The organism is Apibacter sp. B3919 (assembly GCF_026537405.1).
Taxonomy (GTDB): domain Bacteria; phylum Bacteroidota; class Bacteroidia; order Flavobacteriales; family Weeksellaceae; genus Apibacter.
Genome location: NZ_JAFNMG010000004.1, coordinates 127,186 through 242,528, shown reverse-complemented (window position 1 = coordinate 242,528; position 115,343 = coordinate 127,186). Strand labels below are relative to the sequence as shown.

Annotated in this window: 95 protein-coding genes and 2 tRNA genes (2 of these 97 only partly in view); 39 read left to right on the top strand and 58 right to left on the bottom strand. The window is 29.9% G+C overall.

The genetic code is table 11. From position 1 onward, the window contains the following. Positions 1–1,273: the 3' portion of a 2-succinyl-5-enolpyruvyl-6-hydroxy-3-cyclohexene-1-carboxylic-acid synthase gene (gene menD / locus J3U20_RS08270; RefSeq protein WP_160542613.1), read on the top strand. The gene continues 395 nt to the left of window position 1, outside the view; the window shows 1,273 of its 1,668 coding nt (coding positions 396–1,668); its start codon lies beyond the left edge, outside the window; its stop codon occupies positions 1,271–1,273. A 4-nt stretch (positions 1,274–1,277) separates the two neighbouring features. After that, the gene (locus J3U20_RS08265; RefSeq protein ID WP_255448184.1) at positions 1,278–1,835 is read left to right on the top strand and encodes a hypothetical protein; all 558 of its coding nucleotides are present in this window, start codon (positions 1,278–1,280) and stop codon (positions 1,833–1,835) included. Between the two features lie 7 nt (positions 1,836–1,842). Here the strand turns inward: J3U20_RS08265 and J3U20_RS08260 are convergent, their stop codons facing one another. The 5 genes from J3U20_RS08260 to J3U20_RS08240 all read right to left on the bottom strand — a co-directional run bounded on the left by J3U20_RS08260 (position 1,843) and on the right by J3U20_RS08240 (position 9,089). Next, positions 1,843–4,059, bottom strand: a complete 2,217-nt coding sequence (locus J3U20_RS08260) for a peptidase domain-containing ABC transporter (RefSeq protein ID WP_160542614.1) — start codon at positions 4,057–4,059, stop codon at positions 1,843–1,845. Further along, complete coding sequence (locus J3U20_RS08255) at positions 4,046–5,371, bottom strand: radical SAM/SPASM domain-containing protein (RefSeq protein WP_160542615.1); 1,326 nt, start codon at positions 5,369–5,371, stop codon at positions 4,046–4,048. Before J3U20_RS08255 ends, J3U20_RS08260 begins: the two co-directional genes overlap by 14 nt. Positions 5,372–5,598: 227 nt before the next feature. Then, complete coding sequence (locus J3U20_RS08250) at positions 5,599–5,766, bottom strand: hypothetical protein (RefSeq protein WP_160542616.1); 168 nt, start codon at positions 5,764–5,766, stop codon at positions 5,599–5,601. Between the two features lie 677 nt (positions 5,767–6,443). Further along, positions 6,444–6,626, bottom strand: coding sequence for a hypothetical protein (locus tag J3U20_RS08245; RefSeq protein ID WP_160542617.1), 183 nt, complete (start codon positions 6,624–6,626; stop codon positions 6,444–6,446). An 81-nt stretch (positions 6,627–6,707) separates the two neighbouring features. Further along, positions 6,708–9,089 (bottom strand): TonB-dependent receptor domain-containing protein, encoded by a 2,382-nt coding sequence (locus J3U20_RS08240; protein WP_160542618.1) that lies wholly within the window; start codon positions 9,087–9,089, stop codon positions 6,708–6,710. A gap of 478 nt (positions 9,090–9,567) precedes the next feature. Here J3U20_RS08240 and J3U20_RS08235 point away from each other — a divergent pair, with 478 nt between their 5' ends. The 3 genes from J3U20_RS08235 to dtd are packed head-to-tail and all read left to right on the top strand — an operon-like array spanning position 9,568 to position 11,759. After that, positions 9,568–10,353, top strand: coding sequence for an exodeoxyribonuclease III (locus J3U20_RS08235; RefSeq protein WP_160542619.1), 786 nt, complete (start codon positions 9,568–9,570; stop codon positions 10,351–10,353). Between the two features lie 15 nt (positions 10,354–10,368). After that, positions 10,369–11,289 (top strand): OmpA/MotB family protein, encoded by a 921-nt coding sequence (locus tag J3U20_RS08230; protein WP_160542620.1) that lies wholly within the window; start codon positions 10,369–10,371, stop codon positions 11,287–11,289. Between the two features lie 17 nt (positions 11,290–11,306). Then, positions 11,307–11,759, top strand: coding sequence for a D-aminoacyl-tRNA deacylase (gene dtd, locus J3U20_RS08225; protein WP_105297229.1), 453 nt, complete (start codon positions 11,307–11,309; stop codon positions 11,757–11,759). A gap of 158 nt (positions 11,760–11,917) precedes the next feature. Here dtd and J3U20_RS08220 read toward each other — a convergent pair whose 3' ends face one another. The 6 genes from J3U20_RS08220 to J3U20_RS08195 all read right to left on the bottom strand — a co-directional run bounded on the left by J3U20_RS08220 (position 11,918) and on the right by J3U20_RS08195 (position 22,126). After that, positions 11,918–13,168, bottom strand: a complete 1,251-nt coding sequence (locus J3U20_RS08220; RefSeq protein WP_105297230.1) for an aminotransferase class I/II-fold pyridoxal phosphate-dependent enzyme — start codon at positions 13,166–13,168, stop codon at positions 11,918–11,920. 23 nt (positions 13,169–13,191) lie between these two features. Further along, the gene (locus tag J3U20_RS08215; RefSeq protein WP_160542621.1) at positions 13,192–14,220 is read right to left on the bottom strand and encodes a PLP-dependent cysteine synthase family protein; all 1,029 of its coding nucleotides are present in this window, start codon (positions 14,218–14,220) and stop codon (positions 13,192–13,194) included. A 147-nt stretch (positions 14,221–14,367) separates the two neighbouring features. Further along, complete coding sequence (locus J3U20_RS08210; protein ID WP_160542622.1) at positions 14,368–15,528, bottom strand: GlmU family protein; 1,161 nt, start codon at positions 15,526–15,528, stop codon at positions 14,368–14,370. A gap of 144 nt (positions 15,529–15,672) precedes the next feature. Next, on the bottom strand, positions 15,673–16,362 hold the full coding sequence (locus J3U20_RS08205; RefSeq protein WP_160542623.1) for an SIR2 family NAD-dependent protein deacylase: 690 nt from the start codon (positions 16,360–16,362) through the stop codon (positions 15,673–15,675). Positions 16,363–16,424: 62 nt separating this feature from the next. Continuing rightward, positions 16,425–18,488, bottom strand: coding sequence for a protein-disulfide reductase DsbD family protein (locus J3U20_RS08200; RefSeq protein ID WP_160542624.1), 2,064 nt, complete (start codon positions 18,486–18,488; stop codon positions 16,425–16,427). A 275-nt stretch (positions 18,489–18,763) separates the two neighbouring features. Further along, complete coding sequence (locus J3U20_RS08195) at positions 18,764–22,126, bottom strand: hypothetical protein (protein ID WP_160542625.1); 3,363 nt, start codon at positions 22,124–22,126, stop codon at positions 18,764–18,766. A 281-nt stretch (positions 22,127–22,407) separates the two neighbouring features. On the opposite strand from J3U20_RS08195, the gene trxA reads away from it, so the two are divergent. Continuing rightward, positions 22,408–22,704 (top strand): thioredoxin, encoded by a 297-nt coding sequence (gene trxA, locus J3U20_RS08190; RefSeq protein ID WP_160542626.1) that lies wholly within the window; start codon positions 22,408–22,410, stop codon positions 22,702–22,704. Here trxA and J3U20_RS08185 read toward each other — a convergent pair. Then, entirely contained in the window at positions 22,701–23,156 is a 456-nt protein-coding gene (locus J3U20_RS08185) for a regulatory protein RecX (RefSeq protein WP_160542627.1), read from the bottom strand. The genes trxA and J3U20_RS08185 overlap by 4 nt on opposite strands. Before the next feature lie 103 nt (positions 23,157–23,259). Here J3U20_RS08185 and J3U20_RS08180 point away from each other — a divergent pair, with 103 nt between their 5' ends. Further along, complete coding sequence (locus J3U20_RS08180) at positions 23,260–23,649, top strand: hypothetical protein (RefSeq protein WP_160542628.1); 390 nt, start codon at positions 23,260–23,262, stop codon at positions 23,647–23,649. 165 nt (positions 23,650–23,814) lie between these two features. On the opposite strand, the gene tssD (J3U20_RS08175) is transcribed toward J3U20_RS08180, so the two are convergent. The 15 genes from tssD (J3U20_RS08175) to J3U20_RS08105 all read right to left on the bottom strand — a co-directional run bounded on the left by tssD (J3U20_RS08175) (position 23,815) and on the right by J3U20_RS08105 (position 38,172). Continuing rightward, positions 23,815–24,210, bottom strand: coding sequence for a type VI secretion system tube protein TssD (gene tssD / locus J3U20_RS08175; RefSeq protein ID WP_160542629.1), 396 nt, complete (start codon positions 24,208–24,210; stop codon positions 23,815–23,817). A 104-nt stretch (positions 24,211–24,314) separates the two neighbouring features. After that, positions 24,315–24,701: a type VI secretion system tube protein TssD gene (gene tssD / locus J3U20_RS08170; RefSeq protein ID WP_160542630.1), complete on the bottom strand. Its 387-nt coding sequence runs from the start codon at positions 24,699–24,701 to the stop codon at positions 24,315–24,317. Between the two features lie 109 nt (positions 24,702–24,810). Then, positions 24,811–25,326, bottom strand: a complete 516-nt coding sequence (tssO, locus tag J3U20_RS08165) for a type VI secretion system TssO (protein ID WP_160542631.1) — start codon at positions 25,324–25,326, stop codon at positions 24,811–24,813. Positions 25,327–25,337: 11 nt separating this feature from the next. Further along, entirely contained in the window at positions 25,338–26,498 is a 1,161-nt protein-coding gene (locus J3U20_RS08160; protein ID WP_160542632.1) for a hypothetical protein, read from the bottom strand. Between the two features lie 15 nt (positions 26,499–26,513). Further along, positions 26,514–27,488 (bottom strand): TssN family type VI secretion system protein, encoded by a 975-nt coding sequence (locus J3U20_RS08155; protein WP_160542633.1) that lies wholly within the window; start codon positions 27,486–27,488, stop codon positions 26,514–26,516. Then, on the bottom strand, positions 27,485–28,432 hold the full coding sequence (locus tag J3U20_RS08150; protein WP_160542634.1) for a type VI secretion system baseplate subunit TssG: 948 nt from the start codon (positions 28,430–28,432) through the stop codon (positions 27,485–27,487). The genes J3U20_RS08155 and J3U20_RS08150 overlap by 4 nt, the downstream gene beginning before the upstream one ends. Positions 28,433–28,435: 3 nt before the next feature. Beyond that, the gene (locus J3U20_RS08145) at positions 28,436–29,086 is read right to left on the bottom strand and encodes a C40 family peptidase (RefSeq protein ID WP_160542635.1); all 651 of its coding nucleotides are present in this window, start codon (positions 29,084–29,086) and stop codon (positions 28,436–28,438) included. Then, the gene (locus J3U20_RS08140) at positions 29,083–30,933 is read right to left on the bottom strand and encodes a type VI secretion system baseplate subunit TssF (RefSeq protein ID WP_160542636.1); all 1,851 of its coding nucleotides are present in this window, start codon (positions 30,931–30,933) and stop codon (positions 29,083–29,085) included. The genes J3U20_RS08145 and J3U20_RS08140 overlap by 4 nt, the downstream gene beginning before the upstream one ends. Positions 30,934–30,936: 3 nt before the next feature. Beyond that, positions 30,937–31,371 carry a GPW/gp25 family protein gene (locus J3U20_RS08135; RefSeq protein ID WP_160542637.1) on the bottom strand — a complete coding sequence of 145 codons (435 nt, stop codon included), beginning with the start codon at positions 31,369–31,371 and terminating at the stop codon, positions 30,937–30,939. A 13-nt stretch (positions 31,372–31,384) separates the two neighbouring features. Further along, on the bottom strand, positions 31,385–32,098 hold the full coding sequence (locus J3U20_RS08130; protein WP_160542638.1) for a hypothetical protein: 714 nt from the start codon (positions 32,096–32,098) through the stop codon (positions 31,385–31,387). Then, the gene (locus J3U20_RS08125) at positions 32,099–32,593 is read right to left on the bottom strand and encodes a hypothetical protein (protein WP_160542639.1); all 495 of its coding nucleotides are present in this window, start codon (positions 32,591–32,593) and stop codon (positions 32,099–32,101) included. It abuts the gene before it with no gap. 147 nt (positions 32,594–32,740) lie between these two features. After that, positions 32,741–34,114, bottom strand: coding sequence for a DUF5458 family protein (locus J3U20_RS08120; RefSeq protein WP_160542640.1), 1,374 nt, complete (start codon positions 34,112–34,114; stop codon positions 32,741–32,743). Positions 34,115–34,116: 2 nt separating this feature from the next. Further along, on the bottom strand, positions 34,117–34,563 hold the full coding sequence (locus J3U20_RS08115; protein WP_160542641.1) for a hypothetical protein: 447 nt from the start codon (positions 34,561–34,563) through the stop codon (positions 34,117–34,119). A 29-nt stretch (positions 34,564–34,592) separates the two neighbouring features. Next, positions 34,593–37,031, bottom strand: coding sequence for an ATP-dependent Clp protease ATP-binding subunit (locus J3U20_RS08110; protein ID WP_160542642.1), 2,439 nt, complete (start codon positions 37,029–37,031; stop codon positions 34,593–34,595). Positions 37,032–37,080: 49 nt separating this feature from the next. Then, entirely contained in the window at positions 37,081–38,172 is a 1,092-nt protein-coding gene (locus tag J3U20_RS08105; protein ID WP_160542643.1) for a PKD domain-containing protein, read from the bottom strand. Positions 38,173–39,112: 940 nt separating this feature from the next. On the opposite strand from J3U20_RS08105, the gene J3U20_RS08100 reads away from it, so the two are divergent. The 3 genes from J3U20_RS08100 (at position 39,113) to J3U20_RS08090 (ending at position 42,131) form a co-directional block, all read left to right on the top strand. Continuing rightward, a complete protein-coding gene (locus tag J3U20_RS08100) occupies positions 39,113–39,955 on the top strand; it encodes a hypothetical protein (RefSeq protein WP_160542644.1) in 843 nt (280 codons plus the stop codon). A 624-nt stretch (positions 39,956–40,579) separates the two neighbouring features. After that, the gene (locus J3U20_RS08095; RefSeq protein WP_160542645.1) at positions 40,580–40,936 is read left to right on the top strand and encodes a YciI family protein; all 357 of its coding nucleotides are present in this window, start codon (positions 40,580–40,582) and stop codon (positions 40,934–40,936) included. Further along, on the top strand, positions 40,926–42,131 hold the full coding sequence (locus J3U20_RS08090) for a DUF6596 domain-containing protein (protein WP_160542646.1): 1,206 nt from the start codon (positions 40,926–40,928) through the stop codon (positions 42,129–42,131). The genes J3U20_RS08095 and J3U20_RS08090 overlap by 11 nt, the downstream gene beginning before the upstream one ends. A gap of 321 nt (positions 42,132–42,452) precedes the next feature. Here J3U20_RS08090 and J3U20_RS08085 read toward each other — a convergent pair. After that, positions 42,453–42,526: transfer RNA gene (locus J3U20_RS08085), tRNA-Asn, on the bottom strand. Between the two features lie 908 nt (positions 42,527–43,434). On the opposite strand from J3U20_RS08085, the gene J3U20_RS08080 reads away from it, so the two are divergent. The 7 genes from J3U20_RS08080 (at position 43,435) to J3U20_RS08050 (ending at position 52,857) form a co-directional block, all read left to right on the top strand. After that, positions 43,435–45,387 carry a type VI secretion system Vgr family protein gene (locus J3U20_RS08080; RefSeq protein ID WP_160543370.1) on the top strand — a complete coding sequence of 651 codons (1,953 nt, stop codon included), beginning with the start codon at positions 43,435–43,437 and terminating at the stop codon, positions 45,385–45,387. Between the two features lie 2 nt (positions 45,388–45,389). Then, positions 45,390–47,000, top strand: a complete 1,611-nt coding sequence (locus J3U20_RS08075; RefSeq protein WP_160543371.1) for a hypothetical protein — start codon at positions 45,390–45,392, stop codon at positions 46,998–47,000. Positions 47,001–47,020: 20 nt separating this feature from the next. Then, complete coding sequence (locus tag J3U20_RS08070; protein WP_160543372.1) at positions 47,021–47,299, top strand: hypothetical protein; 279 nt, start codon at positions 47,021–47,023, stop codon at positions 47,297–47,299. A 123-nt stretch (positions 47,300–47,422) separates the two neighbouring features. Then, a complete protein-coding gene (locus J3U20_RS08065) occupies positions 47,423–48,490 on the top strand; it encodes a LysM peptidoglycan-binding domain-containing protein (RefSeq protein ID WP_185150296.1) in 1,068 nt (355 codons plus the stop codon). A 61-nt stretch (positions 48,491–48,551) separates the two neighbouring features. After that, positions 48,552–49,028, top strand: a complete 477-nt coding sequence (locus J3U20_RS08060) for a DUF4280 domain-containing protein (protein WP_160543373.1) — start codon at positions 48,552–48,554, stop codon at positions 49,026–49,028. A gap of 11 nt (positions 49,029–49,039) precedes the next feature. Next, entirely contained in the window at positions 49,040–51,913 is a 2,874-nt protein-coding gene (locus tag J3U20_RS08055; RefSeq protein ID WP_160543374.1) for a hypothetical protein, read from the top strand. Between the two features lie 2 nt (positions 51,914–51,915). Further along, positions 51,916–52,857: a hypothetical protein gene (locus tag J3U20_RS08050; protein WP_255449003.1), complete on the top strand. Its 942-nt coding sequence runs from the start codon at positions 51,916–51,918 to the stop codon at positions 52,855–52,857. A gap of 1,980 nt (positions 52,858–54,837) precedes the next feature. On the opposite strand, the gene J3U20_RS08045 is transcribed toward J3U20_RS08050, so the two are convergent. Next, positions 54,838–54,911 (bottom strand) — tRNA-Asn (locus tag J3U20_RS08045). Between the two features lie 190 nt (positions 54,912–55,101). Here J3U20_RS08045 and J3U20_RS08040 point away from each other — a divergent pair. Genes J3U20_RS08040 through J3U20_RS08025 form a run of 4 tightly spaced genes read left to right on the top strand, consistent with a single transcriptional unit; the run spans position 55,102 to position 58,474 of the window. After that, positions 55,102–55,611 carry a hypothetical protein gene (locus J3U20_RS08040; RefSeq protein ID WP_160542647.1) on the top strand — a complete coding sequence of 170 codons (510 nt, stop codon included), beginning with the start codon at positions 55,102–55,104 and terminating at the stop codon, positions 55,609–55,611. 12 nt (positions 55,612–55,623) lie between these two features. Continuing rightward, the gene (gene radC, locus J3U20_RS08035) at positions 55,624–56,301 is read left to right on the top strand and encodes a RadC family protein (RefSeq protein WP_160542648.1); all 678 of its coding nucleotides are present in this window, start codon (positions 55,624–55,626) and stop codon (positions 56,299–56,301) included. A 15-nt stretch (positions 56,302–56,316) separates the two neighbouring features. Next, on the top strand, positions 56,317–57,579 hold the full coding sequence (locus J3U20_RS08030) for a polysaccharide deacetylase family protein (protein WP_160542649.1): 1,263 nt from the start codon (positions 56,317–56,319) through the stop codon (positions 57,577–57,579). Beyond that, entirely contained in the window at positions 57,557–58,474 is a 918-nt protein-coding gene (locus J3U20_RS08025; RefSeq protein WP_160542650.1) for a hypothetical protein, read from the top strand. The genes J3U20_RS08030 and J3U20_RS08025 overlap by 23 nt, the downstream gene beginning before the upstream one ends. 134 nt (positions 58,475–58,608) lie before the next feature. Here the strand turns inward: J3U20_RS08025 and J3U20_RS08020 are convergent, their stop codons facing one another. Both J3U20_RS08020 and J3U20_RS08015 read right to left on the bottom strand, forming a co-directional pair. Continuing rightward, on the bottom strand, positions 58,609–60,645 hold the full coding sequence (locus J3U20_RS08020; RefSeq protein ID WP_160542651.1) for a M3 family metallopeptidase: 2,037 nt from the start codon (positions 60,643–60,645) through the stop codon (positions 58,609–58,611). 80 nt (positions 60,646–60,725) lie between these two features. Then, on the bottom strand, positions 60,726–61,418 hold the full coding sequence (locus J3U20_RS08015) for a metal-dependent hydrolase (protein ID WP_160542652.1): 693 nt from the start codon (positions 61,416–61,418) through the stop codon (positions 60,726–60,728). A gap of 84 nt (positions 61,419–61,502) precedes the next feature. On the opposite strand from J3U20_RS08015, the gene J3U20_RS08010 reads away from it, so the two are divergent. Together J3U20_RS08010 and J3U20_RS08005 are read left to right on the top strand one after the other, a co-directional pair. Further along, the gene (locus J3U20_RS08010; RefSeq protein ID WP_160542653.1) at positions 61,503–62,105 is read left to right on the top strand and encodes an outer membrane beta-barrel protein; all 603 of its coding nucleotides are present in this window, start codon (positions 61,503–61,505) and stop codon (positions 62,103–62,105) included. 52 nt (positions 62,106–62,157) lie between these two features. Next, on the top strand, positions 62,158–63,564 hold the full coding sequence (locus J3U20_RS08005; RefSeq protein WP_160542654.1) for a hypothetical protein: 1,407 nt from the start codon (positions 62,158–62,160) through the stop codon (positions 63,562–63,564). 123 nt (positions 63,565–63,687) lie between these two features. Here the strand turns inward: J3U20_RS08005 and J3U20_RS08000 are convergent, their stop codons facing one another. Beyond that, entirely contained in the window at positions 63,688–65,004 is a 1,317-nt protein-coding gene (locus J3U20_RS08000; protein ID WP_160542655.1) for a YihY/virulence factor BrkB family protein, read from the bottom strand. Between the two features lie 100 nt (positions 65,005–65,104). Further along, a complete protein-coding gene (gene tilS / locus J3U20_RS07995; protein ID WP_160542656.1) occupies positions 65,105–66,394 on the bottom strand; it encodes a tRNA lysidine(34) synthetase TilS in 1,290 nt (429 codons plus the stop codon). 215 nt (positions 66,395–66,609) lie between these two features. Between tilS and J3U20_RS07990 the strand changes: the two genes are divergently transcribed. Genes J3U20_RS07990 through J3U20_RS07980 form a run of 3 tightly spaced genes read left to right on the top strand, consistent with a single transcriptional unit; the run spans position 66,610 to position 69,337 of the window. Then, complete coding sequence (locus tag J3U20_RS07990; protein ID WP_160542657.1) at positions 66,610–67,356, top strand: (Fe-S)-binding protein; 747 nt, start codon at positions 66,610–66,612, stop codon at positions 67,354–67,356. Between the two features lie 9 nt (positions 67,357–67,365). After that, a complete protein-coding gene (locus J3U20_RS07985) occupies positions 67,366–68,763 on the top strand; it encodes a lactate utilization protein B (protein WP_160542658.1) in 1,398 nt (465 codons plus the stop codon). Beyond that, positions 68,750–69,337, top strand: a complete 588-nt coding sequence (locus J3U20_RS07980) for a LutC/YkgG family protein (protein WP_185150272.1) — start codon at positions 68,750–68,752, stop codon at positions 69,335–69,337. The genes J3U20_RS07985 and J3U20_RS07980 overlap by 14 nt, the downstream gene beginning before the upstream one ends. Positions 69,338–69,422: 85 nt before the next feature. Here J3U20_RS07980 and J3U20_RS07975 read toward each other — a convergent pair whose 3' ends face one another. Beyond that, on the bottom strand, positions 69,423–70,550 hold the full coding sequence (locus J3U20_RS07975; RefSeq protein WP_160542659.1) for an endonuclease: 1,128 nt from the start codon (positions 70,548–70,550) through the stop codon (positions 69,423–69,425). 101 nt (positions 70,551–70,651) lie between these two features. Here J3U20_RS07975 and J3U20_RS07970 point away from each other — a divergent pair, with 101 nt between their 5' ends. After that, complete coding sequence (locus J3U20_RS07970) at positions 70,652–71,659, top strand: o-succinylbenzoate synthase (RefSeq protein WP_160542827.1); 1,008 nt, start codon at positions 70,652–70,654, stop codon at positions 71,657–71,659. An 85-nt stretch (positions 71,660–71,744) separates the two neighbouring features. Next, a complete protein-coding gene (locus J3U20_RS07965; RefSeq protein WP_160542660.1) occupies positions 71,745–72,740 on the top strand; it encodes an AMP-binding protein in 996 nt (331 codons plus the stop codon). 150 nt (positions 72,741–72,890) lie between these two features. Here J3U20_RS07965 and J3U20_RS07960 read toward each other — a convergent pair whose 3' ends face one another. The 6 genes from J3U20_RS07960 to J3U20_RS07935 all read right to left on the bottom strand — a co-directional run bounded on the left by J3U20_RS07960 (position 72,891) and on the right by J3U20_RS07935 (position 81,536). Then, on the bottom strand, positions 72,891–74,027 hold the full coding sequence (locus tag J3U20_RS07960; protein ID WP_105297258.1) for a porin: 1,137 nt from the start codon (positions 74,025–74,027) through the stop codon (positions 72,891–72,893). Between the two features lie 6 nt (positions 74,028–74,033). After that, positions 74,034–75,095, bottom strand: a complete 1,062-nt coding sequence (locus J3U20_RS07955; protein ID WP_105297285.1) for a type II asparaginase — start codon at positions 75,093–75,095, stop codon at positions 74,034–74,036. A 29-nt stretch (positions 75,096–75,124) separates the two neighbouring features. After that, positions 75,125–76,765: an aspartate 4-decarboxylase gene (aspD, locus tag J3U20_RS07950; protein ID WP_160542661.1), complete on the bottom strand. Its 1,641-nt coding sequence runs from the start codon at positions 76,763–76,765 to the stop codon at positions 75,125–75,127. A 47-nt stretch (positions 76,766–76,812) separates the two neighbouring features. Further along, on the bottom strand, positions 76,813–78,516 hold the full coding sequence (aspT, locus tag J3U20_RS07945) for an aspartate-alanine antiporter (RefSeq protein WP_160542662.1): 1,704 nt from the start codon (positions 78,514–78,516) through the stop codon (positions 76,813–76,815). Between the two features lie 269 nt (positions 78,517–78,785). Beyond that, on the bottom strand, positions 78,786–80,186 hold the full coding sequence (gene aspA / locus J3U20_RS07940; RefSeq protein WP_160542663.1) for an aspartate ammonia-lyase: 1,401 nt from the start codon (positions 80,184–80,186) through the stop codon (positions 78,786–78,788). A gap of 42 nt (positions 80,187–80,228) precedes the next feature. Next, positions 80,229–81,536: an anaerobic C4-dicarboxylate transporter family protein gene (locus tag J3U20_RS07935; RefSeq protein WP_160542829.1), complete on the bottom strand. Its 1,308-nt coding sequence runs from the start codon at positions 81,534–81,536 to the stop codon at positions 80,229–80,231. 213 nt (positions 81,537–81,749) lie between these two features. Between J3U20_RS07935 and J3U20_RS07930 the strand changes: the two genes are divergently transcribed. The 3 genes from J3U20_RS07930 to J3U20_RS07920 all read left to right on the top strand — a co-directional run bounded on the left by J3U20_RS07930 (position 81,750) and on the right by J3U20_RS07920 (position 84,553). Continuing rightward, positions 81,750–82,400, top strand: coding sequence for a Crp/Fnr family transcriptional regulator (locus J3U20_RS07930; RefSeq protein WP_160542664.1), 651 nt, complete (start codon positions 81,750–81,752; stop codon positions 82,398–82,400). A gap of 90 nt (positions 82,401–82,490) precedes the next feature. Next, positions 82,491–84,155, top strand: a complete 1,665-nt coding sequence (locus J3U20_RS07925; RefSeq protein ID WP_105297264.1) for a DEAD/DEAH box helicase — start codon at positions 82,491–82,493, stop codon at positions 84,153–84,155. A gap of 65 nt (positions 84,156–84,220) precedes the next feature. Further along, the gene (locus J3U20_RS07920) at positions 84,221–84,553 is read left to right on the top strand and encodes a heavy-metal-associated domain-containing protein (RefSeq protein WP_160542665.1); all 333 of its coding nucleotides are present in this window, start codon (positions 84,221–84,223) and stop codon (positions 84,551–84,553) included. A gap of 204 nt (positions 84,554–84,757) precedes the next feature. Here J3U20_RS07920 and J3U20_RS07915 read toward each other — a convergent pair whose 3' ends face one another. From J3U20_RS07915 to mnmD, 3 genes are all read right to left on the bottom strand, one after another. Next, the gene (locus J3U20_RS07915; protein ID WP_146105565.1) at positions 84,758–84,961 is read right to left on the bottom strand and encodes a hypothetical protein; all 204 of its coding nucleotides are present in this window, start codon (positions 84,959–84,961) and stop codon (positions 84,758–84,760) included. Positions 84,962–85,140: 179 nt separating this feature from the next. Further along, a complete protein-coding gene (locus tag J3U20_RS07910; RefSeq protein WP_160542666.1) occupies positions 85,141–85,566 on the bottom strand; it encodes an NUDIX domain-containing protein in 426 nt (141 codons plus the stop codon). Next, positions 85,554–86,225, bottom strand: coding sequence for a tRNA (5-methylaminomethyl-2-thiouridine)(34)-methyltransferase MnmD (mnmD, locus tag J3U20_RS07905; RefSeq protein WP_160542667.1), 672 nt, complete (start codon positions 86,223–86,225; stop codon positions 85,554–85,556). The genes J3U20_RS07910 and mnmD overlap by 13 nt, the downstream gene beginning before the upstream one ends. Before the next feature lie 100 nt (positions 86,226–86,325). Here mnmD and J3U20_RS07900 point away from each other — a divergent pair, with 100 nt between their 5' ends. The 3 genes from J3U20_RS07900 (at position 86,326) to J3U20_RS07890 (ending at position 89,867) form a co-directional block, all read left to right on the top strand. Beyond that, a complete protein-coding gene (locus tag J3U20_RS07900; RefSeq protein ID WP_160542668.1) occupies positions 86,326–87,375 on the top strand; it encodes a branched-chain amino acid aminotransferase in 1,050 nt (349 codons plus the stop codon). A 130-nt stretch (positions 87,376–87,505) separates the two neighbouring features. Continuing rightward, on the top strand, positions 87,506–89,167 hold the full coding sequence (locus tag J3U20_RS07895) for an ArnT family glycosyltransferase (RefSeq protein WP_160542669.1): 1,662 nt from the start codon (positions 87,506–87,508) through the stop codon (positions 89,165–89,167). A 28-nt stretch (positions 89,168–89,195) separates the two neighbouring features. Beyond that, positions 89,196–89,867, top strand: coding sequence for an ABC transporter ATP-binding protein (locus J3U20_RS07890; RefSeq protein WP_105297271.1), 672 nt, complete (start codon positions 89,196–89,198; stop codon positions 89,865–89,867). Between the two features lie 131 nt (positions 89,868–89,998). On the opposite strand, the gene J3U20_RS07885 is transcribed toward J3U20_RS07890, so the two are convergent. The 10 genes from J3U20_RS07885 to J3U20_RS07840 all read right to left on the bottom strand — a co-directional run bounded on the left by J3U20_RS07885 (position 89,999) and on the right by J3U20_RS07840 (position 101,756). Beyond that, on the bottom strand, positions 89,999–90,319 hold the full coding sequence (locus J3U20_RS07885; RefSeq protein ID WP_160542670.1) for a DUF493 domain-containing protein: 321 nt from the start codon (positions 90,317–90,319) through the stop codon (positions 89,999–90,001). Between the two features lie 70 nt (positions 90,320–90,389). Continuing rightward, positions 90,390–92,159 carry an AMP-dependent synthetase/ligase gene (locus J3U20_RS07880; protein WP_160542671.1) on the bottom strand — a complete coding sequence of 590 codons (1,770 nt, stop codon included), beginning with the start codon at positions 92,157–92,159 and terminating at the stop codon, positions 90,390–90,392. Between the two features lie 193 nt (positions 92,160–92,352). Next, on the bottom strand, positions 92,353–93,624 hold the full coding sequence (glyA, locus tag J3U20_RS07875; RefSeq protein WP_160542672.1) for a serine hydroxymethyltransferase: 1,272 nt from the start codon (positions 93,622–93,624) through the stop codon (positions 92,353–92,355). Between the two features lie 13 nt (positions 93,625–93,637). Then, on the bottom strand, positions 93,638–94,660 hold the full coding sequence (gene galE, locus J3U20_RS07870; protein WP_160542673.1) for a UDP-glucose 4-epimerase GalE: 1,023 nt from the start codon (positions 94,658–94,660) through the stop codon (positions 93,638–93,640). Positions 94,661–94,684: 24 nt separating this feature from the next. Next, a complete protein-coding gene (locus tag J3U20_RS07865; RefSeq protein ID WP_255466928.1) occupies positions 94,685–96,679 on the bottom strand; it encodes a KUP/HAK/KT family potassium transporter in 1,995 nt (664 codons plus the stop codon). Positions 96,680–96,786: 107 nt separating this feature from the next. After that, positions 96,787–97,527, bottom strand: a complete 741-nt coding sequence (locus J3U20_RS07860) for an endonuclease/exonuclease/phosphatase family protein (RefSeq protein ID WP_160542674.1) — start codon at positions 97,525–97,527, stop codon at positions 96,787–96,789. Positions 97,528–97,816: 289 nt separating this feature from the next. Continuing rightward, a complete protein-coding gene (locus J3U20_RS07855) occupies positions 97,817–98,722 on the bottom strand; it encodes a rhomboid family intramembrane serine protease (protein WP_160542675.1) in 906 nt (301 codons plus the stop codon). 9 nt (positions 98,723–98,731) lie between these two features. Further along, the gene (locus tag J3U20_RS07850) at positions 98,732–99,511 is read right to left on the bottom strand and encodes a rhomboid family intramembrane serine protease (RefSeq protein WP_160542676.1); all 780 of its coding nucleotides are present in this window, start codon (positions 99,509–99,511) and stop codon (positions 98,732–98,734) included. A 35-nt stretch (positions 99,512–99,546) separates the two neighbouring features. Further along, on the bottom strand, positions 99,547–101,304 hold the full coding sequence (gene mutL, locus J3U20_RS07845) for a DNA mismatch repair endonuclease MutL (protein WP_160542677.1): 1,758 nt from the start codon (positions 101,302–101,304) through the stop codon (positions 99,547–99,549). 140 nt (positions 101,305–101,444) lie between these two features. Then, on the bottom strand, positions 101,445–101,756 hold the full coding sequence (locus tag J3U20_RS07840; protein WP_160542678.1) for a hypothetical protein: 312 nt from the start codon (positions 101,754–101,756) through the stop codon (positions 101,445–101,447). Positions 101,757–102,113: 357 nt separating this feature from the next. Here J3U20_RS07840 and J3U20_RS07835 point away from each other — a divergent pair, with 357 nt between their 5' ends. From J3U20_RS07835 to J3U20_RS07825, 3 genes are all read left to right on the top strand, one after another. Continuing rightward, positions 102,114–102,674 (top strand): hypothetical protein, encoded by a 561-nt coding sequence (locus tag J3U20_RS07835; protein ID WP_160542679.1) that lies wholly within the window; start codon positions 102,114–102,116, stop codon positions 102,672–102,674. Between the two features lie 190 nt (positions 102,675–102,864). After that, positions 102,865–104,694: a hypothetical protein gene (locus tag J3U20_RS07830; protein ID WP_160542680.1), complete on the top strand. Its 1,830-nt coding sequence runs from the start codon at positions 102,865–102,867 to the stop codon at positions 104,692–104,694. Between the two features lie 5 nt (positions 104,695–104,699). Then, positions 104,700–105,362: a response regulator transcription factor gene (locus J3U20_RS07825; RefSeq protein WP_160542681.1), complete on the top strand. Its 663-nt coding sequence runs from the start codon at positions 104,700–104,702 to the stop codon at positions 105,360–105,362. A gap of 174 nt (positions 105,363–105,536) precedes the next feature. On the opposite strand, the gene dinB is transcribed toward J3U20_RS07825, so the two are convergent. Beyond that, the gene (gene dinB / locus J3U20_RS07820; protein ID WP_160542682.1) at positions 105,537–106,631 is read right to left on the bottom strand and encodes a DNA polymerase IV; all 1,095 of its coding nucleotides are present in this window, start codon (positions 106,629–106,631) and stop codon (positions 105,537–105,539) included. Between the two features lie 545 nt (positions 106,632–107,176). Between dinB and J3U20_RS07815 the strand changes: the two genes are divergently transcribed. Next, positions 107,177–108,163 (top strand): polysaccharide deacetylase family protein, encoded by a 987-nt coding sequence (locus J3U20_RS07815; protein ID WP_160542683.1) that lies wholly within the window; start codon positions 107,177–107,179, stop codon positions 108,161–108,163. Positions 108,164–108,290: 127 nt separating this feature from the next. Here J3U20_RS07815 and pth read toward each other — a convergent pair whose 3' ends face one another. The 4 genes from pth to mfd form a co-directional block, all read right to left on the bottom strand. Continuing rightward, complete coding sequence (gene pth / locus J3U20_RS07810) at positions 108,291–108,857, bottom strand: aminoacyl-tRNA hydrolase (protein ID WP_160542684.1); 567 nt, start codon at positions 108,855–108,857, stop codon at positions 108,291–108,293. A gap of 37 nt (positions 108,858–108,894) precedes the next feature. Then, positions 108,895–109,632: a glycosyltransferase gene (locus tag J3U20_RS07805; protein ID WP_160542685.1), complete on the bottom strand. Its 738-nt coding sequence runs from the start codon at positions 109,630–109,632 to the stop codon at positions 108,895–108,897. Between the two features lie 21 nt (positions 109,633–109,653). After that, positions 109,654–111,039: a DUF6056 family protein gene (locus tag J3U20_RS07800; RefSeq protein ID WP_160542686.1), complete on the bottom strand. Its 1,386-nt coding sequence runs from the start codon at positions 111,037–111,039 to the stop codon at positions 109,654–109,656. 68 nt (positions 111,040–111,107) lie between these two features. Beyond that, positions 111,108–114,473: a transcription-repair coupling factor gene (gene mfd / locus J3U20_RS07795; protein WP_160542687.1), complete on the bottom strand. Its 3,366-nt coding sequence runs from the start codon at positions 114,471–114,473 to the stop codon at positions 111,108–111,110. A gap of 115 nt (positions 114,474–114,588) precedes the next feature. Here mfd and J3U20_RS07790 point away from each other — a divergent pair, with 115 nt between their 5' ends. Beyond that, positions 114,589–115,343: the 5' portion of a beta-1,6-N-acetylglucosaminyltransferase gene (locus tag J3U20_RS07790; RefSeq protein WP_160542688.1), read on the top strand. 106 nt of this gene lie beyond the right edge of the window; only the first 755 of its 861 coding nucleotides appear in the window; it begins with the start codon at positions 114,589–114,591; its stop codon lies off the right edge, out of view.

Below are 115,343 nucleotides of genomic sequence, written 5' to 3'. Positions count from 1 at the left end.
ATTGTCTGAATCAGAAAGTGAAGAATCAATTACACAAAATTTTATAGATTTAAAAAAAGCTTTGAATACTTGTGTTTTAAAATCAGGTCCGATTCATATCAATATTCCCTTTTCAGAACCTTTATATGAGCAAACAGATCAAATTGAAATTTCATTTGAAAAACTAACTCTTCCTGAAAAAAATTATAATTCAGATAAATACAAATCTTTGTTTCCAACTTGGAACAACTTTTCTAAAAAGATGATTCTTGTTGGAATGCAACAACCCAATTCGGAATTAAATCAATTACTCGAAAAATTAGCTGAGAGGGAAGATACGATTATTCTTACTGAAGTTACTTCAAATCTAAATTCTTCAAAATTTTATCCCAATATTGACCGCTATATGTTTCCTTTTGGTGAAGAAGCGCTAGATGGCTATAAACCGGAATTACTTCTTACCATTGGTCAAAATATTGTTTCAAAAAAAATTAAAGATTTTTTACGAAAATCTAAGTTGAAGTCCCATTGGCATTTAGATGAATATTGGCATCCTGATACTTATTTTTCTTTAACTGAAAAAATAGAAGAAAATCCGGTCATTTTTTTAAAAGAATTAGTGAAAGTTCCTCCCGTTACTTCTTCGTATTCTTTACTATGGAAACAACTTAAAGATGAGCGACAACTAAGGCATAATGATTTTATTAAAAACTTACCATTTTCCGATTTACGTGTTATAAAAACTTTGGATGAAAAAATACCTGATACATATAATCTGCAAATTTCTAACAGTTCTATGATCAGATATGCTCAGTTATTCAATTTTGACTCTAAAAATAAGATATTTTGCAATCGCGGTGCCAGTGGCATTGACGGGGCAACTTCAACGGCCGTTGGTTTCGCCGTTGCAGATTCTCACCCTACTCTTTTGATTACCGGTGATATTGGTTTTTTTTATGATTCTAACGCTCTATGGAATAAATATATCCCTAATACATTTAGGATTATACTTGTAAATAATGGTGGTGGCGATATTTTTAAAATTATTCCCGGTCCCGATTCTTCCAATTCTTTAGAGGAATATTTTGTTACCCGACATAATCGTACTGCTCGACTAATGGCTCAAGAATATAATTTTGAATATATTCAAGCTCATAATCAAGAAGAACTGTTAAAACAGTTAGATTCTTTTTTTCTTAGCTCGGAAAAACCTAAATTATTGGAAATTAACACCATTAATCAACCCAATTCACGAATTTTACGCGAATATTTCAATTATTTAAATCAGGAATAAAAACATGAGAATTAATTTATTCACCCCTATGAGGGAAGAAAATCAAAAAATTTTAGATGCTTTAAAGGTTTTTTCTAAATTAAAACATTCTTATGAGGTTATTATAACCGGTATAGGTCGTGAAAAAATTGCTAAATCCATGATTAATAAACCAAAGTCTGATTTAGATGTTTTAGTAGGATTTACAGCTATTACCGGAATTGAGAAAACGATGCCTAAAGAGTTACAAAAAGGAAGTTTAGTAGAAGTGGTGGCTTCTTCGTTATACGGATATTCAGGAGAAATATTTGAAAACGGGAAATTAATACTTTCCTCATCTCATACTCATTTTCCTAAACTAAGTTCCCTTACCTCCGATAAGTTTGTTACGACTTCCAATATTCCGATCGGAACATTGATTAATATGGAAGATTATACTTTTATGTATTTGAAAAGGCCACAGGATTTTATCCTGCGTATTATCTCTGATTTTTTACCTCATCAGGAAGAAATTGATTTTTTTAAAATTATTGAAGAAATTAGTTTTTCTTCGGTAATTGAGTTTTTGGAAGGATTGAAATAATTTAGGATTATGTGCCCAATTCCAATTGATTTTTAACCAAATTATAGTAATTTGACCTTAATTTTACTAATTGGCTATGATTTCCTGTTTCTACTATTTGACCGTTTTTTAAAACTACTATTTGATCTGCATTTTTAACCGTTGACAATCGATGAGCAATAATTATCACGGTTTTACCTTTAAAAAATTCTTGTAAATTGGCATGAATAATTCTTTCATTTTCAGAATCTAAAGCAGAAGTAGCTTCATCAAAAAATAAGTATTCAGGATTTTTATAAACAGCCCTCGCTATAAGAATTCTTTGTTTTTGTCCGCCCGATAATTCTATCCCGGCATTTCCGACACGAGTGAAATAATGCATCGGTAAGTTTTCTATAAAATCTTGTATTCCCGCTATTTTTGCAGCTTTTCTAAGTTTGTCTACATCATAGCTTTTTCCGGACATGGAAATATTACTTGCAATGGTATCACTAAAGATGGTTCCATTTTGAAGCACTGTTCCACATCGCTCTCTCCATTCTTCGGCATTTATATCATTCATAGAACAGGTATCTAAATATATTCCTCCTTTTTTTATAGGATAGTACGATAATAATAATTTCAACAGAGTTGTTTTACCACTACCACTGGCACCGACAATGGCCGTTATGGAATTTTTAGGAATCACCATATGTATATCCTTTAGTATAAAGGGATTATGGGTTCCCGGATATTTGAAGGACACATGATCAATATAAATATTCTGAATAACGCAATTTTTTATGTGCTTTTTATTTTGAGAATCTTCATCAGGTATTTCATAGATTAGTTCAATTCTTTTATTGGCAATAATGGTATCTTGTGTATCACGAAGAAACATAATTAAATTTTGTAATGGTGTTGAAAGTTGTCCTATGACATAGGATATTCCCATTAAAGTTCCCAAAGACATTTGGTCCTCTATGATAAATGTTGCACAAAATGCTATGGCAATAATTTCTTTTAATTTGGAAAGAGTATCTACTCCAAAAAGCTGATAAGTATTTAAAAGCAACGATTTAATTTCCAATCGGTTTAATTTATCTTGGGTAGAAATAATTCGATCAATAATTTTTTCCTGAGCATTATTAATTTTTATCTCAGGCATATTCATTATGAATTCATATATATTATTGCTGTTTTCTGATCTTTTTAAAAATGATGCATATTCAATTATATTTCGTTTATTAAAAAAAATAGAAAACCACAATACTGAAATTATTGACAATACTAGATATACACAAAATATGGTTATGCTAAAATATGCCAATACACAGCTAAAAACAACCACATTTAAAAAACTCAATAGTAAAGTAACCCCTTTCCAAGTAAAAAACCGTTGAATGGTTTGCTGATCTTCCAACCGTTGTAGAATTTCCGTGTTAATTTGAGTGTCAAAGAAAACTATGGGTAAACGTAATATTTTTAAAAGTAATGTTTTTCGTAATTCAATACTTAATATGAAATTTAGCTTAGTAAGCACAATTTGACTAAAAAAGTCTGAGGCAAAATTAGATATGAACAAAATAAATTGCGCTAATAAAAGATAATAAACTACTCGTAATGATTTTGAAGAAATTCCTAAATCAATAATGTTCTGAAAGGTAAAGGGAATGAACCAATTCGTCACTAATCCTATGAAAACTAAAAATATAGCAAGGAAATAGTTACGTTTATGATTTTTTAAAAACCTATACGTATATTTTATTATACTGGATTGAAACAAACTTTTATTTTTTACATTATCAATTTTTATAGTGCAAAAATTTTCAGAAGGTTCTAAAAATAAAACGATCCCCTTAATATTGTTTTCTTTCCACTCAGTTATAAAAGATTCTCTATCTAGTACTACCTTACCATAACTGGGATCTGCTAAATGATAATAAACTTGATTTTTCTTTTTAACTATTTTTTCTAAAACTACAAAATGACTTTGTTTCCAATATAAAATATAAGGCGTGGGAATTTCATCTAATTCTTCAACTGTTAATTTTAACGCATGGGCTGTTAATCCTAATTTTTCGGAGACATCCACGAGATCTTGTACAGATACTCCAATACGAGTAAATTCAAAAAAAGATTTAATATAATTAAGTGAAGTTTTTTTGCCAAAATAGCTCATGATCATGGCTAGACAGGCTGCTCCGCAATCGCTGCTTTCGAGTTGATTATAAAATTGTAAACGATGCCTTTTATTTATTCGCATTCTCTAAAATTTCACTTATTTTATTTCTTATAACCTTTTCTTTTTCTGTTTCATCCCATGAATACACACAATACTCTCTATTAGCGGCCAGACTTTCCAAGGCAGTTTGAGAACACCCTCCATTACATAAAGGTAAAATTTTACATTCTAAGCATGGACGATTCTTGAACTTTGAATTCATTCGTTTATTTAAGGAGTCATTTTCCCAAAATAATTCTCCGTTTTCCGTTAAATATCCTTCCCTATTTTTAGTTGAGAAATCACGGGCCGTGCATTTAAATATATCTCCATTATAATTGATAACAACACTATTTTTTTTATCTGCATAGCATGAATTTCGAAGGGTATCCGGGCTGTATTCATGGCATGAGGTTTTCCCTCCTTTACTATTTATTTGATTCATTTCTTTATCAGCAATATCTTGTGTCTGATCTATTTTTTTATTTTGCCATACTCTATGAAAATCGAATTTTAAAAATTGAGTTTTAATATCTTCTTCGACGTCTTCAAAATCGTCATAAATTTTGTTTGCATTAAAAATATTTGAATCAGTGAAATTTATTCTAACATTCACATAGAATTTATTCTTTATCAAGTTTTTTATATTTGAAACAATTTTATCATAAGAACCCTTATTTTGACTTATATAGCGCACTTTATTATGTTCTTCTTTATGACCATCTAAGGTGATTTGTAAATTGCATCGGACGTTTTTATCCAAGAAAAAATTTATAAATTCTTGATTTGCTAAATATCCATTAGTAGTGAAAGATGTATAAGCATTTATATTTTTCTCTGTACATCTTTCTAAATAATAGTTAATTATAGGAATTACATTTTTATTAAAATATAATAAAGGTTCTCCGCCAAAAAATGAAATATTCATATTTTTTAAATCCTTATTATTGGTAATGGTATCTATCAACTTTTTGATTTTAGATAGTCCATTTTCATCTAACCTTGAACTTTTTACCAGATTTTCATAACAATACCAACATTTAAAATTGCAATTCATAGTTGGATTGATAGTTAATAAAAACAATGAATTATCTTCATCAATGCTTTTACTTATTTTTTTTATTTCATCCAGCTCATCTATTTCATTATTAATAATAAATTTTTCTTCTACCATATAATTGAAAAATTCCGGATGGATCTCTTTTAGCTCTGATGTTTTATACATTTCCATTAATTCTTTAAGTTCAGATTGTATAAAAAGTAATCGTTGCTCAAGAGTATTATATAAAACATATTGCTCTCCATAAGGTAAGCATACATTATAATGACTATATTTCATAGAATGTATTTCCATTATATTTATTTAATTTAATAAGTTCTCTTCTATTACTAATTTTGAAAGATAAAATCCATTTATAACATATAATTCTTATTAGATATATAATTATTTTTAGATGATCATTTTTAATCTATTTTATCATCTATTGAAATTTATAATAGGTATAAATATTATTAAAAGTTATGTGCAGATTTTTCATTAAAAAACAGAGTGTTAAACAACACTCTGTTAAATTCTTAATCTTAAATTCGATTTAAAATCCTTGTAGTGCATCTATTAGCTGCCATACCTCCAAGTACTTCACATGAAGTTACTGCAGTAAATGATTTTGAAAATCCACCTTTTAAAACTGTTCCAGATGTTTTTAATGTTTCAAATTTTTTAACGTCTACTTTTTTTGTTGTTTTCATAATTTTAATTTTTAAATTAATATTAGAGTAACCTTTTTATGTCATGACTCATTTATGGACAATGATTGCAATCTTTATTTTATTTTAATATATTCTATTAGTATAAATTATTTTATATATAAATATCATTATGCTAAATGACAATTTGTAAAATATTAAGCATTCTAATATTATTATATTTCTTATACCGGATTGACTAATATTTTTACATTTTTTTACTTATTATAAATTTTAGATAACGAAATAAATTTATCTTTTATCGCTAATTTTAATTAGTAAACTTTAAGAAAAACGTTATGTATCATATAATTAATATACACATACAAATATAGAAAATTTATATTATAATTAAAATTATAAAATAATTTTTATAACATAAATACACATAATTATTAATAAAATTATTTAAATAGAAATTAAAAAAATACAATAATTAACAATAGTCAACTAAAAATTTTATAGATAATCTTTTCGAGTATTATTATATCAGCTAATTGAAATTATCCTATTAGAATTTATAAATTTTTACCTCTCATATTAAACAGGCTAAATTTTTATTTTTAACTCAATTTAGTAATAAAGAACTTTTATAAAACTAACCTAACATTTTTTAAACTTTTATATTCCAAAACAGAGTATTGCTGCTAACAATACTCTGTTAGACTAAAGTAAGATTGTTAACATTTCCATCTAACCGGACCCGTACATTTATTTATACAAATTCCTACATTCATACATCCACCCATTACATCCTTAGCATCAACTGCAGTTAATGATTTTGAAAAACCTCCTTTTAAAACTTCTCCTGACGTTTGTAATGTTTCAAATTTTTTAACGTCAACTTTTTTTGTTGTTTTCATATTTGAATAATTATTATAAATTTTAGAGTAACCTTTTTGTGTCTTGACTCATTTATGGACAACGATTGCAATCAGTATTTTTTATTTAATTCTATTCTGATCTTCTGTATTACTTCCCTCAATATTTTTTTCTTTTACTGTTGAACTTCCTAATTTATAGCTTAGTGATATTCGTATTGATGGAGATTCATAATACCCTCTATATTTAGCACTTATACCATTATTGGTGCTTTTATTTCTAAATTGATCTGCATTAAATAGATTAGTAACCTGTAAGGATAATTGCATTTTTTTATCCAACAGTAGAGCTTTAAAAAACATATCCATTTGTGTTAATGAATAATTTGTACTTAAAGCTCCTTGACTGCGCGGGTAATAAGAAATTATCAAGTCTGCTGACAATGTCTTACTTTTATTAAGGATAAATGTATTATTAGCTTGTATTCTACCCATAAATCCTTCTTGAGATTTATCCGTGATCGGATAAATTTTAGATTTTAAATATAGATATCCTCCGACTAACATTAGATTACTTTGCAACCAATTCAATTTAGTATAGGTAAAAGATTGAATGATGCCTACTCCGTAATTATCAAAATAATTCTCCACTTTTGTTGCTTGCACATAACTATCTTTATCCAAATAGGTAACATCGTTAAAGTTATCTTTTTGAACCATAAATTGTAAAATGGTTTGTATAATGTCTTTATAATAATAAGATAATTCAATACTGTTATTAATGACAGGTTTTAAAAAAGGGTTTCCTTCAGAATATTGATAGGGATTAGAATAATTCCTGAACGGATTAACAGAATTGTAATCCGGCCGGTCAATTCTTCTGGAATAGGTAAAAGAATAAGAATTATTCTCGTTTGCTTTATAAAGTATATATAAAGTTGGAAAAAATTTCAAATAATTATTTTTATTACGTTCATTAAGTGAAATGGAATTACCACGAGTTTGCGTATTTTCCATTCTAATCCCTAGTTGAATATCCCATTTTTTCATTTCTTTACTGGCTGAAACATAAAGAGCTTGCGAATTTTCTTTATATATAAAGTCATCTTGATGCGTTTTTTCAATTACACTCTCACCTTTTATCAGGTAATTCTTTAAACTGCTTTTCGTTTTCGTAAAAGATATTTTAGCACCGTATTGTAAGTTTATAAAAGAAATGGGGTAATCAATATCAACCTGGCCGCTATAATTATCAATATCTAGCGATCCCTTATTTTCAACTGGGAAATAACGCGTAATTAGATCGTTGTGAGTCCCATAAGAACGGGTTAAATAATTGTATTTTTTCTCAGTATTGTAGTTAAAATAATCAAAATTCAATTTTATTTTTTTACCTAAACTATCAATAATAAAATGTGAATACCAATTTAGTGAATTCAATCTTTTTGTAGAATTTTCATAGCTGTTAGTCCTGAGTAATGAATCTAATTTATTTTCATATGTTTGGAAATTTGTTATATCCTTATATCGAGAATGCGGTGCTGAATAATTGAGCAAATATTGTATTCCTGAATTCCATTTAGAGGTTAATTGATAATCTAACAAAAATTTTGAACTGAGTGTATTTTGATAATTTTTACCTGTTTCCTTTTCATCCCATAATTGCTCGGGATAATACACCTTACTTTTTTTTAAATTTTTGTAATTGCCGTTCGAGTAATTAGATGATAGGGCTAAGTTTAATTTATTTTTACTGTAAGTAAAGTTTGCCCCAAAATTACCTGATGCATAATACCCTTGTTTATATGAAGACGTAAGGTTAGATGCCCAAAAATCTTTTTTGATTTTTTTTAAATTTATATTTATAAGACCTGAGTTACCTTCTGCATCATATTGTGAAGGAGGCGTAGTTATAACTTCAATATTCTTTACCTGGTCAGAAGGGATACTTTTTAAATAATTAAATAAATCATCACCATTCAGAGAAACGATCTTATCATCAATCAGCACTTTTACCGAACTTTTACCTGTAAGAAATAATTGATTATTTCGTACCTCTATTCCCGGCATAAGGTGTAAAATATCTAAAACATCTGTTCCGGCGGATCCTATTGAATTTTCAATATTATAAATCGTTCGGTCAACTTTCTTTTCAATTAACCTTTTTTTTCCGGTAACTAATATCTCCTGTAATTCGTTAGGCGTTCTAATGGATAGTATACCTAAATCAGTATCTTCTTTAAGTTCCAAGCTTTGAGCATATAAAACTTCCTCCGATTCTTTAATGATCAAATTATAATTTCCTAGGGACAAATGATCAAAACGAAATTTACCTTCTTCTTTGACTATAACTTTTCCTACTATCGAATCTCGATTTGCCAGAATTACTTCAACTAAATGACCGGAATTAACTTTTTCAAATTTTATTTCTCCTTTAATATGAACCTTTTGAGAAAAACTTAGGAAGAACTGAAAGAATAAAACTAATAAAATATTAATCTTCATACAAGCACATTTATATCATTATCCATAGTTTTACAAATACATTTCATAAATGATTAATAATTAAATTACTCTAATTAAAAGAAATTTTTAAATTTTGATTTCCTGATCAGATACAACCTATAAAAACAGAGAACTTATAAAATTTAATACAGATAAATATAATGAATTCATAGTAATTTTGTTTTATTTAAAACACAAATTTATATTATAATAACATTTAAATAAAACTGAATTATATCATATTTTATTACTTCCCAATAAGTACTTATTCTTGAATACAACATTTTAAAATAAAATATCAATATTTTTTAAAATATTTTTTCTCTCTACTTATTAGCCAATGGTAAACTTCTAACTTTTTAAATAGTTACTTTATCCTATAAACTAATGATTTAAATAACATTTCTTTTTTAATTTATTAACAAGTAAAACGTTTTTTTATAAAAATCTGAAATATAAAAAACAGTACTTTTGTAAAATGAAACTATTGAGTTACAACGTTAACGGAATAAGAGCCGCATTAAATAAAGGCTTACTTGATTGGTTGAAATCTGCCAATCCTGATATACTTTGCTTGCAAGAAATAAAAGCACATACTGATCAATTCGACTCGACAGTATTTGAAAGTTTGGGTTATCATTCCTACTGGTTTCCAGCAGAAAAAAAGGGATATAGCGGAGTAGCAATTTTATCTAAAGAAAAACCAATTTCAGTGAAATATGGTTGTGATGAGCAAGAATACGATCAAGAAGGAAGAGTATTACAAGCAAATTTTGAAAACTTTTCAGTTTTAAGTGTATATGTTCCCTCTGCAACCAATATTTCTCGTTTAGGTTTTAAAATGAAATTTTGCGAATATTTATTAAATTATATTAAAAAATTAGAAAAGGATTTTAAAAACCTTATTATTAATGGCGATATAAATATTTGTCATAAAGCCATAGACATCAATGATCCGGTTCGCAATGCTAAAGTGTCAGGATTTCTTCCAGAAGAAAGAGAATGGATGGACCGTTTCTTTGAACAATGTAATTTGGTAGATACTTTACGAGTTTTTAATCATGAACCCAATCAATATTCGTGGTGGACATACCGTGTAAAAACAGCCAGAAGTAATAATAAAGGATGGCGCATCGATTACACTTTGGTTACCAAGCCTTTGGTAAAACATTTACAAAGAGCTTATATTTTAACTCAAGCAGTACACTCCGACCATGCTCCGGTAGGTATCGATTTCGACTTAAATAAAACACAAAATCTTTAATTAAATTATCTAATTATGAAAAAAGCAACTTGTATTATTTCTCTAGTAATTCTCGCCGCATCGTGTGTACCTCAATCCAGATACGATGAATTGGAAAAAAAATATTATGCTTCATTGCAAGGAGAAAGAAAAAGTCAAAAAGCAATTCAAGAAAAAGAAAACGAATTAAAATCTTTATCCGACCAATATTCATCATTACAAGAACAACAAGACGCCCTGGCTAAAAAGAAAGCACAGCTTGATGCTGAATATTCAGATCTTCAAATAGAATATGCTACACGACTTAAAGATATGGAAGATCTTAAAGCCAAAAACGCACAAATAGCTGATCAAGTTCAAAGTACGGAACAATCCAGAAAAAAAATATTAAATGAATTAGAGCAAACCCAAGGTCAGCTACAAGAAAAAATTAGAAGAATTAATGAGCTGGAAAACTTAATTTCTCAACAAAAAGAATCGGTTTCCAAATTAAAAAACAAACTTCAAATCGCTTTAAAAAATTATTCAGGAAAAGGAATTACTGTTGAAGAAAAAGATGGAAATATTTACGTTTCCATGGAGAATAAACTTCTGTTTCCATCAGCAAGTTGGACGGTGGAAACGGAAGGTATAAAAGCGCTTCACGACCTTTCCGAAGTTTTATCTAAAGATAAAAATTTAAATATAATTATTCAAGGGCATACGGATTCCGATAAATATGCCGGTAGCGGAAGCATTAAAGACAATTGGGATTTATCTGTAATGCGTGCAACCGCCATAACTAAAATTCTTCAATCCGAAGGAGTTTCGCCTAAGCAAATGACCGCTTCCGGTAAAAGTGAATATGCTCCTCTAGCCAGTAATTCCACAGCTACCGGAAAAGCAGCTAATAGAAGGGTTGACATTATTATAGCTCCTAATTTGAGTGAAATTACTAAAATTTTAAATGATTTATAATTTTAAGATTTAATTTTATGCGAGTGGTTATCCAAAGAGTTTTAGAATCTTCCGTGAAAGTTGATAATAAAATAGTTGGCCAAATTGATCATGGTTTGTTGATACTTTTAGGTATTGAGGAAGCAGACAACCGGGAAGATATAGATTGGTTATCTAATAAAATTTGTAACCTTCGAATATTTAATGATGAAAATGAAATAATGAATAAATCAATTTTGGATATTGGAGGGGATATTTTATTAGTAAGCCAATTTACCCTTCATGCTTCCACAAAAAAAGGTAACAGACCCAGTTATATAAAAGCTGCAAAACAAGAATTTGCCAATACTATGTATGAAAAATTTAAAGATCAATTATCCAATATATTATCAAAGCCTGTCCAATCCGGGATATTCGGTGCAGATATGAAAGTTTCTTTACTCAATGATGGTCCGGTAACCATTCTCATAGATTCTAAAAATAAAGAATAATTAAAATAGATAGTTATTCAAATTAAAAGAGTTTTTTTTAAACTTTCACCTTTTGATTAATAATTTGAATACTTAAAAATAAATTGAAAACTTACCGCATAAAAAAACCTGATTATTTTAAATAATCAGGTTTTTATTCTTTTATTTAAACAGAAAGATTAAATATTTAAATTTAAATCTGTCATTTGTTGTTTATATACACCTCCAACCAGCTTGTCTCTAACAGCTTCGAAAGCATCCAAGGTTTTATCAATTTCTTCATCTGTATGTGAAGCCGTTGGTATTAAACGTAAAAGTATCATTCCTTTAGGAATAACCGGATATACTACAACACTGGTAAAAATTTTATAATTTTCACGAATATCTTTAATTAATAAAGTAGCCTCGATTGGATCTCCCTGCATATATACAGGAGTTACACAAGTATTGGTTTTACCGATATCAAATCCCCTGGCTTTCAACCCCTCTTGAAGTTTTTTTACGTTATGCCACAGTTTATCTTTAAGTTCGGGTTTACTTCGTAATAATTCCAATCTTTTTAACGCACCTATTACCATAGGCATCGGCAAAGATTTAGCGAAAATTTGAGATCTTAAATTGTATTTTAAATATCTGATTATTTCTTTATTAGAAGCTACAAATGCACCTATTCCGGCCATAGATTTTGCAAATGTTGAAAAATAAACATCTATACCGTCCTGGCAGCCTTGCTCTTCTCCTGCTCCTGCTCCTGTTTTACCAAGTGTACCGAATCCGTGAGCGTCATCAACTAATAATCTAAAATTGTATTTCTTTTTCAGTTCTACAATTTCTTTTAACTTACCTTGCTCTCCTCTCATTCCGAAAACTCCCTCGGTGATAACTAAAACACCACCTCCTGATTCTGCTGCATTTTTTTCCGCTCTTTTCAGGTTTTTTTCCAAGCTTTCTATATCGTTGTGCTGATAGGTAAATCTTTTTCCAAAATGAAGTCTAACTCCATCAACTATACAAGCATGGCTATCTACATCGTAAACGATTACATCATTTTTAGAAACCAATGTATCTATAATCGATAACATTCCCTGGTATCCAAAGTTTAATAAATAAGCTGATTCTTTGTTTGCAAAATTAGCCAATTGTTTTTCCAATTCTTCATGGTAATGAGTCTGACCCGACATGGCTCTCGCTCCCATTGGATAAGCCATACCATATTGAGCTGCTGCATCTGCATCTGCTTTTCGTACTTCAGGATGATTAGCCAATCCTAAATAATCATTAATGCTCCAGATGATCATGTCATTACCCTTGAATTTCATTCTTGGGCTGATTTCTCCTTCTAGAACAGGAAATATATATTCTCCTTCCCCATAGTCCGCATATTTAGCTAGTGGACCGGGATTATTTTTTATTCTTTCAAAAATATCCATTGTTACAATTTAACCAAAGTTAGTTATATTTTTTCTACAGTAGCGTGAGATTCTAACCCATTCAATTTGCTGTTAACAAAACCTTGAGATGCCATCCATTCATCACTGAAAACTTTAGTCATATATCTGGAACCGTGATCCGGAAAAATTAAAACAGCCAATGAGTTATCACTAAAAGTATCTGCTATTGTACGTGCTGCTGTTAAGCTTGCTCCACTGGTATATCCTACCATCATTCCTTCTTTTAGAGCTAATTCTCTGGTAGCATAGGCACTGGGCTCATCTGATACTTTAACGTATTGATCGATAACAGAAAAATCTAAAGCACCCGGGATTAAATTTTTACCTAAACCTTCAATTTGATAAGGCTTGATCTCGTTACGGTCTAATTCTCCTGTTTCAAAATATTTTTTTAATACTGAACCTACTGCATCCACTCCTATTACTTTAATATCAGGATTTTTTTCTTTGAGAAACTGTGCAGCTCCCGTAAGTGTTCCTCCGGTTCCTGTACATCCAATAAGATGGGTAATTTTGCCTTGCGTTTGCTCCCAAATTTCAGGTCCTGTACTTAAATAATGAGATTTTGTGTTTTCTTTATTAAAATATTGATTAATATATAAGGAATTAGGGGTATTTGCTGCTATTCTTTTGGCAACTTCATAATAGGATCTGGGATCATCTGCCGGAACATTAGCCGGACATAAATAAACTTTAGCTCCCATTGCTCTAAGAAAAGAGATTTTTTCAGGTTTTGTTTTATCGCTAACAGCTACTATACATTTATAGCCTTTCACGATACTTACCATAGCTATGGAAAAACCTGTATTTCCTGAAGTTGTTTCAACTATAGTTGCTCCTGGCTTTAATAAACCTTGTTTTTCAGCATTTTCAATAATATGAAGCGCAATTCTGTCTTTAGTTGAGTGTCCGGGATTATAGCATTCTAATTTTGCAAAAAAAGAACCTTTCATTCCTTCTGTTACTCTGTTTAAGCGAACTAACGGCGTATTGTTAATTAACTCAAGAACATTATTATAAGTTCCAGCCATCCTATCTTATTATTAATTTATATAATTAATTTAAGGGGCAAATTTATAATTTTTTTTTCTTACAAAAAATTTAACTGAATGAAATTTAACATATACAAATTGATTAAAAATTTATATCATACTTTATTAGAAAATCCGTATAAATTATTAGTAATTGTTATAGATATATTCTATAATTTTCTTATCCTGTTCAGATAATTCAATTCCCCTTCTTTTCATAGTCTTTTCTGCAACTTCAAATACTTGTTCCAATTTAAAGTTAGGACTCTCTGATTTACCGCCCCATGAAAAAGATTTTATAATATTAGGTGGAAAACCGGAAGTAAATATATTGGCCGAAACCCCTACTACCGTGCCGGTATTAAATTGTGTATTAATAGCTGATTTAGAATGATCTCCCATGATCATCCCTGCAAATTGTAATCCTGACTTAATAAACTTTTGTTTTGTATAATTCCAAAGCTTAACTTCTGCATAATTATTTTTTAAGTTTGAGGAGTTGGTATCAGCTCCCAAATTACACCATTCACCTATTACCGAATTTCCTACAAAACCGTCATGTCCTTTATTTGAATATCCTAAGATTATAATATTATTTACTTCTCCGCCCACTTTGGAATACGGTCCGACTGTTGTTGCGCCATAAACTTTGGCTCCCATATTTATTTTAGAACCCGTACCTAAGGCAAAGGAACCTCGAATCATCGCTCCTTCCATAATTTCAGAATTTTTTCCTAAATAAATAGGTCCTTCTTTGGTATTGAGTATTGCACATTCGGCTACGGCTCCTTCTTCAACAAATAGTTGTGAGGGATCTCCTATGATTCTAACGGTATTAGATAAGGTACATGATTTTCTGCCTTGTGTAATTAATTGGAAATCATAAGTAATGGCTTCTGAATTATAAGTAAACAAATCCCAAGGATATTGTATGTGAAAGCTTTCAAATGTTATATCCAATTTTTTTACAAAATTATTTAATTGAAAATTTTCAAGAGTAGTTTTTGCTGCTACCAACTCTTCCTGATAATAAAAAGCTTCTCCGAATTTTAAATTTTTTAATTGGAAAATAAAATCTTGATTTGGAAAATAAGCGGGATTTATAAATACGTTTTCTTCTTCATTTTGAAGAGTATATTTTTCTGAAAGATATCTTTGAGTTAGATAAGAGATTTTTTCCGTTTGAAAAATAAGTTTCCATCTTTCCGCAAATGTTAATATTCCCATCCTTAGTTCTGCCACCGGTCGCGTAAACGTTAAGGGTAAAAGATCGGAATACTCTTTCCCATCAAAAAGAATAATATTCATAGTATACTTTATTATTTTTTCAAATATAAAAAATTATATCATAGTTTTTATTCTTTTATTTCCGTTAAAAACTTTAATTATTTTATATATAAAATTGTTAAAATACTGACTCTCTATTTTTTAATAATGCCTTATTATTTATTTTTATAAAGCGTTCGCATAATGCTCTTTAAAATATTCCAATCCTTCGGATGCTCCTTTTTGTATGAATATGATATCATTGCGTAATGAGGTTCGGAACGGTTTAGGATCTATGACAAATATTTTTGAGGTTACCGGCACAAAATCAAGTAAAGATGCAGCCGGATATACTTGAAGCGAACTTCCAATGACTAAAAAAATATCGGCATTTTGAGTTATTTCAATGGCATTTTCCATTTCAGGAACCATTTCTCCAAACCATACTATATGAGGACGTAATTGCCCACCATCTTCTGCTAAGTCCCCCATATGAACATCTTGTAATGTATCATAAATAAGTGATTCATTAGTTTCGCTTCTTACTTTTGTCAGTTCACCGTGTAAATGAAGTATATGTGTTGATTGAGCTCTTTCGTGAAAATTGTCAACATTTTGAGTTATAATTGAAATATCAAAAATGGATTCCAATTCTTTGAGCAAATGATGCCCCCGATTCGGGTCATGTTTTTGCAACTCGGCTCTGCGCATATTATAAAAATTCTGCACTAATTCCGGGTTTTTATACCATCCTTCTATGGAGGCTACTTCTTGCACTTTATAATTTTCCCATAATCCACCTGAATCTCTGAATGTGCTTAAACCGCTTTCAGCACTCATTCCTGCTCCTGTTAATACAACTAATTTTTTTTTCATATTTTATGCACTCAATTAGTTAACTAATTATTTTTAAATATAAGTTCTCTTCTTTTAAAATCTTATTTTAACTCATCATAAGTAGTATATCCACATAGCAGAAAATTTTTAAATTCTTCTTTATCCATATAACCTGCAACCGGAAAATTCAAAATTCTATTATCCGGTGTTACTAATACGTAGAATGGTTGAGAATTGGAATTAAAGTTCTCCCTTTGAAAAGTAGACCATTTATTTCCTATAGTTTTAATTTTTCTTTTTCTTCCATCTTTTAAATGAAGGGTTTGTTGCTCACTATTAGGCAATTCTTCTGAGTCATCAACATATAAAGATGAAATTATGAATTTATCGTGTAAGATATTCCAAATATCCGGTTCACTCCACACATATTCTTCCATTTTTCGGCAATTTTCACATCCATAACCAGTAAAATCAATGAGAATGGGTTTATTTTCCTTTTTTGCCATTTCCCTTGCTTTCTCATAGTCATGAAAGATGGTCAATCCTAAAACCCCATTTTTTTGGTTGTTTGGATATATGCTAATTTGCATAGGTGGAGTAAGTCCACTAAGCAATTTTAAATTAGGCTTTTCTGAAGGAAACAATCCGGGGATCATATAAATTCCAATCAGTCCAAAGAGACAAGCCCAAATTATTCTTCCTATATTGATTTTTACTTTTTTATTATCGTGAGGAAATTTAATTACACCTAATAAGTATAATACAATTGAAATACAAATAAGGATCCAGATCGCGATAAAAATTTCTCTTTTCAACAAGAAAGTTTTAGCTACTAAATCTGCTTTTGATAAAAATTTGAAAGCTAAAGCCAATTCTAAAAAACCTAAAACAACTTTAACGGTATTCATCCATCCTCCTGATTTAGGCATCGCATGTAAAAATTGAGGAAACAATGCAAATATTCCAAACACTAGTGCCCAAGCTAATCCACATCCTCCAAATGCTACGGTCAACTGATTCGGGTTTTGAATTGCATTCGCCAGTATGCTTCCTAAAACAGGACCGGTGCATGAGAATGAAACGATTACCAGGGTTAAAGCCATGAAAAAAAGACCTATTATACCTCCCGATTCGGAAGCTTTGTCAGATTTATTAGCCATCCATCCGGGTAACGTTATATCGTAATATCCAAAAAAACTAAAAGCAAACAGTATAAAAATCACAAAAAAGATTAAATTCAACCAAACATTGGTGGCAATCTGATTAAAAATGTCCGGATTTATGCCACTTATAAGATGAAAGGGCAGTGTGAATAATACGAAAATTAACACTATGAAAAAAGCGTAAATCAAGGCATCTCTCTTGCCTTCTTTTTTACTTTTAGCATGTTTGGTAAAATAGGATATGGTTAATGGAATCATAGGATATACACATGGGGTTAGCAAAGCTACCAATCCTCCTAAAAAACCAAATGTAAAAATCCATATATAACCTTCTTTTTTAATTATCCTATCTCCGCAATCTTTATTTATGGGTTCAGCTATATTAAAGCCGGGTATAATGATCTGATTTTTATTGCTTTCTGCAATTGTTTTTATTGGTTGAACGGAATCTTTTATTGGAGTTGAAGGAACGGAATCTATTTTTGGATTCGGTTGAGTCAATTGCTTAATTGTGTCTTTGAGTAAGACCGTTGACTTATCTTGATTTATTGACTTAGGGATCAATTTGAATGAAAAGGTTTCTTCATCAGGTGCTAAACATACTTTATCATTGCATATCTGATATTCAACATCTGCTTCAAATACAACCGGTTTAGAACCTAAAACCTCAACTCGTTGCCTATATTCAACTTTATTGGAATAATAAATCAAAGTTCCTTCAAATACATCGGAATATTCTTCAATTTTTTTACCAATTTCTTTAGTTGGACCAATTAGTTTTATAGAAGAATTTTTGGGGTATGAAAATGAAGTTGGAATTGCATTTTCAACCTTTATATCTTTGGAATATACATGCCACCCCGATTCTAAAATTGCAGTGAATACGGCTTCATAGATATTATCTTTTTCATGTTTTATTTCCGATTTCCACTGGATAGGATTCTTAACTTGAGCATTGGCTACTAGGGCAAGAACAAAAAAAATCCAAATCAGTTTTTTCATGATAAGCTTTATGTTAGAATTATTTAGTTTATGAACCAAATGTAATAAATTTCACAAATATAATCGACCGATTTTATCTTAATTTTACTTTGAAAAGCCCATCTTTTTTTTCCAAAAATGACAGTAAAATTTAAAATTTTTCTTATTTATTAAATGGTTATTATCTGATTTTTAAACACTTCATGATTGAAACAATACATGATTGATTACCAAATTACAATCATTTATTCAAAATTTTTTTGTTATATCTTATCTTTAAGTGTTGAATTTAATGATTAAAACGAAGCTTTTATCTGAACACTTCCCGTATGTATGGTTTTTGAATCTTCACTTTTGCGACCATCGTATATAATATTCAATGTAAAAACAGTGCTAAGTTCTCGTTGAAGGTATGCTTTCCATATCATATTTTTTCCACTTAATAACCCTTCCATCATCTGACTGGATACCAAGGAAAAATTATTTCCTTTTAATTCATTTTTTATATATGAAAAAGTGCCGGTAAGAGAGGTTCTTTTCTCATCATTCCAATGGCATTCAAATCCGGCTTGTTTCCATTCTAACCGTTCATTTCCTAATTTGTTTTTTTTATGTTGATACTTTAGTAAGGCTCTTAGGCTGATATTTTTTTGAATTTCATAGGTTAATGAAGGATGAAAAGCTGTTGTTTCAATGGTAAATCGTTTGGTAACAAAAAGTTGAGATCTACTTTTATCTGTGATAAAATTATTTTGAAGAGAAAAAATCCATAAATCCCATGGTTTATAATTTACTAAAGTTTGAAAATTGACACTATTTCTTTTGTCTTTTCCGGTAAATATAAATTGTGTAGAGTTATTTTCCATGAATTGAAAAGCTCCGGTCCATTTGTGTACACTGATTCGATTAAATGATAAATTTGTAGTTATATTCTGTGTCTGAGTCAAGAGATCTTTATTGGAAAACGGATTAAGTTCAACGGTTTTATTTTTTTTCTTGTAAGATGAAATTGATTGAAAAGCAGATTGTAAGGTTATTCTTTTCCACCAGTCGGAATTAAGAAAACGAGAGGGATGTACATGTATGGTAAACAGTAATTTATTATTATTTGATTTTAAATAGTTTACATTGTCTGTATAAACTCGTATATATTGTGCTTGATCGCTGAATTCTGCCACTTCAAATTCATCAATTTCCTCTATACCGTTCCCATTATAATCCGTCCATTTATAAATGCCTTTTCCATCCGTCACTTTTACATATTTAAATTCTCTTTGAGCTTCCTGACCACTCGACAACTCATATTCAGAATTTAAGACTAATCCGCTTTTAAGTAACATTTTATTCCAATGAATAGATCCTAATAGGAAATTTTCATCTTTTTGATTTGTATATATAGCTTTACTGTAATGCACTTTACGATAATGGAAATCAATATTTAAATTATGATTTTGAGATTGTATCAATTGATTGTTTATGATCGTTCCATAGGAAGTGGTAAAATTTTTCAGTTTACCAATACGTACGGAATCATCTGTTCTGGCATAAATTTTTAATTCGGTAAAAATTTTTGCGCTATCTGTGAGTAAGGTTGCATATATTTCATTCCAGTTAAAACTGGATGAGGTATATTTTGACAGCAAATTGTTTTTAACTTTGTTGGTTTCTCCTTTTAAACCGATTCCTACTTTCACCTTTCCTATTTGTTGATTAACTTCCGAAATATGCTTTATAAAATTTGAATGGATACTGTCTTGTTGTTTGGAATATAAATAACTAACATTTGTAGATATGGCTGTATTATTAGCAGTATATCCCAGGTGTATATCATTTTTGTATCCTTTATAAAAATTTTCTTCTTCTAAATAATTCAAGGTGTAATTTAATTTCCATTTTTCATATAGTATGTTTTGCCAACCCAGACTTAATTGGTTCTGATTTATACCATTGAATTCTTGTGAAATATTAAAATCCCTATCGAATTCAACTTGATTAATTCTTTCTAAGATGTGAAAGTTTTTTTGAATAAAAATATGGGATAAATTAAAATTACTTTTCCAATATTTTTTATCTATATTCTTATTTAAATATAATTTGCTTGCAAATCCTTTATTTTTGCCATTTCCAATAGACGAAAACGTATTTTCATCATGATCGCTTAGTGCCAAATTAACACCCAAATTACCTTTATTAAACCTATATTCTGCATGAGTTGAAACTATTTGTGTTTTTTGAGGTGGAATCAATTGGGTTACGGGTTCATATTCCCCTTGTAATATGCCGTCAATTGGAGGAATATACTCATATACACGACCATTTACAGGAAGTGATACAATTTTATAATTTCCTTTATTAGCCCCCATATAGGTAAATGAAAGTGTATATAATTCTTCTGAATTATCGGTTGAATATTGATAAATTAATTCTTGACCCGTATTAATTTTTTTATATAAAATTTTGTTTGGATCATATTCGGTTAATACCGCATTCGGCGCATACATTCGGTCTATTTCGTTTCCTGCTTCACGTAAAACTTCTTTTTGTTTATCTGTCAGTTCCTGATTACTAGCTTTGGTATCATTTTCAGAAAATATATTGGCACTAAAAGTAAATCTTTCGGATTGATATTTTCCACCCGTATATAGTAAAAAACGAGTATAAGTAGTGGTATTATAAATATATTCTACTACTATACGACTATTGGATGAAATATAGGTTTTAGAGGTGAAAGTAAGTTCTCCCGTATTATAATTGATCGTATAATCTTGATCTTCGCCCCTTTTTAATAACGCACCGTTCATATAAACTTTTTCTGACCCTGATAATACAATTATAAAAAGTTCTCCTTGTTTTCCTTTTAATTTATAAGGCCCTTGATTTCCTTCTATTCCGGTAAATTTCATTCGATTAAATTCTCCTCTGGAAAGTGAACCTAAAGCATATAAATCGGTAAATGAATTTGTACGTTTTATTCGTGTTCCAATTTGCATACCCGTAATCTTTCTCGAGAAATTGGCAAAATAATCTTGTTCTTGAATCAAATCTAAATGTCCCGCTCTTAAGTAAGAATTTTTATTAGAAAGCTCAATATAGATTTTATCAAATTCATCCAATCGTTGGGTATATCCGTCGGCTTGTATAGGTATATTATGATCCGATATAGCTGCTTTTATCATAACATCTTTGCTTAAATGACCGGATAGCTCTAAATCCAATGAAGACTGAACGGAAGCACTTTGATTGGTTCCAAAAGTGATTCCTCTAATTAAGGTCCCTGAACTTGTCAAATTTTGAAAAAATTCATTATTTTTCTTTACTTTTTCAGTTATTTCATATAGTTTTAAAGGCTTATTAATTCTCACTATTAGTGACGTATCTTTAGAATAAATTATTTTTTCTTTTTTTTCAGGAAATAGGTAATAACAAATTTTTAATTCCTGACCTATCAATAAAGGATCTATTTTTATCGCATTTAGTGACGAATGGTATGAGTATAATTTAGGGTTTATTTCTTCATTATTTTTATTCTTTATGGAAATCGGCTCAGGTATAATCGTTAGAGAATCAAGTACTACTAAGGTGTCCTTTATTACAATTTTTTTACACTTGAAATTTGGATTTTTCCAATCAATATCCTGAGCCTGGATAAATAATCCCAAGCATATAGTAATTAGTATGAATATTGATCTACTTAGCAATTTTATAAATTAACGAATTTATACTTTTTTTTGATATACCCATTAATTGATAAAACTTTATTTTATTCAATAAATTTTACTCATTACAATTTAGTTTACTACTTTTAATAACATTATCTTAATCTTCAACTAAAAAAATCAAAATTATTTTTCAATAATGAAATTGTATTTAATAAATAACGATAAATAATCTACCCAACGGTTTAATTTTTGTAATACTATAAATAATAAATGAAATATTTATGTCAAATTTTACCGAAATAATTCAAGGAAATAAAACCGTGTTAATTGATTTTTCCGCAGAATGGTGTCAACCCTGTAAAATGTTAGCACCAATATTGAAAGAGGTTAAAGAAAAAATTGGAGATAAAGCAACAATTATTAAAATTGATATAGATAAAAATCAAAAATTGGCAAGTGCATATCATATTCAATCAGTACCTACCTTAATTATTTTTAAAAAAGGAGAAATAAAATGGAGAGAAAGCGGCGTAAGAGCTGCACAAGAAATCATAGATTTATTAAATCAATACTTTTAATAATTCTTAAGTATTTCGTTGATTAAATTGTATTCATACCCTTTTTGTAATAGATAATTATATATTTTTTTCTTTTTTAAATATATTTCAGATTCCCTAATAATATTCCATTTTTTTTCAGTCAACTCCATGAGAGTTGATTTATAATCATCCTCATTGATTTCTTCAATCCCTTTATCTATTAAATTAGTTGGAATTCTCTTTTGCTTTAATCCTTGCTTAATTTTAATCTTCCCCCATTTTTTTTGATAAAATTTTCCTCTAGCATATGATTTAGAAAATCTTTCCTCATTCAAAAAATTATTTTGTATCAACCATATGAGTATTTCCCCCCTCTCATCCTCATTTAAAGTTCTTAATTCTTTCAATTTTTGTTCAACCTCATAATGACTGCGATCTTGATAGACGCAATAATCTGCTAATTTTTTTTTTATTTGGGACAAATCAAGCACGACATCTTATTTAAATACTAAAATATAAAAAAGTTTCAAAATTTTTGTATTAAGTTTATTAACCCGATTTTTTAAGTATTTTTAGAACAATAATTTTTAGAACATGAAATCATTTAAGAGCTATTTACATATATTTTTCGTTGTAACTACTTTTTCAATTTCCTATGCGCAAAATAATAATTCTTTTAAGCCAGAAGAAATTACTGAAAAGCAAATCACAACGTTAGATAAAGACCTAATCCTTGACGATTTTCAAAAATTAGAGCTTAAAGAATTCATATTAGAAAAAACTACATATCTAAAAAATGTAATGGATACCGGTATTGACAATCAAGAGATACGATTTTTGATTGAAAACAACAACAGGGAAATTGATTTTAAATTAAAAGAAGTATTATCAACTGAACAGTTTGATAAATATTTAAAACTAAAACGGGAAAGAGCGATTAATCCGGATCAGAAAAAAAAGAAAAAAAGAAAAACATCTAATTAAATTTTTGAAATCTATCACATTTTTTAGTAAAGTTAAGCAATGATCTCTATACGATATTATTTTATATTTTAAACAAGAAAGGCGATAAAATCGCCTTATTTGTCAACTTAATTAATTTAATAAAATTTAAAATTTTTAATTATGATTTTATATAGATATACTTAATTATCCAATTTTCCAAACATTTTCATAAGCCACATTGCTTATAGAAAGTGATTTTGCAACTATTATAAGGTTAATTTTCATTGGTTCATTATTTACAGAGTCAAACTCCTCTGAAAATTCAATGCAATAACCTTTTTCAAATTTTACCTCTTGTAGTTTACTCATGGCATCTCTACGATAAAATATAATCTTTGCATCTTTGGTTTTTTCTGTGGATAACATCCAATCAACAAAATAGGGTGCTCCTGTACTTTCAATCGTTAAATGGATTTGCCCTCCACGGATAGTAGCTTGTGGTTTTCCTGTACTATCTACTCCTTGATTAAAGCTATATTTACATTTGAGAACATTATGAGTATTACCATCCATTTCCAATTTAGCTAAGAATGACGACATATTGATTAAAATTTTGTTAAATAAAACTTATTGAATAATTTTTAAATGAAAGGGAATTGATTAAATTCCCTTTCATCTTACAGGTTATATTTAATGTAGGTTTTTTATACCCATTCATTAATATGTTCTCCTGTACCCATTTTAATAGTCTTAGCTGAAATAGTAAACGTTTCTGTTAACGGGTTGGTACCGGAAGCATCAAAATTTTCTCTGTACTTAACCACGTAACCATCTGTAAATGACAACTCTTTCAAAGTGGCATCAGAATCTCTTTTTACAAAGATTACCTTACCATCTTTTCTCTCGAAACTATTGGTCATCCATTCGAAGATATCAGATTCTCCTGTTGATTCAACAGTTACTTCAATTCTTCCACCTCTGGTTTGAGAAGATGGACGTCCGGTTGGATCTGTTTCTTGAGCTAGGGAATAATTAACATTTAAAATGTTGTACGTTTTTCCTGCTACTTCTAATTTAGATTTAAAAGACATAATAAAAAAATTTAATAATTAATATTTAATAAAATATATTTATGTCACAAATATAATTATATAGTATAACCTTATCTCAATATAATATGTTAAATTATTGTTAAAATATCTATTTGGTATTATACAACTGCCTACAAACTTCTAAATCTCTAGTTATAATTTGTATCTGTCTTCTATAAGTTTCCACCTTAGCAAGTAAAGTGTCTATTTCTGCCTTACTTTTACCATAGGTTTTTATGGTCTTTTTGGATTCGATAAGGGCTCGGCTGGTCAACAAAAAATTCTTATATAATAAACCTCTTCGTATACTGTCTTTACCCGGAATATTTTGTTCCATTTTTATGACCATATCAATGGCTTTCTGTTGATAATAATACATATCATGGTTGGGCATATCAATGGAATCTATATATTTTTTTAAAATTTCCATTTGATTTTCAAACTTTTCCTGATACCTAAATTCATTAATAATTGCAGTATTTTCTTTTCTGAGTTCATAATTTTCTCTCCAAGGCAACTGATAATTAAAGAATATTGATGTAACAATAATTATTACTGTTAATGTAAATAAAGATATAAAAAGTAGAAAAGCAATCCATCTATCTTTTTTATTTAATACTTCCATATTATAAATTTTTAATCGTCAAAAAATCTGCTTTTTTTTGTTTTTTCAATTGTATTATTTTCCAGCCTTTCTTTAATAAATATTCCGGTATCATTTCTTTTTCCGATGTAATCGAGTCTATTTAATGCGGCAAACAATTGATCTAGCGTTCGCATAAATATATTTACCTTTTTAATAGTTTTATCAATTTGTGAATGATTATAACCGGCATTAACCAGATCCGTAAACAGAACTTCAAAATCGCCTTGTGATAATCCACACCATTCTGCTAAATAATTCAACAATTCTTCCTTACCTGCACCGGATTTGGCATCAACAAAGTTTTTCATGATTCTGGCTAATCGAACAACTTTATCCAACATGTAAGCCGGTGTAGTATACAACCCAAGCCATCTTAAGGAATTGATTTCATTACCCAAATAGGTAATCACCAATTCCGAAAGTTTTAAAACCATAATAGCTAGTTCATTCGTTTGATTTTTCCTGTTAATTTTTTGAGCTATTTGAACTGCATATAATTCCAATTGCCCCATAAACTTATCAATTTGAGTATGTACATCAATCAACTCTTTATGACTGTTCGTTGAGGTACACGGAGGTATATAACCCGGTTGTAAATACGTATCCTCTTTAGTTACAACAATTTTACCTACTGTCAGTTGATAACCAATGTTTGAAGTTTGTTCTGATATTTGTCCCTCCTGAACTAAATGCAATTTATAAGTAGGAGTTAAATATGGATACCTAGGTGGATTTTCATCAGAATTTAAAACTCCAAAAGGTATTTGTTCAAACGGATTAACTACTATATTGGCTAGTAAAATGATTTCTTGTTCCTCATTTAAATTGTATACGGCTTCCGGATAAGGCATTTGTATATCTATAGAATTATTTAATGGGGTGATTTCGATACGGGCCCCATTAGGAGTGACTGCATGACATTCTTCAATTTTTACTCGTAATAATTTATGATTGTCTATAATCAAAGAAATTTTTATTGATTCCATGGTGTTGTGCACCGGTAAAAGACCATAGCTTATAGGGGTAACGTGACTTCCTATGGCATCACGCATCATATCAACAAAATTATCTTGCATGGCTATGAAGTGGGATTTGTTTATCTTCATCCCATCAATCCAATTAACTGGAAAATAATTTAATTTTTCTAACATAGCGAAGGATTTATTTTAAAAATTATCATTGTTTTTTTCATTTAGATTTTCAAATTCATCATTTTGATCATTGTCAAAATTATATTTCAATTCTTCTTCAGAATTAATTAATGGAGGTGTACGTTGGCATATGATGACACTATTCTCTTCTATTGAATTTACGTACAATGGATAATCAGGCTTAATAAATTTTGGTAAGCCTAAATATTTAGATTTTAAATAAAATACCCAATGTTGTTTTTCACCGTTTATATCAAGCAAATTAATAGTTGAATCAGGATTTCTTAAGTTATAATCATTTACAAAATGATAAAATAACCTTCCAAAATCCATACGTATCGGGGCTTTTGCTCTAAATTCGGTTCGTATATCAGAATTAGGATCTCTATGGAAAACAAAAGTAATGACTACCATATCTCTATATTCGCTGTCCGGTGGATCAGGATAGGCATGTTCTTCCGGAAATTGCCAAGTTTTATATATTTTAGGAGGAATTGAAATAGATGCTTGAAATGTTAAAAATATAGATGTCGGAATGATAAAAACTAATGATGAAAACATCATGTTATATACAAACGTATTACCTTTTACCAGTGTATACACGAATAGAAATGGTATAAGAATGTATATCACCATAGTTATACTAAAAAGTAATTCAATCCAGGGAGATTTAGAATCAAACTTATCAAAGTAATTTCTGTAGACGAAACAATGGATAATTCCTAGTATAAAAAAAACTACTTGATAAAAAATAAAAATGCTAAATATCTGATTGTTAAAAACTTCCGAAGAACCTATAAAAACCACTAATGCAGTTACTAAAACTAATATAATGGTGTATGCTATAAATTTGTTTTTATATTTTTGTTTGAAACCTTCTACTTTTGAGCTAAAAAAAATATAGACAATTATAGATACCGCCAATATTATCAATACTCCTGTTATAATTGAAGGATCTATTAAGTCCTTAAAATATGTTTTAAATTTCATATTCTCGATGTTATTCCTAAAATTGTATTTTCAGTTAAATTAAAAACTTCTGTTTCTTTTTCTAATAATATGGTTGTTTTTACATCTACTTCCATAGGTAGAAAATATTCATAAAATAATTCTATAAATTTTTTTAGTTTACCTTGATGAATATAATCTAAAAATGAGGTCTTTTGTAACGGTCCGATTTTAAATTCTAAGTATAATGAGTAATCCATATAGGCACTCCCTGAAATCATATCTAAACCAAGTCTGCAATTTCCCAGATTTATTTCTTCCTCTGAACTGGATTGTTCTTTATATCCTTGCTCTGCTATTTCCACTTCTTCTTCCAACAAATAGCTTAAGCAATGCACGGTCATATCAAGATTTCCAACAATTTTATGGAGATAAGGCAAGATTCTAATTAATTTAGAAACTAATACGGGAGGCAATTCTCGATCAATATGCCAAAAATCGTAAAAGAAATCCAGTGGTTTAGATCCATTAAGTTCCAATAAAATTTCTTTCTCAATATTTTCTCTTTCTATAGCTTTAAGAAAAAATTCATTTTCAAAAGGAAAGAAAAATTTCCTTGCATATTCTTCTTCTTTTTTATGAACTTTATATTCTTTGGTCATATCAGAGACCATTTTTTTTGGTTTATCGGCTCCCAGTTGGTGAGTTAATCCTTCAGGGAGAGTATCATAAATACCATCTCTAGATAAATTAACTTTCACATACTCTGTTATGTCATAATTGTAATTAACAACTTCCGCCCCTAAAACATCTTTCCTAAAAGGTCTTTTAAATTGTCCTTTGTGATCTACTAAAATGTTTTGTTCTTTATTGTCTAGTTGCTCGAGTATTTCTGAAATAATAACTTCGGCTTTTAGATCAAATTTCAAATTATTTATCCTATTTTTTATTTCTTCCGATAGGATATTTGTTTCTATAGCTTCCATCATTTATTCAGTTTCTTTATCAATAATTAGTCTTCCGGCACTAACATATCTAAGTTGAAAGTAATCTAAATTAAAATCACTTATTATTAAACCCTTACTCCTGGTACTTACTAATATTCTATTATTTCTTAAATATATTCCTATATCGCCAACCGGAATATCTTTTTGATATCTAAAAAAGAGGATATCTCCTTCTTTAAGAAAATTTCGTCCCGTAAAGAGATTTATTTCCGGAGAATTAAAGATTCCCAGTGGGGTGGAGGGTATTTTTCTCTTAAAAGTTAATTGATACAAAGCACTTGTAAATGCCCCTATGTTCAAACTATCAGTGGTAAAACCTTTAGTTGCATAAGGTGTTCCGATCCATTTATCTATAAAATCATAAAATTTATAATTGGTTAATTCCTCCGGCTTAATACCTAGGATTATTGAATATTTTTCTTTAAGATAAATTTGTCTATCTGTTAAATTTTTTTCATATTGTTGATCTAAGGTATCTAAGATAGGCAGGTAATTTGTTGTAATTCCTAATTTTAATTTTATATCATCTTCATTGTATTTGAACTTATAAGGTATTTCATTATAATACTTATTTTGACATGCATAGAACAAAAAAAACGTCAATACAGATAATGCAAGTATATTCTTTTTCATTTTATTAATAATCTATAAGGATAAATATTAGAGGAAACTTTATCTAATTTATAAAGCATGTTATCACATAAATATTGCCATTCAAAATCAGTGATTGTAGAATCCGGTGTTAAATTTCTTTCTAAAATTATATCTATGGTTCGGACAAATCCTTTATTTGTAGAAGTATCGATTTTGGTACCTTTTCTTATTTCGACCCCGGTAATAGTAAATTTAAAATGGTTTTGACAAAAAGTCTTTATATCAGCAAATGTTACTATTCTTCCTCGAGTTAAAAGAGCCTCTCTATATGAATCAATTTTACCTTTAGTATCCATCCTGGACTTACCTCCTACTGATGTATTAATCAGCATGATAGAATCTTGGTTGAAATCACTAGTTCCTATCCCGTCCAAATGAGTTCCTACTTTCATATCGTTGGCTTCCTCCCCATTAGTAACCCAATAACTTATAGTAAAGAAATCATTATCATTTTTTATAGCTGCAGATTTTGGACGAATAATAGCATAAGGAAAATTAGATTTTGTGAATTTCTTTTCTTTTATGTGCTGCTCCAATGTTGCAATCGATTTGTTGATCTCTTTAATCGTCCCATCAATAAAATCGCCACCAATTACGGTAAAGGAAGCACTTTCATCTTTTAACAATTCAATCAGATATTGAATCAATTCAGAAGCATTCCGTTCATCAAATCGAGTAACACCAGTATGTCTCAACGTGGCATCTCCTATATCTAAATTTCCTTCCGAAAATTCCTTAATATGATATTGATAACCTCTCGAATCATTTATACTTTCTAAATCTAAAAATATATCTTCAGAAGCTAAAGGTATATAATTAATAAAAGAACCAATGGTTTGATTTTGAGTAAGTAATCTTTTATTAATAACAGGAATCGCGTTAATGTAAAACATTACATTTTCAAAAGCATCATTAATAACAACTTCCGGAAATTGAATCTGAATCCAAATTACATTTTCTGCATCATTAATTTTAGTTACGTTGCTGCCGAATAAATCTACTAATTCATCCGGGACTTTAAATACTTCATCTTTGATAATAATATCTTGGGTAAAATGCAAAAATTTATCTGAATAAAAATTATTTACATCTGTATACAATTGATTGATTTTATTATAGTTTTTATTTACAACTGCATCAATATCAATTGTATAATTTTCAACATTAAATCCTTCTTTATAAGGTATTTCTTGATTGTTAATATAAAATTTGGCTTGTTTTAAATAATTATAAAAAATTTCCCTTTGAGATATATTCCTTACATCCGTAAAAAACATAAGCTTTTCCAGTTTATCAACACCATCCGGACAAGTTATTCCTAACCATAATGATCCCGGTTTCATAAATCTTGATTCTTTTGCAATAGGATCTTTGTGAATAGTTCTTTTTAAAGAATATAATGAATTGCCAAAAGCGATATAGTCTAATTTAGCTTTTGTTAAAATAAAGGGTAAAGTTGTTCCAAAATATATATCTTTAACAATAGGTTGTAATGGGTCATAAATATTTTGTATTGTTTTTTTACATCTAAATTGATGTTCCAAGGATATGGTAAAATTATTTTCAATAGGCTCTAAATGAAGAATTGACCTGGCAGGTATAATTCCGGTATTAATCTCAGGAGACATTATCTCCAATAATCTTTCAATAATACGTGATCTGGAATTATTTAATTCAGCAGATATTTTTTCTAATTCTGATGCGCAAGCCTCTAATAGCAGAGCAACTATAGGGTCAAAGGATGTTTCTAGTTCACTATCCGTATAACCCCATGTTTGGGCAGCTCTTCTAAGAATTCTGTCTTTTATTTTTTCTTGAGTATCCATTTTCTAATTTTGTGAAAGAGGTCCAATAAAAAAATATCCATGAAAATTAAAGGGTCTATTTGTTTTCTTAATCAGTCCATCTATTTTCATCGTTACTTTTTTCTTTAATCGTATTGAATTATTATAAGAAGGATTCTGACCTACACCAATCGCAACATCAACTTCTAATAAATTTAATCTACTCTCATTCATCATTATAGCTTCTTTAATATCATTTTTAAATTTGTCTCTTAAACTATTAGTGTCTGATAATAAATCAAAATCCATCTCCCAAATTTTACATCCTAACATTTCATTGAATTTACATTCTCCAAAAGAAGAGGTTACAATTAAATTAATATATTTAGCTATTGATTGATCTAAATTTGTTTTTTCAACATCTTTTTTTTCAATAAGATGCTGAAAATTTATGGGAATATTATAATAAATTCCATACATATCAATTTCTTATTTATAAATAAATAATTTTGTTTATTTTACCTGATTTGTCTAATTCAAATTCTTTAATATTATTTAGACGCTTAATAAGGTGTATTTCAACTTTAGGAATAGTTTTTATAAATTTTTCTCTATAAGAAATATCTCCTATAAATTTTTGCCCTTGATGGTGATCCTCGATGTAAAAAAAATGTTCACAACTTGTTGAATTAATAAAGCTTTCAGGAGGCAATCCTGACACTAAAAGTGCTTTTTCATTGTTCCTATGTAGAGTATAATACAAATAATTATCTTTTTTTGTACGGTATTTGGAAACTTCAAATACTTCTTTAACGGATTTTAATGGCTCAAAAGCGACTACAGGTAACATATAAACTGTTTTTTTTAAAATATTTATTCCTAAAAATGAAAATCCACCTGTTTTGTTAATTTTTAATTCATTAAGCAATAAAGAGTCACGAGTTACTTCATAATAAGTTTTTTCTTCTGTTTTGTCATCAGTTACCATCATTTTATAGGTAGGTAACATGATTTTATGTAAGTTTTTGTCACTAAGATTAAATTCAATTTCATTGACTTTTTCATCAGTAATAACAATGGTAATAGTATGTTGTCGTATAGCGGAATCAAAATCGGACATCTTCTCCCTCTCACCTTTTCCGGAATACATAGGTGATCCGGGATTATCTGTTATAGATAATGATAAACCTAATTGAGGTAATGGCATTTATTTGAATTTAAAACGTTTACTTTTCAAGCATTGAAATTCATCCTTTATTCGTTCGGCCTCTGCTTTTTCTAAATGAAACTCATAATCCCTATCGAAAGTTATAATTTTAATACTGCTTATATCACTTCTAATTAGATTTTTAATATCTTTTCTCCTGATCTTACCTAATAAATATCCGTCACAGTTTGGTTTATAGCTATTTTTTATTCTATATCTATAACCGTTAATTGTAATAAATTCCATGACCTCATCTTTTTTGAGACAGGTATTAAATCTAAACAATTTCACAAATAATAGAGGTCGACTTCCTTTTCTCTTAATCGTTTGAAATACAGCAAAATCTTTTTTACTATTAAAAACTCTTTCATAATAAGGTTCGGCATAGATATAGGGTTTACCTCCTATTAAATCTACTTTCCTATTATTTAGTGTAAACAAGGCATTGCAATCAACTATTTTTGTTAGCAAAGTGTCTTCTTTTATTTTTTTCATTGGTAAACTTGACTGCCCATATGACATATTATATCCTAAGAATATACATCCGCTTATAAAAAATAATTTAAAGATTTTGCTTTTTATATTCATATTATAATTTTTAAAAAGAGAGGTAAAAAATTTTCCCTCTCTTGGTACTATCAATTATTTTTGTTCATATTCAGTATCCCAATCATTTCCTTCATCTCCTTTATGCCCATCCATTTTTATAAGAAAGTTCTTAGCCGGGAAATAAGGTTTTAAATGTATGTCTAAATAAATTCGATCTTTCTGTACTGCATCTTGTTCGAATCTTCTTACTTCAAAGTTTTCAATTAATTTATCCGGACCGGTAATACCATCTAAAAAGCGTACAATTTGATTCATAATTTCTTTACGTGTTTTTGCTGTAAAATTTTCAAATGCTCTACGATTTAAAAAATCCATTAATACCTTAGTAACGTAGTCAAATACTCTCACCACTGAATAAGTCTGAAGCCCTAAATTATCTCCATTAAATAGGGTTTTACCTGAGAAAGCCATTACTTTACCATATTCGTTAACCATTGGAATTAACCCCATATTCTCTAAATTAGCTATTTCGCTTTTTTTAAGATCGAATTTAACTCCTTCTATTTCATTAATTCCTCCGAACTTTTTACCTGCAGTAACTTGCGACATTAAAGTTCCGTATATTTTACCGGCTAATGCAGCGGATGGGGGTATGTATAGATCGTTTTCTTCTTGAATTTCATCAAATTTCCCTCTTCCAACTAACCAATTACATGTCATTAGTACATTGGAACGATAAATGTCTCCACCGGTAAGATATGCTTCATCAAACATCTCCATTACATCATCCGGTTCATCAAGGTGAGCAAAATCTGTTACCAACATTACTTTATTTTCATGAGCAATTTTTGCCCATTTTTCAACTACTTTATTACTACCTAAATAACCGGGTATAACTAATAACCCATAATTATTTTTTAAATCCAGTCGATCATAATTATCTACTAATTCTGTATGTATAGCATCTATAAATCGAGTGTTGTCTAAATCGGTTAATTGGTCTAATTCTGCATTAATTATTGAAACATTTTTTACCTTATCCTGATCTGTATTTTTATAAAATAAAGCTACGGTACGATAGGCCTTTTCTAGCTCCTCAGTCTCTCTTACTGCATTAGCTAAATTCTTTTGTAATGTTTTATCGGCAAGTTTACTCTTATCTTCACTAAGTGCCACCATATCTGTAAGACTGGTATTATTCTTCAATACATTAAGCCAAAGTTCTAAAGTTTTCTTAAGTGCATTGCGTTCATTTTTTTTATTGGAATCACCTAAAAATATTTGTCTTCTAGCCTTACGTTCCGGATTTAAATTTTGAACATTTTCTATAGAGGCTTCTAATAAATCAAATCCACCAAATTTGGCTAATTTATCTAAACCACTTTTAATATCAATTTTTTTATTAGCCTGTTCCGATACCGCAACATCTACCGGTTGGATTTGCGCTTTTACATTTTCTTTAGCCATAATTATTTTTGATTTAATTCGTTAATAAGCCCTTCTATACTATCCATTAAAGCTTCTCTGGCTTCCGGATCTTCAAGTGCTGCTTTTAAAATTTTATTGGTTTTAAGCTGTTTAATAATTTTTTGATATTGGTCTTTTTCAACCTGTAAATCAGTTAAAAACTTACTTTGAGCTGTAATCCCTTTTATTCCAAAATCCCCAAGATTTTTAAATTTTAGCTCTTCAAATTGGGTAACTCCATCTGCATCTTCAAAATTCACTTTTACTTCCGGTTTAAAGTGTTCGAAAACTTGCTCAACGGTTGTTAACCCTTCGATTATTTCAGGTCTGATAGGAGTTTGACCTGTTAATTTTTGAGCTATTAAAGTACGGTTTTGTGCAATTTCCAGTATTGCTTCATTTGCATCTAAAGGGACTTCGTTTCCTCCAATGCCATAATTTGATAACATATTATTTAAATTTTAATTAATAATTTATTTTAATTGATTATCCATTGTAATTTATCATCCAGCATATCTACAGTAACATTATTCCCTTCTTTAATTTCTCCGGAAATTATTTTTTTAGCCATAGGTCTTCGTAATGCTGAACGAATTATTCCTTTTAAAGGTCTTGCTCCATACGTTGCATTAAATCCGTTATCAACTAAAAAGGACTTAGCATTTTGCGACAAGTTTAAATCAATATTCAAATCTTTAACCAGATCTAATAATTCTTTTTTCAAGTGAATTTCAAATATTCCCATCGCATTATCTTTAGTTATAGGACTAAAAGGAATTATTTCGGTAAGTCTTCCTAAAAATTCCGGTCTAAAATTACCTGACATTATTTCCATTAATTGATTCGAAGAGGGCAAGCCTTTACCCGTATTAACAGAATCCACAATGAAATGTGCCCCGATGTTAGAGGTAAATAAGATTAAAGCATTGGAGAAATCTCCTTCTTTACCTAAGCGATCATGAAGTTTACCTTCATCCATAATTTGTAAAAAGACATCAAATACAGATGAATGTGCTTTTTCAATCTCATCAAATAATACTATGGAATAGGGTTTTTGTCTGATTTTATTAACCAATAATCCTCCTTCTTCATATCCTACATAACCCGGAGGAGCTCCATATAATAATGCAGCCGAATGTTCTTCTTTAAATTCCGACATATCAAAACGAATAATCGCCTGTTCATCCTGAAAAAGAAAATCTGCTAATGATTTTGCTAATTCTGTTTTCCCTGTTCCTGTAGGACCTAGAAAAAAGAAAGATCCTATCGGTTGTCCTGCTTTACTTAATCCTGAGCGAGATTCTAAAACTGCTTCTGTTATTACTTCAATGGCATAATTCTGTCCTACTACTCTTTTTTTAAGTATCTCATCCATATTTTGTAACCGATCTTTTTCATCTGAATGAAGCTTACCTAATGGAATTCCCGTTTTTTGCGCCACAACTGCTGCTAAATCAATCGGATCTATATGTTCTTTTTTGGATTGTGCTACTTGAGTTAATCTTTCTAATAAAGAATTTAAATATTCGTATAAAGAATCTTCAGATAATAATTCTATGTCATCCCTAATTAAATTTTCTTGGACCAATAAATATTGAGCTTTCTTTTTTAAATCTTCATAAAACCATTTTAATTCAAGTTTTTTATTACCCTCTCCTTCTTGTATTGTTATTAACTTATCTTGCAAAGCATCTTTTTCTTTTAGAAAAGAAATACCTGCTGTTTTAATTACAGACATGGTTCGATCCAATAAATTCAACGCTGATTCGGGTAAACTTTTTTCTTTTAAATATCTTTGAGAAAGTCTTACGGATTCTGTAATAGATTCATCAGTTACCTTAATGGTATGATGATTTAAATATGAAGGCAAAGCTGATTTTAAAATTCGAAATGCCTGTTCTTCATTAGGTTCTTCAACTTTTATCACCTCAAACATACTGGAAAGCCCTTCGTCTTTTTCAATTTTTTTAGTGTATTCATCAACCGTTGTAGTCACGATAAGTGTTAGTCCGCTATTTCCGGACAATTCACTTTTTAGAATACTGGAAATTCCAGAATTATCACTGTTTTTATCCAAAAGAACATGAATTCCATCAATAACAAGTATTGATTGAGGAAATGATTTTAATTCTTGCAATATCTTTTTTAAGCGATCTTCTATTTCACCTTTATATGATGCCCCTGCTATTAATGTCCCTAAATCTAATTCATAAACTTTAGTCTTTAATAATTCATCAGGTGCTTGTTTCTGAACAATTTGATTTACAAATCCTTCGATTAATACTGTTTTACCTACACCCGGATAGCCTTGCAAAAGAACATTAGGTTTAGAAAAACGACTTATAATTTCTACAATCTCCTTAATCTCTTTTTCTCTGGCCACAATTTGTTTAGGATTTTTTTTAGCTTTAGCTAACAGATCTTTGCAATATTTATATAAGTACTTTATAGAAGCATTTATACCATTGTTTTTTTCTGATATCCTTGTATTATTTTCATCACCAATATCGTTTAATAATTCGCCTCTAACAATAGGAAAACTTTTCATTTGATCGAAGCTGAAACCCACACCCGGAGTTGCCATTGCTGCCATTATACAATACAAGTCTACCTCTTCCCTACCTAGTATATCTCTTATTTCATCTGCTTCTTTTATAATTTTATCAATACTATCATCAGCTTCAGGCTTTATATTCCTGCTTGCTCGTGGAAAATCATCTATTCTAACATCTGCCCATTCCTCTATAAAAAAAACATCTTTTTTCATAGCTTCTAATTCTTTTAAAAGAGATAAATCTCTATGAAGAATTGCTTTAAGAAAATGTGGTGCGCCAAAATGTGCATTTTTCTTTTCCATTGCATATTTTCTAGCTATATTTAAAGCCGAGTATATTTCTTCAGTAAATGTCGCTTCCATAATAAGTATAAAGTGAATATTTTATATTTAAAATCATTTTTTTGATTATTTATTCATAAACCCAGAAAAGTCCTTTTTTAATTTTATATTTTATGGTTAAACCTTCAATACAGTTTCTATTATTTTTGGTAAGTCGTATGGATTCAATTTTTATCTTTTTATTTTGGATTTTATCACAAAATTCCGAAAACGGTATAATAATTTTTTCGTTTTTAATTACCGGAAAATCATACTTATCACAAGTATATTTACCAAAGTCTTCCTTAGCTTTATTCTGCTTAGCTACATCAATTAATAATAATTCAAACTGATTTTCAGAAATGGAAGGAGCTAAGTTTTCTTCTATTTTACTAATTTTCTCTTCTACCGGAGTCTCCATAGGTATAGCAGGTATATATCTTAAAAATTCTTCCATAGGATCTTTCTGTGGATTACCCGGAGGTAAATAGTATACAATGGTATCTTTTTCCGGTATATATCTTTTAAGAGTATCAATATTAGACACATTCAATATTCTTGGCTTCACATATATATCCCTACTGGCAATATGCGTTATATCCCCATTGACTACTAATGTCAATCTTTTTTTCCCCGGTGAACTATAACTATAAACCGGATATTCAGAAGTATTATCCATTTGCCCTGATTCCCCAAAACTCCATTCCCACGAAAAAGCCTCCCCTAAATATTTATAATAAACTTCAACTGGCTGTCCAACAGTAACTACCGTTGGAGCAATTATTTTTGGGATTTTCATGGAATCTATAATTTTACCCAACCCCCTTATTTCCAAAGTTTTTTGGAAAGTACATGAACCATTAACCTGCAAGGTAACGATATACATTCCCGATTTATCATATTTATGGAATGGGGATTGGTCGTATACTTTCGCAGAATTGTCACCGAAATCCCACACCCAACTTTTAGCATTAGGTGTTAAATCTTTAAATCCGATTATTTCACCAACCTGTTTTCTTTCAGCTTCAATCGCAAAATCGACCTTACTGCAGTCTATATATCTAGAATATTTATAAAATAAAATAAATAACCCGATAAGAATAAATATAATAAATATAAAAATTATTCTAAAATCTATTTTTTTAAAAAACTTATTAAAAGAATTTTTTAATTTATAGCTCATTACAACACAAAATATTAAATATATATATCATTTGCTAACTTAAGAAAAATATTTATATATATAAAATAAATTATGATTTTTTTATAATATATAAACATACATATAGAAATATTTATTTTTTTATAAATAATTAACTATTATTTATAAAACATCAGATTATTAACGATATTTATAACATATTGATATTGAAATATATTTATTATATTTATATTATTAAAATAATCAAAATATACAATACATTGATAATTAATTGATTATAATAATAAATATGCATTATAATTACATATTTAAAATTATATTATATTTTTCTATTTAAAAATCTGAGATTAATTATGATATATAGTATTTTTAATACATTATTATTTATATCATTTTATAAAATGATTTTAATATATTTAATTTAATATATTAAAATAAATTCCGATTAAATTATATTTTGAAATTTAGTTTTCTTTAAAATAAAAATCGGTATTGTTGTTTTTTTTATATGGAAGTATATTTAGATAAATGTATAAAATTCTTTATATTGTGTAAAAAATATTTATTGTAATTTATTAAAATAGGTAACATATTTTATATAAAACTTAATTTATTTTAATATAAATACAATTCATCTTTCCCCACATCATCTCATTTATTTATAGATATAAATAAAAAAACATTAACAGAATTTGATTAAGAGTTATCGTTATTATTATTCTTATACTTTTACTTTCTATACGATAACCTCACTCGAACAAGTTGAACTAACAATGAATAATTTAATTGTATTCTTATTAAATTAAATGCTAATTAATTCTATTTTAATTTAACTACAGTCTTTAATTAATTTTAATAATAAAGTATTTATAAACTTTCATCAAATATTACCATACTGATTATATTTAAAATATATATAATTATACCAGATTAATTACTATATTTGATTTATAATGAAAAAATGAAAAAGAAATTTCAATTATTTAAGGCTTTATTTATTACCATTAACGGATTACTATTAATTAATAGCTGTAGTAATGAAAATGATATCAACCCGATATCAAATAAGAAAGAAAGCATTACTACTTTCGAAAAAAACTACATAAGACATATTTATCCGGAATCAAATAATGATTCAATAAAATTAATTGGATTTAAAACGGTCTATTTTAACAAAGATGAAGCACAAGAAATTAAGAATGCACAAGAATTATACAAAAAAGAATTAATTGAAATTAACAAATCAATTTATTATCCTGAAGATTATTCTTTTATTCGAGTATATTTCCCGATGAGTGATGCTATAGTAAACTATAATGGAAAAACGCATGAAGCAAGTAATCGAGGAAGCTTTATTACAGATGCGTTAGTAAATTTAAAAACTACTTCTCGGATACAAGTGATTGGAAGAAAAGCATCCGAATTCGTTTCGGAAACAGATTTTAATAGCATAGAAGGAAATCAGATATTGCTAGCTGAAAAATTAGAAAAGGCAATGAAAGATCATACTGCTGAAAACACCTATGTATTTAATTTAGGAGAAAGAAGCTTTACTCATCACTCCTTAGAAAATAAAACTGTTACTGCACGTTCCATTTCCTGTTATCAAAATCATGGAAATTTAAATTGTAGCACAGCTTTCAGTTATAATGGAAAATGTGATAGAGAATTTACAAATTGCATGGATTATAATGGATGGCCTGCAAGATGCTTTGATAAAAGCAAAATTGGTTTTGTTGGCAGTGATTGTCAAAGAGCAATGGCTGCCGGAAAATGTTGGAATGAGATTATGAATCGTAATTAAAAACTTCTATTAATTATAAATCAATTAGTTTACTAAAAGATTTTGTTTAGTTAATTTGTCAAAAATATTACCATATAGATAATTTCGGATAAATTATGTGATTATTATTATTATTATTATTTGTTAAATAAATTATTAAAAAAACTGTTTATTTGTATAAATCTATAATGTATCTGATCATCTAATATATTCTTTGTCACTTGAATTATCACAGTTAATATTTTCTAACTTATTATTTCTAGATTTTATTTTTTTCACTTTTTTATATATTTTCATTCATATACTTAATTCAATAAAAATCTTTTTAATTATTTAAGTTTTTAATTTCTTTAATTCGTTAGTTTAGATATATTTTTGATATGTCTGAATGAATTTCCCTTAAAAACAATAATTTAGACGCAATAACTTTTATATAAAATCATATAATCCGAAAATTCATCTAAAAAGCCTTAAGGGTGGTTTAATTTATATAGTTATTTATAACCAAATCCCCTTTATTAAACATCATATTTTATTTTATCTTTGTATAGTATTTCTAATGTAAGTTTTTTATTATTTAAAATTTTTATTCCAAAAAATGTCCAAAAATAGCATAATAAAATGTCTTAAATTAAAACATTTAAAATGAAACAATTCCTATTATTATTACATGAAAACAATGAAAAACTAAGAGAATTATCAGAACAAGAAATGCAGGCATTAGCTGATGCTCATATGAAATGGGCTACAAAGTTAGCAAAAACAGGGCATTTAATTTCAGGGGATGGATTACATGAAAAAGGTGTACTTATTACGGGTAAAGACTGTGTTATTAAAGACGGGCCATACTTGGAATCCAAAGAAATAATTGGAGGCTATTATTTATTACAAAGCGAAAATCTAGAAACTATTATCGAGTTAGCTAAAGAGTGCCCGACCCATTATTATGGGGGAACAACAGAAATCCGTCCGATCTTAAATATGGAAAATTATGATTCCTAATTTACCTTTTGAAGATAAAATAAATTACAGAACGTTATACGGAAAGCTTTTTTCTGTATTATTGAAGAGATTTGGTGTTACCCATATTTCTGAAATTGAAGATGCTATTCAAAATTCTTTTTTGAAGTATCTGAAAATCCGGAAACAAAATAATATACCAAAAAATATAGAAAATTGGCTATACATGGTAGCTCGTAATGATTTACTAAATATAATAAAACGCAAACAAAAAGAAGATTATAATTTTTCAATAGAACTTACAGAAGATGAAAAAGTAGAACCATATGAAACCGATCTTCGTTTACAAACAATACTATTTATCTCTTCGTTAAACAGCCTATCCACACAATCTAAAATTATTTTTATACTCAAAAATATATTTGGGTTAAGCATGCTTGAAATTCGTGAATCCACTTTAATTAATCAAGAAGCTATTTATAAAAGCATTAACCGAACTAAAAAGAAATTTAATATTGATTTAAATTGCCAAAAAATCGAAATAAATTCCGTTCCGGTTAATCAAAAAACAATATCAATTGTTGAAGAAATCCTTTATGCAGTTTTCAATATTGGCTTTGATTCTTTTAGTGAAAAGACTGAAAATATTGTGAATAAAGATTTATGCTTAGAATCATTTGTTTTGACAAGATTATTATATAATAAATTCAATTATACTTCAACCAGTAATTTACTCGCCGTTTTATTTTTTCACATATCAAGAATTCCTGCAAAAATTAATAATGGGAAATTAATTTCCTTTTTTAATCAAAATCGAGACAAATGGAACAAAAAATTGCTTACTATGGCCTTCCATCATATTAAAAAACCCAAAAATAGTAACAAATACTATATTGAAGCAATTATCATCAGCAAGTATATGTCTAAAAAAGATTTTAGCTTAAAAGATTGGACTGAAATATCATTTTTATATGAAATGATGCTTGAAATCTCGCAATCACCAATAGTAAGACTTAATTACTCTTTTTGCTTAAGCAAAATTGGAAAAACAGATAAAGCCATGAACATTCTTTCAGAAGTTCAAAATCAACTACCAGATCATCATTCATACTTTTCTTTAGTAAAAGCCATAATAATGAAAGAGTCCAACCCTAAAGAGTCACATGAAATAATTCTTACGCTTAGTAATAAAATGAACCAAAAAATAAGAAAAGAATATTTAAAAAGTTTTATTTAAAAAAGCAAAATAAATAATTATTAAATTGTTTTATATTTATTTTTTTAGAACAAATAAATTTAAGTATATACTAAAAAATCAAAATTTATATTTTTTTTATACTAATTATTTCAATTTATATAGTTTTAGTATTTTATGCTATGCATGTTGGAATATTTCTCTCCGCCATGTAGATTAATCTTACAAATGTATTAGAACTAAATAGATAAAAAACTAATTAACAACTAAAATTTATAAGCAAAAAATTACAATCAATTAATTTTCTTAGTTTTAAGTATACAAACAAAAAAAGAGTTACAAATTATGTAACTCTTTTTTTAGCTCCTCCTGCTGGGCTCGAACCAGCGACCCTCTGATTAACAGTCAGATGCTCTAACCGACTGAGCTAAGGAGGAATTTTGTGAGTGCAAATGTAGAAGAAATTCAAATATTTATAAAAAGTCGAATAATTTAAAAAAGAAGTGATTCTATTATGCAATGTTAAAAAGGGAATTAAACGATATAAAACGTCTTCAAGGTAGAATTAAAAGATAAATTGATAACCTATTAATGATGATTATTTTAATAAGTACTTCCAGTATCCAAAAAATTCTGAGGACTCGATCCTAGTGAAATTCTTTTTGCCGCAAGAATAAGATTTTAATTTCTGCAAATAGTATTTATGGAAATTATGAATAATTTGGATATATACAATTGTTTAGTTTTCCGTAAAGCTTATATTATTTAAAAGCTCTAATCACTCAAGGAATAACATAATTCTTCAATAAAGACTTTTAATTTTATGTAATTTTAGTATATAAATAAAACATTAACACCCATTTTTACATGTATAGAATTAATAAGAAAATTGTTGAGATACTAAAAAAGGATTGAGCGGAACTCTCAAAATATCAAGACAATTATGATAAAATTGTTGTTTCTCCCAAGACTCAATTCACACAGAAAGCAGAAATCCACGAAATAGATTCAATAATGGATATTAAGATAGCCCGCTCTCTAAATTGATAATTAATTATTGTATGAATATTTCAAAAAAGGATTATAATAACAACACTTAAACCTTTTTAAATACCCTATTTATTATATTAATTTTAATATAATACATTGATTTAACAATGGAAATTTTTAAAATAATAAATTTAGCTTATACTAATATGGACTTTATTAAATTTATAATATTTTTAAAATAATAAAATAAATAAATAAATATATTTATTTTATTAAAATAATTTGTAAATTCACATCATTATTATATTATATTTTAAAATCATTTTTTATCAATCTTTTAAATTATTTAAATTTTATGGAACCATTCTTACCGAATGAAGGAGAATTCTTCAAACTTTACAATCAAAAAGAAATAGAAGAGCAAAGCCTGCGTAATGGAATTATAGCTACGTATGGGGGAAGCAAGGAAAATCAGTATGGAAATTCGCATCTGGTAAGTGTTATAGTTCAAATAAATGGAAACTCGTTTTTCTCAAATACTTGTATACAACTAAAATTAACCCAAAAAATCAATGCAGATCATGAATTTATTCTCACTGCTGATCCAGGTGAATTCGACGAGTCAGATGCTTATTTACTTCAAAATACCAGGCAATATCTAGGAAACCGCATTACTTTCACCTTTCGCCAGTTTGGTAAAGCAGCTTCAGTCTGGATGGGCATTATCTCGAGTATCTCTTCCAAAAAGAAAGACGGAATTAAAAAGATCATTATTAAAGGAAAGTCTCCTGCCATGTTGATGGAAAACGGACTGCACTGTCGTAGTTTTGAAGATAAAACTTTTGAAGAAATTGTGATGGAAGTAACCGAAAGCTATTCACAAAATATGATTAACTTTGATGTCAACCCAAACTTTAAAGAAAAACTAAAATACATCACTCAATATAATCAGACTGATTTTCAATTCCTCAGAAGCTTAGCATCAAGATATGGTGAATATCTATATTTTTCAGGTGAAAAATTTAATTTTTCAGCCTGGGGAAGTCGCATAATAGAATTAACCGAAGGGGAAGATGTATATGATTATGAATTAAAAATAGAAGCCCAACCCCAGAAGTTCTCTTATATCACCTATGATCCAAAACAAAGCTCTGATTATACTATTGACTCAGAAAGTCAACCTTTTCAGCAATCAGAGAATCCCTTTCAGCAATCCGCAGTTAATACTAGTGAAAGTTTATTTACAGTAATTCCTACCTCTCATTTTGAACATAGTCTACTTCATAAAAACCAGGTAGACGTAGAGCAGGCCGTACTAAGGCAAAGAAAAAAACAACAAAACTTAGTTTATATGGAAGCTGTAAGTAATAATCCGGAAATTAGAATCGGAGACATAGCTAAAATGAATGTCTATATGCCGGGACATAAAACTTTTAAATCAGGAAAAACTCCTGTTGAATCATATAGGGTGATAGAGATCGTTCATAATTTTTCGGACGGTGAAGGATATACTAATACCTTTATAGGTGTACCCAAAGATTTGAGTGTACCAACATATTATAATGAAAAGGACAACCCAAAAGCGGATATTCAACACGCAACTGTTACAGATAATAAAGACCCGCTTCGAATGGGCCGTATAAGAGTACAGTTTGTATGGCAGAAAAAAAACAATCAGCAGACTCCCTGGATACAAGTAATACAACCCCATGGCGGATCAGGGAAAGGAACTTATATCAATCCTGAAATAGGGGAGACAGTTTTGGTAGCCTTTCAGGGAGGAAATGCAGAAGCTCCGATTGTATTAGGAACTGCATACAACGGAGGAGAAATAGCCGACTATTACACCGAAGGGAATGATATTAAAGTAATACACACCCGGAGTGGAACCAAAATCATTTTCAATGATGCACAAGGACAAGGTTCCATACTGATCGAAGATCCGAGTGGAAATAAAGTATTTTTAGATGGAGATGGAAATATTACAGCAACAGCTCCTAAAAATTTCAATATTAATGCAGGAGAGGATATAAATTTAAATGCAGGAGGAAATATGAATACTTTTATTGGTGCTAACAAATCAACTACAATAGGTCAAATGAATTTATTGAATGTTGGGGCTAATTATACTGTAAATGTCTCCGGAAAGTATTCAGAATTTATAGATGGGGATCTTATTTCAGAGTCTAAAAAACAAAGAAAAGAGGTAAGTGCAAAAAACTTTGAAATATTAAGTAAAGATGTAATTTCTAAGAATGCAGAGCAACAAGTTAAAAATAATAGCGGAGAAAAATCTAATTTCTTTTAAAAATGAGTAGATATCGGTATGTAAAGGGGAGCATAACCAAAATTACACACGGAAAACATTATATGTATTCCGGAGAAAATATTATTACCTCTTCACAAAAGAAAGTAGTAGAAGTGGGTAAACAAAATGGAGTTATTATTGGTGAACCTGAAGAATATGTAAGAGAAAAAAGAATTATAAGTATTAAATCTGATTTATATATACGGAATTATCTAGAATTAAAAACCCCATATTTAGATGTTTCAAACTTACTTAGTTTTAAAAGTTCTAAACCTTTTATAGCTGGTATAAAAGCTATTTTTGGCGACGATATAAAACATGAAGTGGCTAAGAAATTTATGCTTGATTTATTAGATAATAAAGTACCATTACCCAAATGGGAGGCTACTTGGATTTTATCCGATGAGCAAGGGGGATGCTTTAACGAAAAATATGAAACTATTTATATCAATGAAAAAATAATATTAGATGCTGAAAAAAATCCTAAAAAAAGTTGGTTATTATTTTTGATCATGATTGAAGAAATTGGACATTATGTAGATCATTTATTGCGAAATAAATATGATACTATTGGAGGAGATGCTCCAGGAGATGAAGGAAAGCTATTTGCTGCGGATTTTATTCATTATAATAAGTTATTATTTAAAGATTTTGAATTTGCGCAAATTGAAATTCAAGAAGAATCAGGAAAAATAAAAAGATTTAATGCTAAAGTTTTAAGAGATGATCCTGAATTTAAAATAAAGGCTCAAGATTTACTTTATACCGATTCAATGGAGGATGATCATGGAATTATTACTTTAAAAGATGGAGAAGAAGTTGAAGTTGAATTTTTTAAGATAAGAGGACAAGGAGCTATTCATGAAGATATAACCAAAAGAGCTGCTAAAAATGCCGGAGTTCTTTACGATTATCGTTTGGATAGAGGTTGTTCCTGGCAAGACGTTCCCTGCTCTGATCCATCCACTATAAACAACTGTTATTTTAGTACTGGGTTTGGAATGAAAAAAGAAGGGAAAATAGCATTTGAAAGTCATAATGGCTCTTTACAATATTGGCATTCTATGGCTCCTGCAGGTGTCTTTACCAATCAAGAAGTAAAGAATCTCATTCTTAAACAAGCAGAAGAATGGTTTAAAGAAGGAATTAGTTCAAAGTATAATAAACAAGATATAAAGATTAATAAACATGATATAATGTATGATCCACAAAGTAAAAGGCCTTCGCACACCCCCGTAGAAGGTAAAAAAGATGGATATGACGGCTTATTTTATATTGGTAAAATTCTTCATATGGTTCAGGATTCTTACTCTCTCTCTCATACGCAAAGGGATAGTGAAAATCGAATAGTCCAATTTCAAGGATACGATGCTCAAAATCACCATAAACATGGACACGCTGACAAGGATGGAGGCTCAATAGGAGCTCAACATGCTGAAACAGCTTCTACTCAAATTTTAAAATTTTACAAAGAGTTCAGAGACGGTAAAATCACAACAGAAGCAGGAGTATTATTACTATTAAAGAATTATCTAGACAAACATGTCTATCCCATAGCTCCTGGAAGAGAAAATGTTACAGCAGGAGGATCAGCACCCGAATATAGTAAATAATTATTTATACAATTAATATCATGAAATTTATAATTCCTAGTATCATCTTACTATTACAAATTATAGGATTCGTATTTTACCTTTTTATTACTAAAAAAGCTCCTCCTGATGCACCTGTAGGATTTGTTCTTATTCATTTTTATGCAATAGGTAATTTAATAGTATTAATAGCTTCTTATTTTTTTTATTTTAATAGTGCAAATAAGACCTATTTATGGTTATTGCCTATAACTATTGCGGTTATTAATATTATTATTGTCATTGTTATGCAGATTATGATGGCTATAGGTAAGCTATAAATAAACTAATAGTTAAACTATATATAAACATTATAGAATGATTCATACTATAACATTCACCCTTAATGAATTAAAAAAATATAAAATAATTAATATTAATTAATTTCTCGTATTATCTTAATTATGAATGAAATAAAAAAATATAGAATTCAGAAAGGCGATACTTTGGAATCCATTGCAAAGAAACTAAATATAACTGTAGAAGGTCTTCGATCTTTCCATAATCAACATTGTGAGTTAGAAAATTTATTGGGGCCTAAATTAAAAAAAATTCCTGAACTTTATATACAATCATATTCCTCATATGTAGATAATACTATATCAACAGATACTAAAGTCGATTTAACTCAAGCTCTATCAAATAATACACTGAAGAGAAGATACACTAAAATTAACAAAACCTATGGTGTAATACAAGAAATATTTGAAAATGAAGAGAAAATAATACAAATACATTATATCGTTAAAATAGGAAATGATGTAAGTACCCAACTATCCTATAATCAATTATACATACGAAGATATAAAACATATGTAGATGAGAAAGAAATTGATGGAAACATTGAACATTTTTCAGAACAGCTTGATCAAATACTGTATCCTTTGAAAATAAGTCTTGATGAAAAAGGGGTTCCTTTATCTATTATAAACAAAAAAGAAATAGAAGCAAGGTGGTTTGAGGAAAAGCGAAAACAATTTATTCGATACTATAATGGAAATTTAGCAAAAGTACTATTGAGAAAATTAGATAATTTTTTCACCCACATAGGAAACTATGAATCTCAAATTTTGAACAGTTTATTTTATACTTTCTTTTTTATGCCTCTATATGTGCCTTACGGAGAAAATAGAGAATATCATTATGAGAAAGAAATTCCTATTTTCCCTTTCAAAAAAAAGGTAAATTATAAAATTTCACAAAAATTGGATAATAAAAAGTCTGCCTCAGGAAAAATTTTCGTTCATATGGAAGGGGTTTGTATAGAAGAAAGGACTGGAGTAGAAATTGCACAAGGAATTTCTATTTCTAAAGAGGATTCTATGATAAATATAACACCAGAAGGAAAACTAAAATTTACGTATAAATTAGATGATAAAACTAAAATTTTATTTTCGGCGATCGGATATATTTCATTAAAAATAAATTCGCAAATAACCAGAAAAATAAAAATTAAAATTTATGAAACATAAAAACTCATAAATAAGTTGATTAATTATAAGATAGTTATTAATATAAAAATTATTATGTATTATGAGTGAAAAACATTTTGTCTGTCAAGGAGCTATTTGTGAATGTAATTTTGGAACAGCCCCGGATAAGCTAAAAGTACTTACCCAAAACAAAAGATTTATTAACGAAACAGATGGATATACCAAGTTGATAGCTACCCATAAAGATATCGGAATGACTTTTGAAAAAAATACTTTTGGTGTTTGTAAATTACAACCTATACGTGGAGGATTTAAACCATGCATTCAGGCATTAGCCCAATGGCAGGGCTTTTATAAACAAATGAAATTAGAGGATAACGGAGGAAATCCTTTGCTTGAAGATAGTATGGGAATATGTACTATAAGTGGGAATCCTTGTATTAAAATTAGTTTTCATGGGCAAACAGCAGAACTTACCCAGAACAATACAGAGAATGCCCGAGAGGAAGTACTTGTTGAACTTTTTCCTTTTATCAATTTAAAAAAAGTGGAAAAAGAAACTCGTAATATTTTATAATACAGTTAATAATGGCAGAACAAAATCAATTGCATATTCAATTTGTTGATATTGACGGAGAAAATTTCGACAAGAAAAGAGGATGGTTAAACCTAAAAAAATCTAGAACAATAACTATAACTATAAAAGAATATCAGGAAGATATACAAAACCTGGAGAAAGAAATAAATAAAAAAAGGGAGTTAATAAAAAAAAAATATACTGAAAAATCCGAACAATTATATAAAGATATTTCACAATATCAGGAAAATATCAATAAATGCAATGCAAATTTACAAGAAGATATAATTTCTAAAAACAAATATGATAAACAACTAGATGAATTTCAGAATAAATTGAGTATCTGTTTAGCAAATGCAAATGAGATCATTTTAGAAAAAAATAAAACCTTGACTGAATTACTCGAGAGAGAAAAAGAGGAAAAACAAGCGGTTTCAGATAAATATAAAAATGTTTTATGGGTAAGCCAGGTAGTGCATAATGGTCTGTCAAATCTAAATCCTTCAAGCCATTATAATCGGATTGAAAAAGGGAGCATTATCAGAAAACATCATATTGGTGAATTTCTAGAAGGTGGAGGATTTATTTATACAGAACCTTTTTTTGAAGGAACACAACCACAAGGAAAGGCTCCTTACGGAGCTTTTATAAGTGCACAAGGAACTACTCATGATATAGTATCTGTGCAATGGATGACTCCGGAAAATGAAATTATTACTTCAGATAAAATTATAGCTTTTGGTTCTACAGTATATTTAAATATATATACAGAAGGACTTTTTGGACAACATATAAAAGTATGTTTAAAAGATAGAGATTATGTTATCGATTATCTTACATTAGGCTTTTGGAATGGAAATGATGATTTGAATATTTATCAAAGGAAATCTAAAGAAAAAACTGGTGGGAGTGAACCCGAAGTGATGGAAGAATCAAAATATATGATAAGGAATGTAGATGCATATAGAGTAAATAATCAATCTATCCCTGAAAAAGCTAAAATCGGTGTATTAGGAATAAAAAAATTAGATCCTGAAAGTTTGGAAGAATTAGTAACCCATGTACAAAAATCTTATTTTAAAGTCTTTATTGATCCTAAATGGGAAGATGAAGGTGGAGATGAACTGGAAATATTTGCTGTAATCGAACATGAATTACTTTCAGCCAAAGATAAAAGGAAAGAAATGAAACAGAAAAAAAACTATATTTTAAATGTATCTAAAAATGGAAAGTTATATGAAGAATCCAATAATACTGGTAATCAGGTAACTTCACTTAGTGGTATAGAAAGTAATATAGCTCATTTCGAACAATGTAGATATAAAGCTATTACCGCATTATATGGAATAGATTCTATGCAGATGAGAGTTTTATTTCAACAAGGGAAGGTAAATGTAGATAAAAAAGATCTGATTTATGAAGTGGTAGCAGATGATACAACTAAAAGATTGTTTTTATTTTTGGATGACGAAAAAACGGCAGACTGTAATCATGAAAATACACCTCAAGACCATACAGGGAATGTAATAAAGGTTGTCGGAACCCGGCCTTTTAATCTGATGCTGAAAGATGATCAGGCTTCTTTTGATATTTCTTTTCCCATCCCTACACTGAAAGAAGCAGTTGATATGGCTTTTATGACAGAAAGAAAACGGCTAAAATATCTAAAAAACTATAATTTAAAATTTGACACCTGTCGTTTTCAGCATAATCTAAATATTAGAGTTTATCCTGAATTAGAGTATGAATTAGGCTTTAAATTAAAATCTGAAAATCCATTTTATACAGGACAGAATAATGTCTATACACAACGGAAATATCTAGGTGAAAAAGGGTTATTTAAAATACGTCAAAACAAAATAAATCAGAGAGAACAAAATTATAAAAACAATAAACAGGAAGTAAAGGAAGGAAGGTTAAACTTTAACTTTTATGAAATAGCAGCCGAATACTCTTTTGGAGGCATCAAACAAGCTGAAATTTCAATCGACAAGGAACATCCGTTTTTCAATGTTCTAGATACTATTATGTGGGTTGCTAATATGGTAGGAAACCTTACTTTTAATAAAGAAGCCGAGGAAGCAGAAAAAGAGCTTAATAAAAATAAAGAGACCTCCAGACAGCTAAACAACCGCAAAAAAAATCATAATAAATATTTAGAAAATGTAGGTAAATCTTTAAATAAATTACCGCTTAAAATAGATATTGAAGGTCCTGTTTTTGCAGGAGCAGTAGCTTGGAAATATGACCCAAGCACCCGTTACAAATACCAGGTAGGTACAAGTTATGCGGTAAAGTTTAAGGCAGCCCCTTTATTAGGAGTCACCGGTAGGCTAGACCTTTTGTTTGTCGCAACCAAAATTCCTTATGTTGGGGTAGCAGTTAAAGGTATTACGGGTGTCGTGGATGCAGTAGGTTCCGTAGACAATATTTGGAACTGGTTTGTTGATAAGTTAAGAGGAGGAGACAAATACAAAATAAAGCTGGATATAGATTATTTCATAGACCTGTACTGCTCGGGAAAATTTAATGTGGAAGCTACAGCTGTGGAATACCATACAATAGACGGTTTTCGAAATAATGATATTAAATGCCAGGCAGAAATAGAATTCGGTATTGAATGTGGCGGTTCTATAGAATGGAAAATTGGAAAAATAGTAGGAGAAGCCGAGTTTACCGGAGCCGCCTTTGCTAAATTTACCATAGAACGAGATGAAAAGGACGAAGTCATCCGTTGTAAATACGATGGTTTATATGCTAAAGTTTCTGCAAAGATAAATACGGACGTAGAAACTAGAAAAGGTCAAGGAAGTGATTCAGAAGAAGACCCTCCTAAAAAGTTCCTGATTCATGGTGGATTTACTTATGAAACTAAATTAACTTAATAATGAGAAAATTAAACATATTCGTTTTATTATTTATATGCCTGGTAACAACCGAATGTAGCCAAACCTATCAAAAAGAAACAATTATGATCATAATACCAGAAATACCTAAAGAAAAACAAATAATTTATGGAATAGAACAATCCATATTCTATCCTTATGAATTATATATCAATAATATCAAGGCAGATTTTTCTTCTAATGGAGGAAATCCTCCAGTAGAAATTAATCCTTATGTATTAAAAAACGGAAAATATAAGATAAAACTAGTGTTATTCCCTTATGAGCATGAAAAAATACTCACTCCAGAAGCAATAAAAAAGAATACATTACAATTTGTAAAAATAATTAGAAAAAATAAAGATGGGGATTTAGTATCCCGTGAAACTTTAAAACTTTTACCTCTTAATATTCCTAATAAATCAATAGAAGTATATGAACAGGAATGGGAAATAGAAATAAACGAATTACCCTATGAACTGGAAGGCTGGAGCAAAGGACAAGACCTATCTAAAATGGATAAAAAGGTTCTAGAAAACAAAGTAGTTACTTATTACCAAAAACTATGGAAAGTTTTAAATGAGGGAAATGGAGCCGAATGGACAAAACTAGTTACAAAGCGACAATATGAAACAGCTATATTTAATTATAGTTCAAAAGACGAATATGAAAATATTATTATAGAAAATAGAAAAATAATAGAAGAAAAATGTAAAGGTATGATGACTCCTTTTGAAGATTATATAATGATGATTTACGGTGAAGGCAAATTAGTTACGCTTGAAAGAAAATCTCATACGCAGTCGTTTAATAATGAAAATAGAATGGATATCAAAGGTTGGAGTCCTCTAATCAGAAAATATAAGATTTCTGGGGGAGAAGAATATTCTGTTCTCCTTTATCTCCCACAAGATAGCAACGAATTTGTAATAATTCGTAAATAGATATATATGATATTTCTTTAGTATTTTTATATTTAGTTTTTTATTTTTTCAAGTTTGGTACAACAGAACTCTATTGTATTTTCACCTACACATATACTCAAGGAAAATCAGATATCCTATTTTTTTGATCTAAATTTTAAATATCCATACGAGTTATATATCTATGATATTAAAGCATAAAATGATCCGACAGGATCAAATGCTGTAGTAGAACTTAACTCTTTAATAATGAAAAACGGAATATATAAAATCAAACTAAGAATATTCCTATATAAAGAAAAAAAGATTGTTCAGTAAGGATATTGATAGAAAACCATTTCATTTGAAAATATATTCTGAATAAAGAATTTAATAAAGTAACAGAACATGATTTGTATCAAATACTTCCATTAATCTATTTGATAAATTCATTTATCGTTTTTTTAAATAGTAATGAAAAATAGATTTTAAGTGAATTATTCTACGAATTTGAAGGCTATATTAATTAATGGACAGAATCTATTTAAAATAGATAAAAGTTTTTAGAATATAAAGTAATAAAATATTACCAAGAATTATGAAGAATTTTAAATAACGGAAATTCGCAAGAATATCAAAAAAGATGGAAAGCTGCCGACACTGAATTATTTTACTACAATTATGAAACATTCAAAACTAATTAATAAGTAATTTTAGAAAATAATGAAACAATTTTGAATATATACTCCTTTTGAAGAGTATGATATGAAAATATAAGGAAGGGGATAAATTTATAACATTAGAAGAAAATTTTATACCCAATTTTTTAATAATAAAGATAAATTAGATATCAACGGTTGGATTTTTTTACTAAAAAGGCAAGAAACCAGGCACAGCAAGTTGTTCGTTATTATTATATCATCCTAAAGGCTGTGATAAATTTGTTATAATCCATATATAAAGTAATTAAGTGTTTATTTTGTTTAATAAATTTATTCTTTATTTGTCCTGCTAGGAAGATAAATAATTAAACTTAACATTATAAGAGATAAGATTCTACACTAAAAAGTTAGATTAATTTATTATTATAATGAAATTAAGTAAAAATTATCCATAATTAATACCTATCCATAAAATACTTTAATTAAAAAATCTAGAAAGGATATTAGTAATTATATAAATATACTTACTAAAATCTTAAGTTTGTCTGAATCGTTTTATTCAAGCAATTAATATGTACAAATTCGGTGGCAAGGTAGGTTAATTCATTTCATGTTATGCCTCTTACAAATTTCAAGAAAAAATTATTTATACTTCTTAAAGACAATAATATTTGGAAATAACCTTATTAAATCAGTAGTTTTCTAAAGTGAGAAAGTAATAATGTTAATATGCACGATGTTATACTATTTATATTTCCCAGATAAATAAAGAAGTTATGCAAATTATCAAAAGTAGAAAAAGTTAATGGCATTTTCTGTTCCGAAAAAAGCCGTTCAAAACAAAAAATACTTGAGGATTCCTTTGGAAACTGGTTAACATATCCTTAAATACTATAAGTTTTCCCAATTCTTTTGAAATTAATTCTTAGTAATCAGCCATTTGAAACTTTGAGTAATTTTTTTGAAATCTATCCCAACATAATTAAATTTTTAAAAAAAATACTAATCCCTATTTTAAACACACATAGATCTCTTAAATCCAAATCTTAATATACTGAATATACTCTAGTTGAAATTAAATCATCCAAAGAAAAACATTTATCTTTCTTAAACTATTAAAAAGTATTGCAACTCAATAGAATAAACAAATAGTCTTTATTGTTTCATCATCAATTATATAGCCATTAAATAATACAGTGAATATATAACCCCTTATAGACAAAATAAAACTTTTAGAAATATATAAATAGACAAATTTTACTTTTAGATAGATTCATAGATTTCCTAAAAGAATAAAAGAAAAAGCCGGGCAAATTTCGGGCAAATAAAAAAGAGTTACATATATGTAACTCTTTTTTAGCTCCTCCTGCTGGGCTCGAACCAGCGACCCTCTGATTAACAGTCAGATGCTCTAACCGACTGAGCTAAGGAGGAATTTTGTGAGTGCAAATGTAGAAGAATTTTATATATGCTCCAAATATTTTTTAATCTTTTTTTCATCTTAAAATCTAAGTACATAAGTATCAATGAAAAAAAATTTTAATTTTTTAATATATAACCCATATTAGATACTTTTTTTAATATAAAATAGTATTTTTGTCTCTGTCTAACTTATATAATTATTATGGACATATCTATATTGCTTGTATTCTTATTGATTTTAGTGCTCTTTATGGGAGGTTTTCTGTTTATGTTAACCCGTTTTTTTCAATCAGAAAGAGAAAGAAGAAGTTTTGAGTTGCGTCTAAAATATTCTGAGAATATTTTACCGAACAAATTACAAGCCTATGAACGTATGACTCTTTTTTTAGAAAGAATACGCCCTTCTTCTTTAATACGACGAGTAACTCCTACAGATGATAGTAAATCTTATGAATTCACTTTAATAGAAACTATTCAAACAGAATTCGAACACAATTTAGCACAACAACTCTATATAAATCCGAATTCGTGGAAGATTATTTTATCGGCAAAGAATGCAACCCAATTGCTTATAAAAAATACTATTGAAGCTATGAAAGATTCTTCAATACAAGAAATTCAAGAGGAAATCATTAAACAATCGATGGAAGACGCTTCTCCTTCGTCTGCGGCAATTTTGTACTTACAAAAAGATATTCAAGACGGAATCTAAAAAATTTTCACTATGAACATCAAATCATTAGCTGAAGAAGAAAGACCCAGAGAAAAATTATTACTGAGAGGAAAACAATCCTTATCTGATGCCGAACTTCTTGCTATAATTTTAGGTAGTGGTTCGAAATCTGAAAGCAGCATTGCTCTTGCTCAACGAATTTTATCATCCGTAAATCATAATTGGAATGAATTGGCAAAGCTAACCATAAGAGATTTATGCAAATTTAACGGAGTAGGTAAAGTTAAAGCAATTGAAATTATCACTTCTCTAGAAATTGGAAGACGAAAATCCTTACAGCAAGCTTTAAAAAAAGAAAAAATTTCTTCTTCGAAAGATGCCTATAATATTCTTCAACCCATTATTGGTGATTTGATGATAGAGGAATTTTGGGTGATTTATTTAAGCAGATCCAATAAAATATTAAGTAAAGAAAAAATTTCTCAAGGAGGAATTACCGGTACAATGGTAGATAATCGACTAATATTTAAACATGCTATAGAACTTAATGCAGTTTCATTAATCATATCCCATAATCATCCTTCAGGAAATATTCAACCCAGCAATTCTGATATACAAATTACCCATGAAATAAAAAAAGCAGGAAACTTATTAAATATAACTTTGATGGATCATTTAATTATTACGCAAACCTCTTTTTTCAGTTTTGCCGATGAAAATTTACTGTGAAAGACCATTTTACCTATGATTCTTATATATGTTCCTGAAATCAATGAAAGAATTAAGTATATTTTTACTTTTATTTTCGAACAAATTTTGGGAATTTCTTTCCGACTCACAGATTGCGCTATTCTCTTCGATAAAGAAACTTCGCCTAAATTTTCTTATTCATTTTCAATAGTAAAAAACGAAATTCATTATTCGGCTTGTAATTTATTATTCGAAACGAATATTAAAACACAAAACCTAAGAGAAGTTTTAAAAGACCCTTTTGCAATTGCTTTTTTTTTACTTTCAAGATATGAAGAATATTTACCATATAAAAAGGATGTTCATCATAGATTTTCATACAAAGCATCATCAATTAAAGATAAGATTGATCCGTTAGTTCCATGGATAGATACCTTTGCTTATAAACTATTTGATCAGCTAAAAAAAAACTTTCCTTCATTCAATTATAAAGCTCGGAAGTTTACCTATATAAATACCATAGATATAGATCATGCTTGGTTATATAAAAATAAATTTTGGTTTAAAAAATGTAAAGCATTAGGAAAAACAATTTTAACTTTTCGATGGAAAGATTTTCATCAACAAATTTTAGTTTTATCAGGATTAAAATCGGACCCTTATTACATTTATCCTTATATACAAAAATTAGAAATACCTACCATTTATTTTATTTCTTTTGGATTAGGAAGTCAATGGGATACTAATCATAACCCTAAAAATTCAGCTTACCAAAAATTGATACTACAATTATATAATGAAGATTATACTACTATAGGTCTTCATCCCAGCTATTTTTCCAATAAGGATTTTACAATCTTGACAAAGGAAAAATTAGCATTGGAAAAACTTGTAAAACAAAAAATTACCATTTCCAGACAACATTTTATAAAACTTCATTTACCCGAAACTTATGACAACCTGATCCGATTAAATATTACAGCAGATTTTTCCATGGGTTTTCAAGATCATATCGGTTTCAGAGCAGGGACTTGTACCCCTTTTTATTGGTTTGATTTGAAAAATAATCAAGTTACCGAATTAAAAGTTTATCCATTCTGCGTGATGGATGTTACGCTTAAAAATTACATGCAGCTATCTATTGAGGAAGCTGAAAATAAGCTACTAAATTTATTGCATGCCGTAAAAAAAGTAAACGGAACTTTTATATCTATTTTCCATAATGACAGCTTATCTAATCATGGAGAATGGAAGCTGTGGAAAAACGTATATGAAAAATTGATTAGTAAAGCCAATGATCTTCAAGTACAATCATAAAACCATTGATAAAACAAAATATTCCGCATATTTGGATCAATGCCTCAATTACAGAATTTATGCAGAACTGTGGTATTTAAACATTGTTTCTCCCGATGGTTATGATATTTTGGTATTAAACGATTATGAAGCTGTAATGCCTATCCCCTATCAAAAAAAATGGGGATTTAAATTAGTTATTCAACCTATTTTTTGTCAACAATTAGGCATATTTTATAAAGAAAACATATCCGCTGAAACCTTCCATCTTTTTATATCTTTCTTAAAAAAATATAAAGTCAGAAGCTATTGCTTTAACGAAGAAAACACCCCTTATTTACCTTCCCACTATGTAAAGAGAGATAATCAAGTATTGAATTTAGATCGTGAATATTCAACTCTTGTAACTAATTATAATGCAAACAAAAAAAGGGTTCTTAAAAATTATTTATTATCCAATAGCAAAATTGAAGAAAAATATACGGGATCAATTGTATCTGAAAAACCAAGTAATCTGCTCAATAGAATTCTATCAGCCTCACAGCTCAATATCTTAAACACACTTTTACAAGAATTAAATCGACAAAAAGCGTTAAAACAATATACCCTTTATAATATAGATAATATTCCTACAGTCTATGTATGGCTCATTTTTTCCAAAGGAAGGATTATAAATTTACTGTCCCTAAGAGACAAAGAGTTAGAAATTAAAAATTCGTATGCTTATCTGATAGACTTATTAATTAAAAATCATTCCGATCAAAAATTAATTTTAGATTTTGAAGGTTCTATGATACCGGGAATAGCCCATTTCAATAAAAGTTTCGGAGCTGCGACTAATCGTTATGTGTTATACAAAAATTTAAAATGGATGGATAATTTGAGCAGCTTAACTATTTTTAAAACTTCTCGTTAACTTTCCTTTAATTAGTATATTCATTAACCTATTTTGAAAGAATTGAATTCTCTGAACTCAAAAATAATACCATAAAAAAATGGTTTGAAATTTCAAACCATTTATTATATTATACTATCTAAAAACTCTTTTATTTAATTGGTATTGGCTAGTAAACCGGCACGTTTGAGTAAGGCCTCCGATTGAGGTCTTCTACCCCGAAAACTTATATATAATTCCATAGGGTCTTCAGTCCCGCCTTTACTTAATAAACTTTCAAATTTAGAAGCTGTTTCTTTATCAAAAATTCCTCTTTCTTTAAAGTAATCAAAAGCATCAGCGTCTAAAACTTCAGCCCATTTATAGGAATAATAACCAGCAGCATATCCTCCTTGAAATATATGTGAAAAAGATGTACTTATACATGTATTTTTGATATGAGGATACAATTGGGTTTCTTTAATCTTTTCTACTTCAAAATCTTCAATCCCTTGATCTGATGTCAACTCATCGGTATGATAGGCCATATCCAAAAGACCTAAGCCAATTTGTCGAAGAGTTTGATATCCTTGCATAAAGTTAGCAGATGCAACTATTTTATCAATTTTCTCCTCATCCAGCATATCCCCTTTTTGGTAATGAAGGGCAAAAGTTTTTAAAAATTCCTTTTCAAAAACATAGTTTTCCATAAATTGAGACGGTAGTTCAACAAAATCCCAATAAACATTCGTACCAGATAATGATTCAAAGGTTGTATTAGCTAAAATACCATGTAATGCATGGCCAAATTCATGAAATAACGTGGTAACTTCACTAAATGTCAATAAAGAAGGTATTTCTCCGTTAGGACGTGAAAAATTACAAACTATCGAAATATGCGGTCTGATATTATCACTTAAAGTTTTAAATTGCCCCTTATAAGAAGTCATCCAAGCTCCTGCCCTTTTGCCTTCTCTGGGAAAAAAGTCGGTATATAACAAAGCCTGATGTTTTCCCTTATCATTGAAGACTTCATACACTTTAACTTCCGAATGATATTTCTGTATATCTTCTCTTTCAATAAAAGTCAACCCGTATAATTTTTTAGCTACATCAAAAGCGGCATTTAAAACCTGATGCAACGGAAAATAAGGTTTTAATTCTTCTTCAGAAAACGAAAATTTTTCTTGTCTTAATTTTTCAGCATAAAAGGCATGATCATAAGGCATCATTTCAGTTATTCCGTCTCGTGAAGCTATATTTTTTAAGTCTTGAATTTCTTTTTGAGCAAAAGGCTTAGCTTTATGCAACAAATCATATAAAAAATCATATACAAGTTTAGGTGCAGAAGCCATTCTTTCTTGCAAAATTAAATCGGCATAAGTTTTAAAACCTAATAATTTAGCTTTCTTGCTCCGTAATTCAACAATTTTATGAATAATATCTTCATTATTATACTCATTATCTTTACATGCTCGTTGCATATAAGCAGTATAAATTTCCTTGCGTAACTCTCGATTTGCCGAATACGTTATAAAAGGCACATAGCTGGGATAATGTAAAGTGAAAACCCAACCTTTCAAATTTCTATTTTCCGCTTCTTGTTTTGCCATTTCTTTAATGGATTCCGGAATTCCTTCCATATCCTTACTTTCAGATATATGAAGAAAGTAATCATTGGTTTCCTTTAAAACGTTTTGGCCAAACTTAACGGATAAAATTGCTAATTCATTAGATATTTGTCGAAGATTATTTTTATCCTCCGAAGATAACAAGGCTCCATTTTTTGAGAAATCCTTATACGTTTTATCTAAAAGTCGTACTTCTTCTTGGCTTAACTTTGATTTTAAAGTTGTATCGTAAACGATTTTTATTTTTTCAAATAATTGTTCATTCAGTATGATATCATTTGCATATTCAGTTAGCATAGGAGATATTTCCTCCGCTAAACTTTGCAAATAATCATTAGTTTCTGCTGAATTTAAATTAAAAAAAGTAGAGGAAATTATGGTAAGTTTTTTTCCGACATTTTCTAAAGCTACTATGGTATTTACAAAATTCGGTGGATCTGTATTTTGAACTATTTCGTTAATTTCGTTCTTAGCATCTTCAATTGCCTGTTCAATCGCTGGTTTAAAATCTTCTTGTTTAATGTTTTCGAAAGGGATGCTTTCGTAAGGCGTATTAAATTTTTCCACTAAATTATTACTCATAATTTTTTTGTAAGTATATACTATCGAATAAAGTTTCCCCTATATACAGTTCTATATAATTAATTTATATGTGATTAAAATTATTCAAATTTACAAATATCCACTGATTCTCCAATGGATAAAAAAGTTAACCGTTTTTCTTCGGCTAAGAATAAATGTTTAATCTTATCCTTATTAACCTTTATGGCAGGAAAAGTATCATAATGAGACGCTATAGCATTTTTTGTTTTAACAAATTTTGCTGCAATAACAGCATCATATCCACCCATCGTATAGGTATTACCAATAGGTAATATTGCCACGTTAATATATCCATAGATAAATGGTAGCAATTTCATGTCAGTAGTAAGGGCAGTATCACCGGCTACATAAATTACTTTTCCATCCATTTTCATCAGGAAACCACAAGCTAATCCGCCATAGGAACCATCGGGAAAAGAAGAACTGTGGGACGCCGATACCATTTTAATTTTACCAAAATCAAATTTCTTAACTCCTCCTATATTCATGGGTATAACATTTAAACCCAATTTTTCATAGTGAGCAGTAATTTCCGGATTAGCCAATATTTGGGAATTATTGTTTTTAGCAATAGTTTCAACATCCAAAATATGATCATAATGGGCGTGAGTCAAAAAAATATAATCTGCTTTAATTCCATTTATATCAATATCTTTTGCTAGTTCATTCCCTGAAATAAATGGATCAATTAAGACCGTTGATGATGAGGTTTTAAAACCAAAACATGCATGTCCGTAATATATAATTTCCATGACTTTATCCTTTAATATTTAATGTTCTTCAAATGTAATAAATAATAATTATCTTTGAAAAAAATTAAGCAAAAATCATTACATATGAAAAGACTCTTTCCGATATTATTTTTACTTTTTATTTCAATCGTTACTTATGCACAAAAAGTTGAATTTGGAGCCAAAGCCGGAATGGCTTTCGGTTATAAAGGAACCTTAAAGCAAACCGTAACCAATATTAAAGAAAGTAAAGCCACAGATAATATCGGATGGCATGCGGGTTTTTTTAGTCGAATAAAATTTTTGGAATGGTTTATCCAACCTGAGATTTATTTTTCTTCCATGAAAACTAATTTCGATTATAGGAACGATGGTGAATTTACAGCACATTCCAACCGATTGGATATCCCTATTTTGTTTGGATCTAAATTTTTAGAAGTTACCCGATTGTATGCCGGCCCTGTTTTTTCCACTTCTTTAAATGAAGATATTTCCTTAAAAGGAATAAGAAAAACAAAAACAGATGATTTTTCACTTGCCGGTCAAGTAGGAGGAGGTTTTGACTTAGCTAAGCTCACTTTTGATGTGCGTTATGAATTCGGATTTAATAAAAGTCAAACAAATTTTATAAAGAAGCGTACCGGTGAAGCATTTAAATTGGAGAAAAGACAAAATTCTCTGGTATTAAGTGTCGGATATAAATTTTAAGGCAAAATGTATTTATTATTTTAGTGCCCATTCTTATTATGATTAAACTGATATGAAAAAATTATCACTTTTATTATTTTTATCTTTTTTAGCTCTTTCAATTTTTTCATGCAGAGATGATTATAATTATGATTCTGCTTCTAAACCGCTTCGTTTTTCTAAAGATACGGTTATGCTGGATACTGTATTTTCAACGGTTCGATCAGAAACCTATGTACTTAAAGTTTATAACCAACAAAACGATGATGTTGTAATTCCGAGGATTTATCTTGAAAAAGGCTCGTCCTCTCAATTTAAAATTAATGTAGACGGAACTCCCGGCAATGCAACCAATCAAAATAGCTTTCAAAACATACCTATACGGTCTAAAGATAGTTTATTCATTTTTATTGAACTTGCTCCTCAAGCCATTAATGCTCCGGAAGCGTTAGCAGATGAGGATTTATTGTTTACCACCGCCGGATCTACACAAAAAGTTAAGTTACTTTCTTTAATTGAAGATGCAGAATTTTACTTTTCCAAATCAGGGACTAAAGAAATAGCAAAAGATCTGGCTTGGAACAATACTAAATCCAAAGTTATTTATGGAAATTTAAAAATTACAAATGGTGCCAAATTATCCGTGTCGGAAGGAACCAAAATATACCTTCATAAGAATGCAAATATAATTATTGATTCAGGCAGCCAACTTACTATAGACGGTTCTTTGGAACATGAAGTATTAATTCGAGGAGATCGACACGAAACCAAATACGATTCACTTCCGGGTAATTGGAATCAAATTCATCTCGCTACCAATGCCTCCGCAAAAATTAACCACTTAGTTATAAAAGGGGGTAATAATGCATTTTATTTAGAGGAAAATGCTCATTTGAACATCTTCAATTCCAAAATTTATAATTTTTTATATGGAGGAATCTACTCTGTGGGAGGAAATGTGGAAGGTAAGAATCTTGCCATAAATAATTGTGGTACTTCCGATCTTATAGCAGAATATGGAGGAAACTATGATTTCACTCATTGTACTTTTGCCAATTATTGGAATTTAAATGCTGGTGCAGGATATTCTGCCTATTTATCTAATGCTTATCAGAAATCAGGACAAACAAAATACAATTCGCTTACGGCTTCTTTTAAAAATTGTATTTTCTGGGTTAAAAATTATAACAGCTTATATTTAGATAAAAATGAGCATGCCCCTTTTAATTATATTTTTGATACTAATCTGATTAAAAATACTTCCAATAATTTATCTATAGAAACGGACAAACATTTTGTAAATACCATTCTTAATAAAGATCCTCAATTTTATAAAACAGGATATTCGGATTGTTTACTTCTTCTTAACATAGGATCTCCAGCTTTAGGTAAAGGCAATTTAAGTTATGCAAAGGAGGTTCCTGAAGATATGAACGGTATATCGAGAATTAAAGATCCTGCTTTAGGAGCATATCAATGATTTAAAATTATATTTAAATCAGAACTTATAAATTAATGGATTGGCCGGATTATTTTTCAAAATAATTTTACATGGAAACCTTCATGAAAATTTAAAAGGCTTAATAAAACTATCGATTAGCTTTTAGATATCTTTAAGTAAAACTCCGCTTTCATGCTCATAAATCATATTTCGTATTTCTAAAGTTTTATCCCAAATATTTTTAATATCTCCTTCCATATCGATCTTGAAGTTTTCAGATCCATATTGATCCAATTTATTGAAAAAATAATTTATCGTAATGTGATTGATATCGATTCCGGGAATATATGCAACCACCATGTCATTTTCTGTTAGTGTTTCTACAATTAATCCTACTTGTAATAAATAGTATAAAGAATCACTAGTTAATCGGGTGGGTATTTTATAAGTTTCAGATAATTCATCTGCCGTGTAGGGCTTTTCGCCAGCTTCAAATCGTTTTATGATGAGTGTAGTAATCATTAAAAGTATAAAATCCTTATATCTCCTGCTTATGTTGCTAATATCTTTTTCAAAACTAAACTTATTTACATTTTGATAGGAAAAAGATAATTGAACCCCGAACAAGCAAATAAACCAGCTCAATTGCAGCCACAGCATTAACAAAGGCAATGCGGCAAAACTCCCGTAAATAGCATTATATTTTGCTATCCAAAATTGCCCGGATATATACAGCATTTGAAAGATTTGAAAACAACTCCCGCTCACTATACCTGCTAAAAAGGCAGCACTAAATTTGACTTTTGTATTAGGAATGTAAATATATATAAATGTAAAAAGTAAGATGATTATAACGTAGGGAATAAACTTTATGATCGGACTAATGACCATACCGATTATATTGATATTGGTGGTTGAGTTCAAAAAAATTGACAATCCGGCATTGCAAATTAAAAATAAAGGAGCTATAAGAATTAAGGCTAAATAATCCGTAAATTGTCGAGAAAATTTCCTTCCTTTTTTAATTCTCCAAATAGTGTTAAAATTATCTTCAATACTTACTAATAAGGTTATAACCGTGTAAAAGAGAATGATTATTCCTAAACCTAAAAATACGCCTCCTTGTGCATAATCAATTGAACCGTCTATAAATTGCATAGCCTTGGAAAGAGCAACTTTCTGACCCGTAAAATATTGAAACAGTTGTGTTTCCACTAAATTTTGAAAACCAAATCCACGGGCTATAGCAAATAAAACCGCCAATAAAGGCACTATAGACAAAAGAGAATTATATGTTAAGGCGGCTGCACGAGTATTGATTTGTGAGCCGTTACTATTTCTAAAAGTTAATAAAAAAGCTTTGGTAATATTGATGAAAAAAGTTTTTATATGAGGACCATCGCTTCCGTTTACCCGCCATATATCATAGGTTAAAAAATGTATAATATTTTTGATTTTTTCCTTTATCTTAGAATACATAAGATATTTTTCAAATTATTATTAAAAGATACAAACATGATACCTACTAGCTTTAAATAAGAAAAAATTTACTTTATAAAAGTTTATTATCCTTAAACTCTTATGCTTTATAATTTAAATGAAGAAATTTTTGAGTGGAAGGTGATATTTTGAAACGATCATCTAAACGAAACCCTACCAACCAAATAATTTCTCCTGAATTATTACATAAAACCAATACTTTCTCTTTTTGAAAATTAGATACCTTATGATCCTTTAAAAATTTACTTACCTTCTTTTTACCTAATCCATTAATAGGGTAAAAATAATCCCCTTCCTTCCAATTTCTTAAAACTAAAGGAAATTCAACTTTCTCAAAATCAATACTTTCTCCTTCCTTAAATATAGCTTTATCAACTACACAACAAGTAAATTCAAACGGTTGCTTAAGTATCCACGGAACCGATGGAATTAAAAAATTAACAGTTGAAAATTCCGTTTTACTTCTATTAGCTAACAACAATGTTCCCCTATCCACCCAAGCTTTATACTCATGTGATTCAAATAAACTTCCGGTATGAGCATTTAAGATATTTTCACAATCTTTTTTATTAGTAAAACCATATTTGGAAAGTAAATGGTAAGACAAAAGAAAATCAGCTTGTAGGAGTTTATCTAATGAATAAGCCTTCACCCCTGTCTCAGTAAAAACTTCTGCTTTTTTTTGTAATTCTTGCACCTGTGATTCTAAAAAAGATTGAGTTTCATGCAAAATACTCATACTTTTTTCTACTTGATGTAAAAAAACGGGTGATATATCTTGAAATTCAGGAATAATCTGATGACGAATTTTATTTCTCAAATAATCCAACGTTTGATTCGAAGCATCTTCTCTCCAAATGATTGAATGAATCAGAGCAAAATTAACGATTTCATTTCGGGTAAAAGGCAATAAAGGCCTTACAATATAATTTGCAATCATTTGCATTCCCGATAATCCCTTAATGCCTGAACCTCTCAATAGATTTATAAAAAAAGTTTCTACATTATCATTAAGATGGTGTGCGGTAACAAGATAATCAAAAGAGTGCTTTTTTATTAATTCTTGAAAATAATCATACCTTAAGTTCCTGGCAACCATTTCAATAGATTCTCTATTTTTCTTAATTTTTAAGGTATCAAAGGTTTTAATGAAAAGCTCAATATCATGATCATCACAAAAGTCCTTTACTAATTTTTCGTCTAAATCTGAATTCTCCCCTCTTAGCCGAAAATTACAATGAACTACACTAAAACGGTAAGGAGAATTATAAAATAAATGCAACAATACCATACTATCGACTCCTCCACTAACTGCTAATAAATATTTTTTTTCAACAGGTAAGTTATTCAATGAATCCGTTAACCTCATACGTTTTATTTATCCGAAAAAATTGGTAAATATCAGAATTTTAATTTTTAACAAAGATAACTGAAAAAATTTTTGAGTAAAACCTTTCATTAAGCACAATCTTTGCTATCACTATAAATTGTACAATAAAATGCTAAAATAATATAAATATCTAGATTTATTTACTTTAGAATGATTATAAATAACAAAATTATCTATAAAATTAAAAATCTATTATGAAAATTGGTTTATTTATTCCATGTTATATTGATGCTATTTACCCGGAAGTAGGAATAGCAACTTTGGAATTATTGGAAAAATTGGGTTTGGATGTAGAATATCCAATGGAGCAAACTTGTTGCGGCCAACCCATGTCCAATGAGGGCGATTACAAAAGTGCAGAAACTGCACAAAAATTATTTATTCAAAATTTTAAGGATTATGAGTACATCGTTGGTCCTGCCGGAAGTTGTGTAAAGCAAGTCCGTTTACATTTTGATAATTTAGAGCAAACCGATGAGGTAAAGCAAGTCAGAAAAAACACCTATGAATTGGTTGAGTTTTTACACGATATCCTACAAGTTAAAAGTTTTCCGGGTGTTGAATTCAAACATAAAGTTGCTCTACACAATAGTTGCAGCTCTATCCGAGGATTGGGTATTGCCAAACCTTCGGAAATCATAGGAACTCCCTATAATAAATCTGCTGATTTATTAAAAATGATTGATGGACTGGAAATAGCAGAGATGAGCAGACCGGACGAATGTTGCGGTTTTGGAGGCACTTTTTGTGTAACTGATGAAGTAGTGAGCGGAAAAATGGGTAAAGACAAAATTTCAGATTACGTAACCAGTGGAGCAGAATATGTAGTTTCTCCCGATATGTCTTGCTTAATGCACCAAAAAGGAGTTGCTTTAAAAAATGGTATTACCCATTTACCTTTTCTTCATATTGCCCAAGTTCTTAACGGAGGTCCATTTTAAACTTTGAAAATGAAAAAGAAGATTGTCAACATTGAAAAAAATTCTGCTGATTTTATAAATCAAGATAACATACACGAAAAGGAACACGATAAAAACCTTTGGAATGCCCGAGTAAAAAGGGATCGAATTGCCCAATCCATACCGGAATGGGAAGAACTTAAAGATTTAGCATCTAAAATAAAGGAACACACTTTGTCACACTTGGACGAATATGTATCCACTTTTGCAGAAAATGCCTCCAAAAGAGGAGCGGTGGTTCATTGGGCTAGAGATGCACAGGAACATAACGAAATCGTTTATAATATCTTACAAGAAAGAAAAGTAACTGAAATTATAAAAAGCAAATCCATGCTTCAAGAAGAGTGTGAAATGACAAGCTTTTTAGAATCCAAGGGAATTGAGGTTACCGAGTCTGATTTGGGCGAAAGAATACAGCAGCTTTCTCATCAACCACCGGCTCATATTGTTATGCCCGCCATTGAAAAAACCACGGAAGATATCGCCCAACTCTTTGCGAAAACCATAGGTACTGATCCTAATGATACGGATCCGCATTCTTTAAACGAAGCGATGAGGAATAATGCCAGACCTAAATTTTTACGAGCAGGGGCAGGAATGACCGGTGCCAATTTCGCCATAGCTGAAACAGGAACTTTTGTTGTCTGCACTAATGAAGGTAATGCGGATATTGGAGCAGCCGTACCTCCTATTCATATTGCTAGTATAGGTATTGAAAAAATAATTCCAAAGGTGGAAGATTTAGGAATTTTTATACGTCTCTTATCCAGAAGTGCACTAGGAACTCCGGCAACCCAATATACTTCGCATTTCACCGGACCTCGAAAAAATGGAGAACTTCATATTATTATAACTGATAATGGAAGATCTACCCGTTTAGGCATGGAAGATTTTTGGACATCTCTAAAATGTATCCGTTGCGGCGCATGTATGAATACTTGTCCGGTTTACAGAAGAAGTGGTGGTTTATCTTATGAATCAACCTATTCCGGTCCGATAGGAATTATATTAAGCCCGACTTTCGATCTAGAAAAATATAAAGAGCTTCCGTATCATTCCACTTTATGCGGCTCATGTTCAGATGTTTGTCCCGTAAAAATTGACATATCCGATCAAATCTACAAATGGAGGAAATTGGTTGTCGACAAAGGATACATGCCTTCAAATCGAAAATATGCGCTGAAAGCAGCCGGTGCTGTTTTAGGTCATCCGCATCTATTTAGAACAACGGAAGCTTTTGCAGAAAAAGCACTGCCCATAGTGCCCGATTTTCTTATATACAGCAGTTTAAATCCATGGACTCAAGAACGTAAAATGTTTTCCATGGCAAAAAATACATTTAGAGATTGGTATATTAAAAACAGAAAAGAAAAAAATGATAAGTACTAAAGAACATATATTAGAAGCTATTCGTAAAAATAAGCCTCAAGGAACACAATATCCCTATCCTGTCATTCCTTCATTTCCCAAAAGCACAAAAGATATTAAGGAAGAATTTAAGGAAAATTTAATCTTAAATGCCGGTACTTGCTTCACCATAAATTCCATTGAGGAGGGCGAAAACAAAATTAAAGAATTACATCCGCAAGCTAAAGTAATTTGTTCTTCTGCCATCGAATTTCCTGGAAATAAAGATTTATCCAAAGTAACTGATCCTCATCAAATGGATGATGTGGATGTTGGAATTATTCGTGCGGAATTTGGTGTTTCAGAAAACGGTATGGTCTGGTTGACGGAAAAAGGTATGATGGTTACTTCTTTAGGTTTTCTTTCTCAACATTTAATTATTTTGTTAAAGCCGCAAGATATAGTCAGAGACATGTATGAAGCGTATGCGAGAATAAATCTTCGTGATAATAATTACGGTTGTTTTATGTTAGGTCCTTCTGCTACGGCTGATATAGGAGCTGTTATGGTTAGAGGAGCACAAGGAGCCAGAAGCTTATCGGTATTTTTTATGTAGTTTTATACGTTACCGAAATATAAAAAAATGAAAAGTAAAAAAGAGGAGAAAATTAATTTCTCCTCTTTTAAATTCTATCCTATTTTTATTGGATTATAACTTTTCTGTTTACTTCAAAATCATTTCCCATTACTTTTATTATGTAACTACCTGATTTTTGAATAGTAATCGTCAATAAATCGTTGTTATAGGAATTGACAATGGTTTGTAATAAAATTCCGTTTAAAGAAAAAACCATCACTTTTTTTATTGCGGATTTATAATCGTTGGATTTTATATAAACAGTTCCCGAAGAAAGAGTAGGATAAATTTCTAAAAAATCTCTGGGTTGATATTCGAAACTTTCCACTTTTAAATTATTTCCCCATACCATTTCCACCCACTCGGGATGGTCTATATAGGGATTACGATTTTTTTGTTTACTATAAATAGCTTCATTCATGGCTATTTCTCGATCGCTGACAGGATCCATCACATGCCAAGTCAGCAATATATTTCTAAAGGTATCGGTAAACACTTGATTTTTTGTTCTATTAAACATATCAAAACTCCAAGAACTGATTTCATCTTCATATCGGGTTGCAAAATAAAAGAATGCTCGAGCTATATCGCCCTTAAATTCATCAATGGGTTCAAAAACGACTCCTTTATACCCTTTAGAATACCCTGAATTAGCATTGCTACCCAATTGAGATCCGTTTTTGGATACCCATTTGCTGTTACCTACTCTGCCAAACGGATAATCGCTTCTCATGGCATTCACTTTTCCGTCCGTTGGCCAAATATGAAAGGCATCAGACAGCATGGGATTTTTTTTATAAAATACAGATTGCGGTATCAGGTGCTCTCTATTATAACAATCTCCTTCTTTAGTATAATTTCCGCACTGATCTACACCAAACCGATAATTGTAGGGATCCGCACCGTTAGGTATCTCAGAATAAATATCCAAAACAGTTCCGTCGTTTTCATACCATTGATCACCAAAAGCACTCATGGACTTATATAAATTCCACAAACCTTTATATCCAATGGGTACATGTCCCTGTTTGATAATTTCTTTCAAACGTGTTTTTAAGTCATATCCCGTACCGTATGCATCCGCATAATAGTTGAGAGGTATTGACTTACTTTCTATAAACGGTATCTCAGCTTGCTGAGAATAAAAAAAACAGGTGGATAGTACAATCCAAAATAATAAAATTTTCTTCATATTATTTGTAATTTTAGCGTTGGTAATAACTTTGATAAAGTTTTTAACTTTTGTTCAAGTTAAGATAAATATCTCACTAATTATAATTATTTTTTTATATGATACAGGCAAATTTCACCTCATACGAATTACAATTTAAGCGTCCGGCAGGAACTTCTCGCGGAACATTAAATTCTAAGCTAACTTATCTTTTAAAAGTTCAAAATTCAGATACGGAATATGTTGGCGAATGTAGTTTTTTTAGGGGTTTAAGTGCTGATTCCGAAATGGAATATGAGCCTAAACTGCAATGGGTATGTGATCATATCAATGAAGGAAAAGAATTTTTGCTAATGAATTGTCAAGAATTTCCTTCCATACAATTCGGTATTGAACAAATTTTTGCTCAAATTGAAAACAGGAAAGACGGGATGTTTTTTCCTTCTGAATTTACCGAAGGAAAGCAAGGAATTAAAATCAACGGATTAATTTGGATGGGAAATTTGGACTTTATGCGTGAGCAAATCCAACAAAAACTCGAACAAAATTATAGTTGTATAAAACTTAAAATTGGTGTTAACTGGCAAGAAGAATATAAAATATTACAAAACTTACGCAAAGAATTTTCAGCTTCTCAATTGGAATTGAGAGTGGATGCTAATGGCGGATTTTCTTTTGAGGAAGCAAAAAAGGTATTAGAGCAACTGGCTCAACTTGAAATTCATTCCATTGAACAACCTATTAAAGCCGGAAATGAAAACCAAATGGCTGAATTATGCAAATATACTCCCACTCCTATTGCTTTAGACGAAGAATTGATCGGTAAGTTTTATAAAGATAAAAAAGAAAAAACGTTAGAAATTATAAAACCTCAATATATAATTTTAAAACCTTCTTTAATTGGCGGATGGAAAGGATCGGAAGAATGGATTGAAATAGCCGAATCTAAAAATATAGATTGGTGGATCACTTCAGCCTTAGAATCCAATATTGGATTAAATGCTATAGCGCAATGGACTGCTTTATTTCATAAAGATATGCCGCAAGGTTTGGGTACAGGAGGTTTATATACTAATAATTTCCCTTCTAAACTTTCCGTAAGGGGTGAATATCTATTTTATAATCCATAAATTGAAAAAAGTATCCTTTAAATACTTCTGAAATATATAGTCTCATTGATAGTAATCATTATCGTATAAAGATATAAAATTTCTTATGATTCATCTGAATTTTTCAAAACCTATAGACGTGAATGCAATACCTTGTCAAGAAAAATGGCAAATAGACCTTGTTGATTTTTTAAAAGATTGGTATTCTGCTTCACCCACTATAATCACAAAGACATCCGGTTCCACCGGAACTCCAAAAAATATTGAACTGACTAAAAAAGCTATGGCTGAAAGCGCAAAGATGACGGGTACTTTTTTAAATCTTAAAGCTAATGACAACGCTCTCCTTTGTATGCCTTCTTCCTATATAGCAGGTAAGATGATGTTAGTAAGAGCTATCGTTTGGAAATTAGATCTTTATTGCATTAAGCCCATATCTCATCCCCTTGAGAATGTTAACAGAGAATTTACCTTTTCTGCAATGACGCCTATGCAAGTTGAAAATTCATTGGATAAGCTTTACCTTATAAAAAAGTTGATTGTAGGAGGCGCTCAGCCTTCCGCTCAATTGGTATCCGAATTAAAAAAACAAACTACCGATATATATGAATCTTTTGGAATGACGGAAACGATATCTCATATTGCACTTAAAAAAATATCGGGTCATGCGGTAAATTCGGCTTTTAAAGTTATGCCCAACACTAAAATTCGTGTGGATGAAAGAGGTTGTTTGTGTATTCTTCCTCCATTTTTGGAAGAAGAAATTGTAACTAATGATCTGGTTTCGCTCATTTCTGACAATGAATTTGAATGGAAAGGAAGAATGGACCATGTAATTAATTCAGGAGGAATTAAAATTTTTCCTGAACAAGTCGAAAAACAACTGAAATCTATTATTCAAACTGATTTTATCATTTCATCCGTACAAGATCCTTTACTAGGTAATAAAGTAGTGATTATTATAGCTGGAAAAAAAGATCTCAATTTGGAAAAACAAATTCTAGATTTCAATTTTGAAAATAAATATGAAAAACCTAAAGAGTTTATTTATGTTGAAAGCTTCGCTAAAACTCCTACCGGAAAAATCATCCGAAAAATATAAGCTCTATTTTTATTTCAATTGTTTTTAAAATGATTTTTTACCTTCAACTAAGTTTAAATTTTACATTGAAAAAATTAAGGTATAAAAAAAGCCTTATAAATAACTTATAAGGCTTTTTTGTCAAAATATTTGAGTATAATCGTACAATTTCTATTTGATTTTCAAGAACCAACGCATACCTGCAATAATTTGATTTCCATTAATTCCATCTAAACCGTTATATATTCCGTTAAAATTGGTTCTGTTATACGCATACATAAGGTGGAATCTAAGATCTTTAATAGCCGGATCTGTAAATGGATAATATTCAACTGCTGCTTGTACACCTCCATTAATATAGGAAGAAGAATTTATTTGGTCTCTTCTTTTATTCCATACTCCTTTAATTAAAGGTTTTATCTTTCCTAAATCGTATTTAAAATTAACTGAAACAGAATTGTCTCTAACATGTCTTAATCCTAAATCTTCATTTTGAACGACATCCCCGTAATCCATATCACGATCTCCCATATACCAATCTAATTCAGCTGTAAATTTTTTAAGATTGATTTGGTTACCAATGGTTATCCAGTTATAATATTTGCTCGCATCATGTTGAAAAGCCCCGTATCCATATCGAGTTCTAAATACATTGTTGAAAAGGCTACCTTCCCATAAGAATAAACCTGCTAACGATTTATTTTTATATTTATCGGTAGCAAATTGAGGAGCATCCGAGTTTACCACTTCAAAATTTAAGGTTTGTCCTGCTACTCTATAAGCTACATTAACCCCCGTTTTATACGCATCCAGGTCATTATAGGTCATAGTATATAAGTAAACATCAGCAGCATTATAGTCAAATTCAAAAGTACCGAATTGTACTGCTTGTTTACCTACACGGAATGTTAAATTTTTTCCTGCATCAATTTCGAAATAAGCTTGATCGGTTGCTGATGAATAGTTATCTCTGTACAATGCGTTTTGAGGGGTATTTAGTCTATGACGTACCCTGTAACGAAACCCAGGAATTATTTCACCTTCAAACCATACTTTTACAGTATTTCCTCTGAAACTGCTTTGATCCGTTTTACTTCCTTTAAAAGTGGCTTGATAATCCACACGAGTATCAAACATAATATTTAACATTTTGTCATCTTTCAATAACTTATCCAGAACGGATTTGAAAGATGGTTCATTGACAGTGTTTTCTCCTGTACTTGGATTGGTTTGCTGTCCGAACATGGACAAACAAAATAAACAATTAGCCGCTATGAGAATTTTTTTCGTAATACTTAATTTCTTCATAAATTTTTAATATTCTGTAAACATTCTTTGTATTTCCTTATAATTATTTGTTTTGGTTAAAGCAAGCATCAACAATACTCTGGATTTATACGGATTTAAGTACCAAGATGCTGTAAATCCATATTTATCGTCATCTACTTCATCATATTGAGCAGTTGGTCCCATTGAAATTCGGGAGGAACGAACTACTGCAATCCCTCTTTTTACTGCATTTGCAAGTGCATTTTGTAGATCGGTGGTAATGTTTCCGTTCCCAACTCCTGCTGTAACTATTCCTCTTACTCCGGCATTAACTGCAGCATCTACAAATAATGACTTAGCGTTGGAATAACTTAAAATTACTTCAACTCTAGGCAGTTTAGTTATGTTAGTTATGTCAAATTCTGAATTTATTGTATGTCTTTTTACAGATTCCCGGGTATAGATGGGTTTACCGTTATACACGATTCCCAAATTCCCATAATTTGGATCTTCAAAAGTTCCTACAGAAAGAGTATGCGTTTTGGTAATATCATCAGCCCCTATAATTTTATCATCCATTACTACCATTACTCCTTTACCTAAAGATTCCGGCGATCCAGCGCATGCAACTGCATTGTAAATATTTCTAGGACCGTCTGCACTAATGGCAGTAGATGGACGCATGGAACCTACTAATACTACAGGCTTGTTGCTTTTTACGGTTAAGTTAAGAAAATATGCTGTTTCTTCTTGTGTATCGGTACCGTGGGTAATTACAATACCGTCTACATCTTTTTGTTTAAGCAATTCATTAACTCTTTTCGATAATTTTAGCCAAACATCGTCATTCATGTCCTGACTTCCGATATTTGCTACTTGCTCTGCTTTAATGTTAGCAATGTCTTTAATGGAAGGAACTGCTTTTAAAAGTTCATCTACTGTAATAGAACCGGCTGTATATGCCTGAGTTACAGAGGATGACCCTTGTCCCGCGATGGTTCCTCCTGTTGCTAAAATGTAAATAGTTGGTTTATACTGTGCGTTAACCGCCATAAAAATAAACAATACAAACAAACTGAACAAATTTTTTAAACTTTTTGTTTTCATAGTTAAATAATTATAATTAATATTTGAATTTATTTTTTTGAATTTTTCCATGCTTCTACGTATTCGTACATTGTTTCGGAAAGCTTTTTTCCTATAGTTTTATAATCATCATCATCTAAATTAGCTAACGATACTCTTACTGACCATTCCGGACCGGCAAAACCTCCTCCATTTAATAATACTATGGAAGATTTTTCGGCTAATCTGAAAAGTATATCTACGGGTTCAAAATTCTTTTCCAAGAAAGTAACAAAATCTTTATCGTAATTTTTAGATGCCCATTCATGAATATCTATTTCACAATAGTAAGATGCTCTTTCCGGATCGGGTTTGATAGGTATATTCATTCCTTCCCAAAGTAGATTAAATCTATGTTTTACTAAATCTGTACACACTTTTTTATAGTGATTTTGCTTATCCAATAATGCAAACGATGCAAACAACATCATTTGTATTTGTTGAGGTAAGGATAATCCTGCAGTATGATTCAATGCAACTTGACGACTGTCTGCTACTAATCGGTCAATAAATTTCAGTTTTTCAGGATATAAAGTCAAACTGGAATATAATTTTGCTGTTTTAGCTTTTTCTTTTTCAGGTATTGCTTTTAGCATTTTATCATAAATGTTATCTTCATATAAAGCAATAGCCCCTAAACGCCATCCTGTGGCTCCGAAATATTTTGAAAATGAATAAACACAAAGTGTATTTTGTGGTAATTCGTTCATTAATGAGCTAAATTTGGGAACAAAAGTACCATAAACGTCATCCGTCAATATCATTAAATTAGGATTGAGGTTTTTAACTACTTTTATGAGATATTTTCGACTCTTATCGCAAATTTCTACTGAGGTGGGATTACTTGGGTTAACAATGAAAAAGGCTTTGATGGTTTTGTCACCTAATTTATCTAATTCTTCATCCGGATATTGATAGTTTGAAGTTCCGTCGCTATTTTTTCCTGTACCATGCACATAAGTAACCTTAAAGTCATACCTTTTTAATTCAGGTATTTCTAAGTAAGGAGTAAAAACAGGAACCCCTAAAGCAATATGATCTCCTTTTCTTAATAAATAGTTTTCCATCAAAGAATCAAAAATATAACACATGGCAGCCGTTCCTCCTTCCACGGCAAAAATATCATATTTACCACTTCTTTGCGGATTATTCCCGCACATTTCTTGAATGAGGTAATCGTGAACTATGGGTTCTATGTGTTTTAACATCCTTACCGGACTTGGATATTGATCTCCGATAATTCCTTCCGCTAATTCGTGTGCCCAACTGTCGCGATCGTATTTATGTTTTTCTATACCGTATTTGTAGGTATTTTTTAAATGTTCAATACCGGGTTGGTCTTTATTTTTTTCCAAAAATGCTTCAAATCTTTTACCTATTCCTTTTTTTTCCGGTATACCAGCCAATCCTTCGGGTTTATTTAAGGTTCTTTTACATTCTTCTATTCCGAACCTTCCTAAGGTAAAAAATGCCTCTCGAGGAACTGTTGCTATCCAATTGGGATTTCCGCGACCTGCATTTAACATGGTTCTGGTGGGTTTGGTTTGTTGATCTGAGGCTAATTTAATCAAATCATTTTTTAACTCAAAAGGGCTTAGTTGTTCTAATTGCTGCTCTTTACGACGAGAGGTTTTTAGTTTAGAAATATCCATTGTTATTTACTTTTTTCTTGTTTTACTAATTTTTACGTGTTCAATGGCTAGCTCATTAACAAAACAATTACTACACCCCATATAATAAGTAGTGTATTACCAACGGCATAAGTAGTGGTATAAGACAGGGCCGGAACTTTACTTTGTAACGTATCTTCCAAGGCACCCAATGCAGCAGTTGTAGTTCGGGCTCCCGCACAAGCCCCTAAGGTAATGGCAGGATTGAATTTAAATGCATATCTTCCCAATAATATACCAATGAACATGGGTACGATGCTTACAAATATTCCTGCGATAAATAAGCTTACTCCAGCCGTTTTCAATCCTGAAATAAAATCGGGTCCTGCATTTATTCCCACTACGGCAATAAACATATTTAAACCCAAATTATTCATCAACCAAACTGAGGGCGAAGGAATGTATCCAAAAGTAGGTCGCAAGGATCGTAACCATCCGAATATAATTCCCATAATTAAAACTCCTCCACTGGCACTTAAACTTAAGGGAATATTTCCGGTACGGATTGATAATGACCCTAATAATCCTCCTAAAAAAATACCCAATCCTATATATAGAATATCAGTAACATTAGTGGGTCTTTCCGGATAACCTAAGTAGGAAGCAAATTTATCTACGTCTGTTTTCCTGCCTTCTATTTCCACAATGTCTCCTCGTTGGATGGTTACATTTTTTAATAAAGGAATTGTTGTTTTTCCTCTATGTATTTTTAATATGATTACTCCGTGTCTGTTTTTATTGTATTTTAAGGTATGTAAACATTTTCCAATTATTTCTTTATTGGCAACCATTACCTTCAAACTTTCTACCTTAAAATCCAATAATTCCAAATCTGCTACTTCTTTACCAACCAGATTTTCATCGGACAAGATGGTATCTAACGGGCCATTTAAAACCATTCGATCTCCCCTATTGATAGTAGTATCGGGAGTGGGATTTGAAATAATTTCATTGTTGGAAGCTGAACGAATTTGTTCAACATAAACGGGCCATCCTTTGTTTACTAGTAAATTTTCAACCTCTTGAACGGTGCGTTTTTGATTAAAAAATGAACTTCCTGCTTCAATTACTCTAAAAGTTGCTCCATCGTAAGCATATTCTAAACTTGAATCATCATCTTGTATTTCTCCTCCTAATGATTCTTCATATTTTTTGGTTTGCCCTATAACATCTTTTCCTAAAAGTTTAGGTCCAATGGATGATAAAAACCATGCTGTCCCTGCTGTTCCAAATATATAAGTTACTGCATACGCAACGGGAATGTGATTTATTAATTGTTGTTTTTGAGAAGAGTCTATACTTAACTGATTTATTGTATCGGATGCAACACCAATTACTGCTGATATGGTATTAGCTCCGGCTAATAATCCTGCTGCATTTCCTACATCAAAACCCGCAATAATTGCGGCAACCCATCCCACTAATAAACAAGATACACATACTAAGGCTGCAAATGCAATTTGCGGCAATCCTTCTTTTTTTAATCCGTGCACAAATTGAGGACCCACACTATATCCAACGGCAAATAAAAATATGAGAAAAAATGCTGATTTTACGGTAGGCGAAATGGAAATACCCAGCTGTCCGATTAATACCCCCATTAAAAGAACGCCCGTAACGGCGCCTAAACTAAATCCTTTAATTTTTATTTGTCCGATTGCAAAACCTAATGCTAAGGTGAGAAAAATAGCTAATTCAGGAGAACCTTGAATAGTTTTTAAAATCCATTCCATATATCTTGTTTTTTAATAAATATTTTTTAGGTTAATTAGAGATAAAAAAAGAAAATAATATTTTTTATCCCATAAAATAACTCTATATAAAATACAATTAATATGCCAACAAAATGAACTTATATTTTTTCACTATTCTTATTTAATGTCTAAAAAATTCTTCCTTAAAAGTATTTATATTAGGTTCAATATTTCAATAAATTTCTTGATAGTATATATAACTAAAAAAGAAAAAGCAATTGATTTCTCAATTGCTTTTCAAGGTTATATTAGTCTTTATACTTATGAGGCCCCAGCATATTTTGCGGGTTTAAAATTTCATCTAATTTTTCTTTTGATAAAAGCTTATTTTCGAGCACTAAGTCATAAACACTTAAATTTTTCTCTAAGGCTTCTTTAGCTATCTTAGTACTGTTTTTGTATCCTATATAGGGATTTAATGCTGTAACAATTCCTATACTGTTTAATACCATATCTTTGCAATGTTGTTCATTAGCTGTTATACCATCGATACAATTTACACGTAAACAGTCCATTGCGTTCATTAAGATATGAACTGATTCTAACAAGCTGTATGCGATTACAGGTTCCATTACATTTAATTGGAGTTGACCGGATTCTGCAGCCATAGTTACTGTTAAATCATTTCCAATAACTTTAAAGCATGTTTGGTTCATTGCTTCCGGAATAACGGGATTAACTTTTCCCGGCATAATGGAAGATCCTGGTTGCATAGCAGGTAGATTGATTTCGTTCAGTCCACAACGAGGTCCGGATGATAATAGACGTAAATCGTTACAAATTTTTGAAAGCTTGATGGCTACTCTTTTCAAAGCTGATGAGTAAATAACATATGATCCGGTATCCGGTGTTGCTTCAACTAAATTTTTCGCAGATATAAACGGTAATTTTGTTATTTCCGCTAATTTTTTAGCACATAATTCAGCATATCCGGGGATTGCGTTTAATCCGGTTCCAATGGCTGTAGCACCCATATTGATTTCTAAAAATAAATTAGAATTTTGGGTCAACCGTTCCACATCTTCGCTTAATGTTTCTGCAAAAGCTTCAAATTCTTGCCCTAAAGTCATAGGCACTGCATCTTGCAATTGGGTTCTTCCCATTTTTAAAACATGCATAAATTCTTTTCCTTTGTTGCGGAAAGATTCAATTAATTGTTTTAAATGATCAATTAAGATCATGTTAGAATTAATTGCTGCTAATTTTATAGAAGTTGGATAGGCATCATTAGTAGATTGGGAAAGGTTTACGTGATCGTGAGGAGAACAGTATTGGTATTCTCCTTTTTTATGTCCCATTATTTCTAATGCAATATTGGCTACCACTTCATTTATGTTCATGTTGGTTGAAGTTCCTGCTCCTCCTTGAATTACATCACTTGGAAATTCTTTGTCGTATTTACCGGTTATAATTTCCTGACATGCTTTTACAATTGCATTTTTGATATTTTCATCTAACACTCCTAATTCGCAATTAGTTTCTGCTGCCGCCCATTTTACATAAGCTAACGCTTTAATTAATTCCGGATAATTAGATAACTTTATACCTGTTATATGAAAATTGTTTACAGCCCTTTGAGTTTGAATTCCATAATATGCATTTTCAGGAACTTCTAAATCTCCTATCAAATCGTTTTCGACTCTGTACATAATTTTTTATTTATTAATTTTTTTACGGTTGTTTTTTTATTTTTAAAATAGTAAATATGCTAAACCAAAACCTACACTTACAGCTACAATGGTTGCGATAAATCCCGGTAATTGGAAAGAGTGATTGACTACGTATTTTCCTATACGAGTAGTACCGGTACGATCAAAGTTTATTGCAGCTATTATGGTTGGATAATTTGGAATAAAGAAATATCCATTTACTGCCGGAAACATAGCTATCAAACTAGGGATAGGTATGCCCAGGGAAACCCCTAACGGCATAAGTGCTCGTACGGTTGCTGCTTGACTAAACAGCATGATGGACATAATAAATAAGGCTATTGCAAAGGTCCACGGATATTCTGTAACCATAGTGGTTAACAATCCTTTGAAGAAATCTAAATTTCCACCAAAAAAAGTATCACCCATCCAGGCTATACCAAAAATAGCTATTACTGCTTGCATTCCCGCAGAGAAAATGGAACCGGTTGCTATTTTTTCTACATTGGTTTTAGTGAATAGTAAGATACATCCTGCTGCTGCCAACATAAGTATTTCTATGATATGAGGCATAGCCATTGGTACTCCATTAAAAGTGGGCTTCATTCCGTCAATGGAACCAAATACCACTATCCCTACAACACTAACCAAAAAGATGATCACAGATAATTTTGCTCCAAAACTTACTTTGTTTTTGCTGCTTTTTTCTTTTATTTCTAATAAGCCTTCGTTTATTCTTTTTTGATATTCAGGATCTTTTTCTAAATCAACTCCTATAAACATTTGTACAATTGCAGCAACTATAACTCCAATTAAAGTGGAAGGTACTGATATCATTAAAATATCCGTAAGTCTTAATTCAGGGTTTTTTACCATAATTACACTAAGTAAAGCTGCCGTAGCTGCAGAAATGGGACTTGCGGTTATGGCTTGTTGTGACGCGATAACCGAAATGCTTAACGGTCTTTCAGGCCTCACCTTTGCATCGGTGGCTACTTCTGATATTATAGGCAACAGTGCATAAGCTATGTGTCCGGTACCTGCAATCATCGTAAAAATATAAGAAACAATAGGGGCTACTATAGTAATGGCAGGAGGATAAGCTCTTAAAAGCTTTTCAGCGATATTAACCATATAGTCTATACCCCCGGATGCTTGTAATGTACTTGCTGCCGTAATTACGGCAACAATCATTAACATGACATCTATGGGCGGATTTTGCGGCTTCAGCTTAAAAACAAAAACTAAAACAGCCAATCCCAGACCTCCGAAAATACCTAATCCTAAACCTCCTTTTCTCGCCCCGATAAATATGGCTGCCATTACAACCATAAATTCCAGCAAAATCATTAAAGTGTTACTCATCTAAAAATTAATTTTATTTAATTTAATTTAAACCTAATAATATGTATAATATTTATAACAAATCTTAGTTTTAATTATTTAATATTTGCAAATGTAAACAGATAATTAAGATTTTCATTATTTTTTGTAAGTGATGTTATTTGTATTTTAAAAACAATATAACTACCTTTGTAAGTGAAAAATCTTACTTTTTTGAACATGGAGAAGCTGATTACTACCATCCCTTTTTATGCTATATTAACTGAGGAGGAGAAAATGTTTCTCTCTCAAAATTGTAGTATTGTTGACTTTGATTCCAGAGAAGCCCTTTTTAAACAAGGTAGTTTTGCGGTTAATATATATTTTGTATTGGAAGGGTATTGTAAAATGACGTACCAATCCGGCAATAAAAGAAAAATTGTTTATATAGCTCGAAAGGGAGAAATTATAGGTAAGGATTATATATTATTGGAACATTATCCTTACAGTACTCACTCGCTTACCGCTTCTAAATTAATGGTTTTTCCTAAAAACTTGTTTCAAAAAATCTGTGAATTAAATAAATCATTTTATCTTAAAATAAGCAATAAATTAGAATTTAAACTACGGGAAACCATGGAATGGTTGATTAATCTTAGTTTTAAAAATGTAGAAGGAGCTATGGCTATGTTTATTTTAAAATTTTGTAATAAAAATTTTAAGGACATCAGTTTAACTCGAACTGAAATTGCTGAAATTATAGGATATTCCAGAGAAAGCATTATTCATACCCTTACAAAATTTGAACAAGAAAAACTGATCAAAACGAAGGGCAAAGACATTATTATAAAAGATATCGAAAAACTGGAAGAAATAATAAAATACGGATAAATTCAGTAATTATTAAAAAACATAAATCAATTCTTGAATTGTTAATTAACAAACAAATCATATCTTTGTATTGATTTTTAAAAATTATTGATGAATTTATTCAAAGAGTATGGCCTATCAGAAGATTTGTTAAAGGCCATAACAGAGTTGGGTTACACTCAACCCACTGAAATCCAAAAGCAAACCATTCCCTATTTATTATCCAAGGAAGAAGACTTAATAGCTTTAGCGCAAACCGGTACCGGTAAAACTGCTGCATTTTCATTACCTATATTGGAAATGATAGATCCCTATCAAAAACATGTTCAAGCCTTAATTCTTTGTCCAACTCGTGAACTGTGTTTACAAATTTCTAAAGATATTGCCAGTTATTCAAAATATTTATCCAAAATACGCTCATTGGCAGTATATGGCGGATCTAATATTTCTGAGCAAATCAGAGGTTTGAAAAATAATCCTCAAATTGTAATAGGTACACCGGGAAGGGTTAATGATATGCTTAAAAGAGGGGTTCTAAAAATTAACCAAATTCAATGGTTGATTTTAGACGAGGCAGATGAGATGTTATCTATGGGCTTTAAAGCCGAATTGGAAACAATTCTTAAAGAAACGCCTAAAGAAAGACAAACTTTATTATTTTCAGCAACAATGTCTAAACAAGTAGAGGCTATTGCTAAAAATTATATGAAGGGTGCACAAAAAATATCAGCGGGAGGAATTAATGAAGTAAAGAAAAATATTACTCATAAATTCGTAATGGTGCGTGACCGTCAAAAAAATAACGGGTTACGAAGAGTATTGGATGCCAATCCCAATATATATTCAATTATTTTCTGCAGAACGAGAGTGGAAACTCAACATGTTGCAGATTTCTTAATGCACCAAGGATATGCAGCTGATGCTTTGCATGGAGATTTATCACAATCTCAACGAGATATGGTAATGAAAAAATTCCGATTGAAAAATTTACGAATCCTTGTTGCTACGGATGTGGCAGCCAGAGGATTGGATGTAAATGACCTTACTCATGTGATTCATTACTCATTACCTGATGATCCGGAAGTTTTCATTCATAGAAGCGGTAGAACCGGTAGAGCAGGTAAAGACGGAGAATCTATAGCTATTATCCGTCCCAGCGAAATGGTTAAATTTAATCGCATTAAAAAGGAAACTTCTATTAAGGTAGAAGAAATGAAAATTCCTACTAAAGAGGATATTTTAAAAGCGAAAGAACTTTATTTATCGGATAAGCTGCTTAATTCCGATTTTGATTCCGAAGAATTTGAACTTTCCACTATTCCTGATCTATCCAACATTTCTAAAGAAGAACTTTATAAAAGGGTAATGTTCCTTGAATTAAAATCAACTTGGGAATTCTATAAAAACGAGAAAGATATTGCTCCTATTGATAAGAACGAAAGAGCAGCCGAAAGAGGTAAAAAATCTTCCACAAGCCGAAACAGAAAGGATAGAAAAGACTCAAAAGACGGAAATAAAAGAAACAGAAAAAGTAAAAAAGGGAATTTCACTCGTTTTTTCTTTAATTTAGGCAAAAGAGATAATCTTAACAAAGTAACGGTTATTGACTTAATTAATAAAAACACGAAAGGTGCGAGAGCGGATATTGGCGAAATTGATATTAGAGATAAATTTACCTTTTTCGAAGTTGACGCCAATTATACTGATCAATTATTAAAGAAAATTAATCAGTTAAGTTTTAATGGTAAAAATATGTCATTGGAAATAGCTCAGTAGAGAGTTTAGTTGAAATTTCTAAATTGTTTAAATTATTTTAAGCTACCTAAAATATACCATAAATGATGAAACTTATAAAAAAAATTTTTGTCATCCTATTGATATTCATTTCATTTACTGAAATAAATGCACAAATAAATAATCAAAAAGTTGAAAAAATAAAAGTTTACGGTAATTGCAATATGTGCAAGGAAACTATTGAAAAAGCCGGTTATGAAGCAAATATTTCTGCTGTACTATGGGATCCGGGCACTAAAATTGCAACTATAACTTATGATGATACGCAAACATCTTTGAATGCTATTTTGAAGAAAATAGCAAAATCGGGGTACAGCAATGAAAAATATAAGGCTAAAGATTCCGATTATAAAAAATTACCGATATGTTGTCAATATTAAAAAGATAGTAAAAATAGTTTTAAGCGTTCTTTTAGAGAATTTTTTTTATTCTCATAATTTAATACATTAATTTATCAATTTAGAGAACTCAATTTTATTGAGCTCTCTTTTTTGTTTTAATTCTAAATTTACTCTGCAAAAAAAGGAACTGACTTCAAAAAGCCAATTCCTTATATTAAAAAATTAATTTATTAGTTCAAAAATTTATGAGGCGGTTGCTCTTGGATACCATACCGTACACATAATACCTTCACTTGCTACCTTAGGATGGGCGCAATTTGATTTCTGAAATTTAGAACATTTCAAACAATCATCTTCTCTATGAGGAATCACTTTAAATTCGTATGAATTACAAACTTGATTTTGGCTTACAGCAATTTCTTTAATAGTACATAACTGCCCATTCAAAAAATGCTCACAATTACCACAGCATTTAGCTAACTTTAATTCCATATCAATTATTATTTTATTTAAAAACTTTGATACAAAATTATAAATTAAGATTCAAAGATTTATTCTAAATAACTGATTTAAAGCAATTTATATTTAGAATAAATTAATATAATCGGTATAATCATTCTAAATACTCAGGTATTTTTATGAAGTAATTTTTTTACTACAATTTTATCGACCGGTAATGGGATGCTATCTAAGGTAATTTGATCTAAAGGCATCCATTCTATTTGATTTATGGACTTTTCTATTATTTGAAGATTGGAAAGATCATTACATTCCACTTTATAGTACACGGTAAGTAATTGACTATCGGGAGTTAATTTAGATTCCAGGAAAAAATCTTGAGTATAGAAATGCTCTTTTACTGTAACTTCTAAATTTAATTCTTCTTTAAATTCTCTAATCAATGTATCCCGAGTTCCTTCTCCTAATTCCAATCCTCCACCGGGCAATTTAAGTAATGATTTTCCCGCATACATTTCGTGTAGAAACATCAAACAATTATCTTTTATTAAAAGTCCATATACTCTTACATTTAATTTTGTTATCTTTTCCATGCATTAACCATTTCTCGTTTTCCTTTAGGTCCTGTTAATTTTTCTACGTCAAATCCTACCCTTTGCATGGCTCTTCTTGCACTTCCTTTACTGGAATAGGTAGTTAGCAATCCTTGTGGTGCCATCCGATCGAAGATTTGCTTAAAAATATCTTCTTCCCACAGCTCGGGTTGAACTCTTGCACCAAAAGCATCATAATAAACTACATTTATATCGGAAATAGGTAAATTTCTTAATTCAAGAAAATCTGCCTTAAATTTAATGATAGTAAAATTTTTATTAATTTGAGTTTCCTTCCCCCACTCTGCTTGATGTAATGATTGATAATATTCCTCTGCTTTTTCTTTATTTAGTAAAGTCCCGTATTGTAACTCTTTAATTTCTTCATGTGTTAGAGGATATTTTTCCAACGTATAATATCGAACAGTCAAATCCTTTTCTATTGCTTTATATAATGTTAAAAAAGCATTTAAACCCGTTCCAAAACCCATTTCCAAAATGGAAATCTCAGAAATTTTTAATTGATCTAATCCATGAGATATAAATACATGTTCTGCTTCTTGCATGATACCATGACGGGAATGATAAGTCTCATTCCATTCAGGAATATGTAAGGTTTTAGTACCTTCGGATGTGGTAATAATGGTTCTTTCTAACATAAAAAGTAAATCCTTTCAAAATTACAACTCTTTTTAATCTATCAAATGATTTATTTATTAATTTTGAAATGTTCAATAAACAATTTTAGCAAGTTAAGTAATGAAAATAAATAAAATAGCAAACTCCAGATTAGATACAATCGATCCCAATGACTCCCCTTTTGGAGCCAACATATCTGATCATATGCTCATATGTGAATATGAAAACGGTAAATGGGGAGAACCGGTTATTATGCCTTATGGTTCGATGAACTATTCTCCTGCTTTAATGGCTCTTCATTATGGCCAAGCCATCTTTGAAGGAATGAAAGCATATAAGGATAAAAATAATGAGGTTTTTTTATTCCGACCTGAAAAAAACTTTGAAAGGTTTAATAAATCTGCGGAACGTTTAGCTATGCCGCAAATACCTAAAGAAATCTTTCTTGATGGACTTTACGCTTTAATTGATTTGGATCGGGGTTGGATTCCTACTAAACCGGGTATTTCACTATATATTCGTCCGGTTATGTTTGCTTCTGAGGAAATGTTTTCAGCAAGGATATCTAAAAAATATACTTTTGCTATTATGACTTCTCCTGCCGGACTTTATTATGATAAGCCTTTAAAAATTAAAATTGAAGATTATTATACTCGTGCAGTAGACGGAGGGGTTGGATTTACTAAATGCGCCGGTAATTACGGGGCTTCTTTTTATCCTACATTTCTAGCTAATCAAAATGGTTTTGATCAGGTAATTTGGACCGATAGTAAAAATCACAGGTATTTTGAGGAATCCGGAACTATGAATGTTATGGTAAGAATCGGAAACACCATTTACACTCCCCCTACTTCCACAACGATTTTAAGCGGTATTACCAGAGACAGCTTAGTACATTTAGCCAAATATCACAATCTGGATATTAAGGAAGAACGGATATCTGTTGACGACATTGTAAATGCATATCAAGAAGGTAATTTAAAAGAAATATTCGGTTGTGGTACTGCCGTGGTAATTTCAAGGTATTCTCATTTGGGCTATCAAGATTCTATCATGGAGTTGCCTCAATTATCGGATGAAGAGAGTTATGCCGTTTTTCTTAAAAAACAGTTAGTGGGTATACAAACTAATGAAATTGATGATCCTTTTGGATGGAGATATAAAATATAAAATTATAATTATTTATAACCCAAAAATATTTTTTTGCTAACTTCTGGAACAGTCTGTGATTCAGAAGTTTTTTATTACCTATGTATAAACCTATGAATCATTTTAACATTAAATCAATATTTAGTAAATAATGAAAGTTAATTCCATAAAAAACATCCAATTTATATTCATAGGTATTTTATTCATATTTAATATTTTTCAATCGGTAACACTTCCTTTAATTGATGATGAAGCTTATTATTGGGTTTGGTCGAATCATTTGGATTTTGGTTATTACGATCATCCTCCTATGATTGCTTTATTTATCAAGGTGGGATATTTATTTTTCAAAGGAACTTTGGGGGTTCGATTTGTATCGATTATATCTTGGATAGTTGTTTATTGTATTTGGTTGTTGATTCTTAAACCTAAAACATTAAAAGAAAATTATTTATTTATAGGACTTTTTGGATCTGTCGGATTTTATCAAACGTTAGGATTTATATCTACTCCCGACACTCCTTTGCTTTTATTCTGTTCTTTATTTTTATGGAGATGGAAATCATTTACTGAGAAAAATAATCTACTAAATGCTTTACTTTTGGGCTTATCCATGGCACTTACCATGTATTCTAAATATCAGGGAGCATTATTGATTATTCTAAATTTTATTCCTTTTATTCCTTGTTTATTAAAAAATAAATGGTTTTACTTCAGTTTGTTGTTTTCTTTGCTTTTATATATTCCTCATTTATATTGGCAGTATGATCACGATTGGGCATCTATAAAATATCATCTTTTTGAAAGGAGCAAACAAAAAGCTGTGACTTATCCATTCATCAAATGGATACTTGGCATACTTATATTAGGTAACCCTTTGCTTCTCTATTTTTACGGTAAAAGTATTTTCAAACGTTTGGATGGAAATAAACCGTGGATAAGATCTTTACAATGGATTAGCTTGGGTGGAATCCTTTTTTTTAGTTTATTTTCATTTAGCAGAGTAATTCAACCGCAATGGAACTTAATTATTTATATTGCGCTCATTCCTTTAACTTATTTAACGTTTAAAGAAAAAAACAATGTTTGGATCACCGGACTTTCTTTTGCTTATATTTTACTATTGTTTTTTGTGAGAATATTATTATTCTTTCCCGCTGTCATACACAAAAGTCCCATGTATAAATTGAAGGAATTTGTTTTAAATGCTAAAGAAGTAACGGAGGGATTGGCTGTTTTTGAACGCTATCAAAAAGCGGCTGCATATAATTTTTATACACAACAACCTTCTTGTTGTTTACAAGTTTATACTCATAGATATTCTCAATATGATATTTGGAATTCCGAACAAAATATTCAAGGAAAAACTATTACATTTTTTGGATTGGAAGAATTATCTCCCGTTTACCTTGTTGATGAGGATGGAAAAAACGAGTATTATAAAACTGTAGATAAATTTTATTCTTATTCCCAAATAAAATGTGAAGTACAGCCCACTAGTATTTCATCCGAAGAAGAATCACAAACACTCGATGTTAAGTGGACAAATCCTTATAATAAAGAGATTAATTTAGGTGATGGTACTCCTCAAGAACTAGCATTTTTATTTTTCAATACTAAAACTTTTGAACCTCAAAATATAATTTCAATTAATAAAAAATTAATTCTTCCGCCTAAAAGCTCTACAGACCAAACTTTATTTATTGATGTTTCTCAAATTCCTCCCGGTACTTATAAAGTCTATCTGATTTTAAAACCCTATAATTTATTTGGAAAAATTATCTCTAATGAAATGAGCCTTCATATTCCTTAATTTTTTAGTATTTTTGATAAAATATTATATGGTACTTATTCAAAATATACATAAATCTTTTGGTTCCCTTGAAGTTTTAAAAGGTGTTTCTCTCCATATAAAAAAAGGTGAAATAGTTACCATCGTGGGAGAATCCGGTGCCGGTAAATCAACTCTTTTGCAAATCATTGGCACTTTAGACAAACCGTCAAATCCGGAAAGATATCACAGCATTATTGAAATTGATAATTTACCCATTACTCAATTGAGAGATAAGGAACTTTCTTTATTTAGAAACCAGAATATTGGATTTATTTTTCAATTTCATCAATTATTACCAGAATTTACTGCACTGGAAAACGTCATGTTACCCGGAATGATTGCCGGAAAATCTAAATCTAAATTAGTTAATAAAGCAAAGGAATTATTAAGTTACCTGAAATTATCTCACCGTTTGGAGCATAAACCCGGAGAACTTTCCGGCGGTGAACAGCAAAGGGTTTCCGTTGCCAGGGCATTAATGAATAATCCTAAAATTATTTTAGCGGATGAGCCATCAGGAAATCTTGATTCCGCGAATGCTGAAGATTTACATCAATTATTTTATCAATTAAGAAAAGAATTTAATCAGACTTTTATAATTGTGACGCATAACTCTCATTTAGCTTCTATGGCAGATAGAAGTTTACTTATGAAAGACGGGATAATAGCTAATAATTGATAATAAAAATAGTACGCTTTTCTAGCTGATTATAGTTTTTTTATTACTATATAAACTTATTTAAACTATATTCCAATAAAAAAAGCATCAAAAAATAGTTTTCTGATGCTTTTTTATTTTTAAAATTTTACTTATAACATTACTATTCCTTCAATGGAACTTGCTTCTTTATAATATTCAATAACTGAAATTGAATCCGTTACATACATAGTAATGGTTATGCTTGTATATTTACCGTTTTTACTTTCTTTCATTGAAAATGAAGCTCCGCCATGATCAAAAATTTTATGCAATTGAGCCACTTTCTTGCTTTCCGTTGGAATTATAAACTTAAACATATAATTCCCCGGAAATGTATGTTCTTTGTCTAACTGTTCTTTAAATCTTGAATAAAAATCTTCAGGATTTTCGCCTTTATTGGCAAATATTTTAATATTGTCATTCCTATTCATGGTTACCCTTAAATCAAATCTAAAGCCAAATAAAATTTATGACAAAATAGCATGTTGAAAATTATTTTAGTTATTTATCATACAATTTATTATATAAATTGATGTATTTTTCTTTAATAAATTTTCTTTTTAATTTTAAGGTAGGGGTTAATTCTCCTCCATCTACCGACCATACATTGGGGGTAAGCTCTATTTTTTTAATTTGCTCCCATTTCCCTAAATTTTTATTTACCTTTTCAACATCTTGCATGATTCTATCTTTAATTATCTTATTATTGACAATTTCTTCTGGCGAAGCAGTAGAATTTAATGGTAAATGTTTATAACTAATATATTTAGAAATAAAATCAAAATCAGGCTGTATAAGCGCACAAGGCATTTTTTCTCCGTCACCAACTACCATGGCTTCTCCTATAAACCGTGATTGCTTAAGGTTATTTTCTGTTACTTGTGGAATAATATATTTTCCTCCGGAGGTTTTAAATATTTCTTTTTTTCGATCGGTTATTTTCAAGAATCCATCTTTCATATAACCTATATCTCCTGTCTTAAGCCAACCGTCTTCCGTAAATATTTCTTTGGTTTTTTCTTCATCTTTATAGTACCCTAAGAAAACATTCGGCCCTTTGGTTAGTATTTCTCCGTCCTCTGCAATTTTAACCTCATATCCGTCTAATAAAGGCCCCACCGTTCCTAATCGGTAGACTTCATCATTTATACCGTTTACTGAAATAACCGGAGACGTTTCTGTCATTCCATATCCTTCCGTAACGAGTAACCCCGCGGCAGAAAATACTCGACAAAGATTCTCAGATAGCGCGGCACTTCCACATATCATTAACTGAAGATTATTACCTACAGCTTCTCTCCACTTTTTAAATACTAAAGCATCTGCTATTTTATGAGAAAGGCTTGCCGGTTTGAAGGGTTGATATTTTTTAGCCACATTGAGTGCCCATAAGAAGATTTGTTTTTTAATCCAACCGGAAGAAGTTCCTTTGTTATATATGGATGCATACAATTTTTCAATTACTCTCGGCACCACTAGAATTACATCGGGTTTAACTTCTTTAAAGTTTGAAGCTAATTTATCTATACCTTCTGCAAAATATATCCCATAACATTTATACATAAAGACATAGACTACCATTCTTTCTAATATATGACTGATGGGAAGAATACTTAAAATTCTGAATTTCTCATCATTTTTCATTAAAAATCTGGTATGGCATCCCATTACATTGGATAGTACATTTCCATGTGAGAGCATAACGCCTTTGGGTCTTCCTGTAGTTCCGGAAGTATAAATCAACGTCATCCATGTATCGGGTTTTATAGTATTTTTTAAAGTTTCAACATCTTGTTGATTGGATTCCTCTTCACCCTTTTCTTTAATTTCCGACCAATGAGGAACTCCTTCTATCTCATCGAAGGTAAAAATATTTGAAAGCGAAGGGCAATTTTCCTTTATATTTTGTACTTTATCATATAACTTTTTGTCAGAAATTAGACAAAATTTAGCTTCACTGTTATTGAGTATAAATGTTAAATCGTCATCGCTCATGGTTGGATATATAGGAACACTTACCGCTCCTATTTGTTGTATGGCAAAATCCATAATCATCCATTCTGTTCTGTTTACTGACGTAATTAAAGCTATTCTGTCTTCAGGTTTAATTCCATATTTTAAAAGACCTCTACTAACTTGGTTAACCTGATCTATAAGCGATTTTGTTGATATTCCTTCCCAAACTCCATTTTTTTTTGATGATAAGGAAACTTCAATCGGCCTATTTTCTAATTGATAATATAAAATGTCAAATAGCCTAGCGACTTTCATTATGTATTCATTTTAAAGCGCGAAAAATACAAAAAAATAATATATTAGCAAAAATCATCTTTTTTCTTGATTTGTTAATTAGAAATAAAAAATCAAGTTTTCTATCTTATGTAAATGAAAACTGACTAAAACTTATTAATTAGAAATAATCAGTTTTCATAATTTAACTTTTTTTAAAATTCAATATTTTTATTTACCATTGGAATAAAGGCCTAGAATCCATTAAAGCATTGACTTCTTTTTTTACTTTATCTATCACCTTTTCGTTTTCCGAATCTGCGATAACTTCATTTATAAAATCCGCTATTTTTATCATATCGTCTTCTTTGAGCCCTCTGGTGGTTACCGCTGCAGTTCCCAATCGAATACCTGAAGTTACAAATGGACTCCGGTCATCGTAAGGAATCATATTTTTATTACATGTTATGTCTGCTTTTTCTAATACTTTTTCGGCAGCTTTACCTGTAATATTTTTATTGTGTAAATCAATTAGCATGAGATGATTATCAGTTCCTCCTGAAATTATAGTGAAATCTCTTTCTATCAATGCTTGAGATAAAGCTTCGGCATTTTTAACGACTTGATGGGTATAAGCAAGGTATCCATCACTTAATGCTTCAATGAAAGTTATCGCTTTAGCTGCTATTATATGCTCTAAAGGGCCGCCCTGAGTTCCCGGAAAAACAGCTCCATCTAGCACTTGTGACATCATCTTTATCTCTCCTTTAGGCGTTTTATGTGCGAAGGGATTTTCAAAATCTTTACCTAACATAATCATTCCTCCTCGTGTACCTCGTAATGTTTTATGAGTTGTAGTGGTAACTATATCACAATAAGGTAGAGGATCACTTAAAATTCCTTTAGCTATTAATCCTGCAGGATGTGAAATATCAGCCATCAATATTGCTCCTATTTCATCTGCTATTTCTCTAAATTTTCGATAATCAAAATCTCTGGAATAGGCTGATGCTCCCACTATGATCATTTTAGGCTTTTCTCTCCTGGCTGTTTCAATCATATCTTCATAGTTGATGCGCCCATCTTCTTTATTTACTTTATAAAAAACCGGGTTGTAATTTATTCCTGAAAAATTAACGGGAGAACCGTGAGTTAGATGTCCGCCATGGGCTAAGTCTAACCCCATTACTTTGTCACCGGGTTTTAAACAGGCTAGAAATACGGCTGCATTTGCCTGTGCTCCGGAATGCGGCTGAACGTTTACATAAGAAGCACCAAATAACTTTTTAGCACTTTCTATGGCGATTTCTTCTATTTGGTCTATTACTTCACATCCTCCATAATATCTCCTTCCCGGATATCCTTCTGCGTATTTGTTTGTTAATACAGATCCGGCGGCTTTCATTACTTCATCGCTGACAAAATTTTCTGAGGCTATCAATTCAAGCCCTTTGGTTTGTCTTTGTTTTTCTTTTTCGATCAGTTCGAATATTGTTTTACTTTCCATAACATAGTTTACTTTATTTTCTATATGATTTTTCCCAATTCCATGCATCTTTAACCATATCTTCTAAAGAATACTTGGCTTTCCAATTTAATATTTGATTGGCTTTATCGCAACCGGCATAGATGCTTTCTACGTCTCCATTTCTTCTGCCTCCTATAACATAAGGTACTTTAACCTTATTAACCGCTTCAAAGGTATTTATTATTTCTAAAACAGAATTACCAAGCCCTGTTCCTATATTAAATACATCATGCGACAAATCTCCTTTATCTGCCAGTAAATACTCACAAGCATTTACATGAGCTTTCGCTAGATCAACCACATGAATATAGTCTCTTATGCATGTTCCATCGGCGGTGTTATAGTCGTTACCAAATACTGTCAATTCTTTTCTAATTCCAAATGCTGTTTGTGTAATAAATGGCATTAAATTACTGGGAATTCCTTTCGGCAATTCTCCAATTAAGGAAGATGAATGGGCTCCTACCGGGTTAAAATATCGTAAAGAAAGTGCTTGTAAGCTACCCGTTGCTGAAACTTTTTCTATTATATCTTCCGCCATTTGCTTGGTACTTCCGTAAGAAGATAGGGCTTTTTGAATTGGAAAGGTTTCTGTAACAGGTAATTTTTCGGGCTGTCCATATACGGTTGCAGAGGATGAAAAGACCAATTTTCTTACCTTAAATTCCTTCATAACTTCCAATAGGTTCATAAGAGATATTAAATTTGACCGGTAATAGGTAAGAGGAATTTCCATAGATTCTCCTACTGATTTTTTAGCTGCAAAATGTATACAGGCAGAAATATCGTTATTATCCGTAAATACTTGATGTAATTTATTATAATCACCTATATCGTATGAATAGAATTTGGGTTTACATCCCGTAATTTTTTCTATTCTTTCTAATATAAATAATTCTGAATTACTCAAATCATCTATAATTATCGGTTCAAATCCTGATTGAATCAATTCAACTACCGTATGAGAACCTATGAATCCTAAGCCCCCAGTAATTATGATTTTAGTTTTATTCATAAGTCATGAAATTTATCTAAATATTTATTTATAATTCTTCACTCTTTTGATCCTGCTTTTATATATTACATCCGTAAGCATAGGTACTTCTTCCACTTCTACGTTATAAGTATCTAAGCCTAAAGCAGCGGTATCAGATATTCCTATATATTTGACCATGTTATAAAAGCGTAAGATAAACCTTTCTTTTAATGAAAACAAATATTCTTGATTGAAAACTCTATCTATAAGAATATATTTAAAATCTGCAGGAATATCATATTTTTTCAAAGATGGATAATTGCTTGACAAATCTATCTTTCCTGAGATTTTTAAATCTTCAAGTACCTGACTAAAATAAATATTTATTAATGGAACTACTTTGAATCCTAATTTAAAATTAACTTTGTATAAGGTATTGGGTATTAATTCTAATACATCATATTCAAACGTATAAGGGTTTGTATCATTTTCAACTCTAAGGAACCAATAGTAATCTGCTCTTTTAGGGTTTTTATTGACTATGGAAAATAAAATTTTTGCTTCTATTTCTTCTGATTTACCTGCTCTACTTATATATACTAAATGGGTTGAATATTTCGATATGTCTGTATCGGTTTTCATATCTTGTATAATAGGTAGATAAGGTTTTATATTTACATATTGTACGTATTTATTCTTCAATTTGCGTCCATTATACCAAATGTACATAGAGAAAGCAATCAAACCGGCCAACATCATGGTAATCCATCCGCCTTCTTCAAATTTCAACGCATTGGCATAGAAAAATCCTCCTTCAATGATAAAATATATGATTGCAAATAGTAAAATAAAAAATATATTTACTTTTTTGCTATATAAATAGAAAAGTAATAAAATGGTTGTCATCAGCATAGTGATGGTAATTGCCAAACCATAGGCCGCTTCCATTTTAGAAGATTCTTTAAAATAAAATACAACAAAAATACAGGATATGAGTAAACCCCAATTTATGGCCGGAACATACATTTGACCTTTTTCATGGGTGGGATATTCAATTTTTTGTCTCGGCCAAAAGTCTAACGACATAGCCTCGCTAAATATAGTATAAGATCCTGTAATTAAGGCCTGGCTTGCTATAACCGCTGCTAAGGTAGCCATTCCTACTCCAATGATTACAAAGTTATCGGGCATCATCATAAAAAATGGGTTTCCTCCACTAGCTGCTTCTACAGGATGTGACAGAATCCATGCGCCTTGTCCGAGATAGTTTATGATTAAACAAATTTTTACAAAGCCCCAACTTATCCTGATGTTTTTAATTCCACAATGTCCCAAATCGGAATATAATGCTTCGGCTCCGGTGGTACAAAGAAATACAGCACCCATGATTAATAAAATCATATGTTTAGCTTCTAATGCAGTTTCTGCGCTGTCTCTGACAATAAGCATTAATTTAACAGCGTAATAGGGATTTATGGCTTTTATTACATATAAATTTGGTATAAATTGAATAGCCCCCAGTAGTAACAACATGATAAACCAGAGGGTCATGATCGGTCCGTAAAATTTACCTATGGACTGGGTTCCAAATTGTTGGACGACAAAAAGAACTATAAGTATAAATATGGTAATGGGTATGACTTCTGTATTGGGATTATAACTTTTAAGTCCTTCTACTGCCGACATAATGGTCATTGAAGGAGTAATTACTCCATCAGAAACTAACGTTGCGGCTCCTAAAATGGCTACTATATACAGCCATTTATTCTTCATCTTTTTGACCAGCGAATACAATGCTAGAATTCCACCTTCTCCGTTATTATCAGCTCGTAACGCTATTACTACATACTTTAGGGTTGTTTGCAATGTTAACGTCCAAATGATGCAAGATAAAGCCCCTATGATAAAATCTTCTGAAATATGATCTGTGTGATTGGCGGCAACTATGGCTCTCATTACATATAATGGAGAGGTTCCTATATCACCAAAAACTATCCCGATGGTAACTACTAAACCTATAAAAGTAAGTTTAGATTTCTTAGAATCAATCTGCTGCACAATTAGTTATTTTAATTTACTACTAATTTGCAAAGTTATATTTTTTTTAAGTTAAATTTTTTTATATACTGTTAATTTAATTAAAATAGAACCGGAAATTTAGCTCATTAATTTAACTTCAATGTTGCCAGTACCGGATAATGATCGGAAATTGTAATTGTTTTATCTACATAACATTGCATCGGCGTAAAGCTATTACTTGCAAATATATAATCAATTCTAATGGGATAATAATAATCATAAAAAGTCCATCCTAAACCTTTCCCACTTTCTTCAAAAACATCTGTCAAATCTTTTTTCAAGGTAAAATATTCATACGATAAGGGTACCGAATTTAAATCTCCACACACAAGTACGGGATAGGGTGATTCTTTTATATATTTTGAAAGTAAATCTATTTGAACTTGATGTTTTTGAAAACCTTTTATTAATTTTTCCGTTATCAGTTCCAAATTATCTCCAAAATGTTTTAGGCTGTTGGCTTTGAATAAATTTTTAGAAAGATTCATGGGTTCTAAATATATGCTGAAACATCTTATTATATCCTGATCTATCTGTATATCTACCAAGCATGCAAATCCATTACCCGGCAGTATTATTTTTTGTTCATTTATAATGGGATATTTTGATGATATGCCAATTAAATCAAAGGCTGCATTATAGCGTTCAGCTAAAAATATTTCTTTTGACCTCCACTGTCTAGTATAGATTTCATGAAAAAATGCAATGTCAATATCTTTTTGATGGATATAGTTTTCCAGGGCTTGTAAGTCTTTATTATCATTTGCATATCTAATATTATAGGTTAAAATTTTAAGTTCATTATTCCGAATCGGTTGATTATTCATTTCCCCAAAATGAACGTATTTTTTTATAGGAAACAGTAAAAAAAGGGTGATAATAAAGAAGGGTACAAAAATTAATTGTCTTTTAATAAGCCAAAATATAGTGAACAAACAATAAAGAGCAATTAGTATGGGATATATAAGAGCCAGTAAGCCAAAATATGGAAATGTCTTGGGTTCAATAAATTTATTAAAATAAGTCAGAAACAGTAAAATAGCTATACTAAGATGTATTATAAGAATTAGATAATTTAATTTGCTCTTTTTTATAAACATCATATTCTTAACTATTTCATTTGGAAGAATTAAATAAAAATTCTTTTTCCTGTTTCGTCAAACTATCATATCCGCTTTTTGAAATTTTATCCAATATAGTATCGATCTGTTTTTGTTTCTTTACTTTGTTATAATTAAATTCTTCATCAGATAAAGGTCTGGAGTGATGCGATGTATATTGCTTTTTATCGTTTTTTTCAATTTTAAATTTAGGTTTATCTAGTTTTTTAAAATAAGATCCGACATGGCTGAAAATCTTCTTAAAATTGGAAATAGGAAATACTAGAAAATCATTTCCTTTTTGGAAAGACTTCATATAAAAAAATCCAAAACTTGCAGCTGCTATTCTTGCTATAAATACTCCGATAAGTTCATTATAGTTGAGCAAATTAGCAACATCAAAAAGCACAAACACTATTCCAACGACATAAAGAGGTAGTTGATAGGGTATGGGATATAGGGATATTTGCATTTTTGGATTGTATGAAATTATTGCAAATAAGCAACTATAAACACCCAACATTCCACCTTCTAAAAGGCTATATTCCTGATCGGCAATTACATTTGTAAGTAAAAAAGCTATACAACCGATTAAATTGCCATAAATGAAAAATTTTAAAAAACTTGATCCGCTAAAATATATTCTGAAAATTTTTTCCACGAAATAAATAATCATTGCGGCAATTAATAAATCCCAAAGATTAGTATAGATAAATGGAAAGGTTATAATAGTCCAAATAAATGGAAGAAAATTATTTACAGAAACCAAAACATATGAGGTTATTGAAAAATCAAACGTTTTAATTAATAAAAAGTTTAAAATCCAATAAAAAAATGAAAACAACACAGAGATGAAAATGAGTTTAATTCCTTCTGTTCCATTTTTATAATAATCCCATATATTTATCATCTTTTTGTCCATACAACTGATTTAATTCCAACGATATCTGTTTTTTAGCCAATGACGAGTCAAAAAATACCCAAAAACGGCTCCTCCTAAATGAGCGAAATGTGCTACATTATCTCCTTGCGATTGTTGAATTCCTAAATATAATTCTAACAAAACCATTATCGGAATAAAATATTTAGCCTTCATTGGGATCGGTGGAAAGATTAACATTAATACGGAATTGGGAAACATCACTCCAAAAGCTACTAAAATCCCATAAATGGCTCCACTGGCTCCCACCATTGGGGTGACTAAATCTACATATAGCTTGCTTGCAATGTATTGATTAGTCCCTTGAGGCAAAGTATTCAACCATGCATATGCTTTTTGTTCCACATTATTATTTGATATTTCATAACTTAATTTTGCATATTTGCCAACTTCGTTTAAAGGAACATTGGCAGATACTAAAGAATCATACACTTGCTTAAATTCAAAATAATTAACTAAATTGAATAAAGCAAAAGCTCCTAACCCACAAACGAAATACAAGATCAAATATTTTTTAGCTCCTAAAGACTGTTCTACAGCAGATCCAAACATCCACAGGGAAAACATATTGAAGAAAAAATGTGTAAATCCTCCATGCATAAACATATGAGAAATTATTTGATACCAATGAAAATTGGGGGATAAAGGGAAATATGCTCCAAAAAGAACCGTGAGATCTATCCCGCGAGTAGATAATATATATGTTGCTATAAAAAACAGAGTGTTTAATAGTAAAAGATTTTTAGTTACCGCTGGTATGGTTCTATTCATTATTTTAAAAAATTAATTGTTCTAAATGATGGTTATTAATCGAAATTTGGCATGGGCAATATTTCATAATTTCTTTTTCCAAAAGGATTAAATTTAGGACATCCTAAAGTTATGAAATTCTCCCAAATAGGTAAGAAATGAGACGGTTGTATAAATTCATTTCTTTTTCTGGCAGAAACTTTTGAAATGGTTTTACTAAAAAATATAGAAAATTCTTCTTCGGAATGTTCTGATAATTCACTTAATAAATAGTCAATTAATTCAATTATTTTTTCCTGCATAACATCTGATGGTATTGCTGTTATCGTCAGTAAATCTTCTTCAATTTCCATATCTAATCCCTCCGCAAATAATGCGGTTTTAATTGAATCTAATTTCTCTTTTTCAAGATCATATACCGGTCTTTCTATGGGAAACAATAATTGTTGACTTAAGACATTCCCTTTCGAGTTTTTGATATGATTTTCATATAAAACTGTCTGATGTATTCTATAGGGATCCAAAATCCATACATTGGAATCTTTTTCAGTAATCCATCTCCCATTGGATAATCGTAATAGTGAAGATTCGGTGATAGTTTCACTAGGATTATCAAACATTTCAGAAGTTAAAATTTCTTGTCTGGAGGATGCATATAATTCATGCAAATTGACTTTTTCGGCACGTGACGGTTTACTGGCTGTACTATCAAACGGATTATAGGACGAATTAATATTTATTTTAGGTTCAACAACGGGAGTATCTTTTTTATTTAAGGAAAAACTCCAATCAGGATTCTGATCAAAATCTAAGCTTGGTACAACATTATAAACCCCAAGGGATTTTTTTATGGCTGTTCTTAATAATGCATATATTGACGCCTCATCTTCAAATTTAATTTCTGTCTTAGTCGGATGAATATTAACATCTATTCTTTCCGGATCAATCTGTATATAAAGAAAAAATGAAGGCAAAAACCGTGGCGGGATCAATCCTTCAAAAGCATCCTGTACCGCCTTATTTAAATAGGTCGATCTAAAAAACCTTTGATTAACGAAAAAAAATTGTTCACCTCGTGCTTTTTTAGCACCTTCCGGTTTTCCTATAAATCCATTTAATTTTATCCAATCTAATTGTTCTGCAATTGGGATTAATTGATGTTGAATTTTTCTGCCGAAGATCTCTGAAATTCTTTGCAACAAACTTCCTGAACGAAGCCTGAACATTTCTTCGTCATTATTAAATAATTGGAACTGTATATCTTCATGTGCTAAAGCAACTCTATGGAATTCGTCTAAAATATGCCTAAATTCAACAGAATTGGATTTTAGAAATTTTCTTCTTGCCGGCACATTAAAAAATAAATTTTTAATTAAAAATGTGGATCCTACTGCTGTATTTACGGGAAGTTGAGAAATGATATCTCCCCCTTCAATAATAATATGAGTACCCAATTCATCTTCCTCTTTACGAGTTTTTAATTCAACTTGAGATACTGCTGCTATGGAGGCTAATGCTTCTCCTCTAAAGCCTTTGGTATGAATATGAAATATATCTTCTGTAGTTGATATTTTTGAAGTTGCATGTCTTTCAAATGACATTCTTGCATCAGTTACGCTCATTCCCACCCCATTATCAACTACCTGAATTAGATTTCGACCCGCTTCTTTTATGATAAGTTGAATTTGCGTTGCTTTTGCATCGATAGCATTTTCTAAAAGTTCTTTTACTACAGAAGAAGGTCTTTGTACTACTTCTCCTGCCGCTATCTGATTGGATACATTATCCGGAAGTAAGTGTATTATATCAGGCATACTACAAAGTTATTAAAACTATTAGAAACCTCATCGCATCCTTTTACTAAATAAAAAAATGAAAGAACAATTATTTAATTAGCAATAATTTAAAAAATGCTAAATTTAGTTAACAATAACTAATCAGTAGCCTATCTCTTTCAAATAATTTGCTTTTTTATTGGTAAATTTTTTTCTTTGTTATAAAAATCAACAAAATTTTCATACCCGATGTATTTACATAATAAATCTAATATATGTCGGTTGGGTTCTCCTGTAGCTTTTTCTCTTCCTCCTATATATTTATCGTAATATCTTATAAAGGTCTTTTCACTAATACATGTCTTATATTCTTTTTCGATTTTAGAGGAAATATGTTTTGAAAGAGGAGTTTTCAACACAAGTAACGATTCTTTTTTAGCTTTATTAAAAGCCGCATAAACTATCTTCTTAATTACTTCTTTATATCCCATACTTTAATTCTAATAGTTAGTTAATACCTTTTTGCAACCAATAAAAAAAGAAGCAAAATTTGTTAAATGTCTTTAAAAAGTCTTTAGTATGTCTTTATTTTACTTTATATTATCAGTTACTTTGTATTTGAATTTTGTTAGTATATTTCACAGCAAAGGTACTAAATGTATTCTAATAAGGAATAAACAAGTAGTAGTATTTTAATAGATTTGGGAAGCCTATTAAATATCTGCCACTTAGTATTGCTTGCTTCCCTAATGCATAACTGTATTTTAAATGCTAGAAAACAACTAATTAGTTATCTAAAAATTTTTAGATACATTTTTTATTAAGTAAAAATTAAATAAACAATAAACATGAAAAAAATATCAATATCTATAGTAAGTTTATCTTTAAGCTTATTTATAACATCATGCAACGACGATTATAGCGATATCCCAATGCAAAAAACTTTATCTGCAGAAAATACATTAAACAGTCAGACACAAAAAGAGGAAAATAATTCCGAAAATACAGAGATTGGAATTTATAGGATTGATATGGATATCAGCGGGGAAACTGCTCAGAATCCCGTAAGAAGAATGGATATTAGCGGGGAAACTGCTCAGAATCCAGTAAGAAGAATGGATATTAGCGGAGAAACTGCTCAGAATCCGGTAAGAAAAATGGATATCAGTGGAGAAACTGCTCAGAATCCCGTAAGAAGAATGGATATTAGCGGGGAAACTGCTCAGAACCCTGTAAGAAGAATGGATATTAGCGGAGAAACTGCTCAGAATCCCGTAAGAAGAATGGATATCAGCGGGGAAACTGCTCAGAATCCCGTGAGAAGAATGGATATCAGCGGGGAAACTGCTCAGAATCCCGTAAGAAGAATGGATATTAGCGGAGAAACTGCTCAGAATCCAGTTAGATAATTCATTCTAATTCTAAAAAATGATTGAATTTCAAAAAAATAAAATATTTTAATTCTATCTATAATTTATAGATATTTATACGGCAAGGAATACATGTATTCCTTGTCTTTTTTTTACTTAATAAATATATAATTATTAATACATAATAAGTTTCAATATTATAAGTTAATATTTTTATATTTAGTAAATAATGAAAACTTATATTATATATTTATCCTATATTGTTGTTTTATTGCTATATTTTCCTTCATGCAAAGATTTTACTATACGAAAAAAGAAATCTGATAGTTCAATTAAAAAATCAAAAATATATAACACTCCTTTTACTTATTATACTAATGAAACCATTCAATTAACGTATAAAGAAATATATAGGCTAAAAAAAGAAAAGAATAATGGACTTTTAGCCAATATTTATTTTCAAATGGGTCATTATTATTTAAACAAAAATAAAAGTGATAGCTCATTTTATTATTTCAATCATGCAAAAGAAGCCTATTTACTTGATAATAATAATGTCTTTATTGGTAAAAGTTTAATAGATATGGCCATCATCCAAGCGAATGAAGGAGATTACATAGGAAGTGAAGAGACCGCAGTTGAAGCATTACGATATATTAAAAAAACTCAACATAATGCTTCCTTATCTGCTGTATATAATTGTTTAGCCATATCTAAAACTGAACAAAAAGATTACGATCAAGCCATAAAATATTATAATTTGGCATTAAAATTTTCAACCAGTAAAATATCTGTTATCAACATAAAAAATAATGAGGCGGTAGTTAATATTAAAGCCGGAAATTATGATAATGCCATTAAAATTTTAACTAAGTTAATTAACGATCCTTTTTTAAATAATCTCCCCCTTCATAAAGCTCGCATAACTGATAACTTAGCTTATGCAAAATGGCTGGATAATCCAAATTATAAGGCGGATAAAGATCTTTATCAAGCCTTAAAAATAAGAGAAAAAGCATCTGATTCCATCGGACAAATTGCTAATCATTATCATTTATCGGAATACTATGAAAAAACAAGCATTAAAAAAGCAATTTTTCATGCAAATAAAATGTATGATATTGCTTTAAAATTAGGGAATATAGATGACCAACTTGCGGCAATGCAAAAAATTATTCTTTTAGATACACCTTCTACGCATGAAAAAAATTATTTTAATTCTTATATTAGATTAAATGATGAAATCAATTTTAAAAGAATTCGAGCCAAAAACCAATTTGCTTTAATTCGTTATGAAGTAGAACGTAATAAAGAAGAAAATGCATTACTGAAAGCTGAAAACGCTCAAAAAAACTATTTGCTATTACAACAAAATGTAACGATTGGTTCTATTATAATTTTAGCATTAATAATTGTAATATTAGTAATATTTTGGCATAAAAGAAGAAATGCTAAATTTAGACAAGAAAAAATTGAAGAAGTCCATCGAACCAAATTGAAATATTCTAAAAAAATCCATGATGAAGTAGCCAATGGTATTTACTTTTTGATGGTTCAACTTCAAAATAATTCAGATGTAAAACCAACAAAGATAATTGATGAATTAGACCAATTATATCTTAAATCAAGAGATATCTCGCATGATTCAGATTATAAAATTGGTTTAAATGAAGAATTTTCAATTACTTTACGAAATATGATTAAACCTTACGGTTCAAAAGATACCCGAATAATATTAATTGGTAATGAATCCCATATTTGGGATAATATTCCAAACAACAAAAAAGAGGATTTATATTATATCCTTAAAGAATTAATGACTAATATGAAAAAACACAGTCAAGCTGATATTGTTACATTAAAATTTAAAAAAGAAGATTATATCATTTCCATTGAATATACAGATAATGGCGTGGGTTTTGCCGGCTCAGGTACCGGACCATTCGCAGATTTAAAAAACATAAATGACAGGTTACACCCAAAAAAAGGTCATTATATTATTGATCGCAACAAAAAGACCGGCTGCTCAATAAAAATTTTATATTCTATATCTAATTAATAGTAATGTTAAAAAAAATACTTATTTCTGAAGATTTTGACAGTTACAACATAGGGATTAAAAAAACTGTTGAGGAATTAAAAATTCCTATTATTGACCAGGCTTTTTATTGTGATGATGCTTTACTTAAAATCAAAAGAGCAATTATGGATCATGATCCTTATGATCTATTAATAACCGATTTATCTTTTGCTTCTGATTATAGAGAACAAAAATTGGAAGGAGGCGAGGATTTAATATTAGCAGCTAAAAACGAACAACCTGATCTTAAAGTTATCGTTTTTTCGATTGAAAATAGGTTTCATAAAATTAAATCTATGTTCGACAGGTATAAAATTAATGGATTTGTAACCAAAGGCAGAAATGACACCAAAGAATTACATAAAGCAATTATATCGGTAAATCAAAATGAAACCTATATTTCCAACGATAATTACAAAACAACTCAAAATAATTTATACGAATTATCAGAATATGACATCAATTTATTAAAATTACTTTCTCAAGGAAATACTCAAAAAGAGGTGGAACAACATTTAAAAGAAAATCAAATTGTGCCTAATAGTGAAAGTTCAATAGAAAAGAGGCTTGCCTTATTAAGGGCATCTTTTAATGCAAAAGACACTAAACAATTATTAAGTTTAATTATTGAATTAGGGATAATTTAAAAATTTTTGAGTTTTAGATGTTTTTTAGTTCAGATACTTTGGTAATGTTCTTTTTATCTTATGAAACAAAATTCCAGTCTTTTTTAATCTGTTTTTAAAATAATGAATTCTTATGGAAAACATATTTTTTCTAATACAGAAGTAATTAATTTTTTAATATATATATTTAGAAATTTACTGATATGAATCTTTAAATTCCTTAAAAGGAATTTTTAATTGAAAATTCTTTGGTATATCATTTCCTAAATCCGATTCCGAATTTTTAATGCTTACCCCTATCAATCTAATTTTCTTATCCAAGTCAAGTGAATAGAGTAATTCAAGAGCAATTTTATAGAGTTGAGGAAAATCTGTTATAAAACTCGATATGGTTTTACTTCGCGAAATTATTTTAAAATCAGAGAATTTTATCTTTAAAGTAACGGTACGGCCTTTAAAAGAATTTTTATTCATTCTGTGAATTACATCTCTACAGATAGTTTCTAATTCCGCATACAATCGAGGTAAAGAATTTGTATCTTCCATAAATGTATTTTCTGAACCTACTGATTTTCGTATTCTATTGGGATTTACTTCCCGATTATCAATTGCTCTCGCATTTAAATAGTATAAACTCCCGTGTTTACCAAATAGCTTTATAAGATCTTCTTCAGATTTTTTTTTCAAATCTAAACCGGTATTGATTCCTATTTGATGCATTTTTTCGGCAGTTTTTTTTCCTATTCCGAAAAAATCTTCAATTTTAAGGTTTTCTACAAATTTTTCTGCCTTTTGAGGAGTAATTATAAATAAGCCATCGGGCTTATTATAATCTGAAGCTATTTTTGCAAGGAATTTATTGAAGGATACACCTGCAGAAGCTGTCAATCCGGTTTCTTTAAAAATCTTATTTTTGATTTCCTTTGCAATATCCCTTGCAAATTCCATATTTTTAAAATTATGGGTTACATCTAAAAATGCTTCATCTAACGATAAGGGTTCTACTAAATCGGTATATTGAAAAAAAATGTCTCTAATTTGTTTTGAAACAGAACGATAAATCTCAAAACGGGCGGAAGTAAAAATAAGGCCGGGACATCGTTGAATTGCTTGTTTGGAGGACATTGCTGAACGAACGCCAAATTTTCTTGCTTCATAACTGGCTGCAGCAACTACTCCTCTTTCTCCTGCAAATCCAACGGCCAAAGGTTTCCCTCTAAATTCCTCATGATCTCTTTGCTCGATTGAGGCATAGAATGCATCCATATCTATATGAATTATCTTACGCACAATGACAAAGTTACAAAAGGTGTTTACTTAAAATCAACAAAAATATTATTTTTGTGTAAACTTTATTTATATGTTCCAAGTTATATGATCCGTTTTTAAATAAAATACAAATACGTAAATCAAAAAATAATTGAATTTACCTATGATTTATTTCTTACAAATTATAATTTAATCTTTATAGTACTTATTTTATGGGTAATCCACTATAATAATAGTTGTATTTTTTTTAATATTTCTTATTGGAAACTATAGTAGTATTAGTTTCGTTTAAATTATACTATAATTTTAAAAAGTTAATTTATTAAAATCTATTAAATAATTGTATATTTATCATTTAGGATTTTTTATTAAAACCTTTTGAAAAAAATTATACTTTACATAAAAAATAATGATATCATATTTCAGTATTTTCAAATTAAAATATAGTTACTATAAAATGTAACCATTTTATAATAAAAAAGTTATAATATGTTTTATAAAATAAAATGGCATGATTTATGACGAAATTATTTTTTAAAATTTTTTAAAAAATTTTAGCTATCCATATGAAATTATATTGTTTAACCCTCATATTACTTATTAGTTTACTAAGTTGTAAGAAAGAAGATAACAAAAAAATAAACGCTATACCTGAAAAAAATGTTACTAATGTAACTTCTATTTCAGACACAACCGGCACACATCATAATAATTCAAAAGATACTACTATACATCACGGTAAAAAAGATTCTTTAACTAAACCTGCTCATCCTAATAATAAAAATTCTTATAAATCAGACAGTGTCGCTAAGAAAAATAAAGATCAAGATAAATATACCGAAACTAGACATAATCATAAAGGAATCATAAAAGATTCCTCAGATAAATACTATATATATTTATCCTTAGATGATGGTCCTCAGTTACCGGGCACGCATAATTGTAAAAGTATCTTGGAAAAGTACAATGTTAGAGCTACTTTTTTCATGATAGGTGTTCACAATACGGGAATAGTAAGAGAACAGTTAGTGGATTCCATAAACAATAATCCATTATTTATCGTTTGCAATCATAGTGATACCCATGCTAATAATAAATATAGTTTATTTTATAAGAATGCTAAAAGTGCTCTACAGGATTTTTTACGGGCTGAAAGTAAATTAAATCTTAAACATAAAATAGCTCGACTTCCCGGCAGAAATACTTGGGCGGTTAATCATCAGATTAAAGGCGAATCTTCTGCGTTCAATGTTGCCAAAAAACTCGACTCTATAGGTTATTCTGTATATGGTTGGGATTTGGAATGGAGATTTGTTCATAGTAACATTCCGGTTGAAAGTGCTACTGAAATGATAAAAAAAGTTAAAAATACTTTGAAAAACGGTAGAACACATAGTCCTAATTCCATAGTAATTCTAGTTCATGACAGAATGTTTGATAAACCGCAATATGCTGATTCTTTACAGAAATTTATTTCTGTATTGAAAAGCGATAAACATTACATATTTGAAACTCTTGATAAATACCCTATTTTATCTTTAGAAAAAAATTAATTATATTTTTTCGATAAGATTTTTAAATAAATGTTTGTTGAAAAATTAGTAGTGGATTTTAGTATTAATTGTATTTAAATTTTAAAAATTGTTTATTTTTAGTACTAAATACTTTTATAAGGATTTTTTATTTTCCGTTATATTGATTCATAGTATTATTTAAACCTGAAAAAATAAAGGATAGTATTGCATCTGTGCTAATATCGATTCTTTCATTAAGAACTTTTTTTTCTTCTTCGTTCCACTCCCCTAAAACATATTCAATTTGTTTACCTTTTATATAGTTATTACCGATTCCAAAACGAAATCGCGGGTATTGTTGCGTTTGTAACTTTTCTTCGATACTTTTCAATCCATTATGACCCGCACTGCTTCCTTTGGATTTAATACGAATAGTACCAAAGGGTAGGCTTAAATCATCACAAATAATTAAGCAATTCTCGAGATTTATTTTTTCTTTAGTAACCCAATATTTAACTGAATTACCGCTTAAATTCATATAAGTATCGGGCTTTAGAATAAAAGTTTTTCTCCCTTTATATGAAGTTTCACAAACTTGACCGAAATTTTGAGCTTTAAAACTACCTCCAAGTTTTTCAACTAGTCTATCAACCAGTAAAAAACCTATATTATGCCGAGTATTGCTATATTTTTCTCCTATATTTCCTAAGCCTACAATCAGGTATTTATTCATAAAATTTCGATTTTTGTCGTACTACTATAAGAAAAAATCAGTATTTTTTCTTATAGTATTTTTTTATTCTTAAAAGTTCAAAAGGAAGTTTTAAGGAATAAGAAAATTTAACTTTGGAATCTCCCACATCTCTCCAGGCTTCTAGAGGGATTTCTTTTGCTCTCTTTTCAACATTTTCTTTACCAACTATATTCATGAATTTAAAGAAAATTTCAATATCAAAACTCCAATTGGATATAAACGGATCAGCAAATATCTTTTTAGCTATATCTTGAGAGAATGCTTTGGCTCCGCATTGAGTATCATAAACCGGTAAATCTAACATGGTACTGGATAAGGTAGCAAAAATTCTTCCAATTAAATGACGATGCAATTTTCTTTTTATTTGCGAACCGATTCTTCTGACTCTTGATCCGAATACAAAAATAATATTTTCGTTCATGTATGAACATATACGACTATATTCTTCAACAGAAGTAGCTAAATCGGCATCTAAATATCCTAAAATATCAAAATTTTTCCACATAAAAGCTTCATTGATCCCGGTAAAAATTGCTGCTGCTTTCCCTGCATTTTGCTTTTTATCAACAACTAAAACTTTATCCGGAAATTTTTGATACAATTCATTTAATATTTTTAATGTTTGATCCGAGCTGCCATCATTTACAAAACAAAATGAAAGATTATTTTCTTCTGCTAAACTTTTTTCAAATTCTTTGACAGGCAACCTGAATTCTTCATTATAACAAGGAACAACTACACAATTAGTTTTCATGATTTATATATTATATATTAATTATTTAATTATGATCGCTTTTTTATTAAAATATTCTGCCATGGATGCATTATAAAAATGTTTTGGATCATGGCTTAAATCAGAATGATATATAATTAGTGGTTTTGTTTGAATTGGTGATAAATATATAGTATCTTCTTTAGATTTCTGAATAATCTCGTATCTTTCATGAACTTCTTCTTTATATTTTTGGGCTTTACCACTAACGATATCATCGTATGAATTATAAATATTATTGCTTAAATCATATACTTCATTATCTCTAATGGCAAAAATATAACCTAAAACTAAAATTAGCAAAGAAATATTTAGTAAAAAACGTGGCACATGTATTTTACTGATGAAAGGTTCTCTGATTAATTTGCAACATATAATCATTACAACAATTAAAATACTTAAAAAGATTACATTGACCGTGCGTAGTGGCGGATAACTTCCTAGAGTATATATACTTGGAAAGCATCCGATAAATATGAGTAATAAAAATAAAAGTATATAAAAATAATAAGGAAGTGAAAGTAAAGAAAATTTCATTTTTTGTAATGATTTTCTAAAGCTGTAGAAAGCCAAAAATATAATTAAAAATGAAAGGGCTGCATATCTAATAATTATAACTGTTGTTTTTCTAAGAGATCTTAAAATAATTTCCGTAAAGGAATAAGGATTAAACACGGAATGAGAACGTTCGTGATTTCCCGGTGCTATTAATATAAAAATCGTTAACAGGACAGTCCAAAATAATAGATAAAAATTTATAGTAAATAATTTTCTAGTTTTAAAAAAGTTATAAGTAAACAATAAAAAGTTAAAGATCAGCAAATAAATCATGGATATTTCATTACAGCCTATAATAAGAAATATCAATAAATAGAGAAATACATTCCTTAATTTTAATTGTTCGGTACTCTTAGCACAAAATCCTATATAAAATAGAAATAATATATTGCCTAAATGATAGGTAGCAGAACCGGAAAGCCAATAAAAGGCTGAATTAATCCCGGGTAATTGAAATATATAAATAAAAGAAAATAACGAGGCTAGTTTAACAGACAAGATCTTATCTTTTACCAGCTGATAAAACATAAAATAGGAAGCAAAGATAAAAAGCAAGATCATCAACACAGAAATCATTCTATATCCTAAGAAACTTCCCCAATGGATGGGATCTGTAATTAAAACTGCAGTAGCTGTATATCTACTCCCCCAATGCATATATTCATAATATTCTATACCCAAAAAAGTATCTTTATCTAATTTTATAGCGTAATTAAAATCATCCGCCGAAGGTTCATTAAAAAAAGAAAGATATAGCAATGGAAGGGTTGCCACAAATAATAATAGGATAATGAGTTTATCAAAAATACTAAATGTGCGCGATTGACTCATGTAATACGTATAAAATAAAATATTGGATAATAAATGCGAAGATACATTTTTTTTGATACGATTTCCTGCTATTCATCGATAAATGCATGAATTCTTTCCAAAAAATAAAGTACATCGTCTATTTTCAATATCTTGTCTTTTCTTAAATAAAGCTGTAAATTATCATGTACGTTTTTTTGTTTTAATGAAGCATCAGAAGGGTTATTTTGTAAATATTCCAGAACTTTCTTAAAAGTATCTGATTGATAATATTTAGATTGAGCATTAATTGGAAAATAGGCCAACAAAACATTATTTTTAATTAATAATTTTTCAAATCCAATATATTTGGAAATCCATTTTAACTTAACACTCTTTAATAAATCTTGAGTTTGATCAGGTAATTTGCCAAAACGATCTATAAGCTCGTTTTTAAAATTGGTAAGTTCTTCTTCCTTAGTGATTTCAGATAATTTTTGATAAAGTGAAAATCGTTCTTCTACCTTATTTACATATTGATCGGGTATTAATAATTCAAAATCGGTATCAATTTGTACATCTGTAATAAATTCCTTCTTCTCATTTTCTTCAACAAACAAATCTGAAAATTCATCTTCTTTTAATTCTTCTATAGCTTCATTTAAAATTTGTTGGTAAGCTTCAAATCCGATTTCTGCAAAAAAACCGCTTTGCTCAGCACCTAATAAATCGCCGGCTCCTCGTATCTCTAAATCTTTCATGGCTATATTAAACCCGGAACCTAAATCTGAAAATTGTTCTATTGCTTGTAAACGCTTTCTGGCTTCGGATGTGATAACGTCTAAAGGCGGAGTGATGAGATAACAAAAAGCTTTTCGATTGGATCTTCCTACCCGCCCCCTCATTTGATGTAAATCTGCTAAACCGAATCTTTGAGCATCATTAATAAAAATAGTATTTGCATTTGGAACATCTAAACCGGATTCAATAATTGTAGTTGAAATTAAGACATCGTAATTCCCCTCCATAAAGTCAATCATAATTTTCTCAAGTTTCTTTCCCTCCATTTGACCATGTCCAATGGCCACTCGGGCCATAGGAACCAAGCGCTTAATCATTCCTGCGAGTACATCCAAATTTTCAATTCTATTATTGATAAATAATATTTGTCCGTCTCTGTTTAATTCATAAATGATGGCATCCCGGATTTGTTTTTCATTAAAACCAATAAGTTGAGTCTGAACGGGCTGCCTATTGGGAGGCGGAGTCTTAATAACAGACATATCGCGAGCCGCCATTAAAGAAAATTGTAAAGTTCTGGGGATTGGAGTGGCGGTTAACGTTAACGTATCTACCGTTGTTTTTAATGTCTTTAATTTATCTTTTACGGATACTCCGAATTTATGCTCTTCATCAATAATTAATAAGCCTAAATCTTTAAAAACGACATCCTTACCGATTAATTGATGAGTTCCTATAATAATATCAATTTTTCCTTCGGCAAGAGATTTGATTATTTCTTTTTTTTGTCCGGCAGTTTTAAATCGATTTAAATATTCAATACGTACAGGAAAATCTTTTAGTCTGGACATAAAAGTTTTATAGTGTTGCAAAGCCAATATGGTGGTCGGAACCATAATAGCGCTTTGTTTTCCATCTGTAGCCGCTTTAAAAGCTGCCCTTATGGCAATTTCCGTTTTACCAAATCCTACATCCCCACAAATAAGCCTATCCATAGCAATAGGTTTTTCCATGTCGCTTTTAACGTCTTGGGTAGCTTTTTCTTGATCCGGAGTATCTTCATACATAAAAGAGGCTTCCAGTTCATTTTGTAAATATCCGTCGGGTGAAAAAGAAAATCCTTTCTTAGTTTTCCTGTCGGCATAAAGTTTTATAAGGTCAAAAGCAACTTCCTTAACTTTTCTTTTTGCCTTATTCTTAAGGTTTTTCCACGCTGCTGATCCCAATTGGTTAAGAGTAACTTCTGCGCCTTCTTTTCCTGAAAATTTTGAGATTTTATGTAAGGAATGTATATTTACATATAAGATGTCATTATTTTTATATACCAGTTTGATGGTTTCTTGTAACTTATCATCATTTTTAATTTTCACCAATCCCATAAATTTACCGATCCCGTGATCAATATGGGTTACATAATCTCCCACTTTCAAGTCTGTTAACTCTTTAAGTGTTAGAGATTCCGACTTAGAAAATGAATTTCGTAAATTATATCGGTGATATCTTTCGAAAATTTGATGATCCGTATAGATAAGAAATTTAGAATTATGATCTATAAATCCTTTACTTACATTAGCATGAAAACCTATAAAAGGCACTTCTTTTTCAATTTCTGAAAAAATATCTTGTAATCTGCTTTCCTGTTTTTCGGATTGAAACGCAATGTAATTCTTATAATGTGATTTTTCTTTTTCAAGCAAATCTTGCCCTAACAAGTCAAATTGTTTATGAAAACTCGGTTGCTCTGTTTGATCCAGCCGTACTGTTTTAAATTCATTAAAATAAGGGATTGAGGAGAATTCAATAAATGAATTCTGAACTATTTTAGAAATCAGCTCATGGGATTGTATATAAAGCTCTTTAGGCTCACTGCGTTTTATACTTTGCGATAAGGTAGCATAAACCTCTTCTGCCTTTGAAAATTTTTTTTCAATATTAGCTAAAGTCAAAGAAAAATCTTTACTTATAAATATAGTGTCCGAAGGCAGGTAATCTAAAAATGAAACTTTCATAGTTTCTCTGTGCGAATGATCTATATTGGGAACAATCATAAATTCATCAACCTTTTCTTCGGAAAGTTGAGTGTCAATATTAAATTTACGTATAGTTTCCACTTCGTTACCAAAAAAACCTATACGGTAGGGTTTTTCATCAGAATAAGAGAAAACATCTACAATCCCTCCTCTTACAGAAAATTCACCGGGTTGAGTTACAAAATCGGTTCGTTTAAAATGAAAACTGAAAAGCGTTTCATTAAGGAAATCTGCATCAATTTTTTCACCTGTTTTTATTTTAAAACTAATCGAATGTAATTCAGATTTAGTAATTATTTTTTCAGATAAAGCATCAGCATATGTAATAATAATTTTGGGATTTTGCATTTGCGTGATGCTGTTAATCACTTCCGTTCGTAAAACCACATTTGCGTTTTGGACTTCCTCAATCTGATAAGGAGTTAAATGTGAGGTAGGATAAAACAAAACTGTATCTTTCCCGAACATATCCTCGATTTCATTCAAAGCATACGCTGCTTCTTCTTTATCGGAAAAGAGTAACAATACCGTTTTTTTCAAAGAATTATATAAATAACTGCTGTAAATGTTAAGGTACGATCCTGCCGCACCTAATACAGATAGTTTTATGATACTTTTTTCTTCTAAAAAAATGGATACTTCCGAATCTAAAATACTCTTTTTTAAAAGCGGAAAAATTGAGTGTATAATGGAATTTGTTTTCAAAACAAAGTAAAGGTACGAATTTTGTTAATAATTTATTTAATCACTTATTTAACCAATCAACATATAATTTTTATATTTTATTTTTTATATTTAATTAATTAAAAATTTAATATGAATGAAAGATAAAAAAATAGTAATATTAATCCATGCTCATAAAAATATTGAATGTTTAAATAAATTGATAAAATCACTAGTTTATGATAATTTTGTTATCTATGTCAACTTAGATAAAAAATCCGACATTAATCCACAACAAATTGATTCTAGCGCTATTTTAGTAAAAAAAAGAGTAAATGTAATTTGGGGAGAATATTCCATAGTCAATCAAACGTTACATTCACTTCAACAAATTGTGGATGAACAAGAAGATTTTTCTCATGTTCTACTAATTTCCGGTCAAGATTATCCAATAAAAAGCAATCAATATATTGATGATTTTTTTAAAAAATATAAGGAGATTAGTTTTATTGAGTGCTTGTTAATTACTGAAAACAATAAATATAAACCTTATATATGGAGATATGATCGAAGGCATTATCCCGCGAATCGAATTTTAGAAAGAAAAATCCATACGGCATATAAATTAGCTTATAAATTTATTACGGGAAAAGAATATAAAATCAAAATGATTCACAATCTTACCCCCTATTGGGGTAGTCAATGGTGGAATCTATCCAAAGAAGCAGTATATTATTCACTTGAATTTGCAAAAAACAAAAAAATAACTACTTTTTTTACTACAACCTGGTGTTCAGACGAGGTTTTCTTTCAAGTTTTATTGATGAATTCAAATTTGAAAGATAAAATTATAAATAAGAATTTCAGGTATATAGATTGGACTAATTGCATTAATAGTCCGAGAGTTTTAAG

Excerpts from the sequence above, each read along its gene's own strand:
- J3U20_RS08210 (WP_160542622.1), bottom strand. The coding sequence starts at position 15,528 with ATGAATATTATTCTTTTTGATGGGAAAGAGTATTCCGATCTTTTACCC.
- J3U20_RS07830 (WP_160542680.1), top strand. The coding sequence starts at position 102,865 with ATGAAAACTTATATTATATATTTATCCTATATTGTTGTTTTATTGCTA.
- J3U20_RS07985 (WP_160542658.1), top strand. The coding sequence starts at position 67,366 with ATGAAAAAGAAGATTGTCAACATTGAAAAAAATTCTGCTGATTTTATA.
- J3U20_RS07895 (WP_160542669.1), top strand. The coding sequence starts at position 87,506 with ATGAAAGTTAATTCCATAAAAAACATCCAATTTATATTCATAGGTATT.
- dtd (WP_105297229.1), top strand. The coding sequence starts at position 11,307 with ATGCGAGTGGTTATCCAAAGAGTTTTAGAATCTTCCGTGAAAGTTGAT.
- J3U20_RS08180 (WP_160542628.1), top strand. The coding sequence starts at position 23,260 with ATGAAATCATTTAAGAGCTATTTACATATATTTTTCGTTGTAACTACT.
- J3U20_RS08255 (WP_160542615.1), bottom strand. The coding sequence starts at position 5,371 with ATGGAAATACATTCTATGAAATATAGTCATTATAATGTATGCTTACCT.
- trxA (WP_160542626.1), top strand. The coding sequence starts at position 22,408 with ATGTCAAATTTTACCGAAATAATTCAAGGAAATAAAACCGTGTTAATT.
- J3U20_RS08220 (WP_105297230.1), bottom strand. The coding sequence starts at position 13,168 with ATGGATATTTTTGAAAGAATAAAAAATAATCCCGGTCCACTAGCTAAA.
- J3U20_RS08145 (WP_160542635.1), bottom strand. The coding sequence starts at position 29,086 with ATGAAAAAGAATATACTTGCATTATCTGTATTGACGTTTTTTTTGTTC.
- J3U20_RS07860 (WP_160542674.1), bottom strand. The coding sequence starts at position 97,527 with ATGAATAATCAACCGATTCGGAATAATGAACTTAAAATTTTAACCTAT.
- J3U20_RS07955 (WP_105297285.1), bottom strand. The coding sequence starts at position 75,095 with ATGAAAACAAAAAGTTTAAAAAATTTGTTCAGTTTGTTTGTATTGTTT.
- J3U20_RS08160 (WP_160542632.1), bottom strand. The coding sequence starts at position 26,498 with ATGTTAGAAAAATTAAATTATTTTCCAGTTAATTGGATTGATGGGATG.
- J3U20_RS08260 (WP_160542614.1), bottom strand. The coding sequence starts at position 4,059 with ATGCGAATAAATAAAAGGCATCGTTTACAATTTTATAATCAACTCGAA.
- J3U20_RS08135 (WP_160542637.1), bottom strand. The coding sequence starts at position 31,371 with ATGTATGGAATTTATTATAATATTCCCATAAATTTTCAGCATCTTATT.
- radC (WP_160542648.1), top strand. The coding sequence starts at position 55,624 with ATGAACATCAAATCATTAGCTGAAGAAGAAAGACCCAGAGAAAAATTA.
- J3U20_RS07990 (WP_160542657.1), top strand. The coding sequence starts at position 66,610 with ATGAAAATTGGTTTATTTATTCCATGTTATATTGATGCTATTTACCCG.
- J3U20_RS07840 (WP_160542678.1), bottom strand. The coding sequence starts at position 101,756 with ATGGGATATAAAGAAGTAATTAAGAAGATAGTTTATGCGGCTTTTAAT.
- J3U20_RS08110 (WP_160542642.1), bottom strand. The coding sequence starts at position 37,031 with ATGGAAGCGACATTTACTGAAGAAATATACTCGGCTTTAAATATAGCT.
- J3U20_RS08235 (WP_160542619.1), top strand. The coding sequence starts at position 9,568 with ATGAAACTATTGAGTTACAACGTTAACGGAATAAGAGCCGCATTAAAT.
- J3U20_RS08150 (WP_160542634.1), bottom strand. The coding sequence starts at position 28,432 with ATGGAAGCTATAGAAACAAATATCCTATCGGAAGAAATAAAAAATAGG.
- J3U20_RS08200 (WP_160542624.1), bottom strand. The coding sequence starts at position 18,488 with ATGAAAAAACTGATTTGGATTTTTTTTGTTCTTGCCCTAGTAGCCAAT.
- J3U20_RS08265 (WP_255448184.1), top strand. The coding sequence starts at position 1,278 with ATGAGAATTAATTTATTCACCCCTATGAGGGAAGAAAATCAAAAAATT.
- J3U20_RS07900 (WP_160542668.1), top strand. The coding sequence starts at position 86,326 with ATGAAAATAAATAAAATAGCAAACTCCAGATTAGATACAATCGATCCC.
- J3U20_RS08130 (WP_160542638.1), bottom strand. The coding sequence starts at position 32,098 with ATGCCATTACCTCAATTAGGTTTATCATTATCTATAACAGATAATCCC.
- mnmD (WP_160542667.1), bottom strand. The coding sequence starts at position 86,225 with ATGTTAGAAAGAACCATTATTACCACATCCGAAGGTACTAAAACCTTA.
- J3U20_RS08080 (WP_160543370.1), top strand. The coding sequence starts at position 43,435 with ATGGAACCATTCTTACCGAATGAAGGAGAATTCTTCAAACTTTACAAT.
- J3U20_RS08205 (WP_160542623.1), bottom strand. The coding sequence starts at position 16,362 with ATGAAAAAAAAATTAGTTGTATTAACAGGAGCAGGAATGAGTGCTGAA.
- J3U20_RS08040 (WP_160542647.1), top strand. The coding sequence starts at position 55,102 with ATGGACATATCTATATTGCTTGTATTCTTATTGATTTTAGTGCTCTTT.
- J3U20_RS08230 (WP_160542620.1), top strand. The coding sequence starts at position 10,369 with ATGAAAAAAGCAACTTGTATTATTTCTCTAGTAATTCTCGCCGCATCG.
- J3U20_RS08250 (WP_160542616.1), bottom strand. The coding sequence starts at position 5,766 with ATGAAAACAACAAAAAAAGTAGACGTTAAAAAATTTGAAACATTAAAA.
- J3U20_RS07910 (WP_160542666.1), bottom strand. The coding sequence starts at position 85,566 with ATGGAAAAGATAACAAAATTAAATGTAAGAGTATATGGACTTTTAATA.
- J3U20_RS07850 (WP_160542676.1), bottom strand. The coding sequence starts at position 99,511 with ATGAATAGAACCATACCAGCGGTAACTAAAAATCTTTTACTATTAAAC.
- J3U20_RS07815 (WP_160542683.1), top strand. The coding sequence starts at position 107,177 with ATGAAATTATATTGTTTAACCCTCATATTACTTATTAGTTTACTAAGT.
- J3U20_RS08025 (WP_160542650.1), top strand. The coding sequence starts at position 57,557 with ATGATCTTCAAGTACAATCATAAAACCATTGATAAAACAAAATATTCC.
- J3U20_RS08245 (WP_160542617.1), bottom strand. The coding sequence starts at position 6,626 with ATGAAAACAACAAAAAAAGTTGACGTTAAAAAATTTGAAACATTACAA.
- J3U20_RS08065 (WP_185150296.1), top strand. The coding sequence starts at position 47,423 with ATGAATGAAATAAAAAAATATAGAATTCAGAAAGGCGATACTTTGGAA.
- pth (WP_160542684.1), bottom strand. The coding sequence starts at position 108,857 with ATGAATAAATACCTGATTGTAGGCTTAGGAAATATAGGAGAAAAATAT.
- J3U20_RS08050 (WP_255449003.1), top strand. The coding sequence starts at position 51,916 with ATGAGAAAATTAAACATATTCGTTTTATTATTTATATGCCTGGTAACA.
- J3U20_RS08030 (WP_160542649.1), top strand. The coding sequence starts at position 56,317 with ATGATTCTTATATATGTTCCTGAAATCAATGAAAGAATTAAGTATATT.
- J3U20_RS07880 (WP_160542671.1), bottom strand. The coding sequence starts at position 92,159 with ATGAAAGTCGCTAGGCTATTTGACATTTTATATTATCAATTAGAAAAT.
- tssD (WP_160542630.1), bottom strand. The coding sequence starts at position 24,701 with ATGTCTTTTAAATCTAAATTAGAAGTAGCAGGAAAAACGTACAACATT.
- J3U20_RS08120 (WP_160542640.1), bottom strand. The coding sequence starts at position 34,114 with ATGGCTAAAGAAAATGTAAAAGCGCAAATCCAACCGGTAGATGTTGCG.
- aspD (WP_160542661.1), bottom strand. The coding sequence starts at position 76,765 with ATGGATATTTCTAAACTAAAAACCTCTCGTCGTAAAGAGCAGCAATTA.
- J3U20_RS07885 (WP_160542670.1), bottom strand. The coding sequence starts at position 90,319 with ATGAATAGGAATGACAATATTAAAATATTTGCCAATAAAGGCGAAAAT.
- J3U20_RS08010 (WP_160542653.1), top strand. The coding sequence starts at position 61,503 with ATGAAAAGACTCTTTCCGATATTATTTTTACTTTTTATTTCAATCGTT.
- J3U20_RS07855 (WP_160542675.1), bottom strand. The coding sequence starts at position 98,722 with ATGGACAAAAAGATGATAAATATATGGGATTATTATAAAAATGGAACA.
- J3U20_RS08060 (WP_160543373.1), top strand. The coding sequence starts at position 48,552 with ATGAGTGAAAAACATTTTGTCTGTCAAGGAGCTATTTGTGAATGTAAT.
- J3U20_RS08015 (WP_160542652.1), bottom strand. The coding sequence starts at position 61,418 with ATGGAAATTATATATTACGGACATGCATGTTTTGGTTTTAAAACCTCA.
- J3U20_RS07960 (WP_105297258.1), bottom strand. The coding sequence starts at position 74,027 with ATGAAGAAATTAAGTATTACGAAAAAAATTCTCATAGCGGCTAATTGT.
- J3U20_RS08020 (WP_160542651.1), bottom strand. The coding sequence starts at position 60,645 with ATGAGTAATAATTTAGTGGAAAAATTTAATACGCCTTACGAAAGCATC.
- J3U20_RS07935 (WP_160542829.1), bottom strand. The coding sequence starts at position 81,536 with ATGATTTTGCTGGAATTTATGGTTGTAATGGCAGCCATATTTATCGGG.
- J3U20_RS08140 (WP_160542636.1), bottom strand. The coding sequence starts at position 30,933 with ATGGATACTCAAGAAAAAATAAAAGACAGAATTCTTAGAAGAGCTGCC.
- J3U20_RS08070 (WP_160543372.1), top strand. The coding sequence starts at position 47,021 with ATGAAATTTATAATTCCTAGTATCATCTTACTATTACAAATTATAGGA.
- J3U20_RS07825 (WP_160542681.1), top strand. The coding sequence starts at position 104,700 with ATGTTAAAAAAAATACTTATTTCTGAAGATTTTGACAGTTACAACATA.
- galE (WP_160542673.1), bottom strand. The coding sequence starts at position 94,660 with ATGAATAAAACTAAAATCATAATTACTGGGGGCTTAGGATTCATAGGT.
- J3U20_RS07930 (WP_160542664.1), top strand. The coding sequence starts at position 81,750 with ATGGAGAAGCTGATTACTACCATCCCTTTTTATGCTATATTAACTGAG.
- J3U20_RS07925 (WP_105297264.1), top strand. The coding sequence starts at position 82,491 with ATGAATTTATTCAAAGAGTATGGCCTATCAGAAGATTTGTTAAAGGCC.
- glyA (WP_160542672.1), bottom strand. The coding sequence starts at position 93,624 with ATGGAAAGTAAAACAATATTCGAACTGATCGAAAAAGAAAAACAAAGA.
- J3U20_RS08125 (WP_160542639.1), bottom strand. The coding sequence starts at position 32,593 with ATGAAAAAAATAAAAGAAGACACTTTGCTAACAAAAATAGTTGATTGC.
- J3U20_RS08075 (WP_160543371.1), top strand. The coding sequence starts at position 45,390 with ATGAGTAGATATCGGTATGTAAAGGGGAGCATAACCAAAATTACACAC.
- J3U20_RS07965 (WP_160542660.1), top strand. The coding sequence starts at position 71,745 with ATGATTCATCTGAATTTTTCAAAACCTATAGACGTGAATGCAATACCT.
- J3U20_RS08240 (WP_160542618.1), bottom strand. The coding sequence starts at position 9,089 with ATGAAGATTAATATTTTATTAGTTTTATTCTTTCAGTTCTTCCTAAGT.
- mutL (WP_160542677.1), bottom strand. The coding sequence starts at position 101,304 with ATGCCTGATATAATACACTTACTTCCGGATAATGTATCCAATCAGATA.
- aspT (WP_160542662.1), bottom strand. The coding sequence starts at position 78,516 with ATGGAATGGATTTTAAAAACTATTCAAGGTTCTCCTGAATTAGCTATT.
- J3U20_RS07805 (WP_160542685.1), bottom strand. The coding sequence starts at position 109,632 with ATGAAAACTAATTGTGTAGTTGTTCCTTGTTATAATGAAGAATTCAGG.
- aspA (WP_160542663.1), bottom strand. The coding sequence starts at position 80,186 with ATGTACAGAGTCGAAAACGATTTGATAGGAGATTTAGAAGTTCCTGAA.
- J3U20_RS08215 (WP_160542621.1), bottom strand. The coding sequence starts at position 14,220 with ATGGCTGGAACTTATAATAATGTTCTTGAGTTAATTAACAATACGCCG.
- J3U20_RS08005 (WP_160542654.1), top strand. The coding sequence starts at position 62,158 with ATGAAAAAATTATCACTTTTATTATTTTTATCTTTTTTAGCTCTTTCA.
- tssO (WP_160542631.1), bottom strand. The coding sequence starts at position 25,326 with ATGGAAGTATTAAATAAAAAAGATAGATGGATTGCTTTTCTACTTTTT.
- J3U20_RS07800 (WP_160542686.1), bottom strand. The coding sequence starts at position 111,039 with ATGAGTCAATCGCGCACATTTAGTATTTTTGATAAACTCATTATCCTA.
- J3U20_RS07980 (WP_185150272.1), top strand. The coding sequence starts at position 68,750 with ATGATAAGTACTAAAGAACATATATTAGAAGCTATTCGTAAAAATAAG.
- J3U20_RS08000 (WP_160542655.1), bottom strand. The coding sequence starts at position 65,004 with ATGTATTCTAAGATAAAGGAAAAAATCAAAAATATTATACATTTTTTA.
- J3U20_RS08105 (WP_160542643.1), bottom strand. The coding sequence starts at position 38,172 with ATGAGCTATAAATTAAAAAATTCTTTTAATAAGTTTTTTAAAAAAATA.
- J3U20_RS08095 (WP_160542645.1), top strand. The coding sequence starts at position 40,580 with ATGAAACAATTCCTATTATTATTACATGAAAACAATGAAAAACTAAGA.
- J3U20_RS08100 (WP_160542644.1), top strand. The coding sequence starts at position 39,113 with ATGAAAAAGAAATTTCAATTATTTAAGGCTTTATTTATTACCATTAAC.
- J3U20_RS08090 (WP_160542646.1), top strand. The coding sequence starts at position 40,926 with ATGATTCCTAATTTACCTTTTGAAGATAAAATAAATTACAGAACGTTA.
- tilS (WP_160542656.1), bottom strand. The coding sequence starts at position 66,394 with ATGAGGTTAACGGATTCATTGAATAACTTACCTGTTGAAAAAAAATAT.
- J3U20_RS07835 (WP_160542679.1), top strand. The coding sequence starts at position 102,114 with ATGAAAAAAATATCAATATCTATAGTAAGTTTATCTTTAAGCTTATTT.
- J3U20_RS07975 (WP_160542659.1), bottom strand. The coding sequence starts at position 70,550 with ATGAAGAAAATTTTATTATTTTGGATTGTACTATCCACCTGTTTTTTT.
- J3U20_RS08115 (WP_160542641.1), bottom strand. The coding sequence starts at position 34,563 with ATGTTATCAAATTATGGCATTGGAGGAAACGAAGTCCCTTTAGATGCA.
- J3U20_RS07890 (WP_105297271.1), top strand. The coding sequence starts at position 89,196 with ATGGTACTTATTCAAAATATACATAAATCTTTTGGTTCCCTTGAAGTT.
- J3U20_RS07920 (WP_160542665.1), top strand. The coding sequence starts at position 84,221 with ATGAAACTTATAAAAAAAATTTTTGTCATCCTATTGATATTCATTTCA.
- tssD (WP_160542629.1), bottom strand. The coding sequence starts at position 24,210 with ATGTCGTCATTCTTAGCTAAATTGGAAATGGATGGTAATACTCATAAT.
- J3U20_RS08155 (WP_160542633.1), bottom strand. The coding sequence starts at position 27,488 with ATGAAATTTAAAACATATTTTAAGGACTTAATAGATCCTTCAATTATA.
- J3U20_RS08055 (WP_160543374.1), top strand. The coding sequence starts at position 49,040 with ATGGCAGAACAAAATCAATTGCATATTCAATTTGTTGATATTGACGGA.